Genomic DNA, 114,828 nt, shown 5'->3' on the forward strand with positions numbered 1-114,828 from the left:
GGCTTTATGATGCTCTGTTACTGTGTGAGTTTTCGCTAACACCCCACCAGAAAAAATCATGGTGAGTAACATAAGTATCGCTGCCCCATATCGTCGAATGGGAGTCGATATCATTAGGTCTCCTGGTCGGATTTAATCATTCCAACACCTTATTTTTGTCTCGAAATTGAGAGTTGAATCTCAAATCATACCAAAAATAGCCCGCCTACGCACCCTGTTGAATAGTCCTTGTCCTAAAACAATGGCACAACTTTGCCATGGACAAAAACCGTACGCATAATAGTAATCATTGGAAATGATACGGTTATCGCACTTTTTACTGAATTTTGACGCCCGTCACTCACCCCTTTTTATCCTCCCCCTGAGAGGATGAGGCTTGCGCGGTCAATTGCTGCCACACTGTTGAAAAAAACCGCGACAGGACCCGACATGAAACTCGCTGCGCTTGTACCGCTACTGCTTCCGACCTACGCCTTCGCCGCCTGGACAGTGAATGACTTCCCGGCATTTACTCCCGAAGGTACCGGCAAATTCGTCAGCCAAAAAACACTCACGAAGGGTACTCGCCCCCTGACGTTAAATTTTGACCAACAGTGCTGGCAGCCTGCCGCAGGCATTAAGCTTAATCAGATGCTGTCGCTGGAGCCCTGCAAAGGCGACGCACCGCAGTGGCGCATCTTCCGCGACGGCAATTATCAACTGGAGATAGACACTCGATCCGGCACGCCGACGCTGTCGATTTCGGTACAAAGCGCAGCGCAAACCAACAGCGTACAGACAGCGATTCGTCAGTGTCCGCGCTGGGATGGTAAACCGTTAACCCTTGACGTCAGCCAGACCTTTGCCGAAGGCAGCAACGTGCGGGATTTCTACAGCGGCCAAACGGCGCAGGTAAAACAGGGAAAAATCACTCTGCAACCGGCACCAGAAAGTAATGGCCTGTTGCTGCTGGAAAGTGCAGACACCACCAAACCGGCCCCCTTTAGCTGGCACAACGCTACGGTCTATTTCGTGCTGACCGACCGTTTTGTTAATGGCGATCCGGGTAACGACAACAGCTATGGCCGCCGCAAAGATGGTATGCAGGAGATAGGCACTTTCCACGGCGGTGACCTGAAAGGGCTCACCAGCAAGCTGGATTACCTGCAACAGTTGGGCGTTAACGCGCTGTGGATTAGCTCGCCGCTGGAGCAAATTCACGGCTGGGTCGGCGGCGGTACCAAGGGCGATTTCCCCCACTACGCCTATCACGGCTACTACACCCAGGACTGGACAAAACTCGACGCCAATATGGGCGACGAAAACGACCTGCGTAATCTGGTTGAGGGCGCCCATCAGCGCGGCATGCGCATTCTGTTTGACGTGGTGATGAACCACACGGGCTATGCCACGCTCGCCGATATGCAGCAGTTCCAGTTTGGCGCGCTCTATCTGGAAGGTAGCGACATCGAAAAAACGCTCGGGAAGAACTGGACAGACTGGACGCCGGGCCCAGGTCAAACCTGGCATAGCTTTAACGATTACATCAACTTCAGCGATAAAGCCGCATGGGAAAAATGGTGGGGGAAAGGCTGGATCCGCACCGATATCGGCGACTACGACAGCCCCGGTTTTGACGATCTCACCATGTCTCTGGCTTTCCTGCCAGATTTAAAAACCGAATCCGCCGCCGCCGTGGGCCTGCCCAATTTCTATGCCCATAAACCCGATACGCAGGCCAAAGCGCTGGCCGACTTCACGCCGCGCGATTACCTCACTCACTGGCTGAGCCAATGGGTGCGCGATTACGGCATCGACGGTTTCCGCGTGGACACCGCCAAACATGTAGAAATGGCGGGCTGGCAGCAACTGAAGACGCAATCCAGCCAGGCGCTGGCCGAGTGGAAAAAAGCCAACCCGGACAAAGCGCTGGATAACGCCCCCTTCTGGATGACCGGCGAAGCCTGGGGCCACGGCGTGATGGAGAGCGACTATTACCGTCACGGCTTTGACGCGATGATTAACTTCGATTATCAGGACCAGGCGGCGAAGGCGGCAGATTGCCTGGCGAATATCGATCTCACCTGGCAACAGATGGCCGACAAATTACAGTCGTTCAACGTGCTGAGCTACCTTTCATCGCACGACACCAGCCTGTTCCGCGAGAAAGGTAACAACGCCGCCGAGCTTCTGCTGCTGGCCCCCGGCGCAGTGCAGATTTTCTATGGCGACGAGTCGAATCGTCCGTTTGGCCCAACCGGCTCTGACCCGCTTCAGGGTACGCGCTCAGAGATGAACTGGCAGGATGTCAGCGGGAAATCGGCCGCCAGCGTCGCGCACTGGCAGCGTTTAGGCCAGTTCCGCGCGCACCACCCGGCGGTGGGCGCAGGCAAACAGACGACGCTGACGCTCCCACAGGGCTATGGTTTTGTGCGGCAAAACGGTGACGATAGCGTGATGGTTATCTGGGCCGGGAATCGCTAAAAATCCGCTATTTGGCCCGTTCTACGCAGAGCGGGCCACCGCAACATAAAGCTCCGCATACGTAGATAATCGCAGGTGGTTATTCCGACGCACCTGTCATTAAGCCATTTGCACCGCGCGGGCGGTGGCGTTATGGTGAGCCTCTTTACAGCAATAGCAGTCGATGATCCGCGATGAAATTTTCACTTTTCGGCGATAAATTCGCCCGCCATTCAGGCATTACGCGCCTGATGGAAGACCTGAACGATGGCCTGCGCACTCCCGGCGCAATCATGCTCGGCGGCGGTAACCCCGCGCAAATCCCCCAGATGAATACGTACTTCAAAAACCTGTTGGCGGATATGCTTGAAAGCGGTAAAGCCACGGATGCGCTATGTAATTACGACGGTCCTCAGGGGAAAAGTGAGCTACTCGCGGCGCTGGCAGAAATGCTGCGCGAAGAATTAGGTTGGGATATTGAACCGCAGAACATTGCACTGACAAACGGCAGCCAGAGCGCGTTTTTCTACTTGTTCAATCTCTTCGCCGGTCGCCGTGCCGATGGCACCACCCGCAAGGTGCTGTTCCCGCTGACGCCGGAGTATATCGGCTATGCCGATTCCGGCCTGGAAGATGAACTGTTCGTCTCTACGCGCCCCAATATCGAGCTGCTGCCAGACGGCCAGTTTAAATATCACGTCGATTTTGATCGCCTGCCGATCAACGACGAAACGGGCATGATTTGCGTCTCGCGCCCAACCAACCCGACCGGCAACGTCATCACCGATGAGGAAGTGCTGCGTCTGGATGCACTGGCGAATCAACACGGCATTCCGCTGGTGATTGATAACGCCTACGGCCTGCCGTTCCCGGGCATTATCTTCAGCGAAGCGCGCCCGCTATGGAACCCGAACATTGTGCTGTGCATGAGCCTCTCCAAGCTCGGCCTGCCGGGCAGCCGTTGCGGGATTATCATCGCCAACGAAGAGATCATCACCGCCATCAGCAACATGAACGGCATTATCAGCCTTGCGCCTGGCGGAATGGGCCCGGCGATGATGTGCGAAATGATCAAACGCCGCGACCTGCTTAAGCTTTCAGAAACGGTGATTAAACCGTTCTACTATCAGCGTGTTCAGGAGACGATCGCGATCATTCGCCGCTATTTGCCGGAAGAACGCTGTTTAATTCACAAACCCGAAGGGGCGATTTTCCTCTGGCTGTGGTTTAAAGATTTGCCGATCACCACCGAACTGCTGTACCAGCGCCTGAAAAAACGCGGCGTGTTGATGGTGCCGGGCGACTACTTCTTCCCGGGTCTGGAAAAACCGTGGCCGCATACACACCAGTGCATGCGTATGAACTACGTGCCGGAGCCGGATAAAATTGAAGCGGGCGTGAAAATTCTGGCGGAAGAAGTGGAACGCGCGTGGCAGGAAAGTAACTGCATCTGACCGCTTCAGGCAAACAGAGCCTTGATGCCAATCTTACTCGTATCCACACAGCGTAATGCCGATGTCGGACACGCCTCCACACACGCTGGCCCCTGCGCGCGATGCTGACATAAATCGCACTTAATCGCCTGGGGCCGCGCATTCTGTACCACCACACGCATCGCGCCAAACGGGCACGCCACCATACAGCTTTTACAGCCAATACAACGCTGCTGTTCAACGGAAATGTACTCTTTTTCACGGCGAATCGCCCCCGTTGGGCACACGTTCATGCACGGCGCATCTTCGCACTGATGACACGCCACGGCGGACGAGAACGTATCGCCTTTCACCACCTGAATGCGGGGAAGGAAAGCTTCACGCGACACGGCTGCGCAATCCTGTTCCGCCTGATGCGACACCACGCAGGCCACTTCACAGGTACGGCAACCGATGCACTTCTGCGCATCCGCAACAATAAATGGGTTCATTCTCCACTCCATCCGGGGCTCCAGCCTTAAGAGTGCCAGAGCGGATGGCAGGCACGCCTTGATCCCGCGCGGGAAAGGCGTGTTTTTTGTCAGACGCCAGAGAGGATCTGGCGGTATGCCTGAAACGCTAGCTGCGAACGCTAAAACCGAGTTCGTTAGAAATAGCCAGCGCCGTTTCACGCAGCGGCTTCAGCAGGTTTTTCTCGCCTACCTGTTTAAGGCGCGACGTCGAGAGCGAAATCGAGATGGCGTAAGGAACACGACCATGAATATCAAACACCGGTACCGCAATACAGGATACGCCTAACTCATTCTCTTCCCGGTCCATCGCCATGCTGCTTTCGCGAATTTGCGCCAGCTCATCGTACATCGCCGGCAGGCCGGTAATGGTATTGCGGGTCAGCGGCTGGATTTGTTCCTTGTGGCTTTCCCAGTAGCTTTCGACGTAATCCGCATGGCCAAACGCCATGTAAATTTTGCCCATCGCGGAGCAGTAGAGCGGCATGTGCTGGCCGATATAGGCACGCGTACGCAGCATCCCGGTAGTCGGTTCCAGCTTATAGATCAAAATCGCGTGGTCGTCTTCACGGCTGGAGAAGTTCACCGTCTCACCCGTCGCGAGGTTCAGCGCCTCAAGATGCGGCGCGGCAACGTGAATGATATTAAGCGACGAGAGCGCTTTTTGCCCGACGGCGATAAATTTAGTGGTCAGCCGATAGCTTCCGGCGGCAGGCGCGGGCGTCACATAACCGCACGATTGCAAACCTTGCAGCAGGCGGTGAACGGTACTCTTGTTTAACCCAGCCAGCTCAGACAAATGCGCCAGCGGGCAACCGTTGGGATAGTTACTTAAGATTTCAATCAGCATCAACCCACGAAACAGGCTCTGGCTTCCTGCTGGCCGCTCTTTCTCCGACGTCATTTCACTCTCTTTATCGCTCATGCCGCTGCTCCCGTTTTTATCGCGCTCTGATGGTAGCGCAAAGTGTGGCTCAGTTCACGATCTGGACAGAAAATTTGTAATCACTTGATTTTACGGTGTTTTGAAAAATATGGAACAGATTGCTTTGTTAAAAAACGATCGCTATATTTGAAATCAGATTTCGCAATGTGAAATATACAGATCAACAAGCACCCAGAAACAGCTTCCAAACGGATGCTTGCGCTGATGAAAAATCGAGCAAGATGTACTGGAGATGACGTATGTTAGTTAGCTTTGCAGACCTGAAAAATGAGTTCACCCGCGTCCTGCTGGCGCGTGGCGTGGCGGCAGATACGGCAGAAGCCTGTGCCGACATGTTCGCCCGCACCACCGAGTCAGGCGTCTATTCACACGGCGTCAACCGCTTCCCGCGCTTTATCCAACAACTGGAAAACGGCGACATCATTCCCGATGCCTTACCTGAGCGCATTACCAGCCTTGGCGCAATTGAACAGTGGGACGCGCAGCGATCCATCGGCAACCTGACGGCGAAAAAGATGATGGATCGCGCCATTGACCTGGCTTCCGATCACGGTATTGGGCTGGTTGCGGTACGCAACGCTAATCACTGGATGCGCGGCGGCAGCTACGGCTGGCAGGCAGCGGAGAAAGGCTATATCGGCATTTGCTGGACGAACTCCATCGCGGTGATGCCCTCCTGGGGCGCGAAAGAGTGCAACATCGGCACCAACCCGCTGATCGTCGCGATTCCTTCCACGCCGATCACCATGGTGGATATGTCGATGTCGATGTTCTCTTACGGCATGCTGGAAGTGAATCGTCTGGCGGGTCGCCAGCTACCGGTCGATGGCGGCTTTGACGATGAAGGCAATCTCACCAAAGAACCGGGCGTGATTGAGAAAAACCGTCGCATTCTGCCGATGGGTTACTGGAAAGGTTCCGGCCTCTCTATCGTGCTGGATATGATTGCCACCCTGCTCTCTAACGGCGCATCCGTTGCCGAAGTCACCGAAGACAACAGCGATGAATACGGTATCTCGCAGATTTTCATCGCTATTGAAGTCGACAAACTGATCGACGGCGAAACGCGCGACGCCAAACTGCAACGCATCATGGATTACATCACCAGCGCCGAACGCGCGGATGAAAACGTCGCGATACGTCTGCCGGGCCATGAATTTACCCGACTTCTTGAAGAAAACCGCCGCAACGGCATTACCGTTGACGACAGCGTGTGGGCGAAAATTAAAGCCCTGTAAGGAGATGCGCCATGATTTTTGGTCATATTTCTCAACCTAATCCCTGCCGGCTTCCGGCAGCGATTGAAAAAGCGCTCAATTTCCTGCGCACGACCGATTTCAGCCAGCTGTCGCCGGGCGTGGTAGAAATCGATGGCAAGACCATTTTCGCGCAGGTCATCGATTTAACCACGCGCGAACCACATGAAAATCGCCCCGAAGTACATCGCCGCTACCTGGATATTCAGTTTCTGGCGTGGGGAGAAGAGAAAATCGGTATTGCCATCGACACCGGTAATAATGAGGTGAGCGAAGAACTTCTTGAACAGCGCGACATTATTTTTTATCACCACAGCGAGAATGAATCGTTTATTGAAATGGTTCCCGGAAGCTACGCTATATTTTTCCCGCAAGACGTCCATCGCCCGGCGTGTAATAAAAACGGGGCAACGCCAATCAGGAAAATTGTGGTTAAAGTCGCGGTGTCGGCACTGAATTAACGAACTCAATTTTCAGGAGTGAAAAATGAATACTCATAACGCCGGTTATATTATCGGCGCGTATCCCTGCGCGCCGTCATTCCACCAGCAAAGTGAAGAGCAGGAAGCTGAATTCTGGAAGCAGCTTGTCGACACGCCGCATATTCGCGGGCTGGAACAACCGTGCCTGGAAAATCTGCATCCTTTTGGCGATGAATGGTTGTTAAAACACACGCCTGGTGAGTGGCAAATCGTGGTCACTGCCGTCATGGAAACCATGCGCCGTCGTGGGGGAAATGGTGCCTTTGGCCTGGCCTCTGCCGATGAAGAGCAGCGCCAGCAGTGCGTGGCGTATTATCGCCATCTGCTCAATAAAATTACGGCAGTAAATAAGGCGCACCCCGGCAAAGTTATCGCGCTGGAAATGCAGGCTGCACCGCAGGCAGGAAACGGGAACGTCCAACAGGCTACAGACGCTTTTGCCCGCTCAATCAACGAGATTACAGCCTGGGACTGGCCGTGCGAACTGGTGCTGGAACATTGCGATGCGATGACTTCCGCTGCACCGCGCAAAGGCTTTCTTCCACTGGAAAATGTACTGGAGGTGCTCTCTGACCGCGACGTTGGCGTCTGCATCAACTGGGCGCGTTCCGCCATTGAAGGCCGCAATACCGCTTTACCGCTCGAGCATACGGTGATGGCCAAACAGGCCGGGAAACTGCGCGCGCTGATGTTCTCCGGCACCACGCTTGAGGGTGAATATGGCGAGTGGCAGGATCTGCACGCACCGTTTGCGCCCTTCTGCCCGGACAGTTTAATGACCGCAGAACACGCCAAATCACTCTTTAATGCGGCGGGGCCTGCAACCTTACAATTTTCCGGTATCAAATTACTGGAAATTAATGCTAATGCCTCCGTTAATCACCGCGTAGAAATACTGCGCGACGGCATAAGCCAGTTACAGAAAATCTAATAATAAAAATACTTATCCTCTTTAAGAGAACATTATTATGAATAATTCATCATCTGTACCTACAGTAATACCACACCAGCGCTGGCTCAGAATTATTCCACCGATTCTGATTGCCTGTATTATTTCCTATATGGACCGCGTCAATATCGCCTTTGCTATGCCAGGCGGTATGGATGAAGAACTTGGTATTTCCGCCACTATGGCAGGGCTGGCGGGCGGGATATTCTTTATTGGTTATCTCTTTTTGCAGGTTCCCGGCGGCAAAATTGCCGTTCACGGTAGCGGTAAGAAATTTATCGGCTGGTCACTGGTGGCATGGGCTGTTATTTCCGTTCTCACCGGCGTGATCACCAACCAGTATCAATTACTGGTTCTGCGCTTCTTACTCGGTGTGGCAGAAGGCGGCATGCTGCCGGTGGTACTCACCATGATCAGCAACTGGTTCCCGGATGCCGAGCGTGGGCGTGCGAACGCGATTGTCATTATGTTCGTCCCTATCGCCGGAATTATCACGGCCCCGCTGTCAGGTTGGATCATCACGGTGCTCGACTGGCGCTGGCTGTTTATCATTGAAGGCCTGCTCTCTATCGTCGTCCTGGTGCTGTGGTCGCTGACGGTCTATGACCGGCCGCAGGAAGCGCGCTGGATAAGCGAAGCCGAGAAAAACTGGCTGGTGAAAACGCTGGCGGCAGAACAACAAGCTATCGCCGGCACAGAAGTGCGTAATGCTTCACTCAGCGCGGTGCTTTCCGATAAAACCATGTGGCAACTTATCGCGCTCAACTTCTTCTATCAGACCGGGATTTACGGCTACACCCTCTGGCTGCCAACCATTCTCAAAGAGTTAACCCACTCCAGCATGGGTCAGGTGGGGATGCTGGCGATTCTGCCTTATGTCGGCGCTATTGCCGGGATGTTCCTTTTCTCCTCGCTGTCGGACAAAACCGGCAAACGTAAGCTGTTCGTCTCTTTGCCGCTGATTGGTTTCGCGCTCTGCATGTTCCTTTCTGTCGCCCTGAAAGAGAACGTCTGGCTGGCCTATGCCGCTCTGGTTGGCTGTGGTTTCTTCCTGCAATCCGCAGCGGGTGTGTTCTGGACCATTCCGGCCCGCCTGTTCAGCGCCGAAATGGCCGGTGGCGCACGCGGCGTGATTAACGCCCTCGGTAACCTCGGCGGCTTCTGCGGCCCTTACGCAGTCGGCGTACTGATTACCCTCTACAGCAAAGACGCGGGCGTTTACTGCCTGGCGATATCTCTGGCACTGGCGGCACTTATGGCCCTGCTGCTGCCAGCGAAATGCGATGCCGGCGCAGCACCAACGAAAGCCGTCACACCACGCAAACACGCAGCATAAGAAATTCGCCCGGTGAGCACTTTTCACCGGGCGCGTCAGCACACGGGAAAGAAAGATGAGTGATAAAGAAACCTTCTGGCTGGGTATCGATTGTGGCGGTACTTATCTGAAAGCCGGGTTGTATAACCGCCAGGGAGAGGAGTTCCGCGTGGAGCGCCAGTCGCTTCAAACGCTCAGCCCAAAACCGGGTTATGCCGAGCGGGATATGCCGTCGCTCTGGCAGGCCTGCGCCGACACCCTTCGTCGGCTAATACAAAACAGTGGTATTAGCCCCCATCAGGTGCAAGGCGTAGGCATTTCCGCTCAGGGTAAGGGGCTGTTTCCTCTTGATAAAAACGATAAACCGCTCGGTAACGCCATACTGTCTTCCGACCGCCGGGCGCTGGAGATCGTCCGTCGCTGGCAGCAGGATGGCATCCCAGAAAAACTCTACCCGCACACCCGCCAGACCTTATGGACCGGGCACCCCGTTTCGCTGCTGCGCTGGCTAAAAGAGAACGAGCCGCAGCGTTATGCACAAATCGGCTGCGTGATGATGGGCCACGATTTTCTGCGCTGGTGCCTTACCGGCGTGAAAGGCGCGGAAGAGAGCAATATCTCTGAATCCAACCTCTACAACATGAACAGCGGGCGTTACGACCCACAGCTCACGCGCTGGCTGGGTATCAGTGAAATTGACAACGCGCTGCCTCCTGTCATCGGCTCAGCAGAAATTTGCGGGGAAATCACGCCTCAGGCGGCCGCTCTTACCGGTCTGGCTGCGGGAACACCCGTTGTTGGCGGTTTGTTTGACGTGGTTTCCACCGCACTCTGCGCGGGCCTTGAAGATGAACACACGCTTAACGCCGTGATGGGCACCTGGGCGGTGACCAGCGGTATTACCCAGGGGCTACGCGACCATGAACCACACCCTTATGTTTATGGCCGCTATGTGAATAACGGCGAATACATCGTTCACGAAGCCAGCCCCACGTCATCCGGCAATCTGGAATGGCTGACGGCGCAATGGGGCGATATCTCTTTTGATGAGATAAATCAGTCCGTCGCCAGTCTGCCCAAAGCGGGAAGCGGCCTCTTTTTCCTGCCTTTCCTCTACGGCAGTAACGCCGGGCTGGAGATGACCAGCGGCTTTTACGGGATGCAGTCATTACACACTCGTGCGCATCTGCTTCAGGCCGTTTACGAAGGAGTGGTGTTCTGCCACATGACCCATCTCAACCGGATGCGCGAGCGCTTCACCAATGTTCACGCCCTGCGTGTCACCGGCGGCCCGGCCCACTCCGATGTCTGGATGCAAATGCTCGCCGACGTCAGCGGCCTGACGGTCGAACTGCCGCAAGTGGAAGAGACAGGATGTTTTGGCGCCGCGCTGGCCGCGCAGGTGGGAACAGGCCTTTTCGTCGATTTCCACGCCGCGCAACACGCCCGTCAGCTAACCATCCGCACGTTGAAGCCCGACGCCGCAGCTCACACGGCCTATCAGAAAAAATATCAGCACTATCAATTTCTTATTGAAGCCCTTCAGGGCTTCCATGCCCGCATCAAGGAGTACAACGCATGAGCATCCCTCTGTTACAACTGGCGCTCGACCACACCAGCCTGCAGGCCGCCCAGCACGACGTGGCGCTGCTGCGCGACCATGTGGATATCGTCGAAGCCGGAACCATTCTCTGCCTGACCGAAGGCCTGAACGCCGTTCGCGCGCTGCGCGAACAGTGCCCCGATAAAATCATTGTTGCCGACTGGAAGGTCGCGGACGCCGGCGAAACCCTGGCACAGCAGGCATTCAACGCGGGTGCAAACTGGATGACCATTATTTGCGCCGCCCCGCTGGCGACCGTCATTAAAGGCCATGAAGTGGCACAGCAACACAATGCCGAAATTCAGATTGAGCTGTTCGGCAACTGGACGCTGGACGACGCTCGCGCCTGGTACGCCGCCGGTATCCGTCAGGCCATCTACCATCGCGGGCGCGATGCGCAGGCCAGCGGGCAACAGTGGGGCGAAGCAGACCTGTCACGTATGAAAGCGCTCTCCGATATCGGGCTGGAACTCTCCATCACCGGCGGTGTGACACCCGCTGACCTGGCGCTGTTTAAAGAGGTCAACGCCAAGGCCTTTATTGCCGGGCGAGCGCTGGCTGGCGCGGCGAATCCTGCACAGGTCGCGGCGGAATTCCACGCGCAGATCCACGCTATCTGGGGAGAGAAATAATGCGTCGTCACCCGTTAGGTATTTATGAGAAAGCGCTGGCGAAAGATCTCACCTGGCCAGAAAGGCTGGTACTGGCAAAAAGCTGCGGCTTTGATTTTGTCGAGATGTCCGTCGATGAAACCGATGAACGTTTATCCCGCCTCGACTGGAGCACCGCACAACGCGCCTCGCTGGTAGAAGCGATGCTGGAAACCGGCGTCGCGATTCCATCAATGTGCCTGTCTGCGCATCGTCGTTTTCCATTTGGCAGCCGCGATGAAAATGTGCGCGAGCGTGCGCGCGAGATCATGACCAAAGCCATCAAACTGGCGCGCGACCTCGGCATTCGCACCATCCAGCTCGCGGGCTATGACGTTTACTACGAAGATCATGATGAAGGTACGCAGCAACGCTTCGCCGAAGGGCTGGCGTGGGCGGTAGAGCAAGCCGCCGCCGCACAAGTGATGCTGGCGGTGGAGATCATGGACACCGCGTTTATGAACTCCATCAGCAAGTGGAAGAAATGGGATGAGATGCTCTCTTCCCCGTGGTTCAGCGTCTACCCGGACGTCGGCAACCTGAGCGCCTGGGGCAACGACGTGCCTGCTGAACTGGCGTTAGGCATTGACCGCATCGCCGCGATTCACCTGAAAGATACTCAACCGGTTACCGAGCAAAGCCCAGGCCAGTTTCGCGATGTGCCGTTTGGCGAAGGGTGCGTGGATTTTGTCGGCGTCTTTAACACCTTACAAAAACTCAACTATCGCGGCGCCTTCCTGATTGAGATGTGGACGGAAAAAGCCAAAGAGCCGGTACTGGAAATTATTCAGGCGCGCCGCTGGATTGAAGCACGCATGCAGGAAGGAGGATTCACATGTTAGAACAACTGAAAGCCGAAGTGCTGGCAGCAAATCTGGCGCTGCCTGCGCATCAACTGGTGACCTTCACATGGGGCAACGTCAGCGCGGTGGATGAAACGCGTAAACTGATGGTGATTAAACCCTCCGGCGTTGAATACGACGTGATGAGTGCGCAGGATATGGTGGTGGTGGATATCGCCACGGGTCAGGTCGTTGAAGGCAGCAAAAAACCCTCTTCCGATACGCCGACGCATCTGGCGCTCTACCGTCGTTACGCAGAGATTGGCGGTATTGTGCATACCCACTCGCGCCACGCCACGATTTGGTCACAGGCCGGGCTGGATCTCCCGGCATGGGGCACCACGCATGCCGACTATTTTTACGGTGCCATCCCCTGTACACGGCTGATGACCGACGCTGAAATCAACGGCGAATACGAATATCAAACCGGTGAAGTCATCATTAAAACCTTCGAGGAGCGCGAGCTAAATCCAATGCAGGTACCGGCCGTACTGGTACATTCTCACGGCCCGTTTGCCTGGGGAAAAAACGCCGCCGATGCGGTACACAATGCCGTGGTGCTGGAAGAGTGTGCGTATATGGGGCTGTTCTCCCGCCAGCTCGCACCACAGTTGCCGGAAATGCAAAATACGCTGCTTGATAAGCATTATCTGCGTAAGCATGGGGCGAAGGCGTATTACGGGCAGTAACTAATTAACCACCCGGCAGCACGACAGGTGTTTGCCGGGTCAGGCTTATTTCCTCATGATATAATCACGCCACCTTACCTTCCCATGAGAAAATAAAAATGAGCAAGGACAGCAGCACCGACGTCACTCTGAAGCGTATCAAACCGTCATCCATCTATCGGCTGATGCTGATAGGTCTGGGTATCCCGCTGCAAATCTTTGCGGTGGTGTGCGGCGTAATGGGGATCTTTGGCGCCGATATGGTGAAATGGAACAATCAGCCGGTACATGGCATTCTCGCGCTTCCGGCTGCGATAGTTAGCGCCCTGTTCGTTACTGTTCTCTTTACCGCATTCCTGGGTTCCGTCGCTTGTCTGGGGCTGTGGATCTACAGCCGTTTCCGCCCGCTTGAGGTGAAAACACTGGATTAACCCGGCAACACTCGCCGTGCAGCTTCAGCCAGAAACGCGCTTCTGTTGGCATAGTCAGGATTGTTACGAACAAACGAGTCAATCTTTTGCAGAAGCCGTTTCGGCATAGTGATGTTAATCCGCTCGGCTCTGCCCTCAAACTGATTCATATTGATGTCGACGAGCAACCATTGCCCGCCAGTATAGTTTTGTGGATCACAAGCCAAATGCGTCTCCACAGAACCCGGTAAGGGCAATTCTTTATTAAGCTCACAAAGCGCTTCAAAATGCGCAACCAACGCCCCTCGCGCATCCTGAAAAGTGTCATCAAGAGAATCCCCCGCGAAATAACAACCCGGTACATCAGGGAAAAAACCACTGCTGCTGCCATCGGGGTCGGTGTGTATATAAGCCGGATAGAACATAAAAACTCCTGGTGATTTACATTTTTATCCCGGCCTGGCGGCAAATCTGGGCCAGGGTTCCCGGTTTAATATCTTTGCGAGGATGCGGTACAGTGACCAGCCCCGCTCGGCTGGGATGATGAAACTGCTGATGGCTTCCCCGGGTACGAACATGTACCCAGCCGTGCTGTTTCAGGATTGCAATAACCTCCGCGCTCTTCACATCCTTGCCCTTTTTTAATTATACACACAATACACACCATACCTATGTCCTCCATCACAATATCGCAGCGCCAAACGTGATGCAGCCAGGAGATTTTGCTTCAGGAAAGTGGCTCGAAAAGAAAAGCAGGGAAGCGTGTAATAGGTAGCTAAGAATGCGAATCTCTTCGCAAAACACAGTATTAACCCGGCAACATACTGCCGGGTTAATGCGCTTATCAGAAATGCCAGCTCGCGCCAGTCAGGAAGGTAAAACTGTCGTCACGATCGACCATCGGGCTGTTTTTAATGTCATCCGGCAGCACGCTGTACATCGCGCTCGCCTGCAAAATGATGTTCTTCGTTAAAGGATATTTCGCGCCGATGCCAATGTATGGCGTCCAGCTGTCGTCCGGAGAATATGACGAGAGCCCGCTACGGTGCGATTCCCCCGATGAGATGCCGTAGTAGTAGTCGTTAAAGTTTTTATCGTAATAGAGCACACCCGCAGAAGGCGTGAGGGTCAGTTTACCGAGCGGCATCACGCGAAAGAGCGACATCTCTGCTACCCAGCCGTCGCTGTTATCCAGAATATCGGTCGCGGCGGAGACCTTCAGACTGCCCCATTTTTCGTGGTGATACCACGCGGCGCCCGCCATCGCAGTGCTGTCACGCTTATCCAGACGGCTCATCGCATGATCGTCGTTATCCGATGGAGAAAATTCCAGCGGCATCCATGATGCAGTGATGCTGATTTCGTTCTTTTCACTCTTTGAAAGGATGTAACCTAAGGTTGTCTGGCGAATATATAAGGATTCGCCCTCATAACTGATTAGCGGCACGACATGGGTATTTTCATTATAACCACGGTACGGTGATTCATTATATACCGCCCCCGCACCAATAGATAATTCAGACGCTGTTGCAGTTGCCATAAACGACAAAGCAATCAGCGCCGTAACATTGCGTGTATTTAACATTCCCGGCTGTCCATTTTAAAATAGGAAAATAAAGCGCGAGAATAATAATGTTTACAAATTCATCAATGCAATGTTCATATTTATATAGTAATATATAAAATCATATATATATTAGGTTTAGCGATGAATAATTTACAACTTAAGCCCCGGGAGCTGAAGATTATCTCGGTCATCGCGGCCAGTGAAAATATCAGCCATGCCGCCACAATTCTTGGCATTGCACAGGCCAACGTCAGTAAGTATCTTGCTGATTTTGAATCAAAAGTTGGGCTTAAAGTTTTTGACCGTTCACCCCGAAAACTGACCCTTACACCTTTCGGTACGGCCTTACTTCCCTACATCAATGACATGCTCGATAGACACGAGCAGCTTAACAATTTCATTGCTGACTATAAGCATGAGAAACGTGGTCGGGTGACTGTTTACGCCCCTACCGGGATAGTCGCTTATCTGGCAAAGAATGTCATCGCAAATATTGTGGATATTGGTGATATTACCTTTTCGCTTAAAACGTACAATCTGGAACCCAAAGCATTTTATGATGGTGTCGAGTTCCCGGACGATTGCGATGTCTTAATTACTTACGCGCAACCGAAAGATGAATCATTAGTCGCCAGTTTTATTACAAAATATTCCGTTACCGCGTTTGCCAGCCCCAATTATCTCAATAAACATCCGATTCATGGCCCGGAAGAACTGGTGCAGCATTCGTGTATTTTGATTGATTCGATGATGATTGGTGAGTCAAATATCTGGCGATTCAGCGCCGGAGAAAATAAATCATCCGTCGATTATCGGGTGAAAGGTAATTACGTTTGCGATAATACGCAGTCTGCGCTGGAGCTGGCGCGTAACGATCTTGGTATTGTATTTGCCCCCAAAGAGAGCGTCAGAAATGATATGCAGGCGGGTACGCTGGTAGCCTGTTTCCCCGATCAGCAGGAGTGGTGGTTGGATCTGGTGGCTATCTTCCGCAAACGCGAATATCAGCCGTGGCGGGTGCAGTTTATTCTGGATGCCATGCTCAGTGAAATACGTAAGCAGCTTGCTGTGACGCGTCTGTTGCCGTCACAGCAAGTGCCTTCAAACGATAATTAGTGGTCGAGATAGAGGTAATGCACCCAGCTGGTCATTCGCAGCAGCACTTTGCGCATCACCGATACATGACTGAAATGGTCGGAGTAGACCGCCGCCTGCGCGTAAATACCGTCGGGTAGCGCGCTGAGGTCAGCATTTTCGTCCAGTTCAATCGTCGCAATCACCCCTTCCGAGCCCGGCGTCGTATTCAGCGACTGCAACACGCCCGTGGATTGATACGTTCCGCCGGGAACCGCCGGGCTGATGGCCGCCAGTTTGCCGCTGAAAACCTGGCCCGGCAGCGCATTGAACACCACTTCAGCCTCATCGCCTGGCTCCAGCCTCAGCAAAGAGTTCTGGCGGAACTGGGCAATAATCTGCCGTTTTTGGTCAGGAATAAAGACCATCACCGGGCGCAGCGGCAGCGCGGCGGCGTAGGTTCCCGGTCGAATCAGAACCTGCGTGATGTAACCGTCGCTGGGCGCGCGAACAACCGTTTGATCCAGGTTAAACTGTGCTTCCGCAAGCTGTGCTTTCAGGCTGGCGATTTGAGAATGCTCGCCCAGCACCATGCTATCCAGCTCGCTCTGGATCTGTTTCTGCTCTGCCGCAGATGACTTAACTGAGGCTTCCTGCGCCAGATAGTTTTGCCGCGCCGCGTCAATATCGCGTTCTGAGAACGGGTTTACTTTGGCCTGGCTGCCCTGAAGATAGCGCTGATAATCTTTCGCCAGCTTGTCACGCGTCGCTTTCGCCTGCTGGGTGTTGGCCATCATCTCATCGAGCTGCGCCACCAGCGCCTGTTGCTTGTGCTCTGCCGTCACAATATCGGCCTTCAGGCGGTCTACGCGCGCCTGATAGCGAGTCGGATCAAGCTTAAATAACACCTCACCTTTTTTAATCAGGGTATTTTTCTTGTCCGTGACCTCCGTTACCACACCGGTAACCAGCGGAACAACGGGAATAGATACCACCGCTTTTTGCGCTTTAAAGGTATAAGGATGGTTATAATTCATAAGCAGAATTAAACCGCTGACAATAAATATACCGCCCAATGCCGCCGTCGGAATGGTCCATTTATTAACGGGAATTTTGAATATTTTAAACAGCGCCCATGCGAAAGCCACATAGGTCAGGATGATCAATAAATCCATAACTATTACTCCGCTGAGGAAGCCTTCGCCTCAGCCAGTTGTTTCTCCAGCCCAGCCACGCGCTCCTGAAGCTGGATAAGCGACGAATCAGGGGTTTGCATTCCCCAACCGCGTTCAGGACGGTATAACGTTGCCCAAATCCACAGGAAAGGCCAGATAACATGCAGCGTAAAAAGACTCACCCAGCCCGCAACATGAATGGCGTCAGCGTGGGGATGATTGCGTTTTTTAGCAATCAAATAGGGAATATCATGTAAGATGATAATCCCATAGAAAATTACCAGGAATACAAATATCAGCACTCCCAGTGCGAAATAATTAAGAAACATAAATCCTCAGAGATTAAAATAAATAATCGGGGGATGGGAAATAGTAGAGGAGTTATTAGATATCAGGCAAACATCTAATTTATATAATGCCATATGGGTTTTCATATACAACAGACCCGGCAGTGAAGTACCGCCGGGCCGTTAACGCAGGATAATCAGAACAGACCGAGCGGTTTGTCCGAGTAGCTTACCAGCAGGCATTTGGTTTGCTGATAATGCTCCAGCATCATCTTGTGGGTCTCGCGGCCAATGCCCGACTGCTTATAGCCGCCAAATGCCGCGTGCGCAGGATAGGCGTGATAGCAGTTGGTCCAGACGCGCCCGGCCTGAATACCGCGCCCCATTTTGTATGCCAGATTGCCGTTGCGGCTCCAGACGCCCGCGCCCAGGCCATACTGAGTATCGTTAGCCAGTGCCAGCGCTTCTTCGGTGGTTTTAAAGGTGGTGACCGCCAGCACCGGACCGAAGATCTCCTCCTGGAAAACACGCATGCTGTTCTGGCCAAACAGAATCGTCGGCTCCAGGTAATAGCCGTCGTGAAGCTCGCCGTCGAGGCGTTTGCGTCGCCCACCGGTCAGCACGTCCGCGCCCTCTTTCTTGCCGATGTCGATGTAGTTGAGGATGGTCTCCATCTGCCCGTGCGACACCTGCGCGCCCATCTGCGTCACGGCGTCCAGTGGGTTGCCGCTGCGGATGCTTTCCACCCGGCGAATCGCCCGCTCCATAAAGCGATCGTAGATCGATTCATGCACCAGCGCACGGCTTGGACAGGTACACACTTCACCCTGGTTGAACGCAAAGAGCGCAAAACCTTCCAGCGCTTTATCAAAGAACGCGTCCTCTTCATCCATCACATCGGCAAAGAAGATATTCGGCGATTTCCCGCCCAGCTCCAGCGTCACCGGAATGATGTTTTGGGTCGCGTATTGCATGATTTGCTGGCCGACTTCAGTCGAGCCGGTGAAGGCAACTTTCGCGATGCGTTTAGAGGTCGCCAGATATTCGCCAATTTCCCCACCCGCGCCGTTCACCACGTTGATGACGCCAGGCGGCAGTAAGTCACCGATGATTTCCATCAGCAGCAGCACCGAAAGCGGGGTCAATCGCGCCGGTTTTAGCACGATGCAGTTGCCTGCGGCCAGCGCCGGGGCCATTTTCCAGCTCGCCATCAGCAGCGGGAAATTCCATGGGATAATTTGCGCGACCACGCCCAATGGTTCATGGAAGTGATACGCCACGGTATCTTTATCCACTTCACTGATGCCGCCCTCTTGTGCACGGATGCACGAGGCAAAGTAGCGGAAATGGTCAATCGCCAGCGGCACATCGGCTGCGCTGGTTTCGCGGATCGGTTTACCGTTATCCCAGGTTTCCGCTGTCGCCAGCAGATCGAGGTTTTGCTCCATACGATCGGCAATTTTCAGCAAGATCCCCGCACGATCCTGCACGGACATCTGCGCCCATTTATCTTTGGCTTTATGCGCAGCATCTAATGCCAGGTCGATATCACGCTTGCCGGATGAGGCCACTTCACAAAGCAGCTGCCCGGTCACCGGCGTCAAATTCTGGTAATACTCGCCGTCGACGGGCGCAACCCAATCGCCGCCGATAAAGTTGTCATAGCGAGGTTTAAGCTTAAGGGGAAAACCGTATTCGCCCGGTTGAATGCGGGCTGAAGGGGGATTGTTAGTCATCGCCGTCTCTCCTTGCTGTTGTAGTCTTACAAGGGTAGACGCGGCTGGCGTTTTTTTCGCCAGCCGTTCATAGGTTTACGACAACGGTCACGAATTACATTGCGGCGCGGTAAATCGCCATAATTTCGTCGTGCGTCGCCTGAATCGGGTTAGTGAAACCGCAGGCATCTTTCAGGGCGTTGGTTGCCAGAACCGGGATATCTTCTTCTTTCACGTTCAGATCACGCAGGCCCGCCGGAATGTTGACTTCGCGCGCCAGTTTGCAGATAGCGTCGATGCAGGCTTTCGCGCCCTGTTCATCGCTCAGACCTGCAACGTTTACGTTCATTGCCTGTGCGCAGTCACGCAGACGCGCGGCGGCTACTTTGCTGTTGAATGCCTGCACGTGCGGCAGCAGGACGGCGTTGCAGACACCGTGCGGCAGGTCATAGAAACCACCCAGCTGGTGCGCCATCGCGTGAACATAGCCGAGAGACGCGTTGTTAAACGCCATTCCCGCCAGGAACTGCGCGTAAGCCATTGCTTCGCGTGCTTCCGCGTTCGCGCCATCCGCTACGGCAATGCTCAGGTTTTCGGCAATCATGGTGATCGCTTTCAGCGCGCAGGTGTCGGTAATTGGAGTAGCTGCGATAGACACATAGGCTTCGATAGCATGGGTCAGTGCATCCATCCCGGTGGCAGCGGTCAGCGATTTCGGCATGCCGGTCATCAGGGAGGAGTCATTCACGGACAGAATTGGCGTCACGTGTTTATCAACAATCGCCATTTTAATATGACGCGCCTCATCAGTGATGATGCAGAAGCGAGTCATTTCAGACGCGGTGCCTGCGGTGGTGTTAATGGCAATCATCGGCAGCTGTGGTTTAGCCGAACGGTCAACGCCTTCGTAATCGCTAATTTTGCCACCGTTGGAAGCCACCAGCGCAATACCTTTCGCGCAGTCGTGCGGAGAACCGCCGCCTAAAGAAATGACGCAGTCACAATTATTTTCCTGGAGAATTTTCAGGCCCGCGTTGACGTTCGCTGTGGTCGGGTTCGGCTGTACGCCATCATAAATCACGCTGAAAATATCGCGTGCGGCCAGCCCTTTTTGCACATCGCTCGCCATACCCAATTTATTCAGAATCGCATCCGTTACAATTAATGCGCGACGATAGCCGTAGTCGCGCATGGTATCCATTGCGCCATTTAATGAGTCAGCGCCAATAACATTCACTGAAGGAATATAAAAAGTGGATGCTGCCATGATCGTTCCTTAATTAATGAAAAATTGGCGGCAAGAGTACGGGATGGATAAAATAAAAAGTATGATCCATATTCTATTTTTGTAATTAAAAAATATTGGATGCGTTATTTCTGCACATCCAATATTAATCAATATAAAATTTGTATTAATTCATTTAATATTTAAATTAATCGTTACTTTTATTGTCCGGGAAAAGTAACGCATCGCGTAATAAATGGTCATTTCCCCGGCGGCGGGTAAATCCAATACGGTTAAAATATTCCAGAATCTGAATCGCCAGCTTACGCCCGACGTTGAGTTTATCGCGGAAATCTGCGGCACAGGTTGAGCCCTTTTCCTGATCCAGTTCGCGGATCATACTCGCGAAGGTGACGATACGATCGTTACGGTAATAACGATCTTTGACGATCGCCGTAATCATGCCCTGCTGCGCGGCCTGGCGAAGCACCGCGCGCATCAGTTGCTCATCGGTTCCGGTTTGCTGCGCTAAATCGCGCACCCACCAGGGTTCATCAGCAAACAACGGTGCCGCTTTTTGCCATACCGCATCCTGTTCGTCGGTAAACCCGGCTTTGTGATCCGGCAGATGCAACCAACCGTGATGACTGGCCACGACACCGCTTTCACGCATCTGCTCAATCAGCGTCAGCACCAGCGCTTCATCTTCCATCGGCAGCGCGATACGACGCAGGCGTTCACGGCCTGGCCCCGGTTCATCTTTATGCTGCTCGTGGTAGGTCGCCAGCGCATCCAGCAGTTTACACTGCCAGCGCGCGGCGAGCGGCGCATCCAGCAGCGCGTTGCCTGCCAGAATATAGCCCGGCCGGGAAATCAGCTGTTGCAAACCCTGCTCGCTCAGCTGGCGAGCCCAGGCGAAATCACTGAGCTGTACCGCATCGCGTTGCAGATGGATGGAGAGCGCCTGCGCATCGTTTTCAGCGGTAGCCAGTTCGGCAATCCACGCCAGATATTCGGCTTTACGCTTTCCGCGACGCGGTGAATTGAGCGTCACCACGCGCGCGCCGGCAAGAGTAAGACGTGCTGAAATATCGCGTAGCACCAGGCGGTCGTTGTCCGCCAGATACAGCGGCGTGTCCAGCACCAGCTCGGCCAGATTGTTCTCCAGCAGCGAGACGCGCCCGGTAATGTGGCTGGCGGCATGGTGAATATGCAGCGGCTGCCATTGGGTTAGCGGCACGTGGTTATGCAGCGCGACAATGACCCGCTCGACGGGCGCGGGCGGTTGCTGCGATAGCAGCCAGTCACCGCGATTCAATTCTTCTTTCTGCGCATCGCCGACGATATTCAGCGCAATACGCTGCCCACCGTGCGCCTGTTCGGTCGCCTGGTTTTGCGCGTGGATACCACGCACGCGCATCGGTTTATCGACGCCCGTCAACCACAGCGTGTCTCCCACTTTTACATCGCCGGAAAGCGCAGTACCGGTGACCACCAGCCCGGCGCCTTTCACGGTAAATGCGCGGTCGATCGCCAGACGAAAACGCTGATTCTCCGGATTCACACGCTCCGGAAGTTGCAGCAGATGCGCGCGTAATTCATCGATACCCCGCCCCTGCGTGGCAGCGGTTTCAAACAGCGTGGCGTCTTCAAAACCGTATTCACGCAGTACAGCGTCTATCTCGTGACGCACCTCCGCCACGCGCGCCGCATCGACGCGATCGGTTTTAGTCAGCGCCACCGTCAGCGTCGGTTTGCCGGTCAGTTGCAGAATCGCCAGATGTTCGCGCGTTTGCGCCATCACACCATCGTCACAGGCCACCACCAACAGAGCATGATCGATCCCCCCCACGCCCGCCAGCATGTTAGAGAGAAATTTCTCGTGCCCTGGCACATCGATAAACCCGAGCACCCGTCCATCGGGCTGCGGCCAGTAGGCGTAGCCCAGGTCGATGGTCATCCCGCGTGATTTCTCTTCCGGCAGGCGGTCGGCATTAACGCCGGTAATCGCCTGAAGCAGCGTGGTTTTGCCGTGGTCAACGTGCCCGGCGGTGGCAATAATCATTTCAGCAACATCTCCAGAAAACGTGATTCATCCTCAAGACAGCGCAGGTCGAGCCATAATCGCCCGTCGTAAATGCGCCCGATAACCGGCACCGGCAGGCTGCGCCAGCGGTTAGCCAGTGCGTCAAGGCGACTACCTCGCCCGTCTTTAGGGGTAAAGGTGATGGCGGCACTCGGCAGGCGATCGACGGGCAAGGAGCCACTGCCGATTTGTGAGGCACATTCCATCACCGTAACAGAAAATTCGTCACCGTAGCGCTGCGTCAGCGAGGCACACAAGCGTTCAGCCTGCGCGCGGATTTCATCCGCGCGGCGGTTAAGCAAACGCAGCGTCGGCAGGTCAGCGGCCAGGCGTTCAGGATGCAGATAAAGGCGCAGCGTCGCCTCCAGCGCTGCCAGCGTCATTTTATCGGCACGCAGCGCGCGCTTGAGCGGATGCTGCTGTAGCTGAGCGATCATCGCTTTCTTGCCGACGATAATCCCCGCCTGCGGGCCACCCAGCAGTTTGTCGCCGGAAAAACTCACCAGGCTGACGCCTGCGGCGATCATCTCCTGCGGCATCGGCTCTTTCGGCAGGCCGTACTGGCTTAAATCGACCAGCGAGCCGCTGCCTAAATCGGCCACTACCGGGATATCCAGCTCGCGGCCAATCTCGGCCAGCTCGGCTTCTTCTACGGTTTTGGTGAAACCTTCAATGCTGTAGTTGCTGGTGTGCACCTTCATCAGCAGGCCCGTATTGTCATTCACCGCCTGACGATAATCTTCAGCGTGGGTGCGGTTGGTTGTTCCGACTTCATGCAGCTCGCATCCCGCCTGACGCATCACGTCCGGGATGCGAAACGCGCCGCCAATTTCCACCAGCTCGCCGCGCGAGACGACAACCTCTTTGCCGCTCGCCGTTGCCGCCAGCATCAGCAGGACGGCGGCAGCGTTATTGTTAACAATGCAGGCATCTTCCGCGCCGGTCAGGCGGCAAAGTAAATCCGCCAGCGCGCGATCGCGATGGCCGCGCCCGGCACCGTCGAGGTCATATTCCAGCGTCACCGGGTCGCGCATCACCTGCGTCACCGCCGCAATGGCGGCTTCCGCCTGCTGGGCTCGCCCAAGATTCGTATGCAGCACCGTACCGGTCAGGTTAATGACCGGGCGGATGGCGCTTTGTGTATCCGTGGTAAAACGACGCGCGACTTCCCCGGCCCAGTCGTCACTCCAGCCCGGAAGCGCGCCGGTATCGCGGATAGCCAGGCGGGCCTCCTCCTGAAGCTGGCGGATCTGTTCCACCACCTGCGAATGACCGTGGTTTTCCAGAAGGGAAGCAAAGGCAGCATCGCGCAGTAAGCGGTCGGTCGCAGGAAGCTGGCTGTAGAGTGAGCGAGTATCGGTAGTCATGAGTTGGCCTGACGGTTAACGATTTTCCCCCCTCCCGACGGGAGAGGGAGTCCATAGTGAGGAGGGATTGTACAGCGTACGACCATGAAGTGTTATAGCGCGTAATCAAGCCTTTGGCGGTTCTGTGCGGGCAAAACTCTCGCGCTGGAACAACGTTTCCACCAGTTTGACCAGATTGGGGCGGTCAACGCACCAGCCCGGCGCGATGCGGCGAAAGTTGAGATAGCTAATGGCACAGGCGATGGCGATCGTCGCCAGGTTTAACGTATCGGTACTGAACGTGCCCTCTTTGAGATGGGTTTCAAGCGCATCAAGGCTGCGGCTGATTTTCTCGCGCTGGCGCAAACATTCTGCTTCCGATTGTTGTGCAGGCGGGCGGGCCAGTTCACGCACCGCCACCAGCCCGGCGTCCATAATGCCGTCGGCGAGCGCTTCCAGCTGACGCACTTTCAGACGCGCCAGCGGGTCAGACGGCAGCATCTGCGGCTCGACGTTCAGCAGTTCGATGTACTCGGCAATAATCGGTGAATCAAACCAACATTCACCGTCGTCGGTCATCAATGCCGGGACCTTGCCCAGCGGATTGTACTGCGCCACGCCATTTTCCAGGTTATAGGGCAGTTCATTGATAAATTCGAATGAAATGCCCTTTTCCAGCAATAAGATAGAGATTTTACGTACGAAAGGGCTGGTATAGCTGCCGATGAGTTTCATGCCATGTCCTTTTTGCCAACGAAAAAAAGAAGTATGGCTCAGCTGTGGCTAAAAAGATGCTTTTACCCTCAATGATCAAGGTAAAGATAATGCATCCAGCTCGTCATTCGCAGCAGTACCTTACGCATAATCGACAGGTGCTCAAAATGGTCAGAATAGACCGCGACCTGCGCATAAATACCATCCGGCAGCGAGTCCACCTCTTCACTCGGTTGAAGTTCAATCAGGGCCATCACGCCGTCGGTGCCGGGGACAATCGTCAGCGCCTGCAATGTGCCCTGAGCCTGATAAGAACCGCCGGGCACAACGGGCAAAATGCTGGTGAGCTTGCCGCTGAAAATCTGCCCCGGTAGCGCATTAAACACCACTTCAGCTTCATCGCCAGGTTTTAGGCGCAGCAGTGAGTTCTGGCGGAACTGGGCCACAATCTGGCGTTTTTGTTCCGGCACGAACACCATTACCGGGCGCAGCGGTAGCGCGGCGGCATAGGTGCCGGGGCGAATCAGTACCTGCGTAGCAAAACCGTCGCTGGGTGCGCGGATAATGGTCTGATCGAGGTTAAATTTGGCTTCCGTAAGCTGCGCGCGCAGGCTGGCAACCTGAGACTGGTCGCCGTTCACTACGCTATCCAGTTGGCTTTTAATTTGCGATTGATCGGCAATAGATGCTTTCACCAGCGCGTCCTGCGCCAGATAGTTTTGCCGCGCGTTATCGATATCGCTTTCCGAAAATGGATTCACCCGCGCCTTACTGCCCTGCAAATAGCGCTGATAATCTTTATACAGGCGGTCGCGTTCTGCCGAGACGCGCGTGGTATTTGCCAACGCTTCATCCAGCTGCGCCTTCAGCACTTGGGTATTATGGACGGCAGTGACTAAATCGGCCTCCAGCCGGTCAACGCGGGCCTGGTAGCGTGTCGGGTCAATCTTAAACAACACCTCACCCTTTTTAATCAGCTGGTTTTGTTTATTCGTCACCTCACTCACCACACCGGTCACCTGTGGAGTGATCGGAATAGAGATAACCGCCTTCTGTGCCTGAAAGGTATAGGGGTGGTTATAGTTCATCCCTAATATCAGCGCACCGACAATAAATACCCCACCTAATACGGCGGTGGGCACCGTCCATTTATTTACCGGGATCCTGAATATCTTAAAAATCGCCCATGCCAGGGCGACGTAGGTCAATATAATAAGCAGATCCATGATGGCTATTCCCCTGAAGGCGTTTGCATTTTTTTCAGTTGTTTTTCAAGCTCTTCAACGCGTTGTCGCAGCGCATCCTCGCCTTCAGACGCAGGAGGATGCTGCATCCCCCAGCCGCGATCGGGGCGATAAAGCGTCGCCCAAATCCACAGGAACGGCCAGAGAACATGTAATGTAAAAAGACTTACCCAGCCTGCAACGTGAATCGCATCGGCGTGGGGATGATTGCGTGCCTTCGCAATCATGTAGGGAATATCGTGAATAATAATAATGCCGTAAAAGATAACCAGGAAAACGAAGATCAGAATGCCAAGCGCAAAGTAATTCAGGAACATAGCCGTAACCTCGAATTCACGCTGTCGATAGTGAGCCCGCTATACGAAATAGCACGTAGCGGGCGTCTACTTTGAACATAATCGGCATTTCATCGTTCTGCCATACTCCTCATTCATTATTCTTTTTAGTGTGATGTTACTCAGTTACAGAGGGCGCTCATCACAGCGGCAGAACTTGCCACGGATCACATCTTGTTTTGGCGACCTGAAAATATCTTGTGAACTCAATCACAAAAAACAAACAAACCATCAAGAGTAAAATGTGATTAACATCACATTTACATGTGTTCTGCGATGCTTTTTCCTGCTGTGTTGTTTTTTTACACAGTGGTTTTGTGATGGTGATCACTCAAAATCATCAGGTATCTCCTATATTTGTGTGATCTAAGTCACATGAAGACCCGCTATCTGGACAGCTTAACGATTCAGTGCCAGATTTCGCATCATCAACCAGGGTTCGGCTACTACCTCTGCCGCCAATTAACAATAAACTTCAGGTGATCCACCTGCGGGCAAACAGAAACAAGGGGTGTTTTATGTCATCCGATATCAAGATCAAGGTGCAAAGCTTTGGTCGCTTCCTCAGCAACATGGTGATGCCAAATATCGGCGCGTTTATCGCGTGGGGTATCATCACCGCGTTATTTATTCCAACAGGGTGGTTGCCGAACGAAACGCTGGCGAAGCTGGTTGGCCCGATGATCACCTACCTGCTGCCGCTGCTCATCGGTTATACCGGTGGTAAGCTGATTGGCGGCGAACGTGGCGGCGTGGTCGGTGCGATTACCACCATGGGCGTTATCGTCGGTGCAGATATGCCGATGTTCCTGGGTTCCATGATTGCAGGCCCGCTGGGCGGCTGGGCAATCAAAAAATTCGACGTTTGGGTAGACGGTAAAATCAAATCCGGTTTTGAGATGCTGGTGAATAACTTCTCCGCTGGCATCATTGGTATGATCCTCGCCATTCTGGCCTTTATGGGCATCGGCCCGGCGGTTGAAGTCCTGTCCAAGCTGCTGGCAGCTGGCGTTAACTTCATGGTTGTACACGACATGCTGCCGCTGGCATCTGTCTTTGTAGAACCGGCGAAGATCCTGTTCCTGAACAATGCGATTAACCACGGTATCTTCTCGCCGCTGGGTATTCAGCAGTCTCATGACCTCGGCAAATCTATCTTCTTCCTGATTGAAGCCAACCCGGGCCCGGGTATGGGCGTTCTGCTGGCGTACATGTTCTTCGGTCGCGGCAGTGCTAAACAGTCTGCGGGCGGCGCGGCAATCATCCACTTCCTGGGTGGTATTCACGAAATTTACTTCCCGTATGTGCTGATGAACCCACGTCTGATCCTGGCGGTCATTCTGGGTGGTATGACTGGCGTGTTCACCCTGACGCTGCTGAACGGCGGTCTGGTATCTCCGGCTTCCCCTGGCTCCATCCTGGCCGTACTGGCGATGACGCCAAAAGGCGCGTACTTCGCCAACATCGCGGCTATCGTTGCGGCAATGGCGGTCTCCTTCATCGTTTCTGCCATCCTGCTGAAAACCAGCAAAGTGAAAGAAGAAGATGACATCGAAGCGGCAACCCGTCGTATGAATGACATGAAAGCTGAATCCAAAGGCGGTACCCCGCTGGCGGCTGGCGACGTCACCAACGACCTGAGCCACGTGCGTAAAATCATCGTAGCCTGCGACGCCGGTATGGGTTCCAGCGCAATGGGTGCGGGCGTACTGCGTAAGAAAGTACAGGATGCAGGCCTGAGCAACATCTCGGTCACCAACTGCGCGATTAACAACCTGCCGCCGGATGTTGACCTGGTCATCACCCACCGCGACCTGACCGAACGTGCCATGCGTCAGGTACCGCAGGCGCAGCATATTTCGCTGACCAACTTCCTCGACAGCGGCCTGTATACCAACCTGACCGAGCGTCTGGTTGCCGCACAGCGCCACACTGACAACGAAGTGAAGGTGAAAGACAGCCTGAAAGACAGCTTTGATGATTCCAGTGCCAACCTGTTTAAACTGGGCGCAGAGAACATCTTCCTGGGCCGCAAAGCCGCCACCAAAGAAGAAGCTATTCTCTTTGCCGGTGAGCAACTGGTGAAAGGTGGTTACGTTGAGCCTGAGTATGTACAGGCGATGCTGGACCGTGAAAAACTGACGCCAACTTATCTGGGCGAGTCCATCGCGGTACCGCACGGCACTATCGAAGCAAAAGACCGCGTGCTGAAAACCGGTATCGTGTTCTGTCAGTATCCGGAAGGCGTGCGCTTCGGCGAAGACGAGGACGACATTGCCCGTCTGGTGATTGGTATCGCTGCGCGTAACAACGAGCACATCCAGGTGATTACCGGCCTGACCAACGCGCTGGATGACGAATCCGTTATCGAACGTCTGGCCAGCACCACCAGCGTGGAAGAAGTTCTGGCGCTGTTGCAGAAGTAAGACACTATTCCCTCTCCCATTGGGAGAGGGTTAGGGTGAGGGAAAAGTCTCACCCCAGCCCTCTCGGGTCGAAAACATTAATGAAGGTTAATACTATGAAAGCATTACATTTTGGCGCAGGTAATATCGGACGTGGCTTTATCGGCAAACTGCTGGCCGACGCGGGCATTACATTGACGTTCGCCGATGTAAACCAGGTCGTTCTGGATGCCCTGAATGCCCGTCATAGCTATCAGGTTCACGTCGTGGGTGAAAATGAGCAGGTTGATACCGTTTCTGGCGTTAACGCGGTCAGCAGCATTGGTGACGACGTCGTCGAGCTGATTGCCCAGGTTGACCTGGTGACCACCGCCGTGGGCCCGGTTGTACTTGAACGGATTGCACCGGCTATCGCCAAAGGTCTCGCGAAACGCAAAGCGCAGGGCGTAAATACCCCGCTGAACATTATTGCCTGCGAAAACATGGTGCGCGGCACCAGCCAGCTGAAAGGCCACGTGATGGCCGCCGTTGCCGAAGACGAAAAAGCCTGGGTGGAAGCGAACGTCGGTTTCGTCGATTCCGCCGTTGACCGTATCGTGCCACCGTCCGCTTCTGCAACCAATGACCCGCTGGAAGTGACCGTTGAAACCTTCAGCGAGTGGATCGTCGATAAAACCCAGTTCAAAGGCACGCTGCCGAACATTCCAGGCATGGAATTAACCGATAACCTGATGGCATTTGTCGAACGTAAACTCTTCACGCTGAACACAGGTCATGCTATAACCGCCTACCTCGGCAAAATGACCGGGCATCAAACTATCCGCGACGCGATCCTCGATGAGAAAATCCGCGCGGTGGTAAAAGGCGCGATGGAAGAAAGCGGCGCGGTGCTGATCAAACGCTACGGTTTTGATGCGCAGAAACATGCGGCATACATTCAGAAAATCCTCGGTCGTTTTGAAAACCCGTATCTGAAAGATGACGTTGAGCGCGTGGGCCGTCAGCCGCTGCGTAAACTGAGCGCGGGCGACCGTCTGATTAAACCGCTACTGGGCACGCTGGAATACGGTTTGCCGCACGTTAACCTGGTGAAAGGTATCGCCGCTGCGATGCATTTTCGCAGTGAAGAAGATCCACAGGCGCAGGAACTGGCCGCGCTGATTGATGAAAAAGGCCCGCAGGCCGCGCTGGCGCAGATCTCTGGTCTGGACGCGAACAGCGACGTGGTGAAAGCCGCCGTCGCCCTCTATAACGCCAGCAAATGATGCAAGACCCGGCGCAGGTTATCCTGCGCCTGAACAGTAGATTGTCAGATATGCAGGCAATAATGGAAGAAACACAGGCTTTTGAAAACCGTGTGCTTGAGCGTCTGAATGCTGGCAAAACCGTCAGAAGTTTCCTGATTGCCGCCGTTGAGTTGCTGACCGAGGCGGTCAATATTCTGGTGCTTCAGGTGTTCCGCAAAGACGATTACGCGGTGAAATACGCCGTCGAACCGTTGCTTGACGGCAGCGGCCCGCTGGGCGACCTTTCGGTCCGGCTCAAGCTTATCTATGGGCTGGGCGTAATCAGTCGCCCGGAGTATGAAGATGCGGAATTGCTGATGGCGCTGCGTGAAGAACTAAATCATGATGGCAGCGAATATGCCTTCACCGATGACGAGATTCTCGGGCCGCTGGGTGAACTGCACTGCGTCTCTGCCCTTCCGCCAGCGCCGCTCTTTGACGATAGCGATGCCGACCTGCTGGCAATGCAAAAACAGCGTTATCAACAGGTCGTTCGCTCAACGATGGTACTTTCTCTGACCGAGCTGATTTCCCGAATCAGCTTGAAAAAAGCCTTCCAGAAATAACGCCCTCAAACTTCATTCGCCTGGTTTTCGACCGGCTGATAAAGTTTGCGGTAGTGCTCTAATCGCTCCAGAAACATCGCCGCTTTCTCTTCCGGGATCTCTTCCGGCACGTGACTCAGGCGAGGCGATTTCTTCAGGTACTCCATAAATGCCTGACTGGACGCCATAAAATCTACGGCTTTGTCGATGACAAGTGGTACGTTTTCGCCAAGTTTGCCCATAACGTAGTCCTCCTCATGATTCCTGCCTTCAGAATGGACAATTTAGGGCGGTGCGTTTGGGGAAAATGTGCGATTCCATGTGACGACGTGTCAAAAAAGAGATCTGCTTAACCATTTTCCATAAAATGCTATTAATTCATAGCATTACTAATAGTGCGCAGGTAAATAAGTGCAGACCTAATCAGACTATTTTGTATAATTCGCTATCGGTTACGATCGCTGTCGCGCATACTATGCGCTATTACGTCATTTTTTTATCAGATATACGCAAAATGAAAGAAATCGAAAAAAACGAAATCAAACGCCTGAGCGACCGTCTGGACGCTATCCGTCACCAGCAGGCTGAACTGTCGCTGGTTGAAAACGCCGAGAAGTACGCCGAGCTGGAAAGCGAGAAAGAGAAGCTGGAAGTGGAAATCGCGCGTCTGCGTGAAGTTCATACCCAGAAGCTCAGCAAAGAAGCCCAAAAACTCACCAAAATGGCGTTCAGCCGTCCAATCACCAAGAAAGAACAGGCTGATATGGGCAAGCTGAAGAAAAGCGTGCGCGGACTGGTGGTGGTTCACCCAATGACCGCGTTAGGCCGTGAGATGGGCCTCGAGGTGATGACCGGTTACGCGAAGACTGAGTTCTGATCGATACAGATAGCGCCCGGTAGCATTTCGCTTACCGGGCCTGGCTGATATGGCATTCCCGTAGATTGAATCAGCGGAATGCCATCCGGCAATTCTTTTCTCCCTACCCAATTGGCCCAACCAATTCCTCTCTTTCCTTCCAGTGGTTCACAATTTCGCTATTTATTCATACAATACCGTTGCTAGAACATAACAATTAGTTAACCATTCATTGTCATTATCCCTACACCATCATATTGGAAGGGCCACTTTTACATAACATGTGACGCCGAGATGAGCACAGACTCACCGCAAAGCAGGTTATGGGCCCCCAGGAGACCTGCACAATGAGCCTCTGGCAACAAAACTATGACCCGGCCAATAACATCTGGCTGTCGAGCCTGATCGCATCGCTACCGATCCTCTTTTTCTTCTTTGCGCTGATTAAGCTCAAGCTGAAAGGCTACGTCGCCGCCAGCTGGACCGTCGCTATCGCGCTCGCCGTCGCTCTGCTGTTCTACAAAATGCCGGTGGATAACGCCCTGGCATCGGTAGTGTATGGCTTTTTCTACGGCCTGTGGCCAATTGCCTGGATCATCATCGCCGCCGTTTTCGTCTACAAAATTTCGGTGAAAACCGGGCAGTTCGACATCATCCGATCATCAATACTGTCGATTACGCCCGACCAGCGTTTGCAGATGCTGATCGTCGGCTTCTCCTTCGGCGCCTTTTTGGAAGGGGCCGCGGGCTTTGGCGCACCGGTGGCGATTACCGCAGCGCTGTTGGTCGGTTTAGGCTTCAACCCGCTGTATGCCGCGGGCCTGTGCCTGATCGTCAACACCGCACCCGTGGCCTTTGGCGCGATGGGGATTCCGATTCTGGTCGCCGGGCAGGTCACCGGTCTGGATAGCTTTGAGATTGGCCAGATGGTTGGCCGCCAGCTGCCGTTCCTGACCATTATCGTGCTGTTCTGGATCATGGCGATTATGGACGGCTGGCGCGGTGTCAAAGAAACCTGGCCTGCGGTAATGGTCGCAGGTGGTTCATTCGCCATTGCCCAGTATCTGAGCTCTAACTTTATTGGCCCGGAGCTGCCGGACATTATCTCTTCGCTGGTTTCTCTGGTGTGCCTGACGCTGTTCCTGAAACGCTGGCAGCCGGTACGTATTTTCCGCTTTGGCGATATGGGCGCATCGCAGGTCGATCAGACGCTGGCGCGTACCAACTACACTGCCGGGCAGATTGTTCGCGCCTGGTCGCCGTTCCTGTTCCTGACCGCCACCGTTACGCTGTGGAGTATTCCGCCGTTTAAAGCGCTGTTCGCGCCGGGCGGTGCGATGTATGAGTTTGTGATTAATATTCCGGTTCCGTTCCTCGACAAACTGGTGGCCCGTATGCCGCCTGTTGTGAGCGAAGCCACGGCCTACGCGGCGGTCTATAAGTTCGACTGGCTGTCGGCTACAGGTACCGCCATTCTGTTTGCGGCGCTGCTCTCTATCGTCTGGCTGCGCATGAAGCCGAAAGACGCTATCAGCACTTTCGGTACCACGCTGAAAGAACTGGCGCTGCCGATTTACTCTATCGGGATGGTGCTGGCGTTCGCGTTTATCTCGAACTACTCCGGCCTCTCTTCAACGCTGGCACTGGCATTAGCGCATACCGGTCATGCGTTTACCTTCTTCTCGCCATTCCTTGGCTGGCTGGGCGTATTCCTGACCGGTTCAGATACCTCATCAAACGCGCTGTTTGCCGCATTGCAGGCCACCGCCGCGCAGCAGATTGGCGTCTCTGACGTGCTGCTGGTTGCCGCCAATACCACCGGCGGCGTCACCGGCAAGATGATTTCACCGCAGTCCATCGCCATTGCCTGTGCGGCGGTAGGTCTGGTCGGCAAAGAGTCTGATCTGTTCCGCTTTACCGTGAAACACAGCCTGATATTCACCTGCATGGTGGGCGTAATTACTACGCTTCAGGCCTATGTCTTAACCTGGATGATCCCATGATAGTGATGCCCAGACGCCTGTCCGACGAGATTGCTTCTCGCGTGCGGGCGCTGATTGAAGAACAACAGCTGGAAGCGGGCATGAAATTGCCCGCCGAACGCCAGCTGGCAGCCCAGCTCGGCGTGTCGCGCAATTCTCTGCGCGAAGCGCTGGCAACGCTGGTCAGTGAAGGCGTGCTGCTCAGCCGTCGCGGCGGCGGCACGTTTGTGCGCTGGCCACATGAAGCGTGGTCAGAGCAAAACATCGTTCAGCCGCTGAAAACGCTGCTGGCCGATGACCCGGATTACAGCTTCGATATTCTGGAAGCGCGCCACGCCATTGAGGGCAGCACTGCCTGGCACGCCGCCATGCGTGCAACGGATGCCGATAAAGAGAAAATCGCCCTTTGCTTTGAAGCGACGCTCAGTGAAGACCCGGACCTCGCCTCGCAGGCCGACGTCCGTTTTCATCTGGCGATTGCCGAAGCCTCGCACAACGTCGTGCTGCTGCAAACCATGCGCGGATTCTTCGATTTGCTGCAATCCTCAGTCAAACAGAGCCGTCAGCGCATGTATCTGGTGCCGCCGGTCTTTGCCCGCCTGACCGAACAACATCAGGCCATTCTTGATGCCATTGTGGCCGGTGACGCCGAAGGCGCACGCCAGGCGATGATGGCCCATTTAGGTTTCGTTCACACCACCATTAAACGTTTTGATGAAGATCTGGCTCGCCAGGCACGCATCACCCGCCTGCCCGACGACCACGCTGAAAATTCCAGGGAGAAAAAAGCATGATTATTTCAGCCGCGAGTGACTACCGTGCCGCCGCCGAGCGCATTCTGCCGCCGTTCCTGTTCCACTACATCGACGGCGGCGCGTATGCGGAATATACCCTGCGCCGCAACGTGGAAGATTTATCTCAGGTTGCCCTGCGCCAGCGCGTGCTGAAGAACATGGCCGACCTCAGCCTGGAAACCACGCTGTTTAAGGAAAAACTCTCCATGCCGGTCGCCCTTGCGCCGGTGGGCCTGTGCGGCATGTACGCACGTCGCGGCGAAGTACAGGCTGCGGCAGCTGCCGATGCTCACGGTATTCCGTTTACGCTCTCTACCGTGTCCGTTTGCCCCATTGAAGAGGTCGCGCCAACCATCAAGCGCCCAATGTGGTTCCAGCTGTACGTGCTGCGCGACCGGGGTTTTATGCGTAACGCGCTGGAACGCGCAAAGGCGGCGGGTTGCTCCACGCTGGTGTTTACGGTTGATATGCCGACGCCGGGCGCGCGTTACCGCGATGCCCACTCGGGCATGAGCGGCCCGAATGCCGCGATGCGTCGCTACTGGCAGGCGGTAACCCATCCGCAATGGGCATGGGATGTCGGCCTGAACGGGCGTCCGCACGATCTGGGTAACATCTCCGCCTACCTCGGCAAACCAACCGGGCTGGAGGATTACATCGGCTGGCTGGCGAATAACTTCGATCCGTCGATTTCGTGGAAAGACCTGGAATGGATCCGTGAATTCTGGGATGGCCCGATGGTGATCAAAGGGATCCTCGATCCGGAAGATGCGCGCGATGCGGTACGCTTTGGCGCGGACGGGATTGTGGTCTCCAACCACGGTGGCCGCCAGCTGGATGGCGTGCTTTCTTCTGCCCGCGCGCTGCCAGCGATTGCCGATGCCGTAAAAGGCGATATCGCGATTCTGGCGGATAGCGGCATTCGTAATGGGCTGGACGTGGTGCGTATGATTGCGCTGGGCGCAGATACCGTACTGCTGGGCCGCGCCTATCTTTATGCGCTGGCAACGGCGGGCCAGGCGGGCGTGGCGAATCTGCTGAGCCTGATTGAAAAAGAGATGAAGGTGGCGATGACGCTGACGGGTGCGAAAACGATTAGTGAAATCAGCCGCGATTCCCTGGTGCAGGAGTTGGGTAAAACCTTGCCTGCGGCGCTGGCGCCACTGGCGAAGGGGAATGCGGCGTAGGCCCCTCACCCCGGCCCTCTCCCACAGGGAGAGGGAGAAAACCCTCACCCTGCACTATCTGTCCCCTCTCCCTCAGGGAGAGGGTTAGGGTGAGGGTGACGTTATTTTCTGCTATGCTGCCCCCGCACTTAAGGGGGCAGCATGCTTAACATCGTTTTATTCGAACCAGAAATCCCGCCAAATACCGGCAATATCATCCGCCTTTGCGCCAATACCGGCTTTCGTCTGCATATCATCGAACCGATGGGTTTTACCTGGGACGATAAGCGTCTGCGCCGCGCGGGGCTGGATTATCACGAATTTACCGCCGTCACGCGTTATCAAAACTACGACGTGTTTTTTGAGGCAGAGAAACCCCAGCGACTGTTTGCTCTGACCACCAAAGGCACGCCTGCACACAGTGCGGTAAGCTATCAGGATGGCGACTATCTGATGTTTGGCCCGGAAACGCGCGGCCTGCCAGCGTCTATTCTGGATGCCCTGCCGCCGGAACAAAAAATTCGGATTCCCATGATGCCGGACAGTCGCAGCATGAACCTGTCAAATGCGGTGTCGGTGGTGGTGTATGAAGCGTGGCGCCAACTGGGATATCCGGGCGCCATTTTACGAGGTTAAATTAAATCCCGTCGCCATACTCAAACGTATGGTGAATGCCGTTGAAGTGCTGGTCCATATCCATCGACGGCTTATCGCTGTCTGGCTTACCGACAATACGTGCCGGTACGCCTGCGGCGGTCGTGTGCGGTGGCACAGGTTGCAGAACCACAGAGCCTGCGCCAATTTTCGCGCCGCGCCCGACTTCAATATTGCCGAGGATTTTCGCGCCCGCGCCAATCATCACGCCTTCGCGGATTTTCGGATGACGATCGCCGCTGGTTTTCCCGGTACCGCCCAGGGTGACCGATTGCAGAATCGAGACGTCGTTCTCAATCACCGCCGTTTCACCCACGACGATCCCGGTGGCGTGGTCGAGCATGATACCACGGCCGATTTTCGCGGCCGGGTGGATATCGACCTGGAACGTCACAGAGACCTGATTTTGCAGGAAAATCGCCAAAGCGCGACGCCCCTGCAACCACAGCCAGTGGCCGATACGGTAGGCCTGCAACGCATGAAAACCTTTCAGATAAAGCAGCGGCGTCGAGTATTTATCTACCGCCGGGTCGCGCGTACGCACCGCCTGAATATCACAGGCCGCAGAGGCGATCATTTCCGGGTCAGCCGCGTAGGCTTCTTCAACCACTTCGCGAATGGCGATAGCAGGCATAATCGGCGACGCCAGTTTATTGGCTAACATGTAGCTGAGGGCGCTGCCGAGATTTTCATGCTTGAGTAGCGTCGCGTGATAAAAGCTGGCCAGCATCGGCTCACAATCGGCCAGTGCCCGGGCTTCAGCTTTAATGTTGTTCCAGACAATCTCCAGTTCTTCACACGACATTGCATACTCCAGACGATGATGAATGACCGGCCAGTTCTGTGCCAGCCGGGTCATTTGAGGTGACAAAGGTTTCCTGTATTTACTTGCCGCTGCGTTCGTCCTTGCGAGCACGACCTAATAACGTCAATGCTGCCTCGCGCGCGCTTTTTCCGCAATATAATACCTGATAAATTTCCTCGGTTATTGGCATTTCGACACCCACACGGTGCGCCAATTCGCGAACTTCTTTGGTATTACGGTAACCTTCGACCACCTGGCCGATTTTATCCTGCGCATCCTGAACGTCTGCACCCTGGCCGAGCGCCATGCCGAAACGTCGGTTACGCGACTGGTTGTCAGTACAGGTCAGCACCAGATCGCCCAGCCCCGCCATCCCCATAAAGGTGACCGGATCGGCGCCCAGTGCCGCCCCCAGACGTGACATTTCGGTCAGGCCACGGGTGATCAGCGCCGTACGGGCATTTGCGCCAAAACCGATACCGTCGGAGATACCCGCGCCAATGGCAATGACGTTCTTCACCGCGCCGCCCAGCTGCACGCCGATAAAATCAGGGTTGCTGTAAACGCGGAAGCTTTTGCCGCAGTGCAGCAGTTGCTGTAAATCGTCGGCAAAGACCGGGTCGGTTGATGCCAGGGAGATCGCGGTCGGCAAGCCTGCCGCCAGCTCTTTGGCAAACGTCGGCCCGGAGATAACCGCCAGCGGGATATCATCGCCAAGGGCTTCTCGCGCCACATCCTGCAACAGACGCCCCGTTTCCGCTTCCAGCCCTTTCGTCGCCCACACCACGCGCGCATCGCTGCGCATCAGCGGTTTCATCTGGCGCAGCACCAGGCCGAAGACGTGACTCGGCACCACCACCAGCACATTGCGGCTGGCGGCCAGCGCCGTCGCGAGATCGCTTTCGAGGTGCAGAGAATCCGGGAAGGGAACATCGGGAAGAAACGCCACGTTGCAGCGGTCACGCTGTAAGGTCGCGATATGTTCAGGATCGTGGCCCCAGAGTACGACCTGGTGGCCGTTTCTTGCCAGTGTGATGGCAAGAGCGGTGCCGTACGAGCCGGCACCGATCACAGTCATTGAAGCATTAAGTGCGTTCATCAGGCATCCTGATGTTGTTCTGCACCTTCGCCGGACTGCTGCTGCAAATAGTTCATGAACAGCGCATCAAAGTTAACCGGCGCAAGGTTCAGCTGCGGGAAAGTCCCACGGGAAACCAGGCTGGTGATGCATTCACGCGCATACGGGAACAGGATGTTCGGGCAGTATGCACCCAGGCAGTGCGCCATCTGAGTACCTTCGATACCTTCGATGGAGAAAATACCGCCCTGCTGAACTTCACACAGGAAGCCCGTTTCTTCGCCCAGCGTCGCCGTTACGGTGACACGCAGCACCACTTCAAACACGCCTTCCGCCAGTTGGTTGGAAGCCGTATCAAGATCAAGTTTAACCTCTGGTTGCCAATCTTTCTGGAAAACGTGCGGCGCATTTGGCGCTTCGAAAGATACGTCCTTGGTGTAGATACGCTGGATCTGGAAATTCATTTCAGTATTGTTTTGCTCAGACATGTGTAAAAACCCTTTCGTGTTGTCCTTAAAATACGCGTTATTCTTCAGGCCGATACGTGTCGGCGTGACGCTCACGCAAATGCGTTATCACAGCAGGGGATCAAGTCCACCACGTGCATCAAGCGCATACAAGTCATCACAGCCGCCAATGTGCTGTGCATCAATAAAAATCTGCGGAACCGTCGTGCGGCCACTGCGCTTAATCATCTCTTCGCGTTTTTCCGCGTCGCCATCGATCGGCAGCTCCTGGAAGGTCACGCCTTTGCTGCTCAGCAATGCTTTTGCGCGATGGCAGAACGGGCAGGTCGCTTTGGTATAGATTTCGATAGTAGCCATGACAATTATCCTTACTTACCGCGAACTAAAGGAAGATTTTCGCCGCTCCAGCCTGCAATGCCTTCTTTCAGCACATAAACCTGCTCAAAGCCCGCTTTGAGCAGCGCGTTTGCTGATTCCTGAGCCTGCATGCCAGAAGCATCGGTGACGATCACCGGCTTATTCTTGTGCTTGTCTAACTCACCCACGTTGTTGGCTTTCACTTCCGCCGGCAGCAGGTTGATAGAGCCTGCGATGTGGCCTTTACGGAAATCATCGCGCTGACGCAGGTCGACAACCACCGCGTCTTCTTTGTTGATAAGACGTGTAGCTTCACCACGGGTAATCACTTTAACTTTAGACGCCAGGCCTTTGAAGGTGGTGAACAGAACGGCCACCAGTAAGGCGATCCATGCGATGCTCAGCACAGGGTGACGGCTAACAAATTGCATAATTTCTTGCATGGGGGGTAACGACTCCCGACTTAATGATTAAAAAACCAGGGAAGGAGTATACCTGTGCAGTGGAGCAAATACAGCCAGGCCGCGCGATGTAATGCATTTTCTGCGGCGTACTCCGGAAAAAATGCCACAAAAGCGCCCTTTCATTGCTTAATCCTTCCTCTTTTTTTGATCTTCAGTGGCTGTTTGATCGATTCAGCTGTAGTAAAATTACGCAAAATTTTTTATCTCCTTCGAGCATGAGGTTGTCGCAATGTCGGTTTCTAAAAAACCTATGGTACTGGTAATCCTTGATGGCTACGGCTATCGCGAAGAAAGCCAGGATAACGCTATCTTCAGCGCAAAAACCCCTGTCATGGACGCCCTGTGGGCCAAACGTCCTCACACCCTGATCGACGCATCCGGTCTGGAAGTTGGCCTGCCGGATCGCCAGATGGGCAACTCCGAAGTCGGTCACGTTAACCTGGGCGCAGGCCGTATCGTGTATCAGGACCTGACCCGTCTCGACGTGGAAATTAAAGAACGCACCTTCTTCGCTAACCCGGTTCTGTGCGGCGCAGTCGATAAAGCCGCGAAAGCAGGCAAAGCCGTGCACATCATGGGGCTGCTCTCTGCGGGCGGCGTTCACAGCCACGAAGATCACATCCTGGCGATGGTTGAACTGGCCGCTGAACGCGGTGCGGAAAAAATCTATCTGCACGCTTTCCTGGATGGCCGCGATACGCCGCCGCGCAGCGCTGAAGGTTCACTGAAAAAATTTGAAGACAAATTTGCGGCGCTGGGCAAAGGCCGCGTGGCGTCCATCATTGGCCGTTACTACGCCATGGACCGCGACAACCGTTGGGATCGCGTTGAACAAGCTTACAACCTGATGACCCAGGCCAAAGGCGAGTTCCAGTTCGACACCGCAGTAGAAGGCCTGCAGGCTGCCTACGCGCGTGATGAAAACGATGAATTCGTGAAAGCGACCGTTATCCGTGCCGCAGGCCAGGCCGATGCCGCAATGGAAGACGGCGATGCGCTGATTTTCATGAACTTCCGTGCTGACCGTGCGCGTGAAATCACCCGCGCCTTCGTAAACGCTGATTTCGACGGTTTCAAACGTCAGAAAGAAGTGAAACTGGGCGACTTCATCCAGCTGACCGAATACGCTGCCGACATCAAAGCACCGTGCGCTTACCCGCCGGCGTCTCTGGCAAATACCTTCGGCGAGTGGATGGCGAAAAACGACAAAACCCAGCTGCGCATCTCCGAAACCGAGAAATACGCACACGTCACCTTCTTCTTTAACGGCGGTGTAGAAGAACCGTTCAAAGGTGAAGACCGCATTCTGATCAACTCGCCGAAAGTGGCGACCTACGATCTGCAGCCGGAAATGAGCTCCGAAGAGCTGACCGAAAAACTGGTCGCGGCAATCAAGAGCGGTAAATACGACACCATCATCTGTAACTACCCGAACGGCGACATGGTCGGCCACACCGGCGTGATGGATGCGGCAATCAAAGCCGTTGAAGCACTGGATAATTGTGTGGATCAGGTCACCAAAGCGGTTGAATCCGTTGGCGGCCAGCTGCTGATCACCGCAGACCACGGTAACGCTGAACAGATGCGTGACCCGTCTACCGGTCAGGCACACACCGCGCACACCAACCTGCCGGTTCCGCTGATCTACGTTGGCGAGAAAAATCTGAAAGCTGTCGATGGCGGCAAGCTTTCCGATATCGCGCCGACCATGCTGACGCTGATGGGCATGGAAATCCCGCAAGAGATGACTGGTAAGCCGCTGTTCATCGTGGAATAATCCCTCCCCATGAGGGGAAAGGCGATTTTTGTACTTAAAGGGGCCGTGGTTACGCTGCGGTCCACGTTATACGCCAGCGCACTCAGCGCTGGCGTATTGCTGTGCGCGTCATCTGCCCACGCCGACGATCGCACACAGCTGCAATCTATTCAGGCCGATATTGCCGCTAAAGAGCGCGCAGTACGCCAGCAACAACAGCAACGTTCCTCTCTGCTCGCCCAGTTGAAAGCGCAGGATCAGGCCATCGCCGCCGCCGCGCGTCAGCTTCGCGAAACGCAAGCTACGCTGACGCAGCTCAATAAGCAAATCGACGAAATGAACGCCTCGATTGCGAAGCTGGAAGCGCAGCGCGCCACGCAGGAGCGCAATCTTGCCGCTCAGCTCGATGCCGCGTTCCGCCAGGGTGAACACACCGGTATTCAGCTCATTCTCAGCGGCGAAGAGAGCCAGCGCGGCCAGCGCTTACAGGCTTACTTCGGCTACCTCAACCAGGCGCGCCAGGAGACCATCGCCGAGCTGAAACAGACGCGCGAGCAGGTCACCGCGCAGAAAGCCGAGCTGGAAGAGAAACAAAGCCAACAGCAAACCCTGCTGTATGAACAAAAAGCGCAGCAGGCGAAGCTTGAGCAGGCGCGCAGCGAACGACAGAAAACCATCGCCGGGCTGGAGTCTTCCATCCAGCAGGGCCAGCAGCAGTTAAGCGAACTGCGTGCGAACGAATCCCGTCTGCGTAACAGCATCGCCCGCGCGGCGGCGGCTGCCAAAGCGCGCGCCGAACGTGAAGCCCGTGAAGCCGATGCGGTTCGCGACCGTCAGAAAGAAGCCACCAGCAAAGGCAAAACCTACAAACCTACCGAAAGCGAACGCTCGCTGATGTCGCGTACCGGTGGCCTCGGCGCACCGCGCGGTCAGGCCTACTGGCCGGTTCGCGGCTCTACGCTGCACCGCTATGGCGAACAGTTGCAGGGTGAGCTTCGCTGGAAAGGGATGGTCATTAGCGCCTCGGAAGGTACTGAGGTTAAAGCCATCGCCGATGGCCGCGTGATCCTCGCCGACTGGTTGCAGGGCTACGGTTTGGTCGTGGTGGTTGAGCACGGGAAAGGCGATATGAGTCTTTACGGCTATAATCAGAGTGCGCTGGTCAGCGTAGGTACGCAGGTTCGCGCCGGACAGCCGATTGCGCTGGTTGGTAACAGCGGAGGTCAGGGCCGACCGTCGCTCTATTTCGAAATTCGCCGCCAGGGTCAGGCGGTCAATCCACTACCGTGGTTGGGAAGATAAGTTTGCTTCAATTTCGCAGGATCCTTCTTCTTGGCGCCCTCACCTTAGCGGCGCCAGTCTTTGCGGGGAAGCTGGCGATTGTCATTGATGATTTTGGCTATCGTCCGCACAACGAAAATCAGGTGCTGGCGATGCCGTCAGCCGTCTCCGTCGCCGTTCTCCCCAATGCGCCGTATGCCCATGAAATGGCCACCAAAGCGCATAACAGCGGGCATGAAGTGCTCATTCATCTGCCGATGGCGCCGCTCAGCAAGCAGCCGCTGGAAAGAGACACGCTGCGCCCGGAAATGAGCAGTGATGAAATCGAACGCATCATTCGCGAAGCGGTAAACAAAGTGCCGTATGCCGTGGGATTGAATAACCATATGGGCAGCGCGATGACCTCGAGCCTGTTCGGCATGCAGAAAGTGATGCAGGCGCTGAGCCGCTATAACCTTTATTTCCTCGATAGCATGACCATTGGCAACAGCCAGGCGATGCGCGCCGCCAGCGGCACGGGCGTGAAGGTAATTAAACGCAAAGTGTTCCTCGACGATACGCAGAACGAAGCCGATATTCGTCGTCAGTTTAACCGGGCGGTAGAAGTGGCACGCCGTAATGGTTCGGCGATTGCGATTGGTCACCCGCATCCGTCGACCGTACGTGTATTGCAGCAGATGCTGCCCACATTGCCGTCGGATATCACCCTGGTACGCCCGAGCGATCTGCTTAACGAACCACAGGTGGACACCTCCACGCCAAATCTGACGCCACCGAAAGGCACAACGCCAGACGCACCGCGCAATCCGTTCCGCGGCGTGAAGCTGTGTAAAACGAAGAAAGCGCCGGAACCGGTTTATGCCACCCAGTTCTTTACCGTGATGGCGGACAGCATCAGCAACAGTACCGTGATGCAGTACCTGCGGCTACAGTGGCAGGGTTGGGATAAGCCGTAACCTGCGAAATGCCCGGTGGCGCTGCGCTTACCGGGCCTAATGATCTCGCTGAACATTAACGCAGGCTAAGCGCCTTACGTGCCAGCCTGCGGCTCGCCAGACCGCGATCCTGCCAGCTGTATAACCGCACCGACCACAGCAGCACCTGATACGCCATCTTCGGGCTACGTACGTTAGCCACCATCCGTTTATACATTCCGGACGCAAATATCTCAGCAATCATCATTTTACGCGTAATTGAATCGTGCTCTTTACGCACCGCATGACAAACACGTAATGCTTCATAGGTTATTTGCTGATAAAACTCGGGATACATCTTAATTTTATCCGCATAATCACGATTTAATTTATCCAGCAGGCGGGTAATTTTAATGTAATGACGTTGATAGGAAAGGTTTTTACGCCCGGTACGTTTTTTACGGCTCACCGAAACATCATGCAGGAAATATTTATATAATGATTCTTCGGTATATCGCGCGCGCGTGGCGTTATACATAAACTCCGTAGACCAGAGAATATCCTGGTGGTGTAATCCCGGTACAAATTTTAGATTACATTGCTTAATTAATTCATGACGATAAACGCCCATCCAGACCACGTGCGTCCAGCGACGGCTGGCTAACGCCATACGCAGCCACTCCGGGCCGCTCATCACGCCGGTTGAGCGGATGCGTTCCTGCGGGATGGATTGCCAGGTTTTGCCCGTCTCGCGTTCACACCAGTCGGCATTGCACTGAGCGACATCGAGATTATCCTGCAACGCCATGGTCATCAGCGTTTCATACAGTTGTGGATAGGTAATATCATCGGCATCCACAAACGCGATGTACTCACCGTGGGCCAGCTCCAGACCCCGATTTCGGGCAACCGATGCCCCGGCGTTGGCCTGATGAACCAAACGAACCTGTGGGTAATTCTCGGCATAATACGTTGCGATATCGACAGAATTATCCGTAGAGCCGTCATTCACAATGATAATTTCCAGCGCCGTCCAGGTTTGCGCCAGCAGCGATTCCATACAGGCTTTAAATGCATCGCCTGCGTTATAAAGTGGGATGATGACACTGAGTGTCCCTGGGCTATTCATCTTTTTCATTACCTGATCACCTTAACGTGTAGGTTACGTTGTACCCTTCTCACCTTAAGAATTAATTAAGTGCGAAAGATATTTCGGCGTCATTCCTTCGATCCGGCGAAGTTTATTTTTATAAACAGAAATTAGCGTGCAACAGAGGGATTTGTAATGAAATAAGACTAACGCCAGAATACGAAACATTTATGACAATGACAAAGTTTTACATATATCAGGCGATTTTAAGATTAACTTCAGGAAATACGCCTCATGCCTGAAGAGACATGAGGCGATGAGCCTTATTCCCAGCTCAGAATGACTTTACCAGACTGGCCGGAACGCATTGCGTCGAAGCCTTTCTGGAAATCATCAATGCCGTAGTGGTGGGTGATAATCGGCGTTAAATCCAGGCCAGACTGAATGAGTGCCGCCATCTTGTACCAGGTTTCGAACATTTCGCGGCCATAAATCCCTTTGATAAACAGCCCCTTGAAGATGACTTTGGTCCAGTCGATCGACATATCAGACGGCGGAATACCCAGCATCGCAATACGCCCGCCGTGGTTCATGGTGTCGAGCATGGTGCGGAAGGCCGCTGGCGCGCCAGACATTTCCAGGCCGACATCAAAGCCTTCAGTCATACCGAGTTCAGCCATCACGTCGGTCAGGCTCTCTTTGGAGACGTTTACCGCGCGAGTGACGCCCATTTTACGCGCCAGATCGAGACGGTATTCATTCACATCGGTGATAACAACATTGCGCGCGCCGACGTGTTTCGCGACCGCCGCCGCCATCACGCCAATCGGGCCTGCGCCAGACACCAGCACATCTTCGCCGACCAGGTCGAAAGAGAGCGCCGTGTGTACCGCGTTGCCGAACGGGTCAAAAATAGAGGCTAAATCATCGGAAATGTTATCCGGAATTTTGAAGGCGTTAAACGCCGGGATCACCAGATATTCCGCGAAACAGCCCGGACGATTCACGCCCACGCCAATGGTGTTGCGGCACAGGTGCGTGCGGCCGCCACGGCAGTTACGGCAGTGGCCGCAGGTAATATGGCCTTCACCGGAAACGCGGTCGCCAATTTTAAAGCCTTTCACTTCCTGACCAATGCCGACCACTTCGCCGACATATTCATGACCGACCACCATCGGAACCGGGATGGTTTTCTGCGACCATTCATCCCAGTTATAAATGTGCACATCCGTACCGCAAATCGCCGTTTTACGGATTTTAATCAGCAGATCGTTATGGCCCACGTCCGGTTTCGGCACGTCGGTCATCCAGATCCCCTCTTCCGCTTTCAGTTTCGACAACGCTTTCATCTGGCTTCCTCAGGCAATCACGCTCAGTTGTTTACCAATGCGGATAAAGGCTTCCACCGCACGTTCGATTTGTTCAGGGGAGTGTGCCGCCGACATCTGGGTGCGAATGCGCGCCTGACCTTTCGGCACCACCGGATAGAAGAAACCGGTCACGTAGATCCCCTCTTTTTGCAGCAGACGGGCGAAATCCTGCGCCACAACCGCATCGCCCAGCATCACCGGGATAATGGCGTGATCGGCACCCGCCAGAGTAAACCCTGCGGCGCTCATTTTTTCACGGAACAGGCGGGCGTTAGACCACAGGCGATCGCGCAGTTCAGCGCCGGAAGCAACCATTTCCAGCACTTTGATAGAAGCCGAGACAATCGCCGGGGCCAGCGAGTTGGAGAACAGATACGGGCGGGAGCGCTGGCGCAGCCACTCAACCACTTCTTTGCGTGCCGCAGTGTAACCACCGGATGCGCCGCCGAGCGCTTTGCCCAGCGTGCCGGTGATAATGTCCACGCGGCCCATCACGTCGCAATATTCATGGGAACCACGGCCGTTTTCACCGACAAAACCGACGGCGTGGGAGTCATCGACCATCACCAGCGCATCGTACTTATCGGCCAGGTCGCAGACGCCTTTCAGGTTGGCAATCACGCCGTCCATCGAGAACACGCCGTCGGTGGCGATCAGTACGTGGCGTGCCCCGGCGTCACGCGCCTCTTTCAGACGCGCTTCCAGTTCTTGCATGTCGTTGTTGGCGTAGCGGAAACGCTTCGCTTTACACAGACGCACACCGTCAATGATGGAGGCGTGGTTCAGGGCGTCGGAGATAATCGCATCTTCCGGCCCCAGCAGCGTTTCAAACAGACCGCCGTTGGCGTCAAAACAGGAGGAATAGAGAATTGCGTCTTCCATACCAAGGAATTCCGCCAGTTTCTGCTCCAGCACTTTGTGGTTATCCTGGGTGCCGCAGATAAAGCGCACAGACGCCATACCAAAACCGTGGCTGTCGAGACCCGCTTTCGCGGCGGCAATCAGCGCCGGATGGTTCGCCAGGCCAAGATAGTTATTGGCGCAGAAGTTAATCACGTGGCTGCCATCGCCCACGGTGATATCCGCCTGCTGAGCTGACGTGATAATACGCTCTTCTTTAAACAACCCTTCCGCGCGGGCGGTATCCAGGTCACCGGCTAACTGTTTGTAAAAATCACCACGCATTGCAACTCTCCAGATTCGGCAAATGTCGGCACATATTACCTAAAGCTATACGTATGTACGAGATGACGCAGCACCAGTTACATTTTTTGTAGCATAAATCACGCGTCACACGGGGCTTTGATGGCGAAAGGCTGAAGGCGGGTCGATGTGATGTTATGATAAGAGTCATTAGCGCCCTGGATTGTCCAGGGTACTCACATTTCAAAGGTTACAGTTATGATCATCGTTACCGGCGGCGCTGGCTTTATCGGCAGCAACATCGTTAAAGCGCTCAATGACAAAGGCATCACCGACATTCTGGTGGTAGATAACCTGAAAGACGGCACCAAGTTCGTAAACCTGGTCGACCTGAATATCGCCGACTACATGGATAAAGAAGACTTTCTGATCCAGATTATGGCGGGTGAAGAGTTCGGTGAAATCGAAGCTATCTTCCACGAAGGCGCCTGCTCCTCCACCACCGAGTGGGACGGCAAGTACATGATGGATAACAACTATCAGTACTCTAAAGAGCTGCTGCACTACTGCCTGGAGCGCGAAATTCCGTTCCTGTACGCCTCCTCCGCAGCCACCTACGGCGGTCGCACCAGCGACTTCATCGAATCCCGCGAATATGAGAAACCGCTGAACGTTTACGGCTACTCCAAATTCCTGTTCGACGAATATGTCCGTCAGATCCTGCCAGAAGCAAACTCGCCGATTGTCGGCTTCCGCTACTTCAACGTTTACGGCCCGCGCGAAGGCCATAAAGGCAGCATGGCGAGCGTGGCCTTCCACCTCAACACCCAACTGAACAACGGCGAAAGCCCGAAACTGTTCGAAGGCAGCGATGGCTTCAAACGCGATTTCGTCTACGTGGGCGACGTGGCAGATGTGAACCTGTGGTTCTGGGAAAACCGCGTATCCGGCATCTACAACCTGGGGACCGGTCGCGCAGAATCCTTCCAGGCCGTAGCGGATGCTGCGCTGGCGTATCACAAAAAAGGGACGCTGGAATACATTCCGTTCCCGGAAAAACTGAAAGGTCGCTACCAGGCATTTACTCAGGCTGACCTGACAAACCTGCGTGCTGCTGGCTACGACAAGCCGTTCAAAACCGTCGCTGAAGGTGTGGCGGAATATATGGCCTGGTTGAACCGCGACGCTTAACAATGAATATTTTGGTGATTGGCCCGTCATGGGTAGGCGACATGATGATGTCGCAAAGTCTCTATCGCACGCTCAAGGCGCGCTATCCCCAGGCTATCATTGACGTGATGGCACCCGCGTGGTGCCGTCCGCTTTTAGCACGTATGCCGGAAGTCAACGACGCGATCCCGATGCCGCTTGGGCACGGAGCGCTGGAGTTGGGCGAACGTCGCAGGCTGGGTCACAGCCTGCGTAACCGCCGTTACGATCGCGCGTACGTGCTACCTAATTCGTTTAAATCGGCACTGGTTCCCTTCTTTGCCGGTATTCCGCTGCGTACAGGCTGGCGTGGCGAAATGCGCTACGGCTTGCTCAACGACGCCCGCGTGCTGGATAAAAACGCCTGGCCGCTGATGGTCGAACGCTATGTGGCGCTGGCCTTTGATAAAGGCGTAATGCGCTGCGCAAAAGATTTACCGCAGCCGCTGCTGTGGCCGCAGCTGCATGTGGCCGAAGGCGAGAAATCGCAAATGTGCAACACCTTCACTATCTCCTCTGAACGCCCGATAATTGGCTTCTGCCCTGGCGCAGAGTTCGGCCCGGCAAAGCGCTGGCCGCACTACCATTACGCCGAACTGGCGAAACAGCTGATCGACGAAGGCTATCAAATCGCGTTGTTTGGCTCTGCGAAAGATCATGAAGCCGGCAACGAAATTCTCGCCGCGCTGAGTTCGGAACAACAGGCGTGGTGCCGCAACCTGGCCGGAGAAACCCAGCTGGAGCAGGCTGTGGTCCTGATTGCCGCCTGCAAAGCGGTAGTCACTAATGACTCCGGTTTAATGCACGTCGCCGCGGCCCTGAACCGCCCGCTGGTTGCCCTTTACGGCCCCAGCAGCCCGGATTTCACCCCGCCGCTGTCGAACAAAGCACGCGTCATTCGTCTGATTACCGGCTACCACAAAGTTCGCAAAGGCGATGCCGCAGAAGGCTACCATCAAAGCCTGATCGACATCACGCCAGCCCGTGTGCTGGAAGAGCTGAACGCCCTACTGCTGGACGAGGAAGCCTGACGGATGCGGGTACTGATCGTAAAAACCTCCTCGATGGGCGACGTATTGCATACATTGCCCGCACTGACTGACGCCATGCAGGCATTTCCGGGCATTCGCTTCGACTGGGTGGTCGAAGAGGGGTTCGCGCAGATCCCTTCGTGGCACGAAGCCGTCGAGCGCGTTATCCCGGTGGCCATTCGCCGCTGGCGCAAAGCGTGGTTCTCCGCGCCGATTAAAGCCGAGCGTAAAGCGTTTCGCGAGGCGCTTCAGGCCGTGAAATACGATGCGGTGATTGATGCGCAGGGGCTGGTAAAAAGCGCCGCGCTCGTCACACGGTTGGCGCACGGCATCAAGCACGGCATGGACTGGCAGACCGCCCGCGAACCGCTGGCAAGCCTGTTCTACAACCGTCGCCACCATATCGCCAAACAGCAGCATGCCGTTGAACGCACACGCGAACTGTTTGCCAAAAGTCTGGGATATGCAAAACCGCAAACCCAGGGTGATTATGCGATTGCGCGTCACTTCCTGACGCAAACCGCGACCGAGCCTTACGTCGTATTCCTGCATGCCACCACGCGTGATGACAAACACTGGCCGGAAACGCACTGGCGAGAGTTAATTGGCTTGCTGAAAGAGAGCGGGCTGAAGGTGAAATTGCCGTGGGGCGCACCGCACGAAGAAGCGCGGGCAAAGCGGTTAGCGGAAGGATTTGATTATGTCGAAGTACTGCCGCGTCTGAGCCTCGAAGCCATCGCACATGTGCTGGCTGGCGCAAACTACGTTGTCTCGGTGGACACCGGGCTTAGCCATTTAACGGCGGCGCTGGACCGACCGAATATTACGTTGTATGGCCCAACGGACCCTGGGTTAATTGGTGGTTATGGGAAGAACCAGGTAGCGTGCCGCTCTACCGATCGTGATTTAGCGCATCTGACTGCAAATGCCGTATGGCATGAGATCTCAGCCCTTAAATAAAGGACCTGTATGTTAGCCTCTACAACCGTACCAGGCTGGAAGGGTTATACCCAAAAAACCGCTTCTGTCCTGGAAATCATCACATTTACACTCTGTGCTGTGACATTACTTACCGCGCTAATTAATAATAACTTAAGTATGAAGTTATTTAATATTACCGGGGTTCTGGCCATACTGACGTTAATCGCAAGGGGAAAAGCGGCCACGCTAACAGGCAAAGCCTGCATTCTTCCGGCCGCTATCTTACTGATCGGTATCGTAGATGTTATCTGGTATTCCATGTTCAAGATGGATAACTCACCCTTTCGGGCCACGTATCACAGCTATCTGAACACCGCGAAAATCTTTCTGTTCGGGACATTTATTGTTCTGCTGGCATCGACATCAAAATTTAAAGTTAAGAAAAATGCGCTGCTTTATCTCTTTTACGCGGTGTCATTTATTATTTTTGGCTATGCCGCCTGGCTGAAATTTAATGCCGGTATGGCGCGAATCGATTTCGGTATCGGCACGGCAACGGGTGCGGCCTACTCCATCATGCTGATTGGCATTGTCAGCGCGATATCTATTCTCTATGTAGAGAAAAGCCATCCTCTGCTATTTCTGCTTAATACTGCCGCAATCTTCACTGCGCTGATCTTCACGCAAACTCGCTCTGCGGTGCTGCTGTTCCCGGTTATATGCGCCATCACGCTGGTGCTTTACTTGAGTAAGGCACCCAAAAAGCTCTTTTTATCGGTGATAACGTTCCTCACTTTACTCGTTGTCCTGAGCTTTATCTTCAGTAAGCCGATTTCTCAACGCTATGAAAGTGCAATGCACGATATTGAGAAATACCAGACCAAAAACAACAGCCAGTCTTCGTTAGGCGCTCGTCTGGCGATGTATCAGGTTGGGTTTGATATTTTTGAAGATGCGCCGCTGGCCTGGCGAAGCGCTGAAGAACGTGCGCAGAGCGCGAAGGGGTTAGTTGCCAGGGATAAATCGCTGATGGGTGTAATGCCCTTCCTCAATGTACATTTACATAATGAATTCATTGAGGCGGGATCGTTAAAAGGGCTGGCGGGAGTGTTATCTACGCTACTGTTCTATGCTGGGTTATTCTATGCCGTCTACTACTACCGTTCGCTCGGTCTGTTTGCATTTACCCTGGCCATTATTGGCCTGGGATTAAGCGATGTCCTGATCTGGTCGCGAAGCATACCAATAATTATTATCTGCGGTACCACGGTACTGCTCTTCTTCCAGAGCCAGCGTGAATTACCCGCCAGACCAGAAGTATAAAATCGCCAAAAAAAAGTGAGCCATAATGGCTCACTTTTTTATTGGAACAACCGTTTTAAAGCATCCAACAAGACCGTCTCTTTGATATCGTATGCGCTACAGGTCGGCGATATCACCTGCTGCGCCCGTAGATTATTCGGTGCCCAAATGATCGGCGACGGATAATCTTCATGCCTTGCTTTCGGGTAGAAGGCCAGCGTTGGCCGGTCATAAGCAGAAGCAATATGGACCAGGGCGGTATCAACGGAGATAACGTACTGACAATATTTAGTCAGTGCGACGGCATGGATGAAATCTTTAAACGGCAGCGTCTCGAAATCCTTAATCGGGATCAGCGGGAGATCTTTTGGGTGCCCCGTATAAATAATTCGCAGCTCCGGATGATTCTCTTTTAACCAGCTATCGATGAGCTGAATTTGCTGAGTCGACATTCGGCAAATTTTCTTTGCCCCGATGGGATTAACAATCACCACCTTTGAATCGCCGACAAAGTCTTGTAACTGCTGTTCCACATCAGCGGGAAGCGGCAAATCATAACGCTCATCGTATTGAACGCCTTCGCCAAAAAGATGCTCACAGATAACGCGCGTCCGCGTGGCCATGTGCTCTGTTAACTGCTCATCATGCGGATGATAACTGGAGTAGTAGCGCTTGTACCACTTATCAAAGCCAAGGATATAATGATTTCTTAGCCCTGACAGAAGCAGCGCATGGCCGAAGCTGGGCAGCGTTTCAAAAGGGTCCAGCACAACATCGAATTGATGCCCTGCAAGCTCTCTGCGCAGCTTCAGAACGTCTGGGATACTATTTGAATCTTTGATAAAGAAGTGGGTAATGCCTGGGTTGGCTTTCAAAAATGCATGCCCGACACCACAAGAGATAATAGACAGCTTAATGCCTCGCTCAGCCAGCGCCCGATATAAGGCACTTAAGACAATCAGATCACCAAGCTTACTATTATCATGAATCAGCAAACAGCTTTTGATAGAGTCTGCAGGTAAAAGATTCACACCTTTATGGTTAAAAAGAAAAGAGAGAAAGTTGATTTTAATTTTATTAATTAATAATCTTTTTTTCTTGTGAAATGTTCCAAGGCGCATCTTTTTTACCAGCACATGGTCTAATTAATCAAACTATTCGATATGGCTTTTACGCGTGAACACGCGCATCATCAGATGTGAATTTTTTTTTAGTATCCACGATCTTTTTTGGCGTAGTATCGGCCAGTTCTGAAACTTCAAGAAAAGGGATAATGTCGTAACTGATTGCTGTGTCATCAGACAGATTATAGATCCGCATATCAGGCACATTACGGCTCATAAACTTAAAGAACGGCAATATCTTATGCAGATCTTTACTCAGTTCAGAAGGCATCGGATTATTGCTTTCATCGTAAAAACGCTGACAGGTACCGGTAAGATCGAGTCCGGAACATACAATCCGCGAATAGCACAATGAGTAAGCAATCTGAATCGCCGTATAAGCTACGGTATGGCACGAGCAGTAGCCAATCGCAATATCCTTACAAAAGCCGACGAGACGTCCTCTCTTCGAAAAGGGTACCTTAATCAGTAAATTGCGGTACAAACGCCTCAGCACCGCGAGCTTTACTTTTTTGGCAAATCCGCCTTTCTCCCGCTTATAAAATGCTTTGAGGATATGGCAATTTTCACGCAGATATTTTTTATCCTCTTCTGAGGCCTCTTCATAAACATCCGTATTTACGATTGTAAAGCGGCTACCGCGGCTGAAACGATAGAAATCGTCACGGCGTTGATGCAAAAAACGCGCATCCGTCAAAATGTAGATGAATGGCGCAATATTGTGACTGAGTAAATAGTCTGCAGATCCATTTACCGTGATGACATCTTTACTTTCCAGTATAGAAAGTGGCGTCTTCTTTGATGTTGGGCCTGACAGAAAAATGATCGCATCGTCCGATGTTTTCTGCTCAATCAGGCTCTGAACATCAGCATGTGTAATATATTTAATGTGTTTCATAAAAAACCTGTAGAGATAGGCTACTTTTCGCCGGCAAATGCAGCAAGCTTTAAACTACGATGAACTCCACAAAAACGTATAAAGCATATACAATTAAAACCAGGATTTGTCCACAGTTGAATATATATCCGTATCATTAATAATTTGTCAGTATGTATATTTCTAAAATCATTGATGACACATATAAAAAGTAAAGACTTTACCGGACTTCTTTCCCTTTAAGTCTTCTAATAAAATTACGAAATTTCTTTTTAAAAATCAGACGATAGTAACCTGCATCTTTAACCTCATTAACAATACCATAATGACGTTCAAGATCGATTCGGTCCTTGGCCATGCGCATAGACGAAGGCGATTTACCCGATAAGTCGATAATTCTGACAACGCCATCTTCAATGATAAAGTTGCCTTTATGTGGATCGCCAGAAACCATACCGTGCTGATGTAACCCGGAAATTGACGCTTTGATTTTTTGTTTAAGTTCATCGTCTATTTCAGGAATATCAACCAGTTCAACACCTTCGATATACTCAATCAGCATGATGTAGTAATGCGCAAAGCGTAACGTTTTCTTCTCCGCCAGGAGATAGAAATCGTTAACTGAGTCGAGGCCTTCTTTCCTGACACGCTCGGTTTGTTCGAACAGTTTCTCGTAGTAATCGCCCTTCACCATCGCTTTGAGGAAACGTTCATTCTGCTTAACTTTTGGTGCAAAGATTTTTAAGATCATTTTCCCGTACTGGGTATCGATCAACAAAACCTTAGTATCCTCAATATTACGGAAGACTTTTACAATCTTAATATTGTAGGATAAAAAATCGTTAAACACATCGATGTATTTTTCACCATCTGATTTCGTGAAAACGACATAATCGTTAATGTGATGTTTAATACTCATAATAAACCAAAAGTTAATAAAATATTCAGCGAATGGAATGCTTTCTCAGTAAATAGGAAACGCCAGCAACAAATCCGGAGTAATATTTGTGTTGAACAAGCAGGTGTTTATAGCGTTTTTTCAATTCAACAATAGTCTGTGCATCACGAGGGGGCTGGTCTTTCCACGGTGACACTGCCAGCGCCTGCAAGTAATAACGAACAGATGGATAAACAGCCCATTTATGCCACGGCTTGGTGACACCGGTATAATGGATAAGTACCGTTTCATCAAAAATGGTGTCTTTATATTTTTGATGTGTTCTGTCTTTTAGCTCACTTTTTATTGTATAAATAGTATTAAACTTCCTCGGCAGGAATTTTATTTTCCCTTTGAGCAAAATATTTAATACATCCTGATCAGGGTATTTATAGACAATATTGTCATGATTTTCATGCGTCAGCATTGCCAGAATTCGGTGAGTTAAATCGTTTTTCACCCACTCCTGCAAGTTGGCATAAACCACACCGGAGTTAAAATAGTTTCCCTGAAGTTCAGGGTCTTTCAACCGATCGACCACTTTTTTCTGCATCGAGTCGACATCTTTCACGACTGCTGCAATCGTTCCATTCAGGTCGCACGCGGCCAGCTCATCCAGACGCCCTTTGCAAAAGACATCGGCGTCCAGATAGAGCAGTTTATCCAGTTTGTTGCTAAAGAGTTGGAACGCAAACAGCCGGAAGTACATGGCGCGAGACCAGACTTTTGTTCTTGGTAAACAGTCCAGCCGATCGGCATTAATTAAATATAAACTAATTTTTAGTTTGTATTTCTTTGCTAAGGCTTCAATATTTTCCAGGAAAGAGGCATTGTATTCATCAGCCACAATATGATAATTAATATCAATACTGTTATTAATGACTACTGACGTGATGGATATTCCCACCCAGTCGAGGTAATTCCTGTCTACACCATAAGCAATATTCAATGCATCAATATCAGTACCACTATGAGGTCTATCATCAAAGACTTTATATTCTGATATTTCAATTACGGGAAGTGAGTTCACAGCATCACCTATATATATTTTATTTTGTGATTTTCTTTTTAAAATAAAGAACGTAACTCAAAATACCTTTAACGAATTGCTTCTGATGCAGCTGATGTTTGGCACAGTATCGGTATTGGGCCGCCGTTTTCGGTGCCAGCAGCGCATCATCCTTCCACGGTGAATGATCTTTTGCATTCAGGAAGCAGGCTGAAACCGGATAGTCTCCCCAGAGATGCCACGGTTTCGTGGGGCCGATGTAATGGATAAACACCGTTTTATCATTCACCGGCCTGACAACGGATTTTTTCAGTTCATAGTTGAGACTGTACTGCGTATTAAACTTCGGATCGATAAAGCGCGCTTTACCCACCAACAGCATGTTCAGGACATCCTGATCGAGGTGCGTTATCTTGCTGGTAACTTCCGGGTCCCGCAGCATTTCAATGGCTTTCTTCGATATCTCTTCGGCATTCCAGGCTGCGATATTAATGAGCAGGAAACCGGCATTGAAGTAACCTTCTGCCAGGCCTGGTGTATGCAGAGTTTCCGCTCTCTTACCCCACCAGGCGGTGTTCCCTTCCATGACTACAGCCGCGATCTCATTTTCAGTAAACTGCAAATCGATAAGCTCTTTAATACTTCCTTTGCAGCCGATATCCGCATCCAGATATAAGACTTTTTTAGCTTTCCCTGCAAAATAGTCAGCAATAATGAAGCGAAAATAAGTCGCATAAGTCCAGTTCCTGGTACTCGGAAGTGATTTCAGGGCATCACAGTTGACCAGATAAATAACTATGCGCGCACAGTATTTCTGTGCAAGTTTCGAGAATTTATTACGAACATCTTCTGTCAAAAAATCAGTGAACACATGAAAAGTTAAACTAGTTCCCTGATTCGCTACAAGGATAGATGCGATTGAAATACCACAACCATAGAGAAAATTCTTATCAATCCCGTAGGATATATTGAAAGTTTCGCTAATATTATCAGATAAATAATTATAATCATTTACTGACAATATAACGTCTTTCTCATTGAAGTAAGTTGTTCTCATTAATTACTCATTCAATTCTGTGGAAATATCATCTATTGACATAAAAATTATCATCGGAGCAATTCTATAATTTACGTTTCGATAACTTAGAGACAATATATAAAATATAATACTTCAGACCTTCGAAATAGTTCCCTTGAGATACTTCATGCTTTGCTTTCAATCTAATCACACTGTATGAAGGTGATAGATATCGTTTACATAAAGACCATGGAGAGTTGTTAAAATAGGAATCAAAGCGTTTAGCTTGAAATATCTTATACCATGGTTTACTTGGGGTCACATAATGCATAATCAGAGTGCCATCTATATTTTTCTGCTCAACATCTTCGTTAACACTCAACGTTACTTTATTATTATATTTTGCATCGAGGTAAAGCAGTTTGTCATTTAATAGAATATTTAATACATCCTGATCTGCATATCGAAAAACCTTTCCGCTATTAATCATTGTTAGCGCTTGCCCGGTGATATCACTACCCCTCCAGGCTTCAGTATTGATGAGCATAACGCCGGCATTAAAGTAACAATGAAAGTTAACATTATAACCGAGCTGTTCGACTCTATCTTTCATTTCCTGTGAGTCGGAAATCACCGCGGCGATGGCATTGCCAAAATCAACATGCATAAGTCCCGATATATCACCATGACAAATCACATCACAATCAAGATAAAGAATCGATTCTATTTCTTTATCGATTACCTCGGGAATTAAAAATCGTAAGCATGTTGATAATGGAATACCTAAGACTAATGTATCAGAATTGATGTTGAAATTATCATCAATATAATAAACAGTTATTGATACATTACTTACTTTTAACTTTTTAAAAGAATCTACATCGGCATCAGTAATGCCTGTAGTAATAAGATGAAAATGTAAGTTCGTGTTCTTGTTATTTTCTATAATTGAAAATATAGCCACACCGGCAGGCATTGCAAAGTTATGGTCAAAACATAGCGCGATATGCAATGTCTTGTCCATTTCACTGTCATTGCTAAATAGTGCTTCCTGATGAGAGACAAAGTTATTACGATAGGCTGCAGTATTAATTTCTTGGTTCATCATTAATTTCTTGAATGGCTATCTTTAAAGTGATTTTCTTATTGTCCGCTCACGAATATATTCAGCTTTTTTCTCAGCGCGACTGATCAGATCTTTTTCCTGGATAAGAATCTCCCGCAGCGGCTTAGCAAAATAAACCTTCATAAAGCGGAAGATATCTCTCTGGGTCAAACCGATATTCATCGAAGAAAAATAGAGCCCAATCAGGTCCTTATCGCGCCAACGCAGCGGCACATGGCTGCGCATTTGTGCGCGATGCAGGTCGATAACCGAAATCTTCAGGTTCTCTTCGTGGCCATCAAACGGCAGATGCAGCAGAAAGTGACAGATGTAACAGTCGCGATGGTTAATCCCCGCCAGGTGCATCTTTCTCACCATCGTCGCGACACGGTTGATGATCATCCGTTTTACGCGCGGCTGCGGCGGATTGTTGACCCAATCTGCACAGTAATCTTCCAGACTGATGGTCGGGGTCAGATCTTCGGTGATGATAAACGACACTTTGCGCACCGGGTTCAGACCTTTTTCGCCATAACCCACACCGCACATGGTATCCACGCCGACATCGCGCAATTTATGAATCGCGTTCCACTCTCTGTCTGCGCCGAGCACCGGCATACGCAGGGAAAGCAGGTTTTTCACCACTTCTTTCATCGCGGTGCCGCGGTGCCACTTCAGGAAGTAGCTTTTCCCGGCCAGTTCAAAACGCAGCGTACGGCGCGTTTCCAGCTCTCTGAAAACTTCCCCCTGCAATTTTTTCACCTCTTCAAACGGATCTTTTCCGCGCCAGAGGGTCGCAAGAGGTTCTTTCAACTCAACCATGAACATCACCAATTATGATATCAGCCGCCTTCTCAGGCAGGCTGTAGAGATCCTGCGTATCCGCGTAATGGCGGGCATTTTCAGCCCACGCCTGACGGAGTTGCGGATTCGTCAATGCATTGCGTAGCGCATCATTTAGCGCCGACTGCTTCCAGGGCTCGCCCAGTACCTCGCCGCAGTTTGCTGCCGCGATGTAGTGCGCGTAGCCGCAAACTTCACTTACCAGCACCGGCAGCCCGCCGGTAATCGCCTCGAGCAGCACAATCCCGGCCGCTTCCTGATAGGCCGGATGCAGTAAAACATCGGCGGCGGCCATCAGTTCAGAGACGTCGTTACGCCCCGAGAAAAAGTGGACGTTCTCACGCACGCCGCGCTTTGTTGCCAGCGCTTCAAATCGACCGGGTTTATCCTGACCCACAACATACAGCGTGGTTTTGCAGCGAAGGGCATCCGGTAACGCCGCCAGTGCTTCAATCGAGCGATCCACGCCTTTTCGGCTGAAATCGGAACCGACCTGAAGCAACAGGAAATCGTGTTCACCAATACCGTTTTTCGCACGATAAACCGCGCGGGCGTCGGGAATTTGCTGACTATATTTACGATCCGGGTAAATCCCCGGCGGCAAAATATGAAAGCGCTCAGGTTCGGTTTGATAATGCTTCTGGAAATCGGCGATTTGCTTATTCGTCAGCATCAATAGTTGCGTTGGTTCGCCTTTCTCAAAGGTGGCGCGTTCAAACGCCGCATAGTGACGATAGCGGGCGGTAAGGCGATAGAAAAAGCCTTTCTCCTGCGCCACTTTCTCGGCATAACAAACGTCGGCGGCGTAATACACATCCAGACCCGGCATTTTATTGAAACCAATAATACGATCCGCCGGATGCGCCTTCAGATGCGCCTGAACCCACGCGTAATACTCAGCGTTGCGCCCGTGGTTGGTCCGCGATTTCACCGGAACGGTGATCAGTTCAAACTCAGCCGGACAGTCGCCCTGCCAGGATTGCGTATAAACGCGTACGTGATGACCGCGCGCCGCCACGGTTTGAGCAATGCGCAAAAAATCGCGCTGCAGGCCACCGAACGGAAAATATTTATAGAGACAGAAGGCGACAATCATAGCGCCTCTCCCGACGGCAACATTTTCTCCGTTGCCGCAATCACATCGGCAGCAGGAATAACGGACATATACTTTTTATTGCGATCGAGCTGCGAGCGCGGCGGCATCGCCTGATAATTCCCGGCCCAGAACTGAATAATGTCTTCGGTCCACGGACGCCAGAAAACATGGTCGGTCGCGCCAAACAGACAAATCACCGGCGTTTTTACCGCAGCGGCAATGTGACCGGGTGCCGAATCGACACCAATAAACAGTACGGCATGGTCGATTAACGCGCCCAGTTCGGGAAAGCGCGTTTTACCCGCAAGGCCCGTCACCGGGCGAGATGCACACTGTGCCGCGATATCTTCTACACAGGCGAGGTCTTCCGCGCCGGGCCCGGAGGTCAGCACCACCTGATAACCACGCTGCTGGAGCGAATCGATGACTTGCGCGAATTTATCGTTATCCCAGCACTTGAACGGCTGGCGCGCGGTCGGCTGAATGACGACATAGTTGTCACCCACTCCGAAAGCATCCAGTTGCTGTCGCATACGCTCCCAATGTTCCGGCGCATAGGGCATGGATGTTTCCTGACAGGTTTGGGTTAACCCCAGCGGTGCCAGCGCAGAAAGGTTGCGTAGCACGCAGTGTTCGCCCTGAAACGGCGCAAGATGGGTAAAGCTTTTTTTCCAGAATGCCGACTGGCGATGGGCGAAATCCTGGGAGATTTTGACATTGGCGTTCAACAAACGCACCAGCACCGCAATCATCCATTGATCGGTCAGATTGACAATCAGGTCATACTGATTCGCTCGCAGGGTTTTCACCAATCCGTAAAAATTCGCTATTTTCGCGGTTGCCGCTGTGCCTTTATTGCTGATGCCATATAACGCATTGATTTCCGGATTTTCCGAAATAATGGGGATCGTATCCTGATACAGCAGCATATCGATTTTCGCATCAGGGTAATTACGTTTCAGCGTGCTGATAACTGGCGTAGTCAGCAACATATCCCCATGAAAACGCATTTTAATAACCAGAATTCGGGTGAACGTTTTTTCCACAAGCGGCTCTTTATGATGATAATAACCAGTCGGAATTGAAAAAAAGGCACGCTACCGCCCCAGGCTCACAGTTACCTGAATACTGACGTCGTGCTCTAATTGCGGCTTAGTGTATCACTTATTCCTAAGCAAACCGAATTGAATATTTTTTAACCTTGCTTAAGTATATTCTCTGTTAAAACAAGGAGTAATATGATTGCATAAGTGGTTTTGTTTAAGGGCAAGACCGTTGGGTCACACCGGAACAACATCAATTAATCATATAAAAAAACAAATATAGTTTAACGTTTAATGGCGCAAAGCCATTTTTCCCGCTAAATCAGCTCAAATCGGCAAAAATGATGGTAAAGGTTGGGCTAAATACTTAGAATCCTCAGCACATTCCTAAGCCAGCTGCGTACTATGCTCCAATTGCTCTACACATCACTCCTCTACCTTATTCAGCCTTTGATCTGGATACGGCTTTGGGTGCGTGGACGTAAAGCGCCGGCATACCGCAAACGTTGGGGCGAGCGCTACGGTTTTTATCGTAAGCCGCTGACGCCGGGCGGTATTATGCTGCACTCGGTTTCCGTCGGCGAAACGCTGGCCGCCATTCCGCTGGTGCGCGCACTGCGCCATCGCTATCCCGACCTGCCGATTACCGTGACCACTATGACGCCAACCGGCTCTGAGCGCGTCCTTTCCGCCTTCGGCAGCGACGTACAGCACGTTTATCTTCCTTACGATCTCCCGGACGCCATCAGCCGTTTTCTCGATAAAGTCGACCCCAAGCTGGTGCTGATCATGGAGACCGAGCTGTGGCCGAACCTGATTGCCGCACTGCATAAACGTAAAATCCCGCTGGTGATTGCCAACGCACGCCTGTCTGCGCGCTCTGCGGCGGGTTATGCCAAACTCGGCAAGTTTGTGCAGACGCTGTTGCGCCGTATAACGCTCATTGCCGCGCAAAACGAAGAAGACGGCGAACGGTTTATTGCGCTGGGTGCGAAACGCAATCAGCTCTCGGTCACCGGCAGCCTGAAGTTTGATATCTCCGTGACGCCACAGCTGGCGACGAAAGCCATTACCCTGCGCCGCCAGTGGGCGCCGCATCGGCCGGTATGGATTGCCACCAGCACGCACGAAGGCGAAGAGAGCATCATGCTGGAAGCGCATCAGCAACTGCTGAAAACCTTCCCCGACCTGCTGTTGATTCTGGTCCCGCGCCATCCGGAACGTTTCCCGGACACCATCAATCTGGTGCGCCAGGCAGGTTTAAGCTTTATCACTCGCTCCTCTGGCGAAGTTCCTTCGGCGGGCACCCAGGTTGTGGTGGGCGACACGATGGGCGAACTGATGCTGCTTTACGGTATTGCAGACCTCGCTTTTGTGGGCGGATCGCTGGTTGAGCGTGGTGGTCATAACCCACTGGAAGCGGCGGCGCACGCCATTCCGGTGCTCATGGGGCCACACACGTTCAACTTTAAAGACATCTGCGCGCGTCTCGATCAGGCCAGCGGTCTGATCACGGTGACCGACGCCGCGTCGCTGGCGAAAGAGATTTCCTCTTTACTGACCGACGAAGATTATCGTAACTTCTACGGTCGACACGCAGTTGAAGTGCTCTACCAAAACCAGGGCGCGTTACAGCGCATGCTGCAACTGCTGGAACCTTATCTGCCACCCAGAGCGCACTGAGGCTGTCATGCAAAAACGGGCGATTTATCCAGGCACGTTCGATCCCATCACTAACGGACATATCGATATCATTACCCGCGCGAGCAAAATGTTCGATCGGGTGATTCTGGCAATTGCCGCCAGCCCCAGCAAGAAACCGATGTTTGATCTCAATGAACGCGTCGCGCTGGCACAACAGGCGATTGCGCATCTGGATAACGTAGAAGTTGTCGGTTTCAGCGATTTGATGGCCAACTTTGCTCGCGATCGGCAGGCCACTATTTTGATTCGCGGCCTGCGTGCAGTGGCGGATTTTGAATATGAAATGCAGCTGGCGCACATGAACCGCCATCTGATGCCGGAACTGGAAAGCGTGTTTTTGATGCCGTCAAAAGAGTGGTCGTTTATCTCCTCTTCTTTAGTCAAAGAGGTGGCGCGTCATCAGGGTGATGTCACCGACTTTCTGCCGCCTAACGTCCATCAGGCGTTAATGGAAAAACTCAAATAGCCGTTTGCCGGATGACGTCATCCGGCTCGCAACCCACTCATTTCTGACACTGACGACAATAAAATGTCGCGCGCTGTGCGTGTTTGGTGGCGATAATCGGCGTTCCGCAAACCCGACACGGCTCACCCTTGCGACCGTACACCTGTAACTCCTGGGCAAAGTAGCCCGGCTTACCGTCGCTTTGCAGGAAATCTTTCAGGGTGGTTCCGCCCTGTTCAATCGAACGCAACAAGACCGCCTTAATGGTGCTTACCAGCAGCGCGCACTCCTGCGGCGACAGCGACGAGGCGAGTCGATCAGGATGAATCCCCGCCGCAAACAGCGATTCGCTGGCATAGATATTCCCTACCCCGACCACCAGCTTGTTATCCATCAGCCAGGGCTTAATCGCCGTTTTCTTCTTCGCGCACTTCTGTTGCAGGTACTCTGCGTTGAATTCGTCGCTCAGCGGCTCAGGACCGAGATGCGCCAGTACGTTGTGCCCTTCCAGCTCTTTGGTCCATAACCAGGCGCCAAAGCGGCGTGGGTCCGTATATCGCAGCACTTTGCCGTTGCTCATCACCAGGTCAACGTGGTCGTGTTTCTCTGCCGGGAGTTCTTCCGTCAATATGCGCAGGCTACCCGACATACCAAGGTGGATGATAATCCAGCCATCCGGCAGCTCCAGCAGCAGATATTTGGCGCGACGCTGGACGCTGAGAACGGGTTTGTCGCTCAGGCGGTGAATTTCATCGGAGACGGGCCAGCGCAGGCGTCCGTTGCGGATAATCGCATACTGGATGGTTGCGCCAACCAGATGCGGTTCAATGCCGCGGCGGCTGGTTTCAACTTCGGGTAATTCAGGCATAACGTCTCCGACTGTTTAACTGATGTCTTCAATATGGGGACGGCCAGAAAACAAAAAACCCCGCCGAGGCGAGGTTTTTCGTGACATCGAATCTAAAATTATTTGATTTTAGCTTCTTTGTACAGAACGTGCTGACGGACAACTGGATCGAATTTTTTCAGTTCCAGTTTTTCCGGTTTAGTACGTTTGTTCTTCGTGGTGGTATAGAAGTGACCAGTACCAGCAGAAGAAACCAGCTTGATTTTCTCACGAATACCTTTAGCCATGATTTATTTCCTCTAAGTACTTAGTACTTTTCGCCACGGGCACGCAGTTCAGAAAGAACTGTATCGATGCCTTTTTTATCGATTACACGCATACCTTTAGCAGATACGCGCAGGGTGACAAAACGCTTCTCGCTCTCAACCCAGAAACGGTGAGAGTGCAGGTTCGGCAGGAAACGGCGTTTAGTCGCGTTCAGTGCGTGGGAACGGTTGTTACCGGTCACCGGACGCTTGCCAGTAACTTGGCAGACTCGGGACATGTCTATTCTCCAAAAATCAAATTAGCTCGAGCTTCGTATGGGGTATCGGCGCCTCGTCAGGCTTTACAGCCCGGTCATCGCATAGTTCTAAGTGAACTCTCGATTGCCAGGCCCAAATGCCAAACCCGAGATTCTCAAAGGTGGCGTAGTATACGCTGACCCGGCGTTATGCTCAAGTCCCGAACAGACAAAGATCCCGGTGGATCGCGTAATAATCGGCTAAATCCAGCCGCGTTCGGCAAAAGAGACATACTCACCACGCCCAATAACGAGGTGGTCAAGGACGCGTATATCCATGAATTGGCATGATTTTACCACCCTTTCGGTGATAAGTCTGTCTGATTTACTGGGTTCAGCACTTCCTGAAGGATGATTATGCGCCAGGATCACCGCCGCAGCGTTCACTTTGATGGCTTCTCGTACAATTTCGCGCGGATGCACTTCCACGTGGCTGAGTGTGCCGGCAAAAAGTCGGCTGTGTTTCAGCACCCGATTCTGGTTGTCGAGAAAGATCACGATAAAGATCTCGCGCATTTCGTCGCTGAGCTGACTTTGCAAAAATTCACGCGTCATCTCCGGGCTGAGTAACGCATTCTTCGCCAGTACCCGCAGGCTAAAATAGCGCCGCGCCAGCTCAGCAATGCCTTTTAGCTGCGCACACTTCGCCAGCCCCATACCGTATTGTTCGGTGATTTCCTGCTCCGAAGCCGAAAGCAGCTCATACAGCGAGCCAAAATGATGCAGTAAATCACGCGACCAGGTCATGACGTCTTTGTCCCGCGTGCCGGTGCGCAAAAACAGCGCCAGCAACTCCACATCGGACAGTGATTCGATGCCCATTTTCTGCATTTTTTCGCGCGGCATCAGCGTATCTGAGCTATCCATATCTCCTCCTCCCTGACAATGTTCGCCATCCTGCCACAGCAAAGCGCGGCCTGCGCGGGTCACTTTTTACTCTTGCGTAGCCCCTCGCAAAGTGGATACTCCCTAACCGCACGACCCCGAAAATATTGTGATAAAATCCCACTTTCAGATGAACTCGACAGGAAAGAATCATGATGAGCCTGGCCGGAAAAAAAATTGTTCTCGGCGTGAGCGGCGGTATCGCGGCCTATAAAGCCCCCGAACTGGTGCGCCGTTTGCGCGACCGTGGCGCCGAAGTGCGCGTTGCCATGACCGAGGCGGCGAAAGCTTTCATCACCCCGCTAAGCCTGCAAGCCGTCTCCGGTTATCCGGTATCCGACAGCCTGCTCGACCCGGCGGCAGAAGCGGCAATGGGCCACATTGAGCTGGGAAAATGGGCGGATCTCGTGATTCTCGCCCCCGCCACGGCGGATCTCATCGCTCGCGTAGCGGCCGGTATGGCTAACGACCTGGTTTCCACCATTTGCCTGGCGACGCCATCGTCTGTTGCCGTAGTGCCCGCGATGAATCAACAGATGTATCGTGCGGCAGCCACGCAGCATAACCTGTCAGTTCTGGCATCTCGTGACCTGCTTATCTGGGGCCCGGACAGCGGAAGCCAGGCCTGTGGCGATATCGGTCCAGGCCGCATGCTCGACCCGTTAACCATCGTCGATATGGCTGCGGCGCATTTTTCGCCTGTCAAAGATCTGCAACATCTGAACATCATGATTACGGCGGGCCCCACCCGCGAGCCGTTAGATCCCGTTCGCTATATCAGCAATCACAGCTCCGGCAAGATGGGCTTTGCTATTGCGGAGGCAGCCGCACAGCGCGGCGCGAATGTCACCCTGGTGAGCGGCCCTGTGTCGCTCGCAACGCCCGCCTTTGTGCAGCGCATTGACGTGACAACCGCGCAGGAAATGGACGCAGCCGTGCAGGCTGGCGCGCAAAAGCAGCATATTTTCATTGGCTGTGCCGCCGTCGCAGATTATCGCGCCGCCATCATTGCCGATGAAAAAATTAAAAAGCAGGACACGCAGGGCGATGAATTTATTATCAAAATGGTGAAAAACCCGGACATCGTGGCAGGCGTTGCAGCGCTGAAAACGCACCGCCCTTACGTCGTCGGATTTGCCGCCGAAACGAATAATGTGGAAGAATATGCGCGGCAAAAACGCGCCCGTAAAAACCTCGATCTGATCTGCGCTAACGATGTATCACAGGCAAATCAAGGCTTTAATAGCGATAACAATGCATTACACCTTTTCTGGCAGGACGGCGATAAACGCTTACCGTTAAGCAGCAAAGCGCTGCTGGGCCAACTTTTACTGAACGAGATCGTTACCCGTTATGATGAAAAAAATCGACGTTAAGATTCTGGACCCGCGTATTGGTCAGGAATTCCCGCTGCCGACCTATGCAACCCCTGGCTCTGCCGGGCTTGATCTGCGCGCCTGCCTTGATAGCGCAATCGTGCTGGAACCGGGTCAAACGACACTGCTGCCGACCGGTCTGGCGATTCACATCGCCGATCCGTCTCTGGCGGCGATGATGCTGCCGCGCTCGGGTCTGGGCCATAAACACGGTATCGTTCTGGGCAACCTGGTCGGCCTTATCGATTCTGATTATCAGGGGCAACTGATGGTCTCTATCTGGAACCGTGGGCAAACCACCTTCACCATCGAACCTGGTGAACGCGTCGCACAAATGATTATTGTCCCGGTCGTGCAGGCCGAGTTTAATCTGGTTGAAGATTTCGATGCCACCGAACGTGGCGAAGGCGGCTTCGGCCACTCCGGGCGTCAGTAACCGGTCCTGTCTCTGTCCGGCTTCATGCGGGGCAGAGACATTTAAACGCATCCCGCAGCGTCATAATGCAATAACATCACTGCAAATTCGGATTTGCGGTCACTGTGTGGATGTCTGCCTGACGAGCATTTATTTTCAGGGGTATTTTAGAACATGGCAGAAAAGCAAACTGCGAAACGGAATCGTCGCGAAGAAATACTTCAATCTCTGGCGCTGATGCTTGAATCCAGTGATGGTAGCCAACGCATTACCACGGCAAAACTGGCAGCTTCAGTTGGCGTTTCCGAAGCGGCGCTCTATCGTCACTTTCCCAGCAAAACACGCATGTTCGATAGCCTTATCGAGTTTATCGAAGATAGCCTGATTACCCGCATCAACCTGATTTTAAAAGATGAAAAGGACACCACCGCGCGTCTGCGCCTGATTGTTCTGCTGATCCTCGGGTTTGGTGAGCGTAATCCTGGCCTGACTCGAATTCTCACCGGACACGCGTTGATGTTCGAGCAGGACCGCCTGCAGGGGCGCATCAATCAGCTTTTTGAACGCATTGAAGCCCAGCTGCGTCAGGTGCTGCGCGAGCGAAAAATGCGTGAAGGTGAAGGCTACGAGACGGATGAAACCCTGCTGGCAAGCCAGCTGCTCGCCTTCTGTGAAGGAATGCTCTCTCGCTTTGTCCGCAGCGAATTCAAATATCGCCCCACCGACGATTTTGACGCCCGCTGGCCGCTCATGGCCACGCAGCTTCGCTAACGTGTCTCAGGCAGAGCAATCTGCCTTATCATTTGCTGCACATCATGTAGCGCCTGCCTGAACGCGCGATCGTCCGGGTTAATCTGTAGCAGCCAGGCTATTTTCCCCTGCAAACGCTGAAGGTAACGCAGCGCCGATTCTGTCGGCTGTCCGCTGCGGCTAAGGTGCGACGCAACACCAAATTTCCGGCAGAAATGCACTTCCTGACGCAACAATCGCCGCTGTTCGCGGGAAAGTTGCAGCTTTTCGTTCACCACGATACCCGTCACCGTCTGTTGTTTATGCGCGGGTATCTGCGCTGTTTTGCGTTGATTCAGCCGTAACCCCCTTTCAGCCAACAGCGCAGCGACTTTAATGCGCACCTGCCGGGCGGAAAACTCGCCGGAAAAGGTCATATCGTCGCAGTAACGCGTGTAGGCAATGTGGCGCTCCTGGCACCAGCGACCCATCCGTTCATCAAAACTCCGCATGACCAGGTTCGAGATCGCCGGCGAGGTGGCCGCCCCCTGCGGTAACGCATCGCGATAACAACAAAGGTGGGTCAGCATCGTCACCACCGCGTTGGGTAATGTGGTCTGCCGGAAAACTCGCCATACCTGTAGCCAACTGATATTGTCAAAAAAGCCTTCAATATCAAGCTTCAGGATCTGTGGTTGAGAAAGATGAGGCCGCGCGTTGTGCGCCACAGTACTGCCGGAACGATAAGCCGTTGCAAAGGGTGAAACCGGGAAATGCGCGAGGACGTTCTTCAGGATATTACGCTGCACCGTTTTCAACAAATAATCGGGCGCCAGGATCTGCCGCTCGCCACCGTCGCGCTTTGACAACATGATAGCCCGGTAATGCTTCGACGTGCTGTTGCTGAGTGCATACAGCCTGCGTATCTCCTCGTTCGCGCTCCAGCCCGGAGAGCTAAATAAGTCCAGCGCCAGAAGGCAAACCCGGGTCGCATCCATTCAACGCTCCACATCGCTGAGAAAAGTGGGTGCCAACAGCGGCGATACTCGAAAACCATCCCGAAGGCGTGGAAATGTACTTCGCGCGACAGCGCGCGCACGTGAAACGTGCCGAGGTACAATGGAACGACTTTGGGTATATGAGTGAACTGCGGGCGTTAAGTCGGCGACTCGCCGACCCTTCTGGATAACTCCAGAAACGCTATCGCCACTGCTGGCACAGAAAGCATAGCATGGGCATTGCGGGGAAAACTATTCGGCACATCACGCTGCGGGCGGATACCCGCAGCGTGATGGATCAGACGCCGTACGCTTCGCGATAGGCGCGAACGGCGGCAAGATGCTCCGCCATTTCTGGTTTTTCTTCCAGATACGCAATCAGGTCTTTCAGGGTGATGATGGAGATAACTTTGCAACCGTAGTCGCGCTCCACTTCCTGAATCGCCGAAATCTCGCCACGGCCACGTTCCTGACGATCGAGAGAGATCAGCACACCAGCAAGCGTTGCGCCGTTGGCCTGAATGATTTCCATTGATTCACGGATCGCCGTTCCGGCGGTGATCACATCATCCACCAGCATCACACGCCCCTGGAGCGGGCTACCTACCAGGCTGCCGCCCTCGCCGTGATCTTTCGCTTCTTTGCGGTTAAAGCAGTACGGCAGATCGCGGTCGTGATGTTCCGCCAGCGCAACCGCGGTGGTGGTGGCAATTGGAATACCTTTGTAGGCCGGGCCAAACAGCAGGTCGAAATCAATCGCGGAATCGACCAACGCTTCGGCATAGAAGCGGCCTAACAACGCCAGATCGCGCCCGGTATTAAACAGCCCGGCGTTGAAGAAATAGGGGCTCTTGCGCCCGGATTTCAGCGTAAATTCGCCAAACTTCAGTACCTGCTTGCTAAGCGCAAATTCAATAAACTGGCGCTGATACGGTTTCATGGATTCGCTCCTTACTTACTTTTCTACGGACAAAAAAAAGGCGACTCATCAGTCGCCTTAATAATCAATTTTCCAGCGCCGCCTTCTGCGTCGCTACAATGGATTCGATACCCCCTCGGGCCAACGCCAGCAAGGTAAGTAGCTCTTCGTGGCTGAACGGTTCGCCTTCTGCGGTGCCCTGCACCTCAATCATGCGGCCATCTTCCATCATTACCACGTTCATGTCGGTTTCTGCTGCCGAGTCTTCAACATATTCAAGGTCGCATACTGCTTCACCACCAACAATCCCGACGGAAACCGCGGCCACCATCCCTTTCATTGGGTTGGTTTTCAGTTTACCGGCAGCGACCAGCTTGTTCAGCGCATCGGCCAGTGCCACACAAGCGCCGGTGATAGACGCAGTACGGGTGCCGCCATCGGCCTGGATTACGTCGCAGTCGAGGGTAATGGTGAACTCGCCCAGTGCTTTCAGATCAACCGCCGCACGCAGCGCTCGCGCGATCAGACGCTGAATTTCCATGGTACGGCCGCCCTGCTTGCCCTTCGCCGCTTCACGCGCGTTACGGGTGTGCGTGGCGCGCGGCAGCATGCCATATTCTGCGGTGATCCAACCCTGGCCCTGACCTTTCAGGAAACGTGGCACGCTCTCTTCAACAGAGGCGGTGCACAGGACTTTGGTTTCACCGAATTCGACGAGCACGGAGCCTTCAGCGTGTTTTGTGTAATTACGGGTCAGGGTGACGGGACGCACCTGGTTAGCGCTACGGCCTGCTGGACGCATGATAAAATCTCCGGCTTGAAACGAATGTGGCTGCGCATTATACGGACTTCCGGCGGTTATTCCTATCCTGGCAGGTGAGGGATAGCTATAATCCCTCCATCACTCCTTTAAAAACAGGAACGTCTATGATCCGCAGTATGACCGCCTACGCCCGCCATGAAATCAAGGGCCAGTGGGGCAGCGCCGCCTGGGAACTGCGCTCAGTGAACCAGCGTTATCTTGAAACCTATTTCCGTCTGCCGGAACAGTTCCGCAGCCTGGAACCGGTGGTCCGCGAACGTCTGCGCACGCGTCTGACGCGCGGTAAAGTCGAATGCACCCTGCGTTTTGAGCCTGACGCCAGCGCGCAGGGCGAGCTGATCCTCAACGAGAAACTGGCTAAACAGCTGGTTAACGCGGCAAACTGGGTCAAAATGCAGAGCGATGAAGGCGAGATTAACCCGGTCGATATTCTGCGCTGGCCAGGCGTGATGGCAGCACAGGAACAGGATCTGGACGCCATTACCACTGAAATTCTTTCGGCGCTGGATAAAGCCCTCGATTCCTTTATCATCGCCCGTGAAACGGAAGGTCAGGCGCTGAAAGCGCTGATCGAGCAGCGACTGGAAGGCGTCAGCAATGAAGTCGCCAAAGTGCGCGCCCACATGCCGGAAATTCTGCAATGGCAGCGTGAACGCCTGGTCGCCAAACTGGAAGATGCCGAAGTTCAGCTGGAAAATAACCGCCTCGAGCAAGAACTGGTGCTGATGGCGCAGCGCATCGACGTTGCCGAAGAGCTCGACCGTCTGGAAGCGCACGTTAAAGAAACCTATAACATCCTGAAGAAGAAAGAGGCCGTGGGCCGTCGTCTCGACTTTATGATGCAGGAATTTAACCGCGAGTCGAATACCCTGGCGTCGAAATCCATCAATGCGGAAGTAACGAATTCTGCAATTGAGCTTAAAGTTCTGATCGAGCAGATGCGCGAGCAGATTCAGAATATCGAGTAAACTATCAGCAAGATTCAAGACGACGCATAGATCACAACAAGCCCGCAACCCAGCGGGCTTTTTTGTTATCATGGGCTATCATAACGACGCAACAAAGCGCATGATTAGAGTGTACACAAAGGTGTACCCAATGAGGTTTGTGTACATCACTTTGGGTACACCCCCTATTCAAAGTTTGGATATTCGCAAAATGCCAAAACTGACTGATATGCAGATCCGTGCATGGATTAAGAGCGGGGAGCGATTCGAGGGGCGGGCAGATGGGAACGGTTTATACCTGCGTTACCGTGCGGCCGACAAAATCCCTACATGGAGATTCCGCTATAAACTTGCCGGGAAGTCCCGCGCTATGCTAATTGGCTCTTATGCTGAACTGTCATTAGCCAAAGCCAGAGAATCCGCCAAAGAATTATCGGCGCGTGTATCGCTGGGCTATGACGTTGCCGGAGAGAAGCAGGAGCGCAAAACCGAAGCACTGGCGAAGATGGAAGCAGAGATGAACGCTATGCGCGTTTCAGATCTGGCGGCTGAATACTTTGAGCGTCAGATACTGCCGCGCTGGAAGCACCCCGACATTCTGCGCCGCCGTATCGACAAAGATATAAACCCCTGCATTGGTAACATGAAGGTGGAGGACGTGAAGCCCCGCCACATTGACGACATGCTGAAAGGCATTGTTGACCGTGGAGCGCCAACCATCGCTACAGACGTTCTACGCTGGACGCGCCGCATATTCGATTACGGCATCAAACGGCACGCACTGGAGATTAACCCCTGTTCAGCTTTTGAGGTGTCAGACGCTGGGGGGAAAGAGGTTGCCCGTGACCGCTGGTTAACTCGTGATGAACTAATCCGACTGTTTCAGGCTATGCGTATGGCTAAGGGATTCAGCCGTCAGAACGAGCTTACCTTCAAGCTACTGCTGACGTTGTGTGTGCGTAAGATGGAGTTATGCGCCGCCCGCTGGGAGGAGTTCGACTTAGACGGGGCTATCTGGCACTTACCCGAAGAACGCAGCAAAAACGGCGATGCTATCGACATACCACTCCCCCCACCAGCCGTAGCATGGCTACGTGAGCTTCACACATTCTCATGTAATACAGCATGGGTGCTGCCAGCCAGAAAGATGCAAAGCCGGATGATTCCCCATATTCAGGAAAGCACCCTACCCGTTGCGCTGGCAAAGGTTCGCGCTGAAATGCCAGACGTACCGAATTACACCATTCATGACTTCCGGCGCACTGCCCGCACCCATCTTGCGGCGTTAGGTGTGGATCCCGTGGTAGCTGAACGCTGCCTGAATCACCGTATTAAGGGCGTTGAGGGGATTTATAACCGCTACCAGTATTTCGATGAACGCAAAGCAGCACTTACGTTGTGGTGTGATCTGCTGGTGGCGCTGGAACGTGGCGAGGATTACAACGTGATGCCTATTAGAAAGGCAAACTAACTGAACTGGTTGAGCCTAGCCCGACGGGGTGAAAAGCGGGAAGCCTTACCGCCTGGCTCAATCACTTTAAAGGCATGACGTAAAAGGTAACGTTATGGCACATGGCAAATTAAGTAATATCTGGGAAAAAAATTCCATCCCTCCATTACCGTGGTGCTCACTAAACAGAGCAGCAACACTATTGAAGTGCGAATTATCAGACTTCTCAGCATGGATGAATCATCTGAATCCTATGATTGAATTTAAACAAAGTTCAGTGGAAGGTACTCTGACGGTTACATTGAATAACTATGATAACCCATATGAATATGGGGATATTTCAAAAGAATATATTGACCTTATACCTGTAGCCTCACGAGGCGGATTGAATCCAACTTCGCCAATGATAGATACCGCATTCATCATCGATAAAAATAAAAAAACACTGGATTTTGTGGGCTACTTTGATGGTATGGCATCCGTTTTGGAAGGGATGTATTTAATTGAAAATGATGAGCTAATGGTCTTTCCGCAAGATTTGTTCTGCGCGATTCCTATTGCAAAACTAGGCGCTCCATATGTTGGTGAAGACCGCCCGGTGCTGTCGGTAGATGATATTTTAATTAGACCTGTTTATGCGTATTGCTACGATGCTCAGCCAATTGTTTTGAGTATGAATGATGTTTATCTAAGCAGGGAGGATATAGAGCTAATTTACAATTGTGGAGTCCAAGGTATAGATTTACCAGAAGATAGATTGACCGTATCTGAATCAATTAAGGCTAAGCCAAAAATTAGGGAAACGGCAAAGCAATCTAGATTTATTGCCTATCTAATAAATGCTCTAGGCGTGACGCAAGACGAACTAAAAACGCTTTCCATCAAAAATATTATGGATAGATTAAGCCATATGGCAAATGAGGTTAAATTTCCTGACGTAACGGATGACTCTTTACGGGATTGGTTGGAAAAAGCCGGTTATAGGTAATTATGGTTAGTTTTCGCCAATGAAGATGTGCCGTTAGCTTCAAGCAAACAATCTCATAACTCGGAGGAATTTTCTAAAACTCGGCGAGATTGTGAACTGCTATTGATAGCCTTTCCATCACCAGCTATCACAGGAGTTACGGGACATATGACAGCCTCTCAAGCCGCACAATCAGCACTTCCCACTACTGGATACATCCGCCGTTTTCGTATGCCGGAACTTTTGGGTGTTTCCATGCCAACTATTGACCGCTGGGTTAAGAACGGTACTCTGCCGCGCCCGGTAAAACTCACCGATAACGTGACCGCCTTTGATGCGGTAGAGATTAATAACTGGCTGGCTGAGCGCCGGGGAAAGGTGGCGTAATGGAAAAGAAAAACCGCCCCGTACAGCAGGCGGCTAACTCAGATATTCGCACGTCTGATATTACGCCGACCACCAGCCCGGTACAAGTACCTAAGCGAACCCCAAAGAAACACCGCGCCCGAGTCTATATGCTGCGCACTGGCGTAGAGGGATGGACAGAAAATGATATTCTGCGCTACTGCCGTCTTTCATCCGGGCGTAATTATGCGTCTGAACTGGAGCGCCAGCTTGATATTCAACTGGAGCGTATCGACGAGAAAAACCCGGATGGTATCGGCGCACACCTGCGCTACCGCTTTTCCTGCCGTGGCGATGTTCTCAAGGTGATCCAGCTTGTGAACCATAACGCCGCCATTAATGAACATCACGGGTTATCTCAGCAGGATATTTCCGACATTCTGAACCTCTACCCGGACGCGTTTAACGCCGCATAACGGAGCCGAAAACATGACTATCGAAAAAAGCCGATTCCATTCGGAGGCCGCCCCACAATCCAACACTTGCCAGGGCGAACATAGCAATAATGACTTTGCCGCGATTGTTCCCGTTATTTCCGGTCAAATTGGCGGGCGTGAGGCCAGTATTGTTAGCGCTAAGGCACTGCATAAAGCGCTCGGAGTAGGTAACGACTTTTCAACCTGGATCAAACTACGCATTGATGAATATGGCTTTAGCCTGAGTGCTGATTACGTGGTTTTTGATTCCTCAGATTTCAGGAATCAAAGTTCAAATTTTGAACAGGGTAGCCCCGGATGGGTGACAAAGCGTGGCGGCGACCGTCGCAGTAAAGATTATGGCCTTTCTCTGGGAATGGCTAAAGAACTGGCAATGGTTGAGCGAAACGAACAAGGTCGCGCCGTTCGCCGTTACTTTATTCAGTGTGAAGAAGCCCTACAGCGCAGCGTGCCAGAGATTGCCGCTCAGTATCGCCGCCAGCTCAAAGCCCGTATCGGTGCCGCCAACCTGTTTAAACCGATGTGCGTAGCACTGGAAAGCGCCCGCGCAGAACAGGGTAAACAGACGCAGGCTCGCCACTACAGCAACGAGAGTAATATGATCGCCCGCATTGTTTTGGGTGGCATGACAGCGAAGCAGTGGGCGCAGGCGAATAGCATTACTGGCGAACCACGCGACAGCATGAACGCCGGGCAACTGGAACACCTCACCTACCTGGAGAGTACCAACATTACGCTGATTGATATGGGTATGGGATATGACCTGCGTAAAGCCGAGCTAATCCGCCTCTCTCAGCGCTGGTTAGCTAAACATCTGGGGGCTAATCATGCTTAATGCCGCCGTCCAGAATAAAGCCTTTCCCCTGGCTGGCCTGATGTGTACCTTGCGCGGGATCGCGCACACGCATGAGGGTAAAGCTGGCATAACAGTGCCAGCTAATGCCAGCTCCTCATTTTCTCGTCGTGGTGACGAGGAGAGTTTCGAGACCAGTACGCGCGTGCGCGAAGGTGAGTTTCTGGAGTCCATAAAAAAGGGCTTGCCGACTATCGCCAACCCGGTTTATGGTTATAGCGCACCAGCAAAATCTGGTGTCGGGATTGGCGTCCCGATAACCTGTATAGTGCCGACACGCACTAAGCGTGTTTTTTTGTCGGCAAAATTCCTGCGCACCCAAATTATGGTGGGCTGGATGAGGCTTCCGAAAGGAAGGCCGGTGTCTATACAGGCCGGTTACGCCAACCTTGTTCAGCTCACCACCAGTCTGAGATTGGCGTCTCTTGGTGGTGAATTCAAAATTCACTGTATAGAGGCTGCCATCATGGCTACTACCCCTACCCAAAATCCGCATTTCATCTGGTTAATCGCTGCCGTTCGCCGCGATATGCCGACAATAGCCGCCAAAATCCATCACATTGCTGCTGAAACTGAGCGCGAAGCCCGCCGCACGCTGGCGCAGGATCACGTCTGTTTCTTTGCAGGCCGTATCCGTCTGGAGGTAGCAGCATGAGCCGTGAACTCACCTTAGAGCAGGTCGCAGAACGCGCGCACCAGACTGAAATAATTGCCCGTCTGGTTGAAGACTTCCCCCACCACCTTGCCGATAGCGAAGTATCCGCAATCGCCACTCTGTTAAAGCGCCTTTCCGGTGATGTTGCCGCATGGCTGATTGAAGAATTGGCAGAACGGGAGGGCAAAGCATGAGCAATATACTGACCATTAAACCGGGAAATCCCGACCTGTTCCACGCAGAAGCCACACCGGACGGCGTAAACATCATGACCCGCAATGATGCCGGGATGTATGAGCATGTTTGCCTTGTTCCCTATTCAGACGCGGTAACTCATCTCGATAGCGGCAGGTATGACGAAATACCCGATGAAGGATTTGCCCTGCATTTTGCAGTGGCTGACGGCGGGGCGCGTGGCTGGTTCGACTTCACCGCGCAGCATAACCTGACTATGTGGCGCTGGCTGATTGCTGCCACGTTCATTTCTGAGATGAAGCGCGAAAACGGCACAACCTACGTCACGGAGGCTGACGGCACAACATCGCAGGTGGCGATTTACTCCAATGGTAATGCGGGCATGGTGATTTACCCGTTTGCTGAACGGCTGGCGATGGCGAACAACATCGAGGGCGCAATGATTGAGCGCTACGGCGTTGAGCAAGGAACAGAGAACGCCATTGTGTTCTACCGCGCCATGCTGGATGCGGAACGCGGAGAGCTGACCCCGTTCGGACGTGAAACGCTGGCAGAGCTACACGATCACTTCATTGCTGATCTGGATGAAAACGGCTGGCCTGAAATGCCAGCGGCGCACTGAGGGAGCGACACAATGCGTAATATCGACCTTATCCGCGAAGTGACCACCGCCGCCGCTGGTAACTGGCCTTATGTGCTGGCTGGCCTGTCTATCGACGTGCCTGATTCATCACGCCGTCATGCCCCCTGCCCTGCATGTGGCGGTACGGATCGCTTCCGGTTCGACGACAACGGGCGCGGCAGCTTTATCTGCAATCAGTGCGGCGCGGGCGACGGGCTGGATTTAATCAAGCGGGTGAACAATTGCGACACAACAGAGGCGGCGCACCTTGCCGCTGATGTGCTGGGTATTGATTACCGGGCAGCACAAACCGACCAGACGGCAGCGAGCCAGAGAAGGGAGCAACTGGAGGCTGACCGCCAGCAGCGTGAGCAGGAGCGCCAGCAACAGGCAGCAGAGGACGCAGAGCAGCGAAGGGCAACGTTTACCCGTCTGTATGCCGGAATGCGCCAGAACGTCACACAGGGCGAATCTGATTACCTGCAATCAAAAGGGCTGACCGGGTTCAATTACCCGGTTATGTCCGATGGTTCGTTACTCCTGCCGCTGGTGGATGAATCAGGCGCAGTGGTGGCGGCGCAGACCATCACCCCGCAGGGTGAAAAACGACTCCTGACAGGTTCAGCAAAGCGTGGGGCATATCACGCCGTTAACGCACCGGGACAGCCGCAGAAGGTGATCATTGCCGAAGGGCTGGCAACGACTTTATCTACTCACCTGATGCGGCCTGACGCACTGACAGTGTGCGCCATTGATGCGGGCAACCTGCTGCCAGTGGCGGAGTTTATGCGCCAGCAGTACCCACAGGCGCAGATCATCATTGCCGCTGATAACGACCGACTGGATGACAAGCCCAATACTGGCACTGAACGGGCGGAGAAAGCCGCTTCTGCCGTGGCGGGCTATGTTGCCGTGCCGCCGACAGACTACAAAGCTGACTGGAACGACTACCACCATCAACACGGGCTGGAAGTCGCTACGGCTGCGTTTAATGATTCGATGTACCAGCCGCAGGGAGAATGCGTGAAACCACAACTACAGGCCATTGAGGGCGGTAAAACTGACCAGCCAGAGAAAGACCCGCTAAAACCCCGCATTGAGAGCCGCAAAGATGGCGTTTACTGGATCACGCCTAAGGTGGACAAGGAAAGCGGCGAGATTATCAACAATGAAAGCTGGCTGGCCTCATCGATGGACGTTATCGGCACCGGGCGGGACGATAAGGATCAGTACCTGATATTGCGCTGGCTGGCCTTTGGCGCAGGCATACCGACAACAGCGGCTATCCCCCTGGCTGACATTGGCGAGCGCGAGGGATGGCGCACCCTGAAAGCGGGCGGGGTTAACGTCACCACCAAGAGCAGCTTGCGGGCGATTCTGGCTGACTGGCTACAGCGTAGCGGCTCGCGTGAATTGTGGCGCGTTGCTCACGCTAGTGGCTGGCAGTGCGGGGCATACATTATGCCGGATGGGGAAATTATCGGCGCACCTGCGCAACCCGTTTTATTCAGTGGACGCAGTTCTGCCGCCGCCGGGTACAGCGTAGCGGGAACCTCAGAGAGCTGGCGTAACAGTGTTGCGCGGCTGGCATACGGTAACTACGCGATGATGACGGGCATTGCCGCCGCACTGGCAGCACCGTTAATCGGGCTGGCTGGCGCTGACGGTTTCGGCATTCACTTCTATGAACAGTCGAGCGCGGGTAAAACCACCACGGCGAACGTGGCGAGCAGTTTATACGGCAACCCGGACTTACTGCGCCTGACGTGGTACGGCACGGCGCTGGGGCTGGCGAACGAAGCCGCCGCACACAATGACGGGCTGATGCCCCTGGATGAAGTTGGACAGGGGGCAGACCCGATAAGCGTGTCACAGTCTGCCTATGCGCTGTTTAACGGCGTGGGGAAATTGCAGGGCGCAAAAGAGGGTGGCAACCGCGATTTAAAACGCTGGCGAACCGTGGCGATCAGCACTGGTGAAATGGACTTGGAAACCTTCATCGCCACCGCCGGACGCAAGACCAAAGCCGGGCAACTGGTGCGCCTGCTGAATATTCCGCTGAGTAAGGCAGTACGTTTCCACGAACACCAGAACGGTAAACAGCACGCCGACGCGCTGAAAGATGCTTACCAGCACCATCACGGCACTGCCGGGCGGGAGTGGATCAGGTGGCTGGCAGACCACCAGCAGCAGGCCATTGATACCGTGCGTGAGTGTGAAGCCCGCTGGCGCAGTCTTATTCCTGCCGACTATGGCGAGCAGGTTCACCGCGTGGCTGCACGCTTTGCCATTCTGGAGGCTGCTTTGTTGCTGGGTGAAGTTGTCACCGGATGGGATGCTCAGACATGCCGTGATGCGATACAGCACAGCTACAACGCGTGGTTGCGTGAATTCGGTACGGGGAACAAAGAGCACCAGCAGATTATTGAGCAAACGGAAGCGTTTCTTAATGCGTATGGGTTCAGCCGTTTCGCGCCGTTCCCCTACAGTTCTGCCGACATGCCCGTTAAGGATCTGGCGGGGTATCGTCAGAAGGGGAACCACGATAGCGACCCTGTAATCTTCTACACCTTTCGCGGCGCATTCGAAAAGGAGATCGCGCAGAACTTTAACCCGACGCAGTTCGCCGAAGTTCTGAAAAATGCCGGGATGCTGAAACCGCCAGCCAGCGGGCGTGGTTATCAGCGTAAATCACCGCGTATCGACGGGCGACAGATTAACGTTTACGTCCTGACCTTCCAACCAGAGGATTACGCTCCATCAGAGGAATAGCACTTCTCACATGCGTAAAAAGGGTGTTGGTTCAGTCAGTTCAGTTGGTTCAATATGTAAAGATTTTTGTTTTATAAAGGATTTAATTTTCGTTTTGAACCAACACTGAACCAACAAATGCCCGTTTTGAACCAACATGCTTTGATAGGGGTATTCACTCTGGCAGGCAGTGAACCAACAGAAAGCCCCGCTGAACCAACACAAAATCGCCGATGTTGGTTCAGCAAAACCCAGTGCTGGTGCGTGCTGGCGGGCAGTGAACCAACTGAACCAACTGAACCAACACATTTTTACTTATATAGAAGCATTGAGTCAGTTTTGATCTTAGGCTACTGACGGGTAACTAGCTGCGTGCTAGGATTTATCCGAATATCACTAATGGGAATAGGGACATGAAAAGAACAATTTTAGCGTGCGTTATTGCTGCCACTCTTCTAACCGGGTGTGGTCCAAAGGAATTAACCCCTGAGCAAAAGCAGGAAGTGAGCAATCTCAAGAGCGAGCTTTCGCAGACGGAAAAAGAAATAGCCGCAGCAACAGAGCAGCAGGGGCAGTTCACGGGTGGATTAATCAAAAATCTCACGACGGCCAGGCTTGAAGTGCTGGGAACTAATAAAGCTCTTTTAGAACAACGTATCAACGCTATCGAGTCGGGCGCTAAGATTGATTTAGCCATTAGCGGTGTTAAACCAGACCCAGAGGCGGCGGCGGTTTTAAAAACTGAAATTGATAAGCTTGCTGTCCAAATCAGCGATGCCAAAAAGGAAGCAAGCCAATACAGCGGTGGTCTTGTCCAGGCGCTGAAACTGTCGACTGTTGCGACTCAGGAACAGACAATGGCGATGCTACAACAGCGGTACCTTTCGGCGATGTATGGATTGGCTGAGGTCAAAGTTCCCACTGAGCAGGCTAATACGGTTGCTGCTGCAAAACAAACACCACAACCATCGGCAGCAGCCACTAACGCACCATTGTTACCCCCGGGCGAAGGACCGTTTGGTTTAGATGTTGGTTTATCTAAAAAGAATATTGAGGATATGACCGGCGAAGATCTTAAACCTGTGGCAAATAGTGCTGACCTTTACACATCCGCATCGTTGCCGAAAAAGAATGCTGAATTTGAGGCTTATGGGCTTTTAATCTCCCCAGATGCTGGCCTATGTCAAATAAGGGCAGTGGGGAAAAGCATTGATACTGATAGTTTTGGCATTGCTTTAAAATCCAAATATGAGGAACTTAGCGACTCACTATCCTCTATCTATGGTAAAGCTGATAAAAATGATTTCTTGATATCAGGTTCAATCTGGAAAGAGCCTAAATACTGGATGATGTCCTTGGATAAAAAGGAGCGGTTTTTGTCAGCGGAATGGAAAGGAACTAAAGAAAAACCACTGAAAAATAACCTGATCTCCGTATCTATCGAAGCTAGAGCGGACGGTTCCGAGAAGGGGTATATTTTTCTACAGTATAACTTCACTAATAACGATATTTGCAAAGCCGAGATTGAAGGCGCGAAAAAAAGCTCTCTTTAGCTAACATATTGGATCATATTCGAAACCCGCTTCGCGGGTTTTTTATCGCTATCCTTAAGAGTCTCGAGAGTCAGCGGCATGATTGCTGATATTTAGAAGGAGGTACTCTGTGTCGTGTTAAAGGGTGCGACAGTTCGCAGTAAGGTTTGCACCAGAACGGCTGTAAATTCTGGACTGTTCTTGACAGATTTTAAACCCTAGTAGCGCTAAACCCGCGCCAGTCGCGGGCTGGAAGCCAGAACGTGATTTAGGTTGTCAAAAATATTCTGGTTCGCGCCATTGGTTCGCAGTACGCAGTCAGGTACGCAGCAAAACTGCGCATTCAGCGTGCGTACCATCTGACGAATTCTAACGGCGGCATTGCGAATTCGTCGTAAATTGCGCAGAACGAAATGCGAATTCGCAAAATAGCGGAGAGGACTGATATTACTGGCGCAGATTAGTCCATTCGCAGTTGGTAGCACCACGGATATGTTAAGTTTTGCTAAGGTTTTGGGCGCAGTAAATTGCGAATTGCGCAGTTCACCAAAAATCTGCGCAAAACGAAACGGATACCAATGCGCAAACCATCCTCAACCCCGCGCGGTTACTGGCTTTATTGATTTGAAATTACAAAAGTGGTGCGCAATTTACAGTAAAATACGCATATTATTTCGTATTCATTTTGCGCAGTGCGCAGCGCAAATCCTAACATTTCCTAACGTTGCGCAGAGGAGGGATCGGAAAGTGAGAGACAGAACACGCAGCTATACCACCGACCTGCCCCGCATAGGGTTGCCATTCCTTACGAACATGCGTCGCAGGCTGACGGACGCCGAACCGGGTACACAGCTTTATACCCAGACCGAAAGCGGAACGTTGTATGCCTTCCGGCAAGCCGACAGCTACGCCATGACAATCAACGGCGTGACGCGGGCGATTCGCACTACAACCACGCAGGCCGGATATGGCGTGCGGGAATGGTACGTTTGCCCCCACTGTATGAAGCGGGCTGCAAAGCTGTATATCGGTAAAAAAGATATTGGCTGCCGGGAATGCTGGAAGCTCCACTACAAAAGCCAGAGCGCTGACAGACTGGACAGGATGCGAATGAAGATACGCCAGCAGCGATGCGCGATATGGGGCAACAATGACCTTACCAATAATCTGTTTAATGACATTCGCATGTTCCCGAAGCCAAAGGGGATGCGCTGGGCTACGTTTGACAGGAAGCGGGCAGAGTTGTCAGCAATGGAGATGGCTTACTGGCAGGCATTCAGTCCGGTAGTAGATAGAATCACGGGCGTGATTGAGCGTAAGACGGGGAAAGCAGCCAGAGGCATTGGCCTGACTTTGTAAAAGCAAAACGCCCGCACGGGGCGTCAAGGAACGGGATAGACTTCTGCGACAATTTGCATTCGCCGCCAATATAGCAAGCCGTCCACATCAAGCAATAAACTATCACCGGGAGGGGGAGGCCAAATCTCTGCAACCCTGAGCCTTAAGGACTGCCCGCCTCATCGAATGTTTATACCCGCGAAAAATAAAATTTAATCCGGGCGTGTTTCATCCTTCCAGATGGGTATGACGTATGACACCACGCGAAATAGCTTTATTGACCACCGCCAAACTGGAGCACGAAGGCCACCAGCTAACCCCGGCAGATCAACGGGAGATAGAACGCTCAGTTAATGCCGATATAGCCCGGCGTGACAAATTCCGCGAAATGATGCGATCACCCGCCTACCAGTGGAGGAAGCCAGCGCCGCGCAGGTAGATACGGGATTATTCCGCATGTAACTTATGCGTATTAAGCAAATTACCTTTATTCACCTTTACAGAATTGTGAGTGCGTCAGTATCGTTATCCTTCCGATTCGCATTTATTCAGGATTTGCATGTACCAGCTAAAGATAACCATCCGAGACAGCAAACCACCAATATGGCGGCGTGTGCTGGTTCCAGAGCAAATCCCCTTTAGTGAACTTCACGCGGTGATCCAGTTGGCTTTTGGCTGGAATGACGAACATCTGTATATGTTCGAGAAAGGTCGTAAAGGTGATCCCGGTAGCGAGTATCGCGTATGGGGTGAGGATGAAAGCATGGGTAACGCGGCAATCACGCCACTATGGGCGGCGCTCCAGAATGAGGGGGACAGGCTGGTTTACACGTATGACTTTGGCGACTGGTGGGATTGCCTCGTTGTGCTGGAGAAGCGAACACACGATACTAGTAAGCAGCCCATTGGCTGTCTGCGCGGGAAAGGCACCACCCCGGCGGAAAACTCAGGTGGTTTGCATGGATACAATGAATTGCTCTTACAGGCCAGAGATTCTGATAATCCTCAACAGGCCGAGATCCACAATTTCCTGATGCTGGATATTGAGCGCCGGGTTTACGACCTGAGCAGCATCAACGATAGATTGCAGGCTCTTAACTGACCCGCATATATTCGCCTGATATTGCGTTATCAGCGCCGCCAGTATCGCGCATAACAGCGCACTGACCGGGTAAACCGTAACGCACGACCGTTGCGTTGGTTTCACCGCCGCGCCGTACCTGCCGCGATTCATACACTGTCATTCGCTCAAGCAGTCCACCGGCAACCATGCTTTCGAGCGTGCGGCGGGTTGATTCGAGCTGGTGTCGTTTATCGAACGATCCCATGCCGTGAAGCAGGTAGGCCACGCCCGACACATCGAGTGGCGGAGCGCCGATCTCACCCGATACCCACTCGAGGTTATCCGGCTCAAAGTAACTGAGTATCTCTTTTTTGCGGCTGGTCATTCTCATGGCTGGCAGGTTCCTTATTGTGGGATACCTCTATCATACATTAATCAGGATGTGAGATATTGAGTCTTGCCGTTACCATTAGCGGCAATGATAGCCGCCATCCTTAAACATCAAGCTAATACATGGAGTGAGCAATGAACGAGCACCACCAGCCTTTCGAAGAGATCAAGCAGGTTGATGACGAAGGATCGGAATATTGGTCAGCACGAGAGCTAGCAAAGTTGCTGGATTACTCAGAGTATCGTCATTTCACTCCTGTTTTAGAACGAGCAAAAGAAGCGTGCCTTAACAGTGGGCACAATGTTGACGACCATTTCGAGGATGTCCTCGGTATGGTCAAAATTGGTTCAGGTGCGCAAAGGGAGCTAAAGGATATAAGACTGTCCCGGTACGCTAGCTACTTAGTCGTTCAAAACGGAGACCCCACCAAACCCGTTATAGCAGCGGGACAAACGTACTTTGCAATACAGACCAGGCGGCAGGAACTAGCTGACGATGAGACGTTCAAGCGACTCCGCGAAGATGAGAAACGCCTTTTTCTCAGGAACGAACTAAAAGAGCACAATAAACAATTGGTCGAGGCAGCACAGCAAGCTGGTGTTGAAACAACACTGGACTTTGCAATCTTCCAGAATCACGGATACAAGGGGCTTTATGGCGGGTTAGACCAAAAGGCTATCCATCAGCGAAAAGGGCTTAAAAAGAGCCAAAAGATACTCGATCACATGGGTTCTACCGAATTGGCTGCCAACCTGTTCCGAGCGACTCAGGCAGAAGAAAAGCTCCGCAGAGATAATGTTAAATCGAAGCAAAAAGCTAATGAAACTCACTTCGAGGTCGGCCGGAAAGTTAGGCAAACAATCCAAGAGCTAGGCGGGACAATGCCAGAGAATCTGCCCGCACCGGAAAAAAGCATCAAACAATTAGAATCTGCCGCCAAGAAGCTGGATAAAAAATAGACGCGCCTTTAAGCACATCACTTTACGGTGTACACAAGGGTGTACCTAATAAAAAAACGCATTACCAAAAAACCAGCAAACAAGCAGCTTTAAACCATCTACTCAATAAACAGATTCAACATTGAGTAATAAATGCTCAGTCGGCCCACAGCATGTGGGCCACTTTAGTTTTTCTAAGCCAATACACCCGCATTACATCGATACAACCCCGTTAAACCTCAACTCAACATGTTTTTCCCATTACTTTTTCTAAGCCAAAGCCCTTCACCTTAGAAAATCTCAATCGTGACGTCGCGCACAAATCGCTACCCTTCCGCCATCGATTTCGGGGGCTCATATGTTATTGCACGTTCTTTACCTTATCGGCATTACCGCCGAAGCCATGACCGGCGCTTTAGCCGCAGGGCGTCGACGCATGGATACCTTTGGCGTCATTATTATCGCGACGGCCACCGCGCTGGGCGGCGGTTCGGTGCGCGATATCCTGTTAGGTCATTATCCGCTGGGCTGGGTAAAGCACCCGGAATACGTGATTATCGTGGCGACAGCGGCAGTTTTGACTACCATCGTGGCCCCGGTAATGCCCTATTTGCGTAAACTGTTTCTGGTACTGGATGCACTCGGTCTGGTGGTGTTCTCTATCATCGGTGCGCAAATCGCGCTGGATATGGGCGAAGGCCCGGTTATTGCGACCATCGCTGCCGTCGTCACCGGCGTATTTGGCGGTGTGCTGCGCGATATGTTCTGCAAACGCATTCCTCTGGTGTTCCAGAAAGAGCTTTACGCGGGCGTGTCGTTTTCCGCCGCCGTGCTCTATGTTGCGTTGCAACACTATGTCAGCAACCAGGATATCGTGGTGATCGCCACCCTGCTGTTTGGCTTCACGGCCCGCCTGCTGGCACTGCGTCTGAAGCTGGGTCTACCGGTGTTTTATTACAAACACAACGCACACTGAGATTAAAATCCGGGAATTTTCTGGCTGGTGAGCCACTGCGCCAGCCGGGAAATATCCGGATGATGCACCGCCTCCACCATCCGCTGCGCACGCAGGTTTCCCATCCCCGGCAGGCGTTGCCAGTCCTGAGCACTTCTCGACACCAACGTCTCCCAGCGGTTATCCGCCAGCGCATCCAGCGCAGCTCTGCTCAGCGGTAAACCGAACGCCGTCACCCAACGCTTAAACGGCTGCTGACGTACCAGATTGAACTGATGCCACAGCTGAGTCGCGCGAGACGGCGTGAACCCAGGCGTGCCGCGTAGCTGCTCCGGCGTCAGCTCCAGCCACGAGAAAAGATGATCCAGAGGCTGTGCCTGGTGCAGCGTCTTCCAGCCCGCGCGGCCCAGGCCATCAATGTCAAAAACCGCCTTTGAACTCAGCCATTCCAGCCGCGCCATAAACTGTTCTTCGCAGCCCGTCGTGGCATAAAAGCAGGTGAGTGCATTGTATTTCTGCGCAGGCGGCGTGGGCTTGATACGCTGCGTACTGCGCCAGACCACGCGATCGATGCGGGGGATCCCCTGCCCGGCCAGGCTGACCAGCACCTGATCGCCCTCGGCGATATCCAGCGTTTGCCAGCGGGCGACTGAACCGATATTCACCCGCTGAACCTGTTTATCATCCAGCTTCACCGGAAAAAGCTGCGCGACGACGGCAATATTTCCTGTGCGCCCCACCGTGAAACTTACGGTTTTGACCTCAGCCACCTGCTCCGCCGGAACATATTTCCAGGCGGCAACCCAACTCCCCTGCGTGGGCAGCCAGTGTTTGCCTTCTGGCTCATCGGCTGAGCGAATCACTACGCCATCGGTCACAAACGGCAGCGGCGTGGTAAACCAGCGATCGCGCCAGCTTGCGATATCGTCAACCCGCGTCACGGCTTTCGAATAGCGCTGCACTAACGAAAACCCAGCCTGGCTCAGCAAGGTCAGTCGCTCTTCCATAGGTTGTGGCCCATCGGGCCACGCCCAGATAAACGCACCCAGGTTCGCCAGCGTTTTGCTTTCGCCCTGTTGCATCAGGGCGCCAGCAACCTTAGCACGGGCGTTCATGCCGCCCATCTGCTTTTGAATATGGTCGCTGCGTTGCAGGAATATTTCCCCCTGCAGCACGCTTTCCGCCAGCCTGCCCGTTACCGTTTTGGGGATAGCCGGAATGTGCCGCGCTTTCTCAGTCCAGTCCTCCCCTTTCAGGCCATCGCCACGGCTGATGGCCTGCTGCAAGCGCCCCTGGTGATAAACCAGCGTCACCGCGACACCATCCACCTTAGGCTGCACCCAGAGATGACGTTTGCCCGCCATCCACTGACTCACCGCCCGCGCATCCGCCAGCTTCTGCACACCCGTATGGGCGACCGGATGCATAACGCCGGAAGCCAGGCGCGGCGGCGCACTCTCGCCGCTCTCAGCATAACCAAAACAGCGCTGCCACTGCGCCAGTCGCGCTGAGAGCTGATCGTAAACACCATCGTTCACTTCGCTCGCGCCCTGCCGCCAGTATTCGTCGTTCCAGCGTGCGATTTGTGCCGTGAGCTGTGTAATTTCCCGTTCCGCTCGTGCGGGAGCCCAGGCAGGGCAAGTTGCCTGAGCCCCCGTTACGGTCGCGATGAACAGCAGTAGTATCCTTTTCACTTTCGCCCCTCCATTTGCGCTGTAGCGGTGTTTTACCGCCCGGCGAAAAAGATTGCGAACGCCTGATGCGAAATCCCCGAGGAGGCTTCCAGGGAAATTGATTTGTTGCAGCAACAGGTAAGGAAATCAGGAAAGTGACACGCAAAATGAAAGAAAGCAGCGCAAAAAGTGTGACAAAGACTACGTCACGATGCGCCGACGTGTATAATAAGCCCGTATGTAGAACTTCATTGCTGGCAACATACACAAATACTCATGGCTCAAGGCACGCTTTATATTGTTTCTGCCCCCAGTGGCGCAGGTAAATCCAGCCTGATTCAGGCTTTATTGAAAACCCAACCGTTATACGACACTCAGGTTTCTGTTTCGCATACCACGCGCGCGCCGCGTCCGGGTGAAGTGCACGGTGAACATTATTACTTTGTGAATCATGACGAATTCAAAACCATGATTGGCAGAGACGCGTTTCTTGAACATGCGGAAGTGTTCGGTAATTACTACGGCACCTCGCGTGAAACCATTGAGCAAGTGCTGGCAACGGGCGTCGATGTTTTCCTTGATATCGACTGGCAGGGCGCGCAGCAAATTCGTACTAAAATGCCGCACGCGCGCAGTATCTTTATCCTGCCGCCGTCCAAAATTGAACTGGATCGCCGCCTGCGTGGCCGCGGCCAGGACAGCGAAGAGGTGATCACCAAACGAATGGCGCAGGCAGTTGCAGAAATGAGCCATTACGCGGAATATGATTACCTGATCGTGAACGACGATTTCGATACCGCTTTAGGCGATCTGAAAACGATTATCCGTGCTGAACGTCTGCGCATGAGCCGCCAAAAGCAGCGACATGACGCTTTAATCAGCAAACTATTGGCAGACTGAACCCACTTTCAGTATCATGCCCAGTCATTTCTTCACCTGTGGAGCATTAAAGTATGGCACGCGTAACTGTTCAGGACGCTGTAGAGAAAATTGGTAACCGTTTTGACCTGGTACTGGTCGCCGCGCGTCGCGCTCGTCAGATGCAGGTAGGCGGAAAGGATCCGCTGGTACCGGAAGAAAACGATAAAACCACAGTAATCGCACTGCGCGAAATCGAAGAAGGTCTGATCAACAACCAGATCCTCGACGTGCGCGAGCGCCAGGAACAGCAAGAGCAGGAAGCCGCTGAATTACAGGCCGTTACCGCTATTGCTGAAGGTCGTCGTTAATTACAGAGCGGGTCGCCCTTGTATCTGTTTGAAAGCCTGAATCAGCTGATTCAAAACTACCTGCCGGAAGATCAAATCAAACGTCTGCGGCAGGCGTACCTCGTTGCACGTGACGCTCACGAGGGCCAGACACGTTCAAGCGGTGAACCCTATATCACGCATCCCGTCGCGGTTGCCTGTATTCTGGCCGAGATGAAGCTCGACCATGAAACACTAATGGCAGCACTGCTGCATGACGTGATTGAAGATACCCCTGCCACCTACCAGGACATGGAACAGCTTTTTGGCAAAAGCGTCGCCGAACTGGTAGAGGGGGTGTCGAAACTTGATAAACTCAAGTTCCGCGATAAGAAAGAGGCGCAGGCCGAAAACTTTCGCAAGATGATTATGGCGATGGTGCAGGATATCCGCGTCATCCTCATCAAACTCGCAGACCGTACCCACAACATGCGCACGCTGGGCTCACTTCGCCCGGATAAACGTCGCCGCATCGCCCGTGAAACCCTCGAGATCTACAGCCCGCTGGCACACCGTTTAGGTATCCACCACATTAAAACCGAACTCGAAGAGTTGGGTTTTGAAGCGCTGTATCCCAACCGTTATCGCGTAATTAAAGAAGTGGTGAAAGCCGCGCGCGGCAACCGTAAAGAGATGATCCAAAAAATCCTCTCGGAAATCGAAGGGCGTTTGCAGGAAGCGGGAATACCGTGCCGCGTCAGTGGTCGCGAAAAGCATCTTTATTCGATTTACTGCAAAATGGTGCTCAAAGAGCAGCGTTTTCACTCGATCATGGATATCTACGCCTTCCGCGTGATCGTCAATGATTCCGACACCTGTTATCGAGTGCTCGGCCAGATGCACAGCCTGTATAAGCCGCGTCCAGGTCGTGTGAAAGACTATATCGCCATTCCAAAAGCGAACGGCTATCAATCTTTGCACACCTCGATGATCGGCCCGCACGGCGTGCCGGTTGAGGTCCAGATCCGCACCGAAGATATGGACCAGATGGCGGAGATGGGTGTTGCCGCACACTGGGCTTATAAAGAGCACGGCGAAACCAGCACGACTGCTCAAATCCGCGCTCAGCGCTGGATGCAAAGCCTGCTGGAGCTGCAACAGAGCGCCGGTAGCTCGTTTGAATTTATCGAGAGCGTTAAATCCGATCTCTTCCCGGATGAGATTTACGTTTTCACACCGGAAGGGCGCATTGTCGAACTGCCTGCCGGTGCAACGCCTGTCGACTTCGCATATGCGGTGCATACCGATATCGGTCATGCCTGCGTGGGCGCACGTGTCGACAGGCAGCCTTACCCGCTGTCGCAGCCGCTCTCCAGCGGCCAGACCGTTGAAATCATTACCGCACCTGGCGCTCGCCCGAATGCCGCGTGGCTGAACTTTGTCGTCAGCTCAAAAGCGCGCGCCAAAATTCGTCAGTTGCTGAAAAACCTCAAGCGTGATGATTCCGTAAGCCTGGGGCGTCGCCTGCTCAACCACGCGTTGGGTGGCAGCCGTAAGCTCGCGGAAATTCCGCCAGAGCATATCCAGCGCGAACTTGAGCGCATGAAACTCACCTCGCTTGACGATCTGCTGGCTGAAATCGGCCTCGGCAATGCCATGAGCGTGGTCGTGGCGAAAAACCTGCAACAGGGCGAAGCCACACCTTCCGCACCGGGTGCTTCCGGCCATGCGCATCTGCCTATCAAAGGCGCAGATGGCGTGCTGATCACCTTCGCAAAATGCTGCCGTCCAATTCCTGGCGATCCGATTATCGCTCACGTCAGCCCAGGCAAAGGCCTGGTTATCCACCATGAATCCTGCCGTAACATCCGTGGCTACCAAAAAGAGCCAGAGAAGTTCATGGCCGTAGAGTGGGATAAAGAGACTGAGCAGGAATTTATCACCGAAATTAAGGTGGATATGTTCAATCATCAGGGTGCGCTGGCTAACCTGACGGCGGCAATCAATACAGCGACGTCTAATATTCAGAGTCTGAATACTGAAGAGAAGGATGGCCGCGTTTACAGCGCCTTTATTCGCCTGACGGCGCGCGACCGCGTGCATCTGGCGAATATCATGCGCAAAATCCGCGTAATGCCGGACGTCATTAAAGTCACACGTAACCGAAACTAGTTTTATGAATTCTAAACGTTATGCGCGTATCCGCGAGATGCTCGCCAGGCGACAGCCTGACCTGACCGTCTGCATGGAGCAGGTCCACAAACCTCATAACGTTTCAGCGATTGTGCGCACCGCTGACGCCGTGGGCGTACATGAAGTTCACGCCGTCTGGCCAGGCAGCCGCATGCGCACCATGGCTTCAACGGCGGCGGGCAGCAACAGCTGGGTTTCGGTTAAAACGCACCCGACGATTGGCGAGGCGGTTTCGCATCTGAAAGGGCGCGGTATGCAGGTGCTGGCGACCAATCTCTCTGATAAAGCCGTCGATTTTCGCGAAATCGATTATACCCGCCCAACCTGTATTTTAATGGGTCAGGAGAAAACCGGCATCACTCAGGAAGCGTTAGCACTCGCAGACCAGGACATCATCATTCCGATGATCGGCATGGTGCAGTCGCTCAACGTCTCCGTGGCCTCCGCGCTTATTCTGTATGAAGCGCAGCGCCAGCGGCAGAACGCCGGTATGTATCAGCGTGAAAACAGTATGCTGCCGGACGACGAACAACAGCGTCTGCTGTTTGAAGGCGGATATCCAGTGCTGGCAAACGTCGCGAAGCGCAAAGGCCTTCCCTACCCGCACGTCAACGATCGCGGCGAGATTGAAGCCGACGCGACCTGGTGGGCCACCATGCAGGCCACGAGGTAATCCATGCAAAGTCGCCTGTTAGATGCTGTTCCGCTCAGTTCGCTAACGGGCGTTGGTGCAGCGCAAAGTCAGAAGCTCGCTAAAATCGGTCTGCACACGGTGCAGGACTTATTGCTTCATCTGCCGTTGCGCTACGAAGACCGCACTCAACTCTATCCCATTGGCGAACTACTGCCCGGTATCTATGCCACGGTAGAAGGCGAAGTTCTCAACTCAAACATTACGTTCGGCGGACGGCGAATGATGACCTGCCAGATTAGCGACGGCACGGGCATCCTCACCATGCGCTTCTTCAACTTCAACGCGGCAATGAAAAACAGCCTCGCAACCGGACGTCGCGTGCTGGCCTACGGCGAAGCGAAGCGCGGCAAATTTGGCGCGGAGATGATCCACCCGGAATACCGCGTACAGGGCGATTTGAGCACGCCGGAATTGCAGGAGACGCTCACGCCGATTTATCCAACCACCGAAGGCATCAAACAGGCGACGCTACGCAAGCTGACCGACCAGGCGCTGGATCTCCTCGATACCTGCGCCATCGCCGAGCTGCTGCCGCCAGAATTAGCCTCCGGCATGATGAGCCTGCCGGAAGCGCTGCGCACCCTGCACCGCCCGCCGCCATCGCTGCAACTCAGCGACCTGGAAACCGGCAAGCATCCGGCCCAGCGGCGCTTAATTCTGGAAGAGTTACTCGCCCATAACCTGAGCATGCTGGCGCTCCGTGCCGGGGCGCAGCGCTACCATGCCCTGCCGCTGAATGAACAGGGCGAGCTGAAAAATCAGTTCCTCGATTCGCTGCCGTTCAAACCCACCGGGGCGCAAACCCGCGTGGTCGCTGAAATTGAACGCGATATGACGCTCGACGTGCCGATGATGCGTCTGGTGCAGGGCGATGTGGGTTCCGGTAAAACGCTGGTCGCCGCGCTGGCGGCATTAAGGGCGATTGCCCACGGCAAGCAGGTGGCGTTGATGGCACCCACCGAACTGCTCGCTGAACAACACGCTAATAACTTCCGCACCTGGTTTGAGCCGCTTGGTATCGAAGTGGGCTGGCTCGCCGGGAAGCAAAAAGGGAAAGCGCGTCAGGCGCAGCAGGAAGCCATCGCCAGCGGCCAGGTGCAGATGATTGTCGGCACCCATGCTATTTTCCAGGAGCAGGTGCAGTTTAACGGCCTCGCGCTGGTGATTATCGATGAACAGCACCGCTTTGGTGTCCACCAGCGTCTGGCGCTGTGGGAGAAAGGCCAGCAGCAGGGCTTCCATCCGCATCAGCTGATTATGACCGCGACACCTATTCCGCGAACGCTGGCAATGACTGCCTATGCCGATCTCGATACTTCGGTGATTGACGAACTGCCACCAGGCCGAACGCCGGTCACCACCGTCGCGATTCCGGACACGCGTCGCAGCGACATCATCAATCGCGTGCGTCACGCTTGTACCGAAGAGGGTCGTCAGGCGTATTGGGTCTGTACGCTGATTGAGGAGTCGGAACTGCTGGAAGCACAGGCGGCGGAAGCCACGTGGGAAGAGTTAAAGCTGGCGCTGCCGGAACTCAACGTCGGCCTCGTTCACGGGCGTATGAAACCTGCCGAAAAGCAGGCGGTAATGCAATCCTTCAAGCAGGGCGAGCTGCATCTGCTGATTGCCACCACGGTGATTGAAGTCGGTGTCGATGTGCCCAACGCCAGCCTGATGATTATCGAAAACCCGGAACGTCTGGGCCTTGCGCAACTCCATCAGCTGCGTGGCCGCGTGGGCCGTGGCGCGGTGGCCTCGCACTGTGTGCTGCTCTACAAATCGCCGCTTTCCAAAACGGCGCAGATGCGTTTGCAGGTGCTACGCGACAGCAACGACGGCTTTGTGATTGCGCAAAAAGATCTCGAAATTCGCGGCCCTGGCGAGCTGCTTGGTACACGCCAGACGGGCAATGCTGAGTTCAAAGTGGCGGACTTACTGCGCGATCAGGCGATGATCCCCGAAGTTCAGCGCATCGCTCGCCATGTTCACGAACGTTATCCGCAGCAGGCCACCGCGCTGATTGAGCGCTGGATGCCGGAAACGGAACGTTATTCCAACGCGTGACCCGACTCGTCACGCGACAAATCCAGCAGCAAGTCTTCAATTTGAATGGTGATGATATCGTGGGCATTCAGCGCATCGCTCGCGATACGCGCCGCCATTGCGCCTTCCGGTTCGCCACGCAATCTTTCGGCGGCGGCCTGAACACCCGCCAGTAAAACATCGGTAGTTAACACTCCGCGTAAAAACGCGTGATTTTCCGCGGTCCACGCATGCTCATCGCTTAACGGGTGATACCACAAGCGCGGCTCATCCGGCCAAAGCGGATTATCACCTTGCGGGTAGATCAGATAAGCGGCGTACTGAAGCGCACAAATGGCTCTGCCCGGTGTTTCCAGCGCCCACCACTGCGTCCAGATAGCGCGTATCACCGTAGCCGCACCGCCCAGGCCATTGAAAGTGGTTAGCCATCCGCAGGGATGCCTGTCAAAGCTGCATCCGTTATCCATCTGCGCCAGCATCGTCTCAATTAAAAAGTGACGAACGTTTTGACGCTGTTGGCTATCCATCATCTCCTGCCACAGATAAGGCCGACGCAGCGCTTTCAACAACGACTCTTCAAAATAATCACCGTAGCCGTCATACAGCAGCGCTTCATGCCACTCGGCAAGACACAGGGGAAAGAGATAGCGAAACAGCTCTGGCTGCATCGGTTCGTGATAAACCAGATTTAATACGTAATAGCAGCCTAGTTGATGCCCCGTAATCTGCTGCCACGGCGTCTTTGCCAGCTTACGCAACGATTCCGTATCGTAATCAAACTCTGGCTCCCAGACGTACTGCACCGGTGGCTCATTCTGAAAGATGGCCCGGCATCGTTCACGCAGCGTTGGCTCCAGCACTTTTCCCCGTTTCATAAAGCCTCCCAGATTTTTCCACACAGGATACACCCGTCATTAATAGGGCTGTCTGGTGCCGCTGTGCTAAACTTCGCGCAATTTTTCTTCTGAAATGAGTTTGCTATGAGACGAGAACTGGCTATCGAATTTTCGCGCGTCACGGAAGCGGCGGCGCTGGCAGGTTACAAATGGCTGGGCCGGGGCGATAAAAATGTCGCTGATGGCGCGGCGGTAAATGCGATGCGCATCATGCTCAACAAGGTCAACATTGATGGCACCATCGTCATTGGCGAAGGCGAAATTGATGAAGCGCCGATGCTCTACATTGGCGAAAGCGTCGGGACCGGAAAAGGTGATGCGGTAGATATTGCCGTCGACCCGATTGAAGGCACCCGCATGACCGCAATGGGCCAGGCAAATGCGCTGGCGGTGCTGGCGGTGGGCGATAAAGGCTGCTTCCTGAACGCGCCGGACATGTACATGGAGAAGCTGATTGTCGGGCCGGGCGCGAAAGGTGTTATCGACCTCAACAAGCCGCTGGAAGAAAACCTGCGCAATATTGCAAGCGCGCTGAATAAACCGTTTGAAGAGCTGACGGTCACTATTCTGGCGAAACCGCGCCACGATGCGGTGATTGCCGAGTTGCAGAAACTGGGCGTGCGCGTGTTCGCCATTCCTGATGGTGATGTCGCGGCGTCCATTCTGACCTGCATGCCGGACAGCGAAGTTGATGTGCTTTACGGTATCGGCGGCGCGCCGGAAGGCGTGGTCTCTGCGGCAGTGATCCGCGCGCTGGATGGCGATATGCATGGCCGCCTGCTGGCGCGTCATCACGTGAAAGGCGATAGCGAAGAGAACCGCCGCATTGGCGAAGACGAACTGCGCCGTTGTCATGAGATGGGTATCGAAGCCGGGAAAGTGCTGACGCTGGATGATATGGCACGCAGCGACAACGTTATCTTCTCCGCCACCGGGATCACCAAAGGCGACCTGCTGGACGGCATCAGCCGCAAAGGCAATATCGCCACCACCGAGACGCTGCTGATTCGCGGAAAATCGCGCACCATTCGCCGCATTCAGTCGATTCATTATCTCGATCGCAAAGACCCTGAGATCCAGAATCACATCCTGTAAATCATTTGTTCAATTGAGCTTTCCGGCCCCATGGGGCTGGAAATCTTCTCCTGACACAGCGAAGATAGGGTAACAACGCGCAGAGGAGACGATCATGGCCGATTGGGTAACAGGTAAAGTCACAAAGGTGCATTTCTGGACCGATGCACTGTTTAGCCTCACCGTTCACGCCCCCGTTAATCCTTTCACCGCCGGGCAGTTTGCCAAGCTGGGTCTGGATGTCGACGGCGAGCGCGTGCAACGCGCGTACTCCTACGTTAACGCCCCCAGCAATCCCGATCTTGAGTTCTATCTGGTCACCGTACCAGAGGGAAAACTGAGCCCGCGCCTCGCCGCGCTGAAACCAGGTGATGAGGTACAAATTGTCAGCGAAGCGGCGGGCTTCTTTGTGCTGGATGAAGTGCCTGACTGCGAAACCCTGTGGATGCTGGCAACTGGCACGGCAATAGGCCCATATCTGTCGATTTTGCAGGAAGGGAAAGATTTAGAGCGCTTTAAGAATATCGTACTGGTTCACGCCGCGCGCTTTGCCGCGGACTTAAGTTATCTGCCGTTGATGCAGGAACTTGAGAAACGCTACGAAGGGAAGTTGCGCATTAAAACCGTTGTCAGTCGCGAAACGGTGGCTGATTCCCTGACCGGACGCGTGCCCGCATTGATTGAAAGCGGTGCGCTGGAAGAGGCGGTTGGCCTGCCGATGAATGCCGAAACCAGCCACGTGATGTTGTGCGGAAACCCGCAGATGGTGCGCGATACCCAGCAGTTGCTGAAAGATACCCGCCAGATGACCAAACATCTGCGCCGCCGTCCAGGCCATATGACGGCGGAACATTACTGGTAATCAGCGGTATTTCACGTCCTGCGTATCTTTACCGTACTTGTTTTCCCCCTGGGTGCCGACAAACGCGCCCAGGTCAATCAGCATCATCACGATAATCAGAGTCGGAATAAACCGCCCCACGCCCCACTGCCAGACGCCCGGCAGCATCGCCCAATTACCGGCCAACAGCATCCACGCCAGCACCATCAGCAGGGCCCAGATGCCAGATTTACCGCGATCGTGCAGACGTTTCACCGTGACTGCCGCCGTTGGCCACAGCAGGCAGACCAGGATAAACGCCGCGGTCTGAATACTCAGCATCTCACCGCCAGCCAGCGTAAACAGAATCACCATCGCCAGCAGCCAGATCCCCATCCAGATCCAGAAATCACGGCGACCAATGCGGCCCTTAATTGAAAACAACCATTGTTGTAGGGTCATGTCTGATTCCTTATTCTCATCATGCGGCGTAGTGTACCCTGAAACGCTCTCTTTTTGACAAGCGAGGCCGTTCCCGTTTTAATCGTCTGCTGGAGAATATGAGGACGACAAACATGAAGAAGTGGATCGCTGTGTGTCTTGCAGGCGTCATCGCCCTGAGCGCTGGCCGCTTCGCGTTTGCCGTTGAGTCTCCGGATACCACTGCGCCCTATTTGCTTTCCGGCGCGCCCACGTTCGATCTCTCCATCAGCCAGTTTCGCGAGCGGTTTAATATTGATAATCCGTCGCTGCCACTTAATGAATTTCGTTCAATTTCCTCCAGCCGCGACAAGCTGAATCTGACGCGCGCAGCGAGCAAAATTAACGAGAATCTGTATGCGTCCACCGCACTCGAGCGCGGAACGCTGAAAATCAAGTCGATGCAGATAACCTGGCTGCCCATTCCAGGCCCTGAACAGAAAGCGGCGAAAGCCAAAGCGCTGGAGTACATGACGGCGGTTCTGCGTCTGTTCACGCCCACGCTCACCAAAGCGCAAAGCCAGCAGAAACTGCAAAAACTGTTGGCTCAGGGAAAAGGAAAGCACTACTTCACCACCAGCGAAGGCGCGATTCGTTATGTTGTCGCCGATAATGGCGAAAAAGGGCTGACCTTCGCTGTTGAACCGATTAAGCTGGCGCTATCTGAAAATCTTGAAGGAGGCGAATAAATGATAAAAAGCAAAGCCTTCAGGATGAACACTCTCTATACTGATTCACAGACCATGCTGCCCTTACGGGCGGCCATATTCCTTAATTCGCTAACAAGCGTGGAGAATTAAAATGCGACATCCTTTAGTGATGGGTAACTGGAAACTGAACGGCAGCCGCCACATGGTAAACGAGCTGGTTGCTAACCTGCGTAAAGAGCTGGCTGGCGTTGCTGGTTGTGGCGTAGCGATCGCGCCGCCGGAAATGTACATCGACATGGCGAAACACGCTGCTGCCGGTAGCCACATTGCTCTGGGCGCGCAGAACGTTGACCTGAACCTGTCTGGCGCATTCACCGGTGAAACCTCCGCAGAAATGCTGAAAGATGTCGGCGCGCAGTACATCATTATCGGTCACTCTGAGCGTCGTACTTACCACAAAGAGTCTGACGAACTGATCGCGAAAAAATTCGCTGTACTGAAAGAGCAGGGTCTGACTCCGGTTCTGTGCATCGGCGAAACTGAAGCAGAAAACGAAGCGGGCAAAACTGAAGAAGTTTGCGCACGTCAGATCGACGCAGTCCTGAAAACTCAGGGCGCGGCGGCATTCGAAGGCGTTGTTATCGCTTACGAACCTGTATGGGCAATCGGTACGGGTAAATCTGCGACCCCAGCTCAGGCTCAGGCGGTTCACAAATTCATCCGTGACCACATTGCTAAAGCTGACGCGAAAATCGCTGAACAGGTTATCATCCAGTACGGCGGTTCCGTTAACGCAAGCAACGCAGCAGAACTGTTCACCCAGCCGGACATCGACGGCGCGCTGGTTGGCGGCGCATCCCTGAAAGCAGACGCTTTCGCGGTGATCGTTAAAGCAGCAGAAGCGGCTAAACAGGCTTAATCCTGTTTACGCGCCGGATGGCGGCTTCGCCTTATCCGACCTACAGTCCTGACGATGTAGGCCGGATAAGCGCAGCGCATCCGGCAAAAACTCACAACTTTCCCAACACCTGATACCAAAGATAATCCAGCGGCAACAGCAACAGATAACTCGCCGCCGCCAGCGCCAGACACAGCATCATCCCCGCCCTTGCAGGCACTTTCCCTAACGCCATCGCCACCACAATCGGCGACGCCTGATACGGCAGAAGCGGCGTGGAATAGCCTAATACCTGAATCATAATCACGCTCAACAGCGGGAAATTTGTCGCCTCAGCAAAACTTTGCGCAAAGGTGGTGTAGAGCGCCGGCACGCCGTTGGCGGTCATAATGAAGTTGAGCGCGGTCGTGATCCCCGTCAACGCCACAAAACTGGTGAACGGGCGTTCCGGGTCGAGCGGCATCACGCGCAGCAGCGCCTCGCCTACCGCATCGCCAATCCCCGTCTGGGTAACGGTAATAGCCAGCCCCAGAATCCCGGCGACGTAAATACAGGTGCGAATGTTCACGCCCGCCGAGAACTCCTCGCCGCTGATAAACCCAACACGCGGTAGCAGCGTCACGCACGCCGCCGCCAGTCCTGTCCACGCCGGGCCGATGCCGTGCCAGCTCTCCGTCACCCACAGGGTTAACACGATTGCCAGCAACCAGGCCAGGCGCTTCTCTGCCGCGCTCATAGGCGGCGCCGCCTGTATCGATTGTGGCGGCTGTGGTTTTCCGGGGAAGAGCCAGCAAATCAGCCCGATAAGCAGCGCGCCTTTCAGCCAGCCGAGCACCGGCGTATGCAGCAGCAGATAGGGCAGATAGTTCAGATGGATGCCCCATGCGCCTTCCGCCGCGCCGCTCATCACCAGGTTGGGTACGTTGGCGGGCAGGATGGTGGCGGAAAGCTGGAACGTACCGAAACCGACCGCCAGCGCCAGCCCGTACCACGGGCGGGTGCCCTCTTTAATGCCTGCACGCGAGGCCATCGCCGCGACAATCGGCATCAGCAGCGCGATTCGCCCCATATTTGAGGGCATCACAAACGCCAGCGCATAACTCAGCAAGACCACGCTCGCCACCATGCGCAGCCACGAATCAGTCAGCCTTGCCGACAGCGCCCTCGCCGCCCGGTCGGCAAGCCCCGTTTTGCGGATCGCCACGCCGAGCACAAACCCGCTGAACACCAGCCAGAAGGCCGATGAGGCAAAGCCGCCGAAAATGACCTCCGGCGGGGCGATTTTCGCCGCCATCGCGACGGTAAAGAATAAAAGCGCGGTGATAAATTCAGGCAACAGCGAAGTCGCCCAGAGGATGATGGTGATGCCAACAACCAGCGATGGAAGGAACAGAGGATGGGAAAACCAGAGCGACATACCTGACTCCTGTCGTTTTTTTCAGCAAGAATACGACGGCAGGCAAGTCAGGTAAACGCCAGAACGGGTAGGGTTACTTCAGAATATCACATTGATGATCCTGAATTTCCTCGGCCGACGCGCGGTTCAGCGCCAGTAAATTACGCTGCGTTGCCAGCAGGACAAAGCTTTCATCGCTTAAGCGAACCATCGCCAGAGCGTAGCTTCCCATGTGGTCGCGCGCGTCGGGCACCTCTTCCGCCAGCATCATAAACGGGCTGCTTTTCACCATTTCGCTTTCGGTGACGCGGCGCGCCAGATATTCATTCCCCCGAAGACCCCCCGGCAGTGGCAACCAGCGGGTGCTGATTTTCGCCATATTGGTATCCAGTTGATGACGAACATCCGTGCGCAGGCAGGAGATGTGAATGTGGAAGTGATTTTGCGTCCGTCCGCTTCGCGAGTTAATCGCCAGCGATACGGCGCTATCCGGGATCTCTTTGCCATATTTCTGGCTCATAAAGCTGCGCGCCTGCCAGGCCAGCCAGAAGAAATTCGGCGTATAAGGCTCCAGCAACATCGGACTTTCCGTACCGTTGATACGATAAGTGGGCATCAGAAGATATTGCAGCGGGCCGTTGCGGTCTTTGAAAACCACGTATCCGGCATCCGGTTTCACATCCGCACACGGCGCGGGATTCTGGTGTTGGAGCTGACCAGGAAGGCACTGTTCGAAGACGATGGTGCGCAGCGCGTTCGGGTTTCCGGCCCACTTCCAGTAGCCTGCGCCCGCCGCGAGAGCCATGACGATCATCGCCAGAATAAGATAGCCAGCTTTTTTCATTGTGCGTTCCCTGTAATTCGATGACTGGCAAGGGTACCGCATAATCGTGACAAATAAAAAAGCCCGGTATGATTACCGGGCCATCTCGCGCTAACCGTGATTAACGCTTGCTAATCTGATCGAAGGTACCGCCGTTAGAGAAGTGCGTCTGTTGCGCTTTCGCCCAACCGCCAAACTCTTCGTCGATAGTGAACAGTTTCAGTTTCGGGAACGCGCTTTCATACTTCTTCGCCACTTCCGGGTCACGTGGGCGATAGAAGTTTTTCGCCGCAATCTCCTGGCCTTCTGGCGAGTACAGGTACTTCAGATAGGCTTCAGCGACTTCTTTAGTGCCTTTTTTATCAACCACTTTGTCGACTACAGAAACGGTTGGCTCTGCCAGAATCGACTCGCTAGGCGTGACGATTTCAAATTTATCTTTACCCAGCTCATTTGTCGCCAACAGCGCTTCGTTCTCCCACGCAATCAGCACATCGCCAATGCCGCGTTCAACGAAGGTATTGGTTGCACCGCGTGCGCCAGAATCAAGCACTTCAACGTTTTTAAACAGCGATTTCACGAAATCCTGAGCTTTGGCCTGGTCACCATTATTGTGGTGCAGCGCATAACCCCATGCAGCAAGGTAGTTCCAGCGAGCGCCGCCGGAGCTTTTCGGGTTCGGCGTGATGACAGACACACCCGGTTTCACCAGGTCGTTCCAGTCATGAATCTGTTTAGGGTTGCCTTTACGCACCAGGAAAACGATGGTGGAGGTGTACGGCGCGGAGTTATCCGGCAGACGTTTAATCCAGTTTTTATCGATGCGGCCACGCTCAGCAATCGCGTCAACGTCATAGGCCAGCGCCAGCGTTACCACGTCGGCTTCAATACCGTTAATCACCGACGTCGCCTGTTTACCGGACCCGCCATGGGACTGGCGAATCACCACGTTATCACCGGTCTCTTTTTTCCAGTGCGCGCTGAAGGCTTTATTGTACTGATCGTACAGTTCGCGCGTCGGATCGTAAGAAACGTTAAGTAATTGAATATCCTTAGCCAGTACGCTGGTGGAAGCCAGCAAAAGAGTTAAACCCACGCCCCACTTGTTCATCGCCCGCTCTCTTATGTTGTGTCGTTGATGAGGCTAGCGTGCCAGAAAGCAAATCGAACATTAAAGAATAAAAAAAGATTGATTATGTGATTTTGAAATATACAGCGGGGAAATAATGCGAAGAGAAGTCGCTGCCTTCCTGGCATAACGCCCGATGAAGGCAGCAAACTTAATGGAAGATTAAACTTCTTCCATACGGCCCAGCAGCGCCTGCAGACGATCCTGCCAGCCGTTCTGCTGTTCTTTCAGCTGGTTGTTTTCGCGTTCCAGCTCTTCACGGCTGTGCTGTGCAGACTGAACGTCCTGCGCCAGCGCGTTGTTCTTTTCTTTCAGTTCTTCGATTTCCATCTGCAACAGGGTGATGGTATCAATCGCCTGCTGAACTTTTGCTTCCAGTTTCTCAAATACTTCTAATGACATCGTCATACCTCTCCTGATCTTGCAAGGCGTTGATATCGTCCCGGGAACCCGGCGACGCCTTAACGAAAATAAGCGCACTTCTGACCTTCGATTGTATGGAGCCCCGCTCCCCCTGTCCAGCGCCAGGGCACGTAGATTGCGGTTTGCAACAATTTTCAGTCTAGACCTGGAGCTTTCGGCGCATTTACCCCTTATTTGTTAACACGGAAGGTTCATGAAATGATTCAGCTCTCTTTTTTTAGTTCCGTAAAGACACACAATGTGGCGCGAAATCGCTCATTTTATGACGCAGTACACACATTTTGATTTCGATATTTCTCGTTTATGTTCGTTAACGATAAATTAACACTATGCCTACATGGCAGCGTGGGTGTCTTCGACCACCACGACACTATAACTAGCAAACTGTCTTCAGGAACCGATTATGAGCCAAACTTCAACCCTAAAAGGCCAGTGCATTGCAGAGTTTCTTGGTACCGGGCTGTTGATCTTTTTCGGCGTGGGATGTGTTGCGGCATTAAAAGTCGCAGGGGCCAGCTTTGGCCAGTGGGAAATCAGCATCATTTGGGGTCTGGGCGTGGCGATGGCCATCTACCTGACCGCAGGGGTTTCCGGCGCACATCTTAACCCGGCGGTCACCGTTGCGCTGTGGCTGTTCGCCTGTTTCGAACGCCGTAAAGTGGTCCCTTTCATTCTTTCTCAGTTTGCCGGTGCGTTTTGCGCAGCGGCGTTGGTTTACGGGCTTTACTACAATCTTTTCTACGACTACGAATTAACCCATCATATGGTGCGCGGCAGTGTAGAAAGTCTTGATCTTGCTGGAATATTCTCCACTTACCCGAACCCACATATCAATTTTGTGCAGGCCTTCGCGGTAGAAATGGTGATAACCGCTATTCTGATGGGCGTGATCATGGCGCTCGGCGATGACGGGAACGGCATTCCACGCGGGCCTCTGGCGCCGCTGCTGATTGGCCTGTTAATCGCGGTTATCGGCGCATCGATGGGGCCGCTGACCGGCTTTGCGATGAACCCGGCGCGTGATATTGGACCAAAAACCTTCGCCTGGCTGGCAGGCTGGGGCGACGTCGCCTTCACCGGCGGCAAAGATATTCCTTATTTCGTGGTGCCGATGTTCGCACCCGTGGTGGGCGCGGCGCTGGGTGCATTCAGCTATCGCAAACTGATTGGCCGCCATTTGCCGTGTGATACCTGTGTGGTTGAAGAGAAAGAAACCACCTCCGGTAGCGCTCAACACAATGCTTAGCTGTAATCTGACTATGGAACACGCATTATGACTGACAAAAAATATATCGTTGCGCTCGACCAGGGCACCACCAGTTCCCGCGCCGTGGTGATGGATCACGATGCCAATATCATCAGTGTTTCACAGCGCGAGTTTGAACAAATTTATCCTAAGCCAGGCTGGGTTGAGCACGACCCGATGGAAATCTGGGCGACCCAGAGCTCCACGCTGGTCGAAGTGCTGGCAAAAGCCGATATCAATTCCGATCAGATTGCCGCGATTGGTATCACCAACCAGCGCGAAACCACCGTGGTATGGGAACGTGAAACCGGGAAACCGATTTATAACGCGATTGTCTGGCAGTGCCGCCGTACCGCTGATATTTGTGAGCAGTTGAAACGCGACGGCATGGAAGAGTACGTGCGCAGCGCGACGGGTCTGGTGGTAGACCCGTACTTCTCCGGCACCAAAGTGAAATGGATCCTGGACCACGTTGAAGGCTCCCGTGAACGCGCGAAGCGCGGCGAACTGCTGTTCGGTACCGTCGATACCTGGCTTATCTGGAAAATGACCCAGGGACGCGTGCACGTCACCGACTACACCAACGCCTCACGTACCATGCTGTTCAACATCAACGAGCTGGACTGGGATGACAAAATGCTGGACGCGCTGGATATCCCGCGCGCCATGCTGCCAGAAGTACGCAAATCCTCGGAAGTGTATGGCCAGACTAACATCGGCGGGAAAGGCGGTACGCGTATTCCGATCGCCGGGATCGCAGGCGATCAGCAGGCCGCACTGTTCGGCCAGCTGTGCGTGAAGGAAGGGATGGCGAAAAATACCTACGGCACTGGCTGCTTTATGCTGATGAACACCGGCGAAAAAGCGGTGAAATCCGAGCATGGCCTGCTGACCACCATTGCCTGCGGCCCGCGCGGCGAAGTGAACTATGCGCTGGAAGGCGCAGTGTTTATGGCTGGCGCCTCTATTCAGTGGCTGCGCGATGAGATGAAACTCATCAGCGACGCATTCGACTCCGAATATTTCGCCACCAAAGTGAAAGATACCAACGGGGTGTATGTGGTTCCGGCGTTTACCGGCCTCGGCGCGCCATACTGGGACCCGTATGCGCGCGGCGCGATTTTCGGCCTGACGCGCGGCGTCAACTCGAACCACATTATTCGCGCCACGCTGGAATCCATTGCTTATCAAACGCGCGACGTGCTGGAAGCGATGCAGGCTGACTCCGGCATTCGTCTGCACGCCCTGCGCGTAGACGGCGGCGCGGTTGCCAATAATTTCCTGATGCAGTTCCAGTCAGACATTCTGGGTACCCGCGTAGAGCGCCCGGAAGTGCGTGAAGTCACCGCGTTAGGGGCTGCGTATCTTGCAGGCCTGGCGGTAGGCTTCTGGCAGAATCTGGATGAGTTGCAGGAGAAAGCGGTGATTGAGCGTGAATTCCGTCCGGGGATCGAAACGACCGAGCGTAATTATCGTTACAGCGGCTGGAAAAAAGCGGTGAAACGCGCGCTGGCGTGGGAAGATCACGGAGAGTAAAAAACGATGGCGGGGGCGCTTCGCTTGCCCGCCCTACAAAGAATTGCGATCGATGTAGGGCGGGCAAGCGAAGCGCCCCCGCCACATCCGCCACATTCCCCGCACTGATTAGCCAAACATCGGCAACATCAAATAGAGCTTAATCACCAGCGCATTGACGATATCGAGGAAGAACGCCCCCACCATCGGTACCACCAGAAACGCCGTATGCGACGGGCCGAAACGTTCGGTAATCGCCTGCATATTGGCAATCGCCGTTGGCGTCGCACCCAGCCCAAAGCCACAATGACCCGCCGCCAGCACCGCCGCATCGTAGTTTTTACCCATCATCCGGTAGGTGACAAAAATGGCGTACAGCGCCATTGCCAGCGTCTGCGCGCCCAGAATCGCCAGCATCGGCAGCGCCAGTGAAGCCAGCTCCCACAGTTTCAGGCTCATCAAGGCCATCGCCAGGAATAACGACAAGCTGACGTTGCCAAGCACCGACACCGCACGTTCAAAGACGCGATAGAATCCCACCAGCGCCAGGCCGTTACTCAGGATAACGCCAATAAACAGCACGCATACAAAGGTTGGCAATTCAAACATGGTGCCGGTAAGCAGTTGCGCAACGACTCGCCCGACCGTCAAACAAATCGCAATCAATGCGATGGTTTCAATCAACACCAGCGAGGTGATAACGCGCCCAACGTCCGGCTTTTCAAATGCCGTCGGCACTTCCTGATCCTCCGGCGTACCGTCCGGCGAGGAAGAGTGTTTAACCAGATAACGCGCCACTGGCCCGCCAATCAGGCTGCCCAGCACCAGGCCAAACGTTGCGCAGGCCATCGCGACTTCCGTTGCACTGGTAAAACCGTAGCGTTCGGTAAACAGTTTGCCCCACGCCGCCCCGGTGCCGTGGCCGCCAGAGAGCGTAATCGAGCCTGCCAGAAGGCCCATCAACGGGTCCAGCCCCAGCATTTTCGCCATGCCAATGCCGATGGCGTTCTGCATCAGCAGCAGCCCCACCACCACAATCAGAAAGGTGCCTAATACTTTACCGCCCGCACGCAGGCTGGCGAGATTGGCATTCAGGCCAATCGTGGCGAAGAAGGCCAGCATCAGCGGGTCTTTCAGACTCATATCGAAGTCGATTTCCCAGCCCATGCTTTTTTTCAGCACCAGCAACGCCAGCGCTACCAGCAGCCCACCGGCGACCGGTTCAGGAATAGTATATTTTTTAAAGAAGGGAACGGAGTGAACCAGTTTGCGCCCTAACAGCAGCACCATTGTCGCCGCGACCAGCGTAGATAACGTATCGAGATGAAACATATTTAAAGCTCCTTACCAGACGCATGATTCATTCATACGCGACGTATTTCCTGTGTCGTTGAGATCTCATCGTAAGATCAGGGAGCAGATTGTAATCAATAAATGCGCAAAAATGACAGAAAAAGGTTAATCACGCTGATAAACCATTTATGCAATGAATAATTGATAAAAATTAAGGTCCGGTAATTTTTTAACGCCATCACAAAGCAACCGTTTGCTTTTACCCACCAGTCCGATAAAATCGCCACTTTTCCACCACGAGATCGCCCCTGATGTCCGCCAACACCCTTGAGTCAGAAAATGCGCAACCGGTTGCGCACACTCAAAACAGCGAATTGATTTACCGCTTAGAAGACCGCCCGCCGCTGCCACAAACGCTTTTTGCCGCACTGCAACACCTGCTGGCTATGTTTGTCGCGGTGATCACGCCCGCCCTGCTGATTTGTCAGGCGCTGGGGCTGCCGGCGGCCGATACTCAGCACATCATCAGTATGTCGCTGTTCGCTTCCGGTGTGGCGTCCATCATCCAGATTAAAGCCTGGGGCCCGGTGGGTTCGGGTCTGTTGTCGATTCAGGGCACCAGCTTCAACTTCGTTGCGCCGCTGATTATGGGCGGTACCGCGCTGAAAACCGGCGGTGCCGATGTGCCGACCATGATGGCGGCGCTGTTTGGTACCTTAATGCTGGCGAGCTGCACCGAGATGGTGTTGTCACGCGTGCTGCACCTGGCGCGACGTATTATCACGCCGCTGGTTTCCGGCGTGGTGGTGATGATTATCGGCCTGTCGCTGATTCAGGTTGGCCTGACATCCATTGGCGGCGGTTATGCGGCAATGAGTAACAACACCTTTGGCGCGCCGAAAAATCTGCTGCTGGCGGGTATCGTGCTGGTGCTGATTATCCTGCTTAACCGCCAGCGTAATCCGTACCTGCGCATTGCGTCGCTGGTAATTGCCATGGCGGCGGGATATCTGATGGCCTGGTTCCTGGGTATGCTGCCGGAAAATACCGCGCCGACTAACACCGACCTGCTGATGATCCCAACCCCGCTGTACTATGGCCTGGGCATTGACTGGAACCTGCTGCTGCCGCTGATGCTGGTGTTTATGATCACCTCACTGGAAACGATTGGTGATATTACGGCGACATCTGACGTCTCTGAGCAACCGGTCTCCGGCCCGGTTTACATGAAACGTTTGAAAGGCGGCGTGCTGGCCAACGGCCTGAACTCGTTTGTCTCGGCGGTATTCAACACCTTCCCGAACTCCTGTTTCGGCCAGAACAACGGCGTGATTCAGTTAACCGGCGTCGCCAGCCGTTACGTTGGTTTCGTGGTGGCGTTGATGCTGATTGTCCTTGGCCTGTTCCCGGCAGTAAGTGGTTTTGTGCAGCACATCCCTGAGCCAGTTCTGGGTGGCGCAACGCTGGTGATGTTCGGCACCATCGCCGCGTCCGGCGTGCGTATTGTTTCCCGCGAGCCACTGAACCGTCGCGCAATCCTGATTATTGCCCTTTCACTGGCCATCGGTCTGGGCGTCTCCCAGCAGCCGCAGATCCTCCAGTTTGCGCCGGACTGGCTGAAAAATCTGCTCTCCTCGGGTATCGCCGCTGGCGGTATCACCGCGATTGTTCTGAATCTGGTCTTCCCGCCAGAGAAAGCGTAATCCGCTTTGCCGGATGGCGGCGACGTCATCCGGCATTATCCCCACACGCTGACACCGAATTTCACCCTTCTCACCTTGAGCATTGCGCATAATTCGTGCATAACTGCCTTATGTGCCCTTCTCAGGATGGAAGATCATGAAATTTATTGGAAAGCTGATTCTCTGGCTCCTCGTCGTACTGCTGCTGGTCATTCTCGCCTTCTACTTCCTGCTGCAAACCCGTTGGGGCGCGCGCGAAGTCAGTCAGTGGCTTACTGAGAACACCGATTACCAGGTGACGTTCGATGCGATGGATCACCGTTTCTCATCACCCTCTCATATCTTGTTCAGGAATGTGACCTTCGGGCGTGATGGCAAACCCGCGACGCTGGTCGCTAAAGCTGTCGATATCGGCCTGAGCACCCGCCAGGTGACCGACCCGCTACACGTTGACACTATCCTGCTGCAAGACGGAACGTTAAATCTCTCGCCGTCTAACGCGCCGCTTCCCTTTGCCGCCGATCGCCTGCAGCTCAACAATATGGCTTTCAACAGCCCGGAAACCGGCTGGGAATTAAGTGCGCAACGGGTTAACGGCAGCATTGCGCCATGGACGCCGGAAGCAGGCAACGTGCTGGGTAAGAAAACGCATTTGCAGGTGAATGCCGGTTCCCTGACGCTCAATGGCATACCCACCAGCAACGCGGTTATTGAAGGGGATATTGATAACGGTGTAGTAACGCTGACCAGCCTTGGTGCGGAGGTCGCGCGCGGCTCGCTGGCCGGAAATGCCCGCCGCAACGCCGACGGAAGTTGGGTGGTGGATAATCTGCGCCTGAACGATATTCGTCTGCAAAGCGACAAAACGCTGATCGATTTCTTCGCCCCGCTCAGCACCGTTCCGTCGCTGCAAATTGGCCGCCTTGAGGTCGTGGATGCCCGTTTACAGGGGCCAGACTGGGCGGTAACCGATCTCGATATGAACGTGCGCAACCTTTCCCTAACCCAGGGCGGATGGCAAAGTACGGACGGTAAAATCACCCTGAACGCCAGTGAGTTTATCTACGGCTCGCTACATCTGCTGGACCCCATTTTCAACGGCGAGCTCTCAGACCAGGGCATCGCCCTGCGCCAGTTTACCACCCGCTGGGAGGGCAGCACGGTGCGAACGTCCGGTTTCTGGTTGCGCAACGGGCAGGCGCTGACGCTGGATGATGCGTCGATTGTGGGCCTTGAATACACGTTACCCAATAACTGGAAACAGTTATGGATGGACGCGTTGCCGGAGTGGCTCAACAGCGTGACCCTGAAGAAATTTACCGCCAGCCGCAATCTGGTTATCGATATCGACCCGGCTTTCCCGTGGCAGATCACGGCGCTGGAAGGCAGCGCCACCAACCTGCAACTGGTGAAGAATCGCCTGTGGGGCGTATGGGGCGGAAATGCGCAACTCAATGCGGCGGCGGCGACGTTTAATCGCGTAGACGTCAATCGACCGAGCCTCGCGCTGTCGGCAAACGCCTCGACGGTCAATATCAGCGAACTTACGGCGTACACAGAGAAAGGCATGCTCAAAGCCACCGCCACGGTTTCTCAGTTGCCGCAACGGCAGGTGAACGTCAGCCTCGACGCACGCGGCGTGCCGCTGAATACGTTGCAGGCCTGGGGATGGCCAGCGCTGCCCATCAGTGGCGACGGTAACCTTCAGCTCACCGCCACCGGCGCAGTGCAGGCAGACGCACCGCTCAAGCCAACGGTAAACGGACAGCTGAGCGCGGTGAATATGGCGAAGGAGCAGGTAACGCAGACGATGCGGGGTGGGGAGATTACCACCCCGTAATTGCCCGGTGGCGCTACGCTTACCAGGCCTACAATGACATAACCAAATTCATCGTAGGCCGGATAAGCGACAGCGCCATCCGGCGTTTTTAAAGTGTGATCGTCAGCGTATTACTTTGCGCTTTCACCACCACGCCCAGCTCACTTCCCGCATGTGCGCCGCCCTTAATGCCGCTAATCTGCTGCACATTACGCAGGCACAGTGTCCAGTCGCGCGCGTTACCTTCGCCAGTTACGGTGATGGTGTTGCCCGCGCGTACCGCTTTCAACGTAAACGCAGCTGAACCATCCGTCGCCGGAACGGTGCAGAGAGCTTCGCGGCCATCATCCAGACAGAAAAGCTGGAATTCGGTGCCTTCATACCACGCGTAATTCGGTTTCTGGTTGTTGTTGCCCAGTGCCAGCAGGGTGTTGTCGCGGACATACACCGGCAGGCTCAGGAAGTCGTGCTGCTGTTTATGCCAGCGGCTGCCCTGTACTTCGTCGTTGTGCCACAGGTGCGTCCAGCGGCCTTCCGGCAGATAGAACTGCACGTCGCCCGCTTCCGAGAACACCGGTGCCACCATCACGGAATCGCCCAGCATATACTGGCGATCGAGGTAGTCGCATGCCGGGTCGTTCGGGAACTCCAGCATCATCGCGCGTAACATTGGCGTACCCTGCTCATGCGCCAGCGCAGCCTGGCGATAGAGGTACGGCATCATGCGGCACTTCATTTCGGTGAAGAAGCGCACCACGTCGCAGGACTCTTCGTCGTACGCCCACGGTACACGGTAGGATTTGCTGCCGTGCAGGCGGCTATGGCTGGAGAAGAGGCCGAATGCACACCAGCGTTTGTAGACATCGGCAGGCGCAGTATTTTCGAAGCCGCCGATATCGTGACTCCAGAAGCCGAAGCCGGAGAGGCCAATCGACAGGCCACCGCGCAGGCTTTCCGCCATTGATTCGTAGTTGGCGTAGCAGTCACCACCCCAGTGAACCGGGAACTGTTGCGCACCCACAGACGCGGAGCGGGCAAACAGCACCGCCTCTTCCTCGCCAACAGTCTCTTTCAGCACGTTCCACACCAGTTCGTTGTAGATAAAGGCGTAGTGGTTGTGCATTTTCTGCGGATCGGAACCGTCAAACCATTGCACATCCGTTGGGATACGTTCGCCGAAGTCGGTTTTGAAGCAATCTACGCCAATATCCACCAGCCCTTTCAGCTTGTCGGCGTACCACTGGCAGGCATCCGGGTTGGTGAAGTCATAAATCGCTAATCCTGGCTGCCATTTATCCCACTGCCAGATCGACCCATCCGGGCGTTTAAGCAGATAGCCCTTCTCTTTCAGTTCCTGGAAGACCGGCGATTTCTGGCCAATGTACGGGTTGATCCACACGCACACCTTCAGCCCTTTCTCTTTCAGGCGCTGAATCATGCCTTTCGGGTCAGGGAAGGTCACCGGGTCCCACTCGAAATCACACCACTGGAAAGCTTTCATCCAGAAGCAGTCGAAGTGGAAAACGTGCAACGGCAGGTTGCGCTCAGCCATGCCATCGATAAAGCTGTTCACGGTCGCTTCATCGTAGTTAGTGGTGAACGACGTGGTGAGCCACAGGCCGAACGACCACGCTGGCGGCAGCGCCGGGCGACCGGTAAATTGCGTGTAGCGATTGAGCACCTCTTTTGGTGTCGGACCGTCGATGACGAAATATTCCAGATACTCGCCTTCCACGCTGAACTGCACTTTCGAGACTTTTTCTGAGCCAATCTCGAACGAGACGTTTTCCGGGTGATTCACCAGCACGCCGTAGCCGCGGTTGGTGATGTAGAACGGGATATTTTTGTAGGACTGCTCGGTACTGGTGCCGCCGTCACGGTTCCAGGTTTCAACCGTCTGGCCGTTACGCACCAGCGCAGTAAAGCGCTCACCCAGGCCATAAACCGTTTCACCCACGCCGAGGTCCAGGCGCTCAAACAGGTAGTTTTTACCGGTGTTGCCGTCCTGCACGTAGCCGTTGTTTTTCACCTGAGAACCGGTAATACGTACGCCGTTGCGCAGGAAATCGAGCGACCAGAATTCACCTTTAGTAACCCGCACGCTCAGGTTGCCGCTTTTCAGCTCGGCAAATTCAGCGGTGTTCTGCATTTCAACTTTTACGTCTTTCAGGACATTCAGCGGATAGTGCGGGCCGTTATTTAACGCGCCCTGGAAGTGTTCGATACGTACGCCGACCACACCTTCCTGCGGGGCGAAAAAGCGCAGCGTAAACAATGGGGTATCCAGTTGCCAGGTACGTTCACGCACATCGCGCGGTGCGGCATAAACCACCATCTCATTACCGTGCTGCTCGACATCGAACACCTGGATGGGGTGGATAAGATTGAGACCCGGTTGGATCAGCCAGTTTCCATCACTGATTTTCATAGTTCGTCCTCTTAACTCTGTAATGATTTTGATTCGGGTACGTGTTCAAATTCTTGTTGATTGCGACGTGCGCCCTGCGCCAGCTCGCCCATAATTTTCAGCAAGAACGGCGTTTTCAGGGTGTAGTAGCGCTTCGCAATGATGGCGCTCAGCAGATAGCAAACCGCAGGAACGATAGTGAACAGGGCGATAATGATGCTGATGGTGGTGCTGTTCTGCGCTTTCGCGGCCGCATCGTAGCCCCCGCCCGCCAGCATCCAGCCAATCATCGCGCCACCCAGCGCCAGGCCCAGCTTCAGCACGAACAGCGTGCCTGCGAAACTGATGCCGGTAAGACGTTTACCGTTACACCACTCGCCGTAATCGACGGTGTCGGACATCATCACCCACTGAATCGGCGTCACCAGTTGGTGCAGCACACCAATCACGAAAATAAAGCCGAACATCAGTACGTTGGCATTCATCGGTACAAAGAACATCGCCAGGCTCAGCACCGCCAGAATGGCGTTGGTCCACCAGAAGACGCTCACTTTGCATTTCCAGTCGGTGAGCGGTTTGGCCATTGCGGAGCCAATCAGGTTGCCGACGCAATAGGTGGTCAGGAAAGCAGTGAATAACGCCGGAGAGCCCATAATCCAGGTGACGTAATACATCATCGCGCCGCCGCGCACGCAGACAGCAAGGATGTTGAGAATGGTGAGCAAGCCAACAATGCGCCACTGATCGTTCTGCCAGATATCGCGCAGATCTTCACGCATGCCGGTGGTACTCGGCGGTACCTGGATACGTTCTTTCGTGGTGAAAAAGCAGAATGCCAGCATCAGGAACGCAACTACCGACAGCACGGCAATCCCGCCCTGGAAACCGAGCGCCTTATCCTCGCCGCCGATTAAATTCACCAGCGGCATCATCAGCACGGTAGAGAGCATGCCGCCCGCCGTCGCCAGCACGAAGCGCCAGGATTGCAGCGAGATACGCTGCGTTGGGTCGTTAGTGATTACGCCGCCCAGCGCACAGTAAGGAATATTCACCACGGTATAGAGCAGGGTCAGCAGCGTGTAAGTTACTGCGGCGTAGATCATTTTGCCGTTAAGGCTGAGATCTGGCGTGCTGTAAGCCAGCACACACACCACACCAAACGGCAGCGCGCCAAACAGCACCCACGGGCGGAACTTACCCCAGCGACTGCGGGTACGGTCAGCCAGCAGGCCCATGCAGGGGTCGGAAATGGCATCCAGCGCGCGCGCCAACAGGAACATGGTGCCGACAAAGCCGGCAGGAATACCGAAAATATCGGTGTAAAAAAACATCATGTACAACATGACGTTATCAAAAATGATATGGCTGGCGGCGTCGCCCATACCATAGCCAATCTTCTCTTTGACGGATAAAACTTCGCTCTTCATGTCGAAATCCCTTCTTGAGCCGACGCCACGCTGGTACCGGTTACGGTTTTTGTAAACCATCCGACCGCTAAGATGAATTCCGATATCTCGTTATCAAATTACGTTTCTTAATTTCTGTGATCGCGGTAGGACTAGAGAGTGTGTCGAAGTGTAACTTGCGGATTTTATGGGGTTTTGTTCTGAGGCGGACATTCACACGCGTGATATGTACCAAATGAATCCAAAAAAGGTGCATTAAAAGATGTGGTAAATGCCTGAAAGTAGCTATAATGCGCCCCGCCTCCATGTAGCAATCGAGGCGCGGAAGATCGTCATCTCCGGTGAGGTGGCTGGACTTCAAATCCAGTTGGGGCCGCCAGCGGTCCCGGGCAGGTTCGACTCCTGTGATCTTCCGCCAATTAACCTCTTCTGAGCTCTCTCGAAGTCAATAACTCTTTCTTAACCCCTTGTATATCAGGCTTCATCGTGTCCCAAACTCAATCGAACTAAACCTACATCAAGCATTTTTTGGGGGTGCATTAGGGGGTGTTATTTCCCTACCGAAACTTCGGAACCCCCATAATGTGAAAAATATGATATATAACAATAGGTTTAAACAACACCTTTGTTATACAAGGGGTGGGGGTATCAGATAGGTTACTAGTGTAAGTCCCCATGGAGGATGAACTCATCAAAAACCGGAGGGCGTGATGGCACTAACTGATGTTAAAGTCAAAACAGCAAAACCAAAAGAAAAGCCTTATAAGCTAGCTGACGGTGGAGGTATGTATCTGCTGACTAATACCAATGGCTCAAAGTACTGGCGTATGAAGTATCGTTTTGCTGGTAAAGAAAAAATGCTTTCTATTGGTGTCTACCCTGATATATCTCTGGCTGACGCACGTGAAAAACGTAGTGAAGCTAGGAAAATCCTTGCCGCAGGAGGCGACCCGGGCGAAGTGAAGAAAGAGGGGAAAATAGCCAAGCAAATGAGTCTGAAAAGCACTTTTGAGGCTGTCGCACGTGAATGGCACCAGTCTAAAGCCGACCGTTGGTCACTACGTTACCGCATTGAAATCATCGAGACCTTCGAGAAAGACATCTTCCCCTACATCGGCAAGCGCCCTATTGCTGAAATTAAGCCAATGGAACTACTGGAAACTTTGCGTAAAATGGAGAAACGCGGAGCGCTCGAGAAGATGCGCAAAGTCCGTCAACGTTGCGGTGAGGTGTTCCGCTATGCAATTGTCACTGGTCGGGCCGACTACAACCCCGCCCCCGACCTTGCTAGCGCTTTAGCTACGCCGAAAAAAGTACATTTCCCCTTCCTTTCTGCCATTGAACTTCCTAACTTCCTTAACGATCTAGCGGGCTATACCGGCAGTGTTATCACGAAGACAGCGACTCAAATCATTATGTTAACCGGTGTACGCACACAGGAGCTGCGTTTCGCCCGTTGGGAGGATATCAATTTTGAGGCAAAGTTATGGGAAATCCCAGCAGAAGTGATGAAAATGAAACGGCCCCATGTTGTACCGCTCTCAGAGCAGGTCATTGCGCTGTTTAAACAGCTTGAACCGATATCGAAGCATTATCCGCTGGTTTTTATCGGTCGAAACGATCCTCTCAAGCCTATCAGCAAGGAAAGCGTTAATCAGGTGATTGAGTTGCTGGGGTA

At 53.5% G+C, this 114,828-nt stretch carries 113 protein-coding genes, 1 tRNA gene and 1 pseudogene (2 of these 115 only partly in view); 63 read left to right on the forward strand and 52 right to left on the reverse strand.

The window, feature by feature from the left end; genetic code table 11:
• Positions 1–114, reverse strand: the start of a protein-coding gene (locus ACWWFX_RS05450; RefSeq protein ID WP_149463653.1) for a protein bax. 711 nt of this gene lie to the left of the window's left edge; the window shows 114 of its 825 coding nt (coding positions 1–114); its start codon is at positions 112–114; its stop codon lies beyond the left edge, outside the window.
• A gap of 315 nt (positions 115–429) precedes the next feature.
• Here ACWWFX_RS05450 and ACWWFX_RS05455 point away from each other — a divergent pair, with 315 nt between their 5' ends.
• Both ACWWFX_RS05455 and avtA read left to right on the forward strand, forming a co-directional pair.
• On the forward strand, positions 430–2,463 hold the full coding sequence (locus tag ACWWFX_RS05455; protein WP_473223373.1) for an alpha-amylase: 2,034 nt from the start codon (positions 430–432) through the stop codon (positions 2,461–2,463).
• A gap of 173 nt (positions 2,464–2,636) precedes the next feature.
• The gene (gene avtA / locus ACWWFX_RS05460; protein WP_253897268.1) at positions 2,637–3,896 is read left to right on the forward strand and encodes a valine--pyruvate transaminase; all 1,260 of its coding nucleotides are present in this window, start codon (positions 2,637–2,639) and stop codon (positions 3,894–3,896) included.
• 5 nt (positions 3,897–3,901) lie between these two features.
• On the opposite strand, the gene ACWWFX_RS05465 is transcribed toward avtA, so the two are convergent.
• Both ACWWFX_RS05465 and yiaJ read right to left on the reverse strand, forming a co-directional pair.
• Positions 3,902–4,366, reverse strand: coding sequence for a 4Fe-4S binding protein (locus ACWWFX_RS05465; protein WP_276219026.1), 465 nt, complete (start codon positions 4,364–4,366; stop codon positions 3,902–3,904).
• A gap of 127 nt (positions 4,367–4,493) precedes the next feature.
• Positions 4,494–5,309 carry an IclR family transcriptional regulator YiaJ gene (yiaJ, locus tag ACWWFX_RS05470; protein WP_108476478.1) on the reverse strand — a complete coding sequence of 272 codons (816 nt, stop codon included), beginning with the start codon at positions 5,307–5,309 and terminating at the stop codon, positions 4,494–4,496.
• Between the two features lie 260 nt (positions 5,310–5,569).
• Here yiaJ and yiaK point away from each other — a divergent pair, with 260 nt between their 5' ends.
• The 9 genes from yiaK to ACWWFX_RS05515 all read left to right on the forward strand — a co-directional run bounded on the left by yiaK (position 5,570) and on the right by ACWWFX_RS05515 (position 13,526).
• Positions 5,570–6,568 carry a 3-dehydro-L-gulonate 2-dehydrogenase gene (yiaK, locus tag ACWWFX_RS05475; protein ID WP_456146853.1) on the forward strand — a complete coding sequence of 333 codons (999 nt, stop codon included), beginning with the start codon at positions 5,570–5,572 and terminating at the stop codon, positions 6,566–6,568.
• An 11-nt stretch (positions 6,569–6,579) separates the two neighbouring features.
• Positions 6,580–7,047 (forward strand): YhcH/YjgK/YiaL family protein, encoded by a 468-nt coding sequence (locus ACWWFX_RS05480; RefSeq protein WP_276219032.1) that lies wholly within the window; start codon positions 6,580–6,582, stop codon positions 7,045–7,047.
• 25 nt (positions 7,048–7,072) lie between these two features.
• Positions 7,073–7,999 (forward strand): DUF4862 family protein, encoded by a 927-nt coding sequence (locus ACWWFX_RS05485; protein WP_473223374.1) that lies wholly within the window; start codon positions 7,073–7,075, stop codon positions 7,997–7,999.
• 37 nt (positions 8,000–8,036) lie between these two features.
• Entirely contained in the window at positions 8,037–9,353 is a 1,317-nt protein-coding gene (locus tag ACWWFX_RS05490) for an MFS transporter (RefSeq protein ID WP_473223375.1), read from the forward strand.
• A 55-nt stretch (positions 9,354–9,408) separates the two neighbouring features.
• On the forward strand, positions 9,409–10,914 hold the full coding sequence (locus tag ACWWFX_RS05495) for an FGGY-family carbohydrate kinase (RefSeq protein WP_473223376.1): 1,506 nt from the start codon (positions 9,409–9,411) through the stop codon (positions 10,912–10,914).
• Entirely contained in the window at positions 10,911–11,567 is a 657-nt protein-coding gene (gene ulaD, locus ACWWFX_RS05500) for a 3-keto-L-gulonate-6-phosphate decarboxylase UlaD (protein ID WP_456146850.1), read from the forward strand. Before ACWWFX_RS05495 ends, ulaD begins: the two co-directional genes overlap by 4 nt.
• Entirely contained in the window at positions 11,567–12,427 is an 861-nt protein-coding gene (locus tag ACWWFX_RS05505; RefSeq protein WP_231825936.1) for an L-ribulose-5-phosphate 3-epimerase, read from the forward strand. Before ulaD ends, ACWWFX_RS05505 begins: the two co-directional genes overlap by 1 nt.
• Positions 12,421–13,116: an L-ribulose-5-phosphate 4-epimerase gene (gene araD / locus ACWWFX_RS05510; protein ID WP_276219042.1), complete on the forward strand. Its 696-nt coding sequence runs from the start codon at positions 12,421–12,423 to the stop codon at positions 13,114–13,116. Before ACWWFX_RS05505 ends, araD begins: the two co-directional genes overlap by 7 nt.
• A gap of 98 nt (positions 13,117–13,214) precedes the next feature.
• On the forward strand, positions 13,215–13,526 hold the full coding sequence (locus ACWWFX_RS05515; protein ID WP_473223377.1) for a hypothetical protein: 312 nt from the start codon (positions 13,215–13,217) through the stop codon (positions 13,524–13,526).
• Here the strand turns inward: ACWWFX_RS05515 and ACWWFX_RS05520 are convergent.
• The 3 genes from ACWWFX_RS05520 to ACWWFX_RS05530 all read right to left on the reverse strand — a co-directional run bounded on the left by ACWWFX_RS05520 (position 13,523) and on the right by ACWWFX_RS05530 (position 15,090).
• Complete coding sequence (locus ACWWFX_RS05520; RefSeq protein WP_108476491.1) at positions 13,523–13,930, reverse strand: type II toxin-antitoxin system HicB family antitoxin; 408 nt, start codon at positions 13,928–13,930, stop codon at positions 13,523–13,525. The two genes, ACWWFX_RS05515 and ACWWFX_RS05520, sit on opposite strands and share 4 nt — an antisense overlap.
• A 16-nt stretch (positions 13,931–13,946) precedes the next feature.
• A complete protein-coding gene (locus ACWWFX_RS05525; protein ID WP_015962514.1) occupies positions 13,947–14,132 on the reverse strand; it encodes a type II toxin-antitoxin system HicA family toxin in 186 nt (61 codons plus the stop codon).
• A 217-nt stretch (positions 14,133–14,349) separates the two neighbouring features.
• Positions 14,350–15,090: a MipA/OmpV family protein gene (locus ACWWFX_RS05530; protein WP_473223378.1), complete on the reverse strand. Its 741-nt coding sequence runs from the start codon at positions 15,088–15,090 to the stop codon at positions 14,350–14,352.
• 123 nt (positions 15,091–15,213) lie between these two features.
• Between ACWWFX_RS05530 and ACWWFX_RS05535 the strand changes: the two genes are divergently transcribed.
• On the forward strand, positions 15,214–16,188 hold the full coding sequence (locus ACWWFX_RS05535; protein ID WP_276219049.1) for a LysR family transcriptional regulator: 975 nt from the start codon (positions 15,214–15,216) through the stop codon (positions 16,186–16,188).
• On the opposite strand, the gene ACWWFX_RS05540 is transcribed toward ACWWFX_RS05535, so the two are convergent.
• From ACWWFX_RS05540 to ACWWFX_RS05580, 9 genes are all read right to left on the reverse strand, one after another.
• Positions 16,185–17,321: an HlyD family secretion protein gene (locus tag ACWWFX_RS05540; protein WP_015962511.1), complete on the reverse strand. Its 1,137-nt coding sequence runs from the start codon at positions 17,319–17,321 to the stop codon at positions 16,185–16,187. The genes ACWWFX_RS05535 and ACWWFX_RS05540 overlap by 4 nt on opposite strands.
• 5 nt (positions 17,322–17,326) lie before the next feature.
• The gene (locus ACWWFX_RS05545) at positions 17,327–17,650 is read right to left on the reverse strand and encodes a DUF3302 domain-containing protein (RefSeq protein ID WP_276219051.1); all 324 of its coding nucleotides are present in this window, start codon (positions 17,648–17,650) and stop codon (positions 17,327–17,329) included.
• Between the two features lie 155 nt (positions 17,651–17,805).
• Positions 17,806–19,344 (reverse strand): aldehyde dehydrogenase AldB, encoded by a 1,539-nt coding sequence (aldB, locus tag ACWWFX_RS05550; protein WP_473223379.1) that lies wholly within the window; start codon positions 19,342–19,344, stop codon positions 17,806–17,808.
• A gap of 94 nt (positions 19,345–19,438) precedes the next feature.
• Positions 19,439–20,590 carry an L-threonine dehydrogenase gene (gene yiaY / locus ACWWFX_RS05555; RefSeq protein WP_473223380.1) on the reverse strand — a complete coding sequence of 384 codons (1,152 nt, stop codon included), beginning with the start codon at positions 20,588–20,590 and terminating at the stop codon, positions 19,439–19,441.
• Between the two features lie 166 nt (positions 20,591–20,756).
• Positions 20,757–22,613 (reverse strand): selenocysteine-specific translation elongation factor, encoded by a 1,857-nt coding sequence (gene selB, locus ACWWFX_RS05560; RefSeq protein ID WP_473223381.1) that lies wholly within the window; start codon positions 22,611–22,613, stop codon positions 20,757–20,759.
• Positions 22,610–24,001 (reverse strand): L-seryl-tRNA(Sec) selenium transferase, encoded by a 1,392-nt coding sequence (selA, locus tag ACWWFX_RS05565; RefSeq protein ID WP_473223382.1) that lies wholly within the window; start codon positions 23,999–24,001, stop codon positions 22,610–22,612. Before selA ends, selB begins: the two co-directional genes overlap by 4 nt.
• 105 nt (positions 24,002–24,106) lie before the next feature.
• Positions 24,107–24,715, reverse strand: coding sequence for a glutathione S-transferase (locus ACWWFX_RS05570; protein ID WP_276219060.1), 609 nt, complete (start codon positions 24,713–24,715; stop codon positions 24,107–24,109).
• 68 nt (positions 24,716–24,783) lie between these two features.
• On the reverse strand, positions 24,784–25,920 hold the full coding sequence (locus ACWWFX_RS05575) for an HlyD family secretion protein (protein WP_473223383.1): 1,137 nt from the start codon (positions 25,918–25,920) through the stop codon (positions 24,784–24,786).
• Between the two features lie 5 nt (positions 25,921–25,925).
• The gene (locus ACWWFX_RS05580) at positions 25,926–26,255 is read right to left on the reverse strand and encodes a DUF3302 domain-containing protein (RefSeq protein WP_276219064.1); all 330 of its coding nucleotides are present in this window, start codon (positions 26,253–26,255) and stop codon (positions 25,926–25,928) included.
• A 536-nt stretch (positions 26,256–26,791) separates the two neighbouring features.
• On the opposite strand from ACWWFX_RS05580, the gene mtlA reads away from it, so the two are divergent.
• The 3 genes from mtlA to mtlR all read left to right on the forward strand — a co-directional run bounded on the left by mtlA (position 26,792) and on the right by mtlR (position 30,530).
• Entirely contained in the window at positions 26,792–28,699 is a 1,908-nt protein-coding gene (mtlA, locus tag ACWWFX_RS05585) for a PTS mannitol transporter subunit IICBA (RefSeq protein ID WP_473223384.1), read from the forward strand.
• 95 nt (positions 28,700–28,794) lie between these two features.
• Complete coding sequence (mtlD, locus tag ACWWFX_RS05590) at positions 28,795–29,943, forward strand: mannitol-1-phosphate 5-dehydrogenase (protein WP_473223385.1); 1,149 nt, start codon at positions 28,795–28,797, stop codon at positions 29,941–29,943.
• The gene (gene mtlR / locus ACWWFX_RS05595; protein ID WP_276219070.1) at positions 29,940–30,530 is read left to right on the forward strand and encodes a mannitol operon repressor MtlR; all 591 of its coding nucleotides are present in this window, start codon (positions 29,940–29,942) and stop codon (positions 30,528–30,530) included. Before mtlD ends, mtlR begins: the two co-directional genes overlap by 4 nt.
• 5 nt (positions 30,531–30,535) lie before the next feature.
• Here the strand turns inward: mtlR and ACWWFX_RS05600 are convergent, their stop codons facing one another.
• Positions 30,536–30,751 carry a glycogen synthase gene (locus ACWWFX_RS05600; RefSeq protein WP_015962499.1) on the reverse strand — a complete coding sequence of 72 codons (216 nt, stop codon included), beginning with the start codon at positions 30,749–30,751 and terminating at the stop codon, positions 30,536–30,538.
• 272 nt (positions 30,752–31,023) lie between these two features.
• Here ACWWFX_RS05600 and ACWWFX_RS05605 point away from each other — a divergent pair, with 272 nt between their 5' ends.
• From ACWWFX_RS05605 to trmL, 5 genes are all read left to right on the forward strand, one after another.
• Positions 31,024–31,386 carry a YibL family ribosome-associated protein gene (locus tag ACWWFX_RS05605; protein ID WP_276219073.1) on the forward strand — a complete coding sequence of 121 codons (363 nt, stop codon included), beginning with the start codon at positions 31,024–31,026 and terminating at the stop codon, positions 31,384–31,386.
• 326 nt (positions 31,387–31,712) lie between these two features.
• Positions 31,713–33,368: an L-lactate permease gene (gene lldP, locus ACWWFX_RS05610; protein WP_276219075.1), complete on the forward strand. Its 1,656-nt coding sequence runs from the start codon at positions 31,713–31,715 to the stop codon at positions 33,366–33,368.
• Complete coding sequence (lldR, locus tag ACWWFX_RS05615) at positions 33,365–34,141, forward strand: transcriptional regulator LldR (RefSeq protein ID WP_231825922.1); 777 nt, start codon at positions 33,365–33,367, stop codon at positions 34,139–34,141. The genes lldP and lldR overlap by 4 nt, the downstream gene beginning before the upstream one ends.
• Positions 34,138–35,328, forward strand: a complete 1,191-nt coding sequence (gene lldD / locus ACWWFX_RS05620; protein WP_473223386.1) for a quinone-dependent L-lactate dehydrogenase — start codon at positions 34,138–34,140, stop codon at positions 35,326–35,328. The genes lldR and lldD overlap by 4 nt, the downstream gene beginning before the upstream one ends.
• Positions 35,329–35,469: 141 nt before the next feature.
• A complete protein-coding gene (gene trmL / locus ACWWFX_RS05625) occupies positions 35,470–35,943 on the forward strand; it encodes a tRNA (uridine(34)/cytosine(34)/5-carboxymethylaminomethyluridine(34)-2'-O)-methyltransferase TrmL (protein ID WP_473223387.1) in 474 nt (157 codons plus the stop codon).
• 1 nt (position 35,944) lies between these two features.
• Here the strand turns inward: trmL and cysE are convergent, their stop codons facing one another.
• The 5 genes from cysE to ACWWFX_RS05650 all read right to left on the reverse strand — a co-directional run bounded on the left by cysE (position 35,945) and on the right by ACWWFX_RS05650 (position 39,111).
• Entirely contained in the window at positions 35,945–36,766 is an 822-nt protein-coding gene (gene cysE, locus ACWWFX_RS05630) for a serine O-acetyltransferase (RefSeq protein ID WP_015962494.1), read from the reverse strand.
• Between the two features lie 79 nt (positions 36,767–36,845).
• Complete coding sequence (gene gpsA / locus ACWWFX_RS05635) at positions 36,846–37,865, reverse strand: NAD(P)H-dependent glycerol-3-phosphate dehydrogenase (protein WP_149463687.1); 1,020 nt, start codon at positions 37,863–37,865, stop codon at positions 36,846–36,848.
• Positions 37,865–38,332 carry a protein-export chaperone SecB gene (secB, locus tag ACWWFX_RS05640; protein ID WP_041686358.1) on the reverse strand — a complete coding sequence of 156 codons (468 nt, stop codon included), beginning with the start codon at positions 38,330–38,332 and terminating at the stop codon, positions 37,865–37,867. The genes gpsA and secB overlap by 1 nt, the downstream gene beginning before the upstream one ends.
• Before the next feature lie 87 nt (positions 38,333–38,419).
• Entirely contained in the window at positions 38,420–38,668 is a 249-nt protein-coding gene (gene grxC, locus ACWWFX_RS05645; protein ID WP_015962491.1) for a glutaredoxin 3, read from the reverse strand.
• An 11-nt stretch (positions 38,669–38,679) separates the two neighbouring features.
• Complete coding sequence (locus ACWWFX_RS05650) at positions 38,680–39,111, reverse strand: rhodanese-like domain-containing protein (RefSeq protein WP_015962490.1); 432 nt, start codon at positions 39,109–39,111, stop codon at positions 38,680–38,682.
• Positions 39,112–39,361: 250 nt separating this feature from the next.
• Between ACWWFX_RS05650 and gpmM the strand changes: the two genes are divergently transcribed.
• The 3 genes from gpmM to ACWWFX_RS05665 are packed head-to-tail and all read left to right on the forward strand — an operon-like array spanning position 39,362 to position 43,125.
• Entirely contained in the window at positions 39,362–40,909 is a 1,548-nt protein-coding gene (gene gpmM, locus ACWWFX_RS05655; RefSeq protein ID WP_276219087.1) for a 2,3-bisphosphoglycerate-independent phosphoglycerate mutase, read from the forward strand.
• A gap of 9 nt (positions 40,910–40,918) precedes the next feature.
• Complete coding sequence (gene envC, locus ACWWFX_RS05660) at positions 40,919–42,190, forward strand: murein hydrolase activator EnvC (RefSeq protein WP_456146835.1); 1,272 nt, start codon at positions 40,919–40,921, stop codon at positions 42,188–42,190.
• 2 nt (positions 42,191–42,192) lie between these two features.
• A complete protein-coding gene (locus ACWWFX_RS05665) occupies positions 42,193–43,125 on the forward strand; it encodes a divergent polysaccharide deacetylase family protein (RefSeq protein WP_473223388.1) in 933 nt (310 codons plus the stop codon).
• 55 nt (positions 43,126–43,180) lie between these two features.
• Here the strand turns inward: ACWWFX_RS05665 and ACWWFX_RS05670 are convergent, their stop codons facing one another.
• The 3 genes from ACWWFX_RS05670 to kbl form a co-directional block, all read right to left on the reverse strand.
• A complete protein-coding gene (locus ACWWFX_RS05670; RefSeq protein ID WP_473223419.1) occupies positions 43,181–44,212 on the reverse strand; it encodes a glycosyltransferase in 1,032 nt (343 codons plus the stop codon).
• Positions 44,213–44,496: 284 nt separating this feature from the next.
• Positions 44,497–45,522, reverse strand: a complete 1,026-nt coding sequence (tdh, locus tag ACWWFX_RS05675; RefSeq protein ID WP_456146833.1) for an L-threonine 3-dehydrogenase — start codon at positions 45,520–45,522, stop codon at positions 44,497–44,499.
• 9 nt (positions 45,523–45,531) lie between these two features.
• Positions 45,532–46,728: a glycine C-acetyltransferase gene (gene kbl, locus ACWWFX_RS05680; RefSeq protein ID WP_473223389.1), complete on the reverse strand. Its 1,197-nt coding sequence runs from the start codon at positions 46,726–46,728 to the stop codon at positions 45,532–45,534.
• Between the two features lie 216 nt (positions 46,729–46,944).
• Between kbl and rfaD the strand changes: the two genes are divergently transcribed.
• The 4 genes and pseudogenes from rfaD to ACWWFX_RS05700 all read left to right on the forward strand — a co-directional run.
• Positions 46,945–47,877 (forward strand): ADP-glyceromanno-heptose 6-epimerase, encoded by a 933-nt coding sequence (gene rfaD, locus ACWWFX_RS05685; protein ID WP_456146832.1) that lies wholly within the window; start codon positions 46,945–46,947, stop codon positions 47,875–47,877.
• Between the two features lie 2 nt (positions 47,878–47,879).
• Positions 47,880–48,926, forward strand: coding sequence for an ADP-heptose--LPS heptosyltransferase RfaF (rfaF, locus tag ACWWFX_RS05690; RefSeq protein WP_456146831.1), 1,047 nt, complete (start codon positions 47,880–47,882; stop codon positions 48,924–48,926).
• Positions 48,927–48,929: 3 nt separating this feature from the next.
• The gene (gene rfaC, locus ACWWFX_RS05695; RefSeq protein ID WP_473223390.1) at positions 48,930–49,886 is read left to right on the forward strand and encodes a lipopolysaccharide heptosyltransferase RfaC; all 957 of its coding nucleotides are present in this window, start codon (positions 48,930–48,932) and stop codon (positions 49,884–49,886) included.
• A 537-nt stretch (positions 49,887–50,423) separates the two neighbouring features.
• A pseudogene (locus tag ACWWFX_RS05700) lies at positions 50,424–50,948 on the forward strand (O-antigen ligase family protein); the annotation flags it as partial.
• A gap of 56 nt (positions 50,949–51,004) precedes the next feature.
• Here ACWWFX_RS05700 and ACWWFX_RS05705 read toward each other — a convergent pair.
• The 10 genes from ACWWFX_RS05705 to rfaQ form a co-directional block, all read right to left on the reverse strand.
• Complete coding sequence (locus ACWWFX_RS05705) at positions 51,005–51,088, reverse strand: hypothetical protein (RefSeq protein ID WP_442961887.1); 84 nt, start codon at positions 51,086–51,088, stop codon at positions 51,005–51,007.
• 120 nt (positions 51,089–51,208) lie between these two features.
• The gene (locus ACWWFX_RS05710) at positions 51,209–52,270 is read right to left on the reverse strand and encodes a glycosyltransferase family 9 protein (RefSeq protein WP_473223391.1); all 1,062 of its coding nucleotides are present in this window, start codon (positions 52,268–52,270) and stop codon (positions 51,209–51,211) included.
• 49 nt (positions 52,271–52,319) lie between these two features.
• On the reverse strand, positions 52,320–53,171 hold the full coding sequence (gene waaZ, locus ACWWFX_RS05715; RefSeq protein WP_473223392.1) for a 3-deoxy-D-manno-oct-2-ulosonate III transferase WaaZ: 852 nt from the start codon (positions 53,169–53,171) through the stop codon (positions 52,320–52,322).
• Between the two features lie 199 nt (positions 53,172–53,370).
• Positions 53,371–54,069, reverse strand: a complete 699-nt coding sequence (gene rfaY / locus ACWWFX_RS05720) for a lipopolysaccharide core heptose(II) kinase RfaY (RefSeq protein ID WP_276219107.1) — start codon at positions 54,067–54,069, stop codon at positions 53,371–53,373.
• Between the two features lie 25 nt (positions 54,070–54,094).
• Positions 54,095–55,117, reverse strand: coding sequence for a glycosyltransferase family 8 protein (locus ACWWFX_RS05725; RefSeq protein ID WP_276219109.1), 1,023 nt, complete (start codon positions 55,115–55,117; stop codon positions 54,095–54,097).
• 19 nt (positions 55,118–55,136) lie between these two features.
• On the reverse strand, positions 55,137–56,153 hold the full coding sequence (gene waaO, locus ACWWFX_RS05730) for a lipopolysaccharide 3-alpha-galactosyltransferase (protein WP_276219111.1): 1,017 nt from the start codon (positions 56,151–56,153) through the stop codon (positions 55,137–55,139).
• A 64-nt stretch (positions 56,154–56,217) separates the two neighbouring features.
• Positions 56,218–57,222, reverse strand: a complete 1,005-nt coding sequence (locus tag ACWWFX_RS05735; RefSeq protein ID WP_276219113.1) for a glycosyltransferase family 8 protein — start codon at positions 57,220–57,222, stop codon at positions 56,218–56,220.
• A 21-nt stretch (positions 57,223–57,243) separates the two neighbouring features.
• Positions 57,244–58,041, reverse strand: coding sequence for a lipopolysaccharide core heptose(I) kinase RfaP (gene rfaP, locus ACWWFX_RS05740; protein WP_276219115.1), 798 nt, complete (start codon positions 58,039–58,041; stop codon positions 57,244–57,246).
• Complete coding sequence (locus ACWWFX_RS05745) at positions 58,034–59,158, reverse strand: glycosyltransferase family 4 protein (protein ID WP_276219117.1); 1,125 nt, start codon at positions 59,156–59,158, stop codon at positions 58,034–58,036. Before ACWWFX_RS05745 ends, rfaP begins: the two co-directional genes overlap by 8 nt.
• Complete coding sequence (gene rfaQ / locus ACWWFX_RS05750) at positions 59,155–60,204, reverse strand: lipopolysaccharide core heptosyltransferase RfaQ (RefSeq protein ID WP_276219119.1); 1,050 nt, start codon at positions 60,202–60,204, stop codon at positions 59,155–59,157. The genes ACWWFX_RS05745 and rfaQ overlap by 4 nt, the downstream gene beginning before the upstream one ends.
• Positions 60,205–60,606: 402 nt before the next feature.
• On the opposite strand from rfaQ, the gene waaA reads away from it, so the two are divergent.
• Together waaA and coaD are read left to right on the forward strand one after the other, a co-directional pair.
• Entirely contained in the window at positions 60,607–61,884 is a 1,278-nt protein-coding gene (waaA, locus tag ACWWFX_RS05755) for a lipid IV(A) 3-deoxy-D-manno-octulosonic acid transferase (RefSeq protein ID WP_231825904.1), read from the forward strand.
• Between the two features lie 7 nt (positions 61,885–61,891).
• On the forward strand, positions 61,892–62,371 hold the full coding sequence (gene coaD, locus ACWWFX_RS05760; protein WP_108476534.1) for a pantetheine-phosphate adenylyltransferase: 480 nt from the start codon (positions 61,892–61,894) through the stop codon (positions 62,369–62,371).
• Positions 62,372–62,408: 37 nt separating this feature from the next.
• On the opposite strand, the gene mutM is transcribed toward coaD, so the two are convergent.
• The 4 genes from mutM to radC all read right to left on the reverse strand — a co-directional run bounded on the left by mutM (position 62,409) and on the right by radC (position 64,626).
• Positions 62,409–63,218, reverse strand: coding sequence for a bifunctional DNA-formamidopyrimidine glycosylase/DNA-(apurinic or apyrimidinic site) lyase (gene mutM, locus ACWWFX_RS05765; protein ID WP_015962469.1), 810 nt, complete (start codon positions 63,216–63,218; stop codon positions 62,409–62,411).
• 98 nt (positions 63,219–63,316) lie between these two features.
• Positions 63,317–63,484, reverse strand: a complete 168-nt coding sequence (gene rpmG, locus ACWWFX_RS05770) for a 50S ribosomal protein L33 (RefSeq protein ID WP_003024094.1) — start codon at positions 63,482–63,484, stop codon at positions 63,317–63,319.
• Positions 63,485–63,504: 20 nt separating this feature from the next.
• Positions 63,505–63,741, reverse strand: coding sequence for a 50S ribosomal protein L28 (gene rpmB, locus ACWWFX_RS05775; protein ID WP_002436699.1), 237 nt, complete (start codon positions 63,739–63,741; stop codon positions 63,505–63,507).
• A gap of 219 nt (positions 63,742–63,960) precedes the next feature.
• Positions 63,961–64,626, reverse strand: a complete 666-nt coding sequence (gene radC / locus ACWWFX_RS05780; RefSeq protein ID WP_276219128.1) for a RadC family protein — start codon at positions 64,624–64,626, stop codon at positions 63,961–63,963.
• Positions 64,627–64,799: 173 nt separating this feature from the next.
• On the opposite strand from radC, the gene coaBC reads away from it, so the two are divergent.
• The 3 genes from coaBC to slmA all read left to right on the forward strand — a co-directional run bounded on the left by coaBC (position 64,800) and on the right by slmA (position 67,206).
• Complete coding sequence (coaBC, locus tag ACWWFX_RS05785; RefSeq protein WP_473223420.1) at positions 64,800–66,020, forward strand: bifunctional phosphopantothenoylcysteine decarboxylase/phosphopantothenate--cysteine ligase CoaBC; 1,221 nt, start codon at positions 64,800–64,802, stop codon at positions 66,018–66,020.
• On the forward strand, positions 65,998–66,456 hold the full coding sequence (gene dut, locus ACWWFX_RS05790) for a dUTP diphosphatase (protein WP_015962466.1): 459 nt from the start codon (positions 65,998–66,000) through the stop codon (positions 66,454–66,456). The genes coaBC and dut overlap by 23 nt, the downstream gene beginning before the upstream one ends.
• Before the next feature lie 153 nt (positions 66,457–66,609).
• Positions 66,610–67,206, forward strand: coding sequence for a nucleoid occlusion factor SlmA (slmA, locus tag ACWWFX_RS05795; protein ID WP_108476537.1), 597 nt, complete (start codon positions 66,610–66,612; stop codon positions 67,204–67,206).
• Here slmA and ACWWFX_RS05800 read toward each other — a convergent pair.
• From ACWWFX_RS05800 to rph, 3 genes are all read right to left on the reverse strand, one after another.
• Entirely contained in the window at positions 67,203–68,162 is a 960-nt protein-coding gene (locus ACWWFX_RS05800; RefSeq protein ID WP_473223393.1) for a reverse transcriptase family protein, read from the reverse strand. The genes slmA and ACWWFX_RS05800 overlap by 4 nt on opposite strands.
• Before the next feature lie 298 nt (positions 68,163–68,460).
• Positions 68,461–69,102, reverse strand: a complete 642-nt coding sequence (gene pyrE, locus ACWWFX_RS05805; RefSeq protein WP_015962462.1) for an orotate phosphoribosyltransferase — start codon at positions 69,100–69,102, stop codon at positions 68,461–68,463.
• Positions 69,103–69,166: 64 nt separating this feature from the next.
• A complete protein-coding gene (rph, locus tag ACWWFX_RS05810; protein ID WP_276219136.1) occupies positions 69,167–69,883 on the reverse strand; it encodes a ribonuclease PH in 717 nt (238 codons plus the stop codon).
• 125 nt (positions 69,884–70,008) lie between these two features.
• Here rph and ACWWFX_RS05815 point away from each other — a divergent pair, with 125 nt between their 5' ends.
• From ACWWFX_RS05815 to ACWWFX_RS05880, 14 genes are all read left to right on the forward strand, one after another.
• Positions 70,009–70,872 (forward strand): YicC/YloC family endoribonuclease, encoded by an 864-nt coding sequence (locus ACWWFX_RS05815; protein WP_276219138.1) that lies wholly within the window; start codon positions 70,009–70,011, stop codon positions 70,870–70,872.
• A gap of 130 nt (positions 70,873–71,002) precedes the next feature.
• A complete protein-coding gene (locus tag ACWWFX_RS05820; protein ID WP_155019828.1) occupies positions 71,003–72,322 on the forward strand; it encodes a tyrosine-type recombinase/integrase in 1,320 nt (439 codons plus the stop codon).
• 94 nt (positions 72,323–72,416) lie between these two features.
• Positions 72,417–73,289 (forward strand): hypothetical protein, encoded by an 873-nt coding sequence (locus ACWWFX_RS05825; protein WP_131824813.1) that lies wholly within the window; start codon positions 72,417–72,419, stop codon positions 73,287–73,289.
• A gap of 147 nt (positions 73,290–73,436) precedes the next feature.
• Positions 73,437–73,655 (forward strand): helix-turn-helix transcriptional regulator, encoded by a 219-nt coding sequence (locus ACWWFX_RS05830; protein WP_032653018.1) that lies wholly within the window; start codon positions 73,437–73,439, stop codon positions 73,653–73,655.
• Positions 73,655–74,089 carry a hypothetical protein gene (locus tag ACWWFX_RS05835; protein WP_155019827.1) on the forward strand — a complete coding sequence of 145 codons (435 nt, stop codon included), beginning with the start codon at positions 73,655–73,657 and terminating at the stop codon, positions 74,087–74,089. The genes ACWWFX_RS05830 and ACWWFX_RS05835 overlap by 1 nt, the downstream gene beginning before the upstream one ends.
• 13 nt (positions 74,090–74,102) lie before the next feature.
• The gene (locus tag ACWWFX_RS05840) at positions 74,103–74,945 is read left to right on the forward strand and encodes an antA/AntB antirepressor family protein (RefSeq protein ID WP_155019826.1); all 843 of its coding nucleotides are present in this window, start codon (positions 74,103–74,105) and stop codon (positions 74,943–74,945) included.
• Positions 74,938–75,618, forward strand: coding sequence for a host cell division inhibitor Icd-like protein (locus ACWWFX_RS05845; protein WP_023308805.1), 681 nt, complete (start codon positions 74,938–74,940; stop codon positions 75,616–75,618). The genes ACWWFX_RS05840 and ACWWFX_RS05845 overlap by 8 nt, the downstream gene beginning before the upstream one ends.
• Complete coding sequence (locus ACWWFX_RS05850) at positions 75,615–75,812, forward strand: hypothetical protein (protein ID WP_023308804.1); 198 nt, start codon at positions 75,615–75,617, stop codon at positions 75,810–75,812. Before ACWWFX_RS05845 ends, ACWWFX_RS05850 begins: the two co-directional genes overlap by 4 nt.
• Entirely contained in the window at positions 75,809–76,435 is a 627-nt protein-coding gene (locus tag ACWWFX_RS05855) for a hypothetical protein (protein ID WP_023308803.1), read from the forward strand. Before ACWWFX_RS05850 ends, ACWWFX_RS05855 begins: the two co-directional genes overlap by 4 nt.
• 12 nt (positions 76,436–76,447) lie before the next feature.
• Positions 76,448–79,207 carry a TOPRIM and DUF927 domain-containing protein gene (locus tag ACWWFX_RS05860; RefSeq protein ID WP_023308802.1) on the forward strand — a complete coding sequence of 920 codons (2,760 nt, stop codon included), beginning with the start codon at positions 76,448–76,450 and terminating at the stop codon, positions 79,205–79,207.
• A 392-nt stretch (positions 79,208–79,599) separates the two neighbouring features.
• Complete coding sequence (locus ACWWFX_RS05865; protein WP_023308801.1) at positions 79,600–80,739, forward strand: hypothetical protein; 1,140 nt, start codon at positions 79,600–79,602, stop codon at positions 80,737–80,739.
• A gap of 726 nt (positions 80,740–81,465) precedes the next feature.
• Positions 81,466–82,077, forward strand: coding sequence for a hypothetical protein (locus ACWWFX_RS05870; protein WP_023308800.1), 612 nt, complete (start codon positions 81,466–81,468; stop codon positions 82,075–82,077).
• A gap of 232 nt (positions 82,078–82,309) precedes the next feature.
• Positions 82,310–82,495 (forward strand): hypothetical protein, encoded by a 186-nt coding sequence (locus ACWWFX_RS05875; protein WP_071786473.1) that lies wholly within the window; start codon positions 82,310–82,312, stop codon positions 82,493–82,495.
• A gap of 120 nt (positions 82,496–82,615) precedes the next feature.
• Entirely contained in the window at positions 82,616–83,158 is a 543-nt protein-coding gene (locus tag ACWWFX_RS05880; protein WP_071056516.1) for a plasmid pRiA4b ORF-3 family protein, read from the forward strand.
• Here ACWWFX_RS05880 and ACWWFX_RS05885 read toward each other — a convergent pair.
• Complete coding sequence (locus ACWWFX_RS05885; RefSeq protein ID WP_047721497.1) at positions 83,151–83,510, reverse strand: hypothetical protein; 360 nt, start codon at positions 83,508–83,510, stop codon at positions 83,151–83,153. The genes ACWWFX_RS05880 and ACWWFX_RS05885 overlap by 8 nt on opposite strands.
• A 134-nt stretch (positions 83,511–83,644) precedes the next feature.
• Here ACWWFX_RS05885 and dinD point away from each other — a divergent pair, with 134 nt between their 5' ends.
• Both dinD and ACWWFX_RS05895 read left to right on the forward strand, forming a co-directional pair.
• Positions 83,645–84,469: a DNA damage-inducible protein D gene (gene dinD / locus ACWWFX_RS05890; protein WP_155019825.1), complete on the forward strand. Its 825-nt coding sequence runs from the start codon at positions 83,645–83,647 to the stop codon at positions 84,467–84,469.
• A 337-nt stretch (positions 84,470–84,806) separates the two neighbouring features.
• The gene (locus ACWWFX_RS05895; RefSeq protein ID WP_015962459.1) at positions 84,807–85,424 is read left to right on the forward strand and encodes a trimeric intracellular cation channel family protein; all 618 of its coding nucleotides are present in this window, start codon (positions 84,807–84,809) and stop codon (positions 85,422–85,424) included.
• 2 nt (positions 85,425–85,426) lie between these two features.
• Here the strand turns inward: ACWWFX_RS05895 and ligB are convergent, their stop codons facing one another.
• A complete protein-coding gene (gene ligB, locus ACWWFX_RS05900; protein WP_473223394.1) occupies positions 85,427–87,097 on the reverse strand; it encodes an NAD-dependent DNA ligase LigB in 1,671 nt (556 codons plus the stop codon).
• A 255-nt stretch (positions 87,098–87,352) separates the two neighbouring features.
• On the opposite strand from ligB, the gene gmk reads away from it, so the two are divergent.
• Genes gmk through recG form a run of 5 tightly spaced genes read left to right on the forward strand, consistent with a single transcriptional unit; the run spans position 87,353 to position 93,214 of the window.
• Entirely contained in the window at positions 87,353–87,976 is a 624-nt protein-coding gene (gmk, locus tag ACWWFX_RS05905) for a guanylate kinase (protein ID WP_015962457.1), read from the forward strand.
• 53 nt (positions 87,977–88,029) lie between these two features.
• Positions 88,030–88,305, forward strand: a complete 276-nt coding sequence (gene rpoZ, locus ACWWFX_RS05910; protein ID WP_000135058.1) for a DNA-directed RNA polymerase subunit omega — start codon at positions 88,030–88,032, stop codon at positions 88,303–88,305.
• Between the two features lie 18 nt (positions 88,306–88,323).
• Positions 88,324–90,435, forward strand: a complete 2,112-nt coding sequence (spoT, locus tag ACWWFX_RS05915) for a bifunctional GTP diphosphokinase/guanosine-3',5'-bis pyrophosphate 3'-pyrophosphohydrolase (RefSeq protein ID WP_015343999.1) — start codon at positions 88,324–88,326, stop codon at positions 90,433–90,435.
• A gap of 4 nt (positions 90,436–90,439) precedes the next feature.
• Positions 90,440–91,129, forward strand: a complete 690-nt coding sequence (gene trmH / locus ACWWFX_RS05920) for a tRNA (guanosine(18)-2'-O)-methyltransferase TrmH (protein WP_276219147.1) — start codon at positions 90,440–90,442, stop codon at positions 91,127–91,129.
• A 3-nt stretch (positions 91,130–91,132) separates the two neighbouring features.
• On the forward strand, positions 91,133–93,214 hold the full coding sequence (gene recG / locus ACWWFX_RS05925; RefSeq protein ID WP_473223395.1) for an ATP-dependent DNA helicase RecG: 2,082 nt from the start codon (positions 91,133–91,135) through the stop codon (positions 93,212–93,214).
• Here the strand turns inward: recG and ACWWFX_RS05930 are convergent.
• Positions 93,199–94,068 (reverse strand): hypothetical protein, encoded by an 870-nt coding sequence (locus ACWWFX_RS05930; protein WP_473223396.1) that lies wholly within the window; start codon positions 94,066–94,068, stop codon positions 93,199–93,201. The genes recG and ACWWFX_RS05930 overlap by 16 nt on opposite strands.
• Before the next feature lie 105 nt (positions 94,069–94,173).
• On the opposite strand from ACWWFX_RS05930, the gene glpX reads away from it, so the two are divergent.
• Both glpX and fpr read left to right on the forward strand, forming a co-directional pair.
• Positions 94,174–95,184, forward strand: coding sequence for a class II fructose-bisphosphatase (gene glpX / locus ACWWFX_RS05935; protein ID WP_276219150.1), 1,011 nt, complete (start codon positions 94,174–94,176; stop codon positions 95,182–95,184).
• Positions 95,185–95,278: 94 nt separating this feature from the next.
• Positions 95,279–96,025 (forward strand): ferredoxin--NADP(+) reductase, encoded by a 747-nt coding sequence (gene fpr / locus ACWWFX_RS05940; RefSeq protein WP_473223397.1) that lies wholly within the window; start codon positions 95,279–95,281, stop codon positions 96,023–96,025.
• Here fpr and ACWWFX_RS05945 read toward each other — a convergent pair whose 3' ends face one another.
• Positions 96,026–96,445 carry a DUF805 domain-containing protein gene (locus tag ACWWFX_RS05945; protein ID WP_015343994.1) on the reverse strand — a complete coding sequence of 140 codons (420 nt, stop codon included), beginning with the start codon at positions 96,443–96,445 and terminating at the stop codon, positions 96,026–96,028.
• Between the two features lie 113 nt (positions 96,446–96,558).
• Here ACWWFX_RS05945 and ACWWFX_RS05950 point away from each other — a divergent pair, with 113 nt between their 5' ends.
• Both ACWWFX_RS05950 and tpiA read left to right on the forward strand, forming a co-directional pair.
• Positions 96,559–97,152, forward strand: coding sequence for a YiiQ family protein (locus ACWWFX_RS05950; protein WP_473223398.1), 594 nt, complete (start codon positions 96,559–96,561; stop codon positions 97,150–97,152).
• A 112-nt stretch (positions 97,153–97,264) separates the two neighbouring features.
• Positions 97,265–98,032 carry a triose-phosphate isomerase gene (gene tpiA, locus ACWWFX_RS05955; RefSeq protein ID WP_276219152.1) on the forward strand — a complete coding sequence of 256 codons (768 nt, stop codon included), beginning with the start codon at positions 97,265–97,267 and terminating at the stop codon, positions 98,030–98,032.
• A 91-nt stretch (positions 98,033–98,123) separates the two neighbouring features.
• Here the strand turns inward: tpiA and ACWWFX_RS05960 are convergent, their stop codons facing one another.
• From ACWWFX_RS05960 to zapB, 4 genes are all read right to left on the reverse strand, one after another.
• Positions 98,124–99,428 (reverse strand): SLC13 family permease, encoded by a 1,305-nt coding sequence (locus tag ACWWFX_RS05960; RefSeq protein WP_473223399.1) that lies wholly within the window; start codon positions 99,426–99,428, stop codon positions 98,124–98,126.
• A gap of 73 nt (positions 99,429–99,501) precedes the next feature.
• Entirely contained in the window at positions 99,502–100,251 is a 750-nt protein-coding gene (locus ACWWFX_RS05965) for a CDP-diacylglycerol diphosphatase (protein WP_473223400.1), read from the reverse strand.
• 100 nt (positions 100,252–100,351) lie between these two features.
• Complete coding sequence (locus ACWWFX_RS05970; protein ID WP_253897218.1) at positions 100,352–101,341, reverse strand: sulfate ABC transporter substrate-binding protein; 990 nt, start codon at positions 101,339–101,341, stop codon at positions 100,352–100,354.
• A gap of 180 nt (positions 101,342–101,521) precedes the next feature.
• Positions 101,522–101,767 (reverse strand): septal ring assembly protein ZapB, encoded by a 246-nt coding sequence (zapB, locus tag ACWWFX_RS05975; RefSeq protein ID WP_108476554.1) that lies wholly within the window; start codon positions 101,765–101,767, stop codon positions 101,522–101,524.
• A gap of 418 nt (positions 101,768–102,185) precedes the next feature.
• Here zapB and ACWWFX_RS05980 point away from each other — a divergent pair, with 418 nt between their 5' ends.
• Positions 102,186–103,028 (forward strand): MIP/aquaporin family protein, encoded by an 843-nt coding sequence (locus ACWWFX_RS05980; protein WP_473223401.1) that lies wholly within the window; start codon positions 102,186–102,188, stop codon positions 103,026–103,028.
• 27 nt (positions 103,029–103,055) lie between these two features.
• A complete protein-coding gene (glpK, locus tag ACWWFX_RS05985) occupies positions 103,056–104,564 on the forward strand; it encodes a glycerol kinase GlpK (protein ID WP_149463732.1) in 1,509 nt (502 codons plus the stop codon).
• A 108-nt stretch (positions 104,565–104,672) separates the two neighbouring features.
• Here glpK and gltS read toward each other — a convergent pair whose 3' ends face one another.
• On the reverse strand, positions 104,673–105,875 hold the full coding sequence (gltS, locus tag ACWWFX_RS05990) for a sodium/glutamate symporter (RefSeq protein ID WP_473223402.1): 1,203 nt from the start codon (positions 105,873–105,875) through the stop codon (positions 104,673–104,675).
• 272 nt (positions 105,876–106,147) lie between these two features.
• Between gltS and ACWWFX_RS05995 the strand changes: the two genes are divergently transcribed.
• Both ACWWFX_RS05995 and ACWWFX_RS06000 read left to right on the forward strand, forming a co-directional pair.
• Positions 106,148–107,539 (forward strand): nucleobase:cation symporter-2 family protein, encoded by a 1,392-nt coding sequence (locus ACWWFX_RS05995; protein WP_276219156.1) that lies wholly within the window; start codon positions 106,148–106,150, stop codon positions 107,537–107,539.
• 136 nt (positions 107,540–107,675) lie between these two features.
• The gene (locus tag ACWWFX_RS06000) at positions 107,676–109,358 is read left to right on the forward strand and encodes an AsmA family protein (RefSeq protein WP_473223403.1); all 1,683 of its coding nucleotides are present in this window, start codon (positions 107,676–107,678) and stop codon (positions 109,356–109,358) included.
• 88 nt (positions 109,359–109,446) lie between these two features.
• On the opposite strand, the gene yicI is transcribed toward ACWWFX_RS06000, so the two are convergent.
• Positions 109,447–111,765: an alpha-xylosidase gene (gene yicI / locus ACWWFX_RS06005; RefSeq protein ID WP_473223404.1), complete on the reverse strand. Its 2,319-nt coding sequence runs from the start codon at positions 111,763–111,765 to the stop codon at positions 109,447–109,449.
• An 11-nt stretch (positions 111,766–111,776) separates the two neighbouring features.
• A complete protein-coding gene (locus tag ACWWFX_RS06010; protein WP_473223405.1) occupies positions 111,777–113,171 on the reverse strand; it encodes a glycoside-pentoside-hexuronide family transporter in 1,395 nt (464 codons plus the stop codon).
• A 302-nt stretch (positions 113,172–113,473) separates the two neighbouring features.
• Here ACWWFX_RS06010 and ACWWFX_RS06015 point away from each other — a divergent pair.
• A tRNA-Sec gene (locus tag ACWWFX_RS06015) sits at positions 113,474–113,568 on the forward strand.
• Positions 113,569–113,860: 292 nt separating this feature from the next.
• Positions 113,861–114,828, forward strand: partial view of a tyrosine-type recombinase/integrase gene (locus tag ACWWFX_RS06020; RefSeq protein WP_253897211.1) — the 5' portion only. It continues 214 nt past the right edge of the window; only the first 968 of its 1,182 coding nucleotides appear in the window; it begins with the start codon at positions 113,861–113,863; its stop codon lies beyond the right edge, outside the window.

This window comes from Pseudocitrobacter sp. 2023LY-00077 (assembly GCF_055796175.1).

Coding starts and splice junctions, on each gene's coding strand:
- ACWWFX_RS05465 (WP_276219026.1), bottom strand. CDS start 4,366: ATGAACCCATTTATTGTTGCGGATGCGCAGAAGTGCATCGGTTGCCGT.
- aldB (WP_473223379.1), bottom strand. CDS start 19,344: ATGACTAACAATCCCCCTTCAGCCCGCATTCAACCGGGCGAATACGGT.
- ACWWFX_RS05530 (WP_473223378.1), bottom strand. CDS start 15,090: ATGTTAAATACACGCAATGTTACGGCGCTGATTGCTTTGTCGTTTATG.
- ACWWFX_RS05455 (WP_473223373.1), top strand. CDS start 430: ATGAAACTCGCTGCGCTTGTACCGCTACTGCTTCCGACCTACGCCTTC.
- ACWWFX_RS05480 (WP_276219032.1), top strand. CDS start 6,580: ATGATTTTTGGTCATATTTCTCAACCTAATCCCTGCCGGCTTCCGGCA.
- ACWWFX_RS05505 (WP_231825936.1), top strand. CDS start 11,567: ATGCGTCGTCACCCGTTAGGTATTTATGAGAAAGCGCTGGCGAAAGAT.
- ACWWFX_RS05710 (WP_473223391.1), bottom strand. CDS start 52,270: ATGCGCCTTGGAACATTTCACAAGAAAAAAAGATTATTAATTAATAAA.
- lldP (WP_276219075.1), top strand. CDS start 31,713: ATGAGCCTCTGGCAACAAAACTATGACCCGGCCAATAACATCTGGCTG.
- ACWWFX_RS05570 (WP_276219060.1), bottom strand. CDS start 24,715: ATGAAACTCATCGGCAGCTATACCAGCCCTTTCGTACGTAAAATCTCT.
- rpmG (WP_003024094.1), bottom strand. CDS start 63,484: ATGGCTAAAGGTATTCGTGAGAAAATCAAGCTGGTTTCTTCTGCTGGT.
- ACWWFX_RS05535 (WP_276219049.1), top strand. CDS start 15,214: ATGAATAATTTACAACTTAAGCCCCGGGAGCTGAAGATTATCTCGGTC.
- yiaJ (WP_108476478.1), bottom strand. CDS start 5,309: ATGAGCGATAAAGAGAGTGAAATGACGTCGGAGAAAGAGCGGCCAGCA.
- rfaD (WP_456146832.1), top strand. CDS start 46,945: ATGATCATCGTTACCGGCGGCGCTGGCTTTATCGGCAGCAACATCGTT.
- ACWWFX_RS06000 (WP_473223403.1), top strand. CDS start 107,676: ATGAAATTTATTGGAAAGCTGATTCTCTGGCTCCTCGTCGTACTGCTG.
- ACWWFX_RS05885 (WP_047721497.1), bottom strand. CDS start 83,510: ATGAGAATGACCAGCCGCAAAAAAGAGATACTCAGTTACTTTGAGCCG.
- ACWWFX_RS05485 (WP_473223374.1), top strand. CDS start 7,073: ATGAATACTCATAACGCCGGTTATATTATCGGCGCGTATCCCTGCGCG.
- tpiA (WP_276219152.1), top strand. CDS start 97,265: ATGCGACATCCTTTAGTGATGGGTAACTGGAAACTGAACGGCAGCCGC.
- glpK (WP_149463732.1), top strand. CDS start 103,056: ATGACTGACAAAAAATATATCGTTGCGCTCGACCAGGGCACCACCAGT.
- dinD (WP_155019825.1), top strand. CDS start 83,645: ATGAACGAGCACCACCAGCCTTTCGAAGAGATCAAGCAGGTTGATGAC.
- radC (WP_276219128.1), bottom strand. CDS start 64,626: ATGGATAGCTCAGATACGCTGATGCCGCGCGAAAAAATGCAGAAAATG.
- ACWWFX_RS06010 (WP_473223405.1), bottom strand. CDS start 113,171: ATGAAGAGCGAAGTTTTATCCGTCAAAGAGAAGATTGGCTATGGTATG.
- zapB (WP_108476554.1), bottom strand. CDS start 101,767: ATGACGATGTCATTAGAAGTATTTGAGAAACTGGAAGCAAAAGTTCAG.
- lldD (WP_473223386.1), top strand. CDS start 34,138: ATGATTATTTCAGCCGCGAGTGACTACCGTGCCGCCGCCGAGCGCATT.
- ACWWFX_RS05845 (WP_023308805.1), top strand. CDS start 74,938: ATGCTTAATGCCGCCGTCCAGAATAAAGCCTTTCCCCTGGCTGGCCTG.
- ACWWFX_RS05800 (WP_473223393.1), bottom strand. CDS start 68,162: ATGGATGCGACCCGGGTTTGCCTTCTGGCGCTGGACTTATTTAGCTCT.
- ACWWFX_RS05575 (WP_473223383.1), bottom strand. CDS start 25,920: ATGGATCTGCTTATTATATTGACCTACGTCGCCCTGGCATGGGCGATT.
- kbl (WP_473223389.1), bottom strand. CDS start 46,728: ATGCGTGGTGATTTTTACAAACAGTTAGCCGGTGACCTGGATACCGCC.
- yiaK (WP_456146853.1), top strand. CDS start 5,570: ATGTTAGTTAGCTTTGCAGACCTGAAAAATGAGTTCACCCGCGTCCTG.
- waaZ (WP_473223392.1), bottom strand. CDS start 53,171: ATGAAACACATTAAATATATTACACATGCTGATGTTCAGAGCCTGATT.
- ACWWFX_RS05980 (WP_473223401.1), top strand. CDS start 102,186: ATGAGCCAAACTTCAACCCTAAAAGGCCAGTGCATTGCAGAGTTTCTT.
- ACWWFX_RS05875 (WP_071786473.1), top strand. CDS start 82,310: ATGACACCACGCGAAATAGCTTTATTGACCACCGCCAAACTGGAGCAC.
- ACWWFX_RS05605 (WP_276219073.1), top strand. CDS start 31,024: ATGAAAGAAATCGAAAAAAACGAAATCAAACGCCTGAGCGACCGTCTG.
- ACWWFX_RS05950 (WP_473223398.1), top strand. CDS start 96,559: ATGAAGAAGTGGATCGCTGTGTGTCTTGCAGGCGTCATCGCCCTGAGC.
- coaD (WP_108476534.1), top strand. CDS start 61,892: ATGCAAAAACGGGCGATTTATCCAGGCACGTTCGATCCCATCACTAAC.
- fpr (WP_473223397.1), top strand. CDS start 95,279: ATGGCCGATTGGGTAACAGGTAAAGTCACAAAGGTGCATTTCTGGACC.
- mtlR (WP_276219070.1), top strand. CDS start 29,940: ATGATGCAAGACCCGGCGCAGGTTATCCTGCGCCTGAACAGTAGATTG.
- ACWWFX_RS05825 (WP_131824813.1), top strand. CDS start 72,417: ATGGCACATGGCAAATTAAGTAATATCTGGGAAAAAAATTCCATCCCT.
- rfaC (WP_473223390.1), top strand. CDS start 48,930: ATGCGGGTACTGATCGTAAAAACCTCCTCGATGGGCGACGTATTGCAT.
- rfaP (WP_276219115.1), bottom strand. CDS start 58,041: ATGGTTGAGTTGAAAGAACCTCTTGCGACCCTCTGGCGCGGAAAAGAT.
- ACWWFX_RS05745 (WP_276219117.1), bottom strand. CDS start 59,158: ATGATTGTCGCCTTCTGTCTCTATAAATATTTTCCGTTCGGTGGCCTG.
- gpmM (WP_276219087.1), top strand. CDS start 39,362: ATGTCGGTTTCTAAAAAACCTATGGTACTGGTAATCCTTGATGGCTAC.
- selA (WP_473223382.1), bottom strand. CDS start 24,001: ATGACTACCGATACTCGCTCACTCTACAGCCAGCTTCCTGCGACCGAC.
- ACWWFX_RS05650 (WP_015962490.1), bottom strand. CDS start 39,111: ATGCAAGAAATTATGCAATTTGTTAGCCGTCACCCTGTGCTGAGCATC.
- waaO (WP_276219111.1), bottom strand. CDS start 56,153: ATGAGAACAACTTACTTCAATGAGAAAGACGTTATATTGTCAGTAAAT.
- tdh (WP_456146833.1), bottom strand. CDS start 45,522: ATGAAAGCGTTGTCGAAACTGAAAGCGGAAGAGGGGATCTGGATGACC.
- avtA (WP_253897268.1), top strand. CDS start 2,637: ATGAAATTTTCACTTTTCGGCGATAAATTCGCCCGCCATTCAGGCATT.
- araD (WP_276219042.1), top strand. CDS start 12,421: ATGTTAGAACAACTGAAAGCCGAAGTGCTGGCAGCAAATCTGGCGCTG.
- mtlA (WP_473223384.1), top strand. CDS start 26,792: ATGTCATCCGATATCAAGATCAAGGTGCAAAGCTTTGGTCGCTTCCTC.
- ACWWFX_RS05705 (WP_442961887.1), bottom strand. CDS start 51,088: ATGCTTCGCGACCAGATCAGGACATCGCTTAATCCCAGGCCAATAATG.
- gmk (WP_015962457.1), top strand. CDS start 87,353: ATGGCTCAAGGCACGCTTTATATTGTTTCTGCCCCCAGTGGCGCAGGT.
- ACWWFX_RS05820 (WP_155019828.1), top strand. CDS start 71,003: ATGAGGTTTGTGTACATCACTTTGGGTACACCCCCTATTCAAAGTTTG.
- ACWWFX_RS05495 (WP_473223376.1), top strand. CDS start 9,409: ATGAGTGATAAAGAAACCTTCTGGCTGGGTATCGATTGTGGCGGTACT.
- yicI (WP_473223404.1), bottom strand. CDS start 111,765: ATGAAAATCAGTGATGGAAACTGGCTGATCCAACCGGGTCTCAATCTT.
- coaBC (WP_473223420.1), top strand. CDS start 64,800: ATGAGCCTGGCCGGAAAAAAAATTGTTCTCGGCGTGAGCGGCGGTATC.
- ACWWFX_RS05735 (WP_276219113.1), bottom strand. CDS start 57,222: ATGATGAACCAAGAAATTAATACTGCAGCCTATCGTAATAACTTTGTC.
- grxC (WP_015962491.1), bottom strand. CDS start 38,668: ATGGCTACTATCGAAATCTATACCAAAGCGACCTGCCCGTTCTGCCAT.
- ACWWFX_RS05860 (WP_023308802.1), top strand. CDS start 76,448: ATGCGTAATATCGACCTTATCCGCGAAGTGACCACCGCCGCCGCTGGT.
- mutM (WP_015962469.1), bottom strand. CDS start 63,218: ATGCCTGAATTACCCGAAGTTGAAACCAGCCGCCGCGGCATTGAACCG.
- ACWWFX_RS05855 (WP_023308803.1), top strand. CDS start 75,809: ATGAGCAATATACTGACCATTAAACCGGGAAATCCCGACCTGTTCCAC.
- ACWWFX_RS05965 (WP_473223400.1), bottom strand. CDS start 100,251: ATGAAAAAAGCTGGCTATCTTATTCTGGCGATGATCGTCATGGCTCTC.
- ACWWFX_RS05840 (WP_155019826.1), top strand. CDS start 74,103: ATGACTATCGAAAAAAGCCGATTCCATTCGGAGGCCGCCCCACAATCC.
- ACWWFX_RS05880 (WP_071056516.1), top strand. CDS start 82,616: ATGTACCAGCTAAAGATAACCATCCGAGACAGCAAACCACCAATATGG.
- dut (WP_015962466.1), top strand. CDS start 65,998: ATGATGAAAAAAATCGACGTTAAGATTCTGGACCCGCGTATTGGTCAG.
- lldR (WP_231825922.1), top strand. CDS start 33,365: ATGATAGTGATGCCCAGACGCCTGTCCGACGAGATTGCTTCTCGCGTG.
- ACWWFX_RS05815 (WP_276219138.1), top strand. CDS start 70,009: ATGATCCGCAGTATGACCGCCTACGCCCGCCATGAAATCAAGGGCCAG.
- ACWWFX_RS05520 (WP_108476491.1), bottom strand. CDS start 13,930: ATGTTCTATCCGGCTTATATACACACCGACCCCGATGGCAGCAGCAGT.
- rfaF (WP_456146831.1), top strand. CDS start 47,880: ATGAATATTTTGGTGATTGGCCCGTCATGGGTAGGCGACATGATGATG.
- glpX (WP_276219150.1), top strand. CDS start 94,174: ATGAGACGAGAACTGGCTATCGAATTTTCGCGCGTCACGGAAGCGGCG.
- ACWWFX_RS05490 (WP_473223375.1), top strand. CDS start 8,037: ATGAATAATTCATCATCTGTACCTACAGTAATACCACACCAGCGCTGG.
- ACWWFX_RS05670 (WP_473223419.1), bottom strand. CDS start 44,212: ATGAATAGCCCAGGGACACTCAGTGTCATCATCCCACTTTATAACGCA.
- ACWWFX_RS05995 (WP_276219156.1), top strand. CDS start 106,148: ATGTCCGCCAACACCCTTGAGTCAGAAAATGCGCAACCGGTTGCGCAC.
- ACWWFX_RS05865 (WP_023308801.1), top strand. CDS start 79,600: ATGAAAAGAACAATTTTAGCGTGCGTTATTGCTGCCACTCTTCTAACC.
- rpoZ (WP_000135058.1), top strand. CDS start 88,030: ATGGCACGCGTAACTGTTCAGGACGCTGTAGAGAAAATTGGTAACCGT.
- pyrE (WP_015962462.1), bottom strand. CDS start 69,102: ATGAAACCGTATCAGCGCCAGTTTATTGAATTTGCGCTTAGCAAGCAG.
- cysE (WP_015962494.1), bottom strand. CDS start 36,766: ATGTCGTGTGAAGAACTGGAGATTGTCTGGAACAACATTAAAGCTGAA.
- rpmB (WP_002436699.1), bottom strand. CDS start 63,741: ATGTCCCGAGTCTGCCAAGTTACTGGCAAGCGTCCGGTGACCGGTAAC.
- rfaY (WP_276219107.1), bottom strand. CDS start 54,069: ATGAGTATTAAACATCACATTAACGATTATGTCGTTTTCACGAAATCA.
- envC (WP_456146835.1), top strand. CDS start 40,919: ATGAGGGGAAAGGCGATTTTTGTACTTAAAGGGGCCGTGGTTACGCTG.
- waaA (WP_231825904.1), top strand. CDS start 60,607: ATGCTCCAATTGCTCTACACATCACTCCTCTACCTTATTCAGCCTTTG.
- gltS (WP_473223402.1), bottom strand. CDS start 105,875: ATGTTTCATCTCGATACGTTATCTACGCTGGTCGCGGCGACAATGGTG.
- ACWWFX_RS05970 (WP_253897218.1), bottom strand. CDS start 101,341: ATGAACAAGTGGGGCGTGGGTTTAACTCTTTTGCTGGCTTCCACCAGC.
- recG (WP_473223395.1), top strand. CDS start 91,133: ATGCAAAGTCGCCTGTTAGATGCTGTTCCGCTCAGTTCGCTAACGGGC.
- selB (WP_473223381.1), bottom strand. CDS start 22,613: ATGATTATTGCCACCGCCGGGCACGTTGACCACGGCAAAACCACGCTG.
- ACWWFX_RS05895 (WP_015962459.1), top strand. CDS start 84,807: ATGTTATTGCACGTTCTTTACCTTATCGGCATTACCGCCGAAGCCATG.
- ACWWFX_RS05945 (WP_015343994.1), bottom strand. CDS start 96,445: ATGACCCTACAACAATGGTTGTTTTCAATTAAGGGCCGCATTGGTCGC.
- ACWWFX_RS05580 (WP_276219064.1), bottom strand. CDS start 26,255: ATGTTCCTGAATTACTTTGCGCTTGGCATTCTGATCTTCGTTTTCCTG.
- ACWWFX_RS05930 (WP_473223396.1), bottom strand. CDS start 94,068: ATGAAACGGGGAAAAGTGCTGGAGCCAACGCTGCGTGAACGATGCCGG.
- ACWWFX_RS05545 (WP_276219051.1), bottom strand. CDS start 17,650: ATGTTTCTTAATTATTTCGCACTGGGAGTGCTGATATTTGTATTCCTG.
- rph (WP_276219136.1), bottom strand. CDS start 69,883: ATGCGTCCAGCAGGCCGTAGCGCTAACCAGGTGCGTCCCGTCACCCTG.
- ulaD (WP_456146850.1), top strand. CDS start 10,911: ATGAGCATCCCTCTGTTACAACTGGCGCTCGACCACACCAGCCTGCAG.
- trmL (WP_473223387.1), top strand. CDS start 35,470: ATGCTTAACATCGTTTTATTCGAACCAGAAATCCCGCCAAATACCGGC.
- slmA (WP_108476537.1), top strand. CDS start 66,610: ATGGCAGAAAAGCAAACTGCGAAACGGAATCGTCGCGAAGAAATACTT.
- ACWWFX_RS05600 (WP_015962499.1), bottom strand. CDS start 30,751: ATGGGCAAACTTGGCGAAAACGTACCACTTGTCATCGACAAAGCCGTA.
- trmH (WP_276219147.1), top strand. CDS start 90,440: ATGAATTCTAAACGTTATGCGCGTATCCGCGAGATGCTCGCCAGGCGA.
- yiaY (WP_473223380.1), bottom strand. CDS start 20,590: ATGGCAGCATCCACTTTTTATATTCCTTCAGTGAATGTTATTGGCGCT.
- ACWWFX_RS05850 (WP_023308804.1), top strand. CDS start 75,615: ATGAGCCGTGAACTCACCTTAGAGCAGGTCGCAGAACGCGCGCACCAG.
- mtlD (WP_473223385.1), top strand. CDS start 28,795: ATGAAAGCATTACATTTTGGCGCAGGTAATATCGGACGTGGCTTTATC.
- ACWWFX_RS05540 (WP_015962511.1), bottom strand. CDS start 17,321: ATGGATTTATTGATCATCCTGACCTATGTGGCTTTCGCATGGGCGCTG.
- gpsA (WP_149463687.1), bottom strand. CDS start 37,865: ATGAACGCACTTAATGCTTCAATGACTGTGATCGGTGCCGGCTCGTAC.
- ACWWFX_RS05830 (WP_032653018.1), top strand. CDS start 73,437: ATGACAGCCTCTCAAGCCGCACAATCAGCACTTCCCACTACTGGATAC.
- ACWWFX_RS05835 (WP_155019827.1), top strand. CDS start 73,655: ATGGAAAAGAAAAACCGCCCCGTACAGCAGGCGGCTAACTCAGATATT.
- ACWWFX_RS05515 (WP_473223377.1), top strand. CDS start 13,215: ATGAGCAAGGACAGCAGCACCGACGTCACTCTGAAGCGTATCAAACCG.
- ACWWFX_RS05960 (WP_473223399.1), bottom strand. CDS start 99,428: ATGTCGCTCTGGTTTTCCCATCCTCTGTTCCTTCCATCGCTGGTTGTT.
- secB (WP_041686358.1), bottom strand. CDS start 38,332: ATGTCTGAGCAAAACAATACTGAAATGAATTTCCAGATCCAGCGTATC.